Annotated in this window: 86 protein-coding genes and 1 riboswitch; of the genes, 39 read left to right on the top strand and 47 right to left on the bottom strand. The window is 72.8% G+C overall.

Annotated features, from left to right (window positions below; all coding sequences use genetic code 11):
* Window positions 1-192 precede the first annotated feature (192 nt).
* Together ACIBEF_RS10080 and ACIBEF_RS10075 are read right to left on the bottom strand one after the other, a co-directional pair.
* Window positions 193-1,350 carry a purine phosphorylase gene (locus ACIBEF_RS10080; protein WP_396792786.1) on the bottom strand — a complete coding sequence of 386 codons (1,158 nt, stop codon included), beginning with the start codon at window positions 1,348-1,350 and terminating at the stop codon, window positions 193-195.
* The gene (locus tag ACIBEF_RS10075) at window positions 1,347-2,075 is read right to left on the bottom strand and encodes an NUDIX domain-containing protein (protein ID WP_396792784.1); all 729 of its coding nucleotides are present in this window, start codon (window positions 2,073-2,075) and stop codon (window positions 1,347-1,349) included. The genes ACIBEF_RS10080 and ACIBEF_RS10075 overlap by 4 nt, the downstream gene beginning before the upstream one ends.
* A gap of 141 nt (window positions 2,076-2,216) precedes the next feature.
* Here ACIBEF_RS10075 and ACIBEF_RS10070 point away from each other — a divergent pair, with 141 nt between their 5' ends.
* Window positions 2,217-2,789 (top strand): hypothetical protein, encoded by a 573-nt coding sequence (locus tag ACIBEF_RS10070; RefSeq protein ID WP_396792782.1) that lies wholly within the window; start codon window positions 2,217-2,219, stop codon window positions 2,787-2,789.
* A 187-nt stretch (window positions 2,790-2,976) separates the two neighbouring features.
* Window positions 2,977-3,873 (top strand): DUF559 domain-containing protein, encoded by an 897-nt coding sequence (locus ACIBEF_RS10065; protein WP_396792780.1) that lies wholly within the window; start codon window positions 2,977-2,979, stop codon window positions 3,871-3,873.
* A 76-nt stretch (window positions 3,874-3,949) separates the two neighbouring features.
* Here ACIBEF_RS10065 and ACIBEF_RS10060 read toward each other — a convergent pair whose 3' ends face one another.
* Entirely contained in the window at window positions 3,950-4,792 is an 843-nt protein-coding gene (locus tag ACIBEF_RS10060; RefSeq protein ID WP_396792778.1) for a hypothetical protein, read from the bottom strand.
* Between the two features lie 299 nt (window positions 4,793-5,091).
* Between ACIBEF_RS10060 and ACIBEF_RS10055 the strand changes: the two genes are divergently transcribed.
* A complete protein-coding gene (locus ACIBEF_RS10055; RefSeq protein WP_396792776.1) occupies window positions 5,092-5,541 on the top strand; it encodes a ribonuclease domain-containing protein in 450 nt (149 codons plus the stop codon).
* Between the two features lie 87 nt (window positions 5,542-5,628).
* The gene (locus ACIBEF_RS10050) at window positions 5,629-5,994 is read left to right on the top strand and encodes a barstar family protein (RefSeq protein WP_396792774.1); all 366 of its coding nucleotides are present in this window, start codon (window positions 5,629-5,631) and stop codon (window positions 5,992-5,994) included.
* Window positions 5,995-6,109: 115 nt separating this feature from the next.
* Here ACIBEF_RS10050 and ACIBEF_RS10045 read toward each other — a convergent pair whose 3' ends face one another.
* The 8 genes from ACIBEF_RS10045 to ACIBEF_RS10010 all read right to left on the bottom strand — a co-directional run bounded on the left by ACIBEF_RS10045 (window position 6,110) and on the right by ACIBEF_RS10010 (window position 16,736).
* Window positions 6,110-7,603, bottom strand: coding sequence for an FAD-binding oxidoreductase (locus ACIBEF_RS10045; RefSeq protein WP_396792772.1), 1,494 nt, complete (start codon window positions 7,601-7,603; stop codon window positions 6,110-6,112).
* A gap of 145 nt (window positions 7,604-7,748) precedes the next feature.
* Window positions 7,749-8,474, bottom strand: coding sequence for an HD domain-containing protein (locus ACIBEF_RS10040; protein ID WP_396792771.1), 726 nt, complete (start codon window positions 8,472-8,474; stop codon window positions 7,749-7,751).
* Between the two features lie 82 nt (window positions 8,475-8,556).
* The gene (locus ACIBEF_RS10035) at window positions 8,557-9,912 is read right to left on the bottom strand and encodes a polysaccharide lyase family 1 protein (RefSeq protein WP_396792769.1); all 1,356 of its coding nucleotides are present in this window, start codon (window positions 9,910-9,912) and stop codon (window positions 8,557-8,559) included.
* 20 nt (window positions 9,913-9,932) lie between these two features.
* Complete coding sequence (locus ACIBEF_RS10030; protein WP_396792767.1) at window positions 9,933-11,171, bottom strand: Gfo/Idh/MocA family protein; 1,239 nt, start codon at window positions 11,169-11,171, stop codon at window positions 9,933-9,935.
* Window positions 11,161-12,654: a mannitol dehydrogenase family protein gene (locus ACIBEF_RS10025; RefSeq protein ID WP_396792765.1), complete on the bottom strand. Its 1,494-nt coding sequence runs from the start codon at window positions 12,652-12,654 to the stop codon at window positions 11,161-11,163. The genes ACIBEF_RS10030 and ACIBEF_RS10025 overlap by 11 nt, the downstream gene beginning before the upstream one ends.
* Complete coding sequence (locus ACIBEF_RS10020) at window positions 12,645-13,949, bottom strand: enolase C-terminal domain-like protein (RefSeq protein ID WP_396792764.1); 1,305 nt, start codon at window positions 13,947-13,949, stop codon at window positions 12,645-12,647. The genes ACIBEF_RS10025 and ACIBEF_RS10020 overlap by 10 nt, the downstream gene beginning before the upstream one ends.
* Before the next feature lie 2 nt (window positions 13,950-13,951).
* Window positions 13,952-15,382, bottom strand: coding sequence for a glucuronate isomerase (gene uxaC, locus ACIBEF_RS10015; RefSeq protein ID WP_396792762.1), 1,431 nt, complete (start codon window positions 15,380-15,382; stop codon window positions 13,952-13,954).
* Between the two features lie 25 nt (window positions 15,383-15,407).
* On the bottom strand, window positions 15,408-16,736 hold the full coding sequence (locus tag ACIBEF_RS10010) for a Gfo/Idh/MocA family protein (RefSeq protein WP_396792760.1): 1,329 nt from the start codon (window positions 16,734-16,736) through the stop codon (window positions 15,408-15,410).
* 237 nt (window positions 16,737-16,973) lie between these two features.
* Between ACIBEF_RS10010 and ACIBEF_RS10005 the strand changes: the two genes are divergently transcribed.
* The 6 genes from ACIBEF_RS10005 to ACIBEF_RS09980 are packed head-to-tail and all read left to right on the top strand — an operon-like array spanning window position 16,974 to window position 22,839.
* Entirely contained in the window at window positions 16,974-18,104 is a 1,131-nt protein-coding gene (locus tag ACIBEF_RS10005) for a LacI family DNA-binding transcriptional regulator (protein ID WP_238688794.1), read from the top strand.
* Window positions 18,105-18,123: 19 nt separating this feature from the next.
* Window positions 18,124-19,470, top strand: coding sequence for an ABC transporter substrate-binding protein (locus ACIBEF_RS10000; RefSeq protein ID WP_396792758.1), 1,347 nt, complete (start codon window positions 18,124-18,126; stop codon window positions 19,468-19,470).
* Window positions 19,471-19,501: 31 nt separating this feature from the next.
* The gene (locus ACIBEF_RS09995; RefSeq protein WP_396792755.1) at window positions 19,502-20,485 is read left to right on the top strand and encodes a carbohydrate ABC transporter permease; all 984 of its coding nucleotides are present in this window, start codon (window positions 19,502-19,504) and stop codon (window positions 20,483-20,485) included.
* On the top strand, window positions 20,485-21,372 hold the full coding sequence (locus ACIBEF_RS09990; protein ID WP_396792753.1) for a carbohydrate ABC transporter permease: 888 nt from the start codon (window positions 20,485-20,487) through the stop codon (window positions 21,370-21,372). Before ACIBEF_RS09995 ends, ACIBEF_RS09990 begins: the two co-directional genes overlap by 1 nt.
* Before the next feature lie 4 nt (window positions 21,373-21,376).
* Complete coding sequence (locus ACIBEF_RS09985; protein ID WP_396792751.1) at window positions 21,377-21,997, top strand: hypothetical protein; 621 nt, start codon at window positions 21,377-21,379, stop codon at window positions 21,995-21,997.
* Window positions 21,994-22,839 carry a PmoA family protein gene (locus ACIBEF_RS09980; protein ID WP_396792748.1) on the top strand — a complete coding sequence of 282 codons (846 nt, stop codon included), beginning with the start codon at window positions 21,994-21,996 and terminating at the stop codon, window positions 22,837-22,839. Before ACIBEF_RS09985 ends, ACIBEF_RS09980 begins: the two co-directional genes overlap by 4 nt.
* Window positions 22,840-22,846: 7 nt before the next feature.
* On the opposite strand, the gene ACIBEF_RS09975 is transcribed toward ACIBEF_RS09980, so the two are convergent.
* The 17 genes from ACIBEF_RS09975 to ACIBEF_RS09895 all read right to left on the bottom strand — a co-directional run bounded on the left by ACIBEF_RS09975 (window position 22,847) and on the right by ACIBEF_RS09895 (window position 39,451).
* A complete protein-coding gene (locus ACIBEF_RS09975; RefSeq protein ID WP_396792746.1) occupies window positions 22,847-25,060 on the bottom strand; it encodes a hypothetical protein in 2,214 nt (737 codons plus the stop codon).
* Between the two features lie 50 nt (window positions 25,061-25,110).
* Window positions 25,111-25,866 (bottom strand): hypothetical protein, encoded by a 756-nt coding sequence (locus ACIBEF_RS09970; protein ID WP_396792744.1) that lies wholly within the window; start codon window positions 25,864-25,866, stop codon window positions 25,111-25,113.
* A 30-nt stretch (window positions 25,867-25,896) separates the two neighbouring features.
* Window positions 25,897-26,358: a hypothetical protein gene (locus ACIBEF_RS09965; RefSeq protein WP_396792743.1), complete on the bottom strand. Its 462-nt coding sequence runs from the start codon at window positions 26,356-26,358 to the stop codon at window positions 25,897-25,899.
* The gene (locus ACIBEF_RS09960; RefSeq protein WP_396792741.1) at window positions 26,355-27,284 is read right to left on the bottom strand and encodes a hypothetical protein; all 930 of its coding nucleotides are present in this window, start codon (window positions 27,282-27,284) and stop codon (window positions 26,355-26,357) included. Before ACIBEF_RS09960 ends, ACIBEF_RS09965 begins: the two co-directional genes overlap by 4 nt.
* Window positions 27,281-27,796 (bottom strand): phage tail protein, encoded by a 516-nt coding sequence (locus ACIBEF_RS09955; protein ID WP_328654054.1) that lies wholly within the window; start codon window positions 27,794-27,796, stop codon window positions 27,281-27,283. Before ACIBEF_RS09955 ends, ACIBEF_RS09960 begins: the two co-directional genes overlap by 4 nt.
* The gene (locus ACIBEF_RS09950; RefSeq protein ID WP_396792739.1) at window positions 27,777-30,449 is read right to left on the bottom strand and encodes a putative baseplate assembly protein; all 2,673 of its coding nucleotides are present in this window, start codon (window positions 30,447-30,449) and stop codon (window positions 27,777-27,779) included. The genes ACIBEF_RS09955 and ACIBEF_RS09950 overlap by 20 nt, the downstream gene beginning before the upstream one ends.
* The gene (locus ACIBEF_RS09945; protein ID WP_357199255.1) at window positions 30,446-30,880 is read right to left on the bottom strand and encodes a GPW/gp25 family protein; all 435 of its coding nucleotides are present in this window, start codon (window positions 30,878-30,880) and stop codon (window positions 30,446-30,448) included. Before ACIBEF_RS09945 ends, ACIBEF_RS09950 begins: the two co-directional genes overlap by 4 nt.
* Entirely contained in the window at window positions 30,877-31,215 is a 339-nt protein-coding gene (locus ACIBEF_RS09940; protein WP_396792737.1) for a hypothetical protein, read from the bottom strand. Before ACIBEF_RS09940 ends, ACIBEF_RS09945 begins: the two co-directional genes overlap by 4 nt.
* Entirely contained in the window at window positions 31,215-32,807 is a 1,593-nt protein-coding gene (locus ACIBEF_RS09935) for a contractile injection system protein, VgrG/Pvc8 family (protein ID WP_396792735.1), read from the bottom strand. The genes ACIBEF_RS09940 and ACIBEF_RS09935 overlap by 1 nt, the downstream gene beginning before the upstream one ends.
* Window positions 32,804-33,673: a hypothetical protein gene (locus ACIBEF_RS09930; RefSeq protein ID WP_396792733.1), complete on the bottom strand. Its 870-nt coding sequence runs from the start codon at window positions 33,671-33,673 to the stop codon at window positions 32,804-32,806. Before ACIBEF_RS09930 ends, ACIBEF_RS09935 begins: the two co-directional genes overlap by 4 nt.
* The gene (locus tag ACIBEF_RS09925; RefSeq protein WP_396792731.1) at window positions 33,673-35,142 is read right to left on the bottom strand and encodes a hypothetical protein; all 1,470 of its coding nucleotides are present in this window, start codon (window positions 35,140-35,142) and stop codon (window positions 33,673-33,675) included. Before ACIBEF_RS09925 ends, ACIBEF_RS09930 begins: the two co-directional genes overlap by 1 nt.
* The gene (locus ACIBEF_RS09920; RefSeq protein WP_030327509.1) at window positions 35,117-35,599 is read right to left on the bottom strand and encodes a phage tail protein; all 483 of its coding nucleotides are present in this window, start codon (window positions 35,597-35,599) and stop codon (window positions 35,117-35,119) included. The genes ACIBEF_RS09925 and ACIBEF_RS09920 overlap by 26 nt, the downstream gene beginning before the upstream one ends.
* Before the next feature lies 1 nt (window position 35,600).
* Window positions 35,601-36,851 (bottom strand): phage tail sheath family protein, encoded by a 1,251-nt coding sequence (locus ACIBEF_RS09915; RefSeq protein ID WP_387349405.1) that lies wholly within the window; start codon window positions 36,849-36,851, stop codon window positions 35,601-35,603.
* Window positions 36,852-36,874: 23 nt separating this feature from the next.
* Window positions 36,875-37,573: a carboxypeptidase regulatory-like domain-containing protein gene (locus tag ACIBEF_RS09910; protein ID WP_396792729.1), complete on the bottom strand. Its 699-nt coding sequence runs from the start codon at window positions 37,571-37,573 to the stop codon at window positions 36,875-36,877.
* Window positions 37,570-38,178 carry a glycine zipper family protein gene (locus ACIBEF_RS09905; RefSeq protein WP_396792727.1) on the bottom strand — a complete coding sequence of 203 codons (609 nt, stop codon included), beginning with the start codon at window positions 38,176-38,178 and terminating at the stop codon, window positions 37,570-37,572. Before ACIBEF_RS09905 ends, ACIBEF_RS09910 begins: the two co-directional genes overlap by 4 nt.
* Before the next feature lie 11 nt (window positions 38,179-38,189).
* Window positions 38,190-38,525: a hypothetical protein gene (locus ACIBEF_RS09900; RefSeq protein WP_355007395.1), complete on the bottom strand. Its 336-nt coding sequence runs from the start codon at window positions 38,523-38,525 to the stop codon at window positions 38,190-38,192.
* Between the two features lie 143 nt (window positions 38,526-38,668).
* Window positions 38,669-39,451 (bottom strand): LppM family (lipo)protein, encoded by a 783-nt coding sequence (locus ACIBEF_RS09895; RefSeq protein ID WP_396792725.1) that lies wholly within the window; start codon window positions 39,449-39,451, stop codon window positions 38,669-38,671.
* 170 nt (window positions 39,452-39,621) lie between these two features.
* On the opposite strand from ACIBEF_RS09895, the gene ACIBEF_RS09890 reads away from it, so the two are divergent.
* Window positions 39,622-40,086 (top strand): NUDIX hydrolase, encoded by a 465-nt coding sequence (locus ACIBEF_RS09890; RefSeq protein ID WP_396792723.1) that lies wholly within the window; start codon window positions 39,622-39,624, stop codon window positions 40,084-40,086.
* Here the strand turns inward: ACIBEF_RS09890 and ACIBEF_RS09885 are convergent.
* Complete coding sequence (locus tag ACIBEF_RS09885; RefSeq protein ID WP_396792721.1) at window positions 40,056-41,219, bottom strand: FAD-dependent oxidoreductase; 1,164 nt, start codon at window positions 41,217-41,219, stop codon at window positions 40,056-40,058. The genes ACIBEF_RS09890 and ACIBEF_RS09885 overlap by 31 nt on opposite strands.
* Before the next feature lie 67 nt (window positions 41,220-41,286).
* Between ACIBEF_RS09885 and ACIBEF_RS09880 the strand changes: the two genes are divergently transcribed.
* A complete protein-coding gene (locus tag ACIBEF_RS09880; protein WP_396792719.1) occupies window positions 41,287-41,916 on the top strand; it encodes a TetR/AcrR family transcriptional regulator in 630 nt (209 codons plus the stop codon).
* 235 nt (window positions 41,917-42,151) lie between these two features.
* Complete coding sequence (locus ACIBEF_RS09875; RefSeq protein WP_396792717.1) at window positions 42,152-43,276, top strand: aromatic acid exporter family protein; 1,125 nt, start codon at window positions 42,152-42,154, stop codon at window positions 43,274-43,276.
* Window positions 43,277-43,309: 33 nt separating this feature from the next.
* Here the strand turns inward: ACIBEF_RS09875 and ACIBEF_RS09870 are convergent, their stop codons facing one another.
* A complete protein-coding gene (locus ACIBEF_RS09870) occupies window positions 43,310-44,017 on the bottom strand; it encodes an alpha/beta hydrolase (RefSeq protein WP_396792716.1) in 708 nt (235 codons plus the stop codon).
* 91 nt (window positions 44,018-44,108) lie between these two features.
* Window positions 44,109-45,101, bottom strand: coding sequence for a LacI family DNA-binding transcriptional regulator (locus tag ACIBEF_RS09865; RefSeq protein ID WP_396792714.1), 993 nt, complete (start codon window positions 45,099-45,101; stop codon window positions 44,109-44,111).
* A 158-nt stretch (window positions 45,102-45,259) separates the two neighbouring features.
* On the opposite strand from ACIBEF_RS09865, the gene ACIBEF_RS09860 reads away from it, so the two are divergent.
* Entirely contained in the window at window positions 45,260-46,513 is a 1,254-nt protein-coding gene (locus ACIBEF_RS09860) for an MFS transporter (RefSeq protein ID WP_396792712.1), read from the top strand.
* 73 nt (window positions 46,514-46,586) lie between these two features.
* Window positions 46,587-47,483 carry an aldo/keto reductase gene (locus ACIBEF_RS09855; RefSeq protein ID WP_396792710.1) on the top strand — a complete coding sequence of 299 codons (897 nt, stop codon included), beginning with the start codon at window positions 46,587-46,589 and terminating at the stop codon, window positions 47,481-47,483.
* A gap of 19 nt (window positions 47,484-47,502) precedes the next feature.
* Here ACIBEF_RS09855 and ileS read toward each other — a convergent pair whose 3' ends face one another.
* The 3 genes from ileS to ACIBEF_RS09840 form a co-directional block, all read right to left on the bottom strand.
* Window positions 47,503-50,649, bottom strand: coding sequence for an isoleucine--tRNA ligase (ileS, locus tag ACIBEF_RS09850; RefSeq protein ID WP_396792708.1), 3,147 nt, complete (start codon window positions 50,647-50,649; stop codon window positions 47,503-47,505).
* Window positions 50,650-50,927: 278 nt separating this feature from the next.
* Window positions 50,928-51,596 (bottom strand): hypothetical protein, encoded by a 669-nt coding sequence (locus tag ACIBEF_RS09845; RefSeq protein ID WP_396792707.1) that lies wholly within the window; start codon window positions 51,594-51,596, stop codon window positions 50,928-50,930.
* 30 nt (window positions 51,597-51,626) lie between these two features.
* Window positions 51,627-52,133 carry a hypothetical protein gene (locus tag ACIBEF_RS09840; protein ID WP_396792705.1) on the bottom strand — a complete coding sequence of 169 codons (507 nt, stop codon included), beginning with the start codon at window positions 52,131-52,133 and terminating at the stop codon, window positions 51,627-51,629.
* Between the two features lie 146 nt (window positions 52,134-52,279).
* Here ACIBEF_RS09840 and ACIBEF_RS09835 point away from each other — a divergent pair, with 146 nt between their 5' ends.
* Window positions 52,280-53,056: a maleylpyruvate isomerase family mycothiol-dependent enzyme gene (locus tag ACIBEF_RS09835; RefSeq protein ID WP_396792703.1), complete on the top strand. Its 777-nt coding sequence runs from the start codon at window positions 52,280-52,282 to the stop codon at window positions 53,054-53,056.
* On the opposite strand, the gene ACIBEF_RS09830 is transcribed toward ACIBEF_RS09835, so the two are convergent.
* Both ACIBEF_RS09830 and ACIBEF_RS09825 read right to left on the bottom strand, forming a co-directional pair.
* Window positions 53,053-53,772 (bottom strand): hypothetical protein, encoded by a 720-nt coding sequence (locus ACIBEF_RS09830; RefSeq protein ID WP_396792702.1) that lies wholly within the window; start codon window positions 53,770-53,772, stop codon window positions 53,053-53,055. The two genes, ACIBEF_RS09835 and ACIBEF_RS09830, sit on opposite strands and share 4 nt — an antisense overlap.
* The gene (locus tag ACIBEF_RS09825; RefSeq protein ID WP_396792701.1) at window positions 53,765-54,346 is read right to left on the bottom strand and encodes an RNA polymerase sigma factor; all 582 of its coding nucleotides are present in this window, start codon (window positions 54,344-54,346) and stop codon (window positions 53,765-53,767) included. Before ACIBEF_RS09825 ends, ACIBEF_RS09830 begins: the two co-directional genes overlap by 8 nt.
* A gap of 121 nt (window positions 54,347-54,467) precedes the next feature.
* Here ACIBEF_RS09825 and ACIBEF_RS09820 point away from each other — a divergent pair, with 121 nt between their 5' ends.
* From ACIBEF_RS09820 to cobA, 13 genes are all read left to right on the top strand, one after another.
* Entirely contained in the window at window positions 54,468-54,803 is a 336-nt protein-coding gene (locus ACIBEF_RS09820; RefSeq protein ID WP_357227379.1) for a hypothetical protein, read from the top strand.
* A 301-nt stretch (window positions 54,804-55,104) separates the two neighbouring features.
* A riboswitch (cobalamin riboswitch) is annotated at window positions 55,105-55,234 on the top strand.
* A 279-nt stretch (window positions 55,235-55,513) separates the two neighbouring features.
* The gene (gene cobN, locus ACIBEF_RS09815) at window positions 55,514-59,182 is read left to right on the top strand and encodes a cobaltochelatase subunit CobN (RefSeq protein ID WP_396792700.1); all 3,669 of its coding nucleotides are present in this window, start codon (window positions 55,514-55,516) and stop codon (window positions 59,180-59,182) included.
* Window positions 59,179-61,410 carry a magnesium chelatase subunit D family protein gene (locus ACIBEF_RS09810; protein ID WP_396792698.1) on the top strand — a complete coding sequence of 744 codons (2,232 nt, stop codon included), beginning with the start codon at window positions 59,179-59,181 and terminating at the stop codon, window positions 61,408-61,410. Before cobN ends, ACIBEF_RS09810 begins: the two co-directional genes overlap by 4 nt.
* Before the next feature lie 87 nt (window positions 61,411-61,497).
* A complete protein-coding gene (gene cobO, locus ACIBEF_RS09805; protein ID WP_355007415.1) occupies window positions 61,498-62,109 on the top strand; it encodes a cob(I)yrinic acid a,c-diamide adenosyltransferase in 612 nt (203 codons plus the stop codon).
* Window positions 62,103-63,458, top strand: a complete 1,356-nt coding sequence (locus ACIBEF_RS09800) for a cobyrinate a,c-diamide synthase (protein ID WP_396792695.1) — start codon at window positions 62,103-62,105, stop codon at window positions 63,456-63,458. Before cobO ends, ACIBEF_RS09800 begins: the two co-directional genes overlap by 7 nt.
* The gene (gene cobI, locus ACIBEF_RS09795) at window positions 63,455-64,228 is read left to right on the top strand and encodes a precorrin-2 C(20)-methyltransferase (RefSeq protein ID WP_396792694.1); all 774 of its coding nucleotides are present in this window, start codon (window positions 63,455-63,457) and stop codon (window positions 64,226-64,228) included. Before ACIBEF_RS09800 ends, cobI begins: the two co-directional genes overlap by 4 nt.
* Window positions 64,225-65,070 carry a precorrin-4 C(11)-methyltransferase gene (gene cobM / locus ACIBEF_RS09790; protein WP_396792692.1) on the top strand — a complete coding sequence of 282 codons (846 nt, stop codon included), beginning with the start codon at window positions 64,225-64,227 and terminating at the stop codon, window positions 65,068-65,070. Before cobI ends, cobM begins: the two co-directional genes overlap by 4 nt.
* Complete coding sequence (locus ACIBEF_RS09785; protein ID WP_357203863.1) at window positions 65,067-66,218, top strand: cobalt-precorrin-5B (C(1))-methyltransferase; 1,152 nt, start codon at window positions 65,067-65,069, stop codon at window positions 66,216-66,218. Before cobM ends, ACIBEF_RS09785 begins: the two co-directional genes overlap by 4 nt.
* Window positions 66,215-67,522: a precorrin-6y C5,15-methyltransferase (decarboxylating) subunit CbiE gene (cbiE, locus tag ACIBEF_RS09780; RefSeq protein WP_396792690.1), complete on the top strand. Its 1,308-nt coding sequence runs from the start codon at window positions 66,215-66,217 to the stop codon at window positions 67,520-67,522. The genes ACIBEF_RS09785 and cbiE overlap by 4 nt, the downstream gene beginning before the upstream one ends.
* Window positions 67,519-69,246 carry a precorrin-3B C(17)-methyltransferase gene (gene cobJ, locus ACIBEF_RS09775; RefSeq protein ID WP_396792688.1) on the top strand — a complete coding sequence of 576 codons (1,728 nt, stop codon included), beginning with the start codon at window positions 67,519-67,521 and terminating at the stop codon, window positions 69,244-69,246. The genes cbiE and cobJ overlap by 4 nt, the downstream gene beginning before the upstream one ends.
* Window positions 69,234-69,431 carry a 4Fe-4S binding protein gene (locus tag ACIBEF_RS09770; protein ID WP_396792686.1) on the top strand — a complete coding sequence of 66 codons (198 nt, stop codon included), beginning with the start codon at window positions 69,234-69,236 and terminating at the stop codon, window positions 69,429-69,431. Before cobJ ends, ACIBEF_RS09770 begins: the two co-directional genes overlap by 13 nt.
* On the top strand, window positions 69,428-70,024 hold the full coding sequence (locus ACIBEF_RS09765) for a precorrin-8X methylmutase (RefSeq protein ID WP_396792684.1): 597 nt from the start codon (window positions 69,428-69,430) through the stop codon (window positions 70,022-70,024). The genes ACIBEF_RS09770 and ACIBEF_RS09765 overlap by 4 nt, the downstream gene beginning before the upstream one ends.
* Entirely contained in the window at window positions 70,021-71,691 is a 1,671-nt protein-coding gene (cobA, locus tag ACIBEF_RS09760; RefSeq protein WP_396792682.1) for a uroporphyrinogen-III C-methyltransferase, read from the top strand. The genes ACIBEF_RS09765 and cobA overlap by 4 nt, the downstream gene beginning before the upstream one ends.
* A gap of 3 nt (window positions 71,692-71,694) precedes the next feature.
* Here cobA and ACIBEF_RS09755 read toward each other — a convergent pair whose 3' ends face one another.
* The 7 genes from ACIBEF_RS09755 to ACIBEF_RS09725 all read right to left on the bottom strand — a co-directional run bounded on the left by ACIBEF_RS09755 (window position 71,695) and on the right by ACIBEF_RS09725 (window position 78,223).
* Window positions 71,695-73,848 (bottom strand): FtsX-like permease family protein, encoded by a 2,154-nt coding sequence (locus tag ACIBEF_RS09755; RefSeq protein ID WP_396792680.1) that lies wholly within the window; start codon window positions 73,846-73,848, stop codon window positions 71,695-71,697.
* Window positions 73,845-74,525, bottom strand: a complete 681-nt coding sequence (locus ACIBEF_RS09750) for an ABC transporter ATP-binding protein (protein ID WP_396792678.1) — start codon at window positions 74,523-74,525, stop codon at window positions 73,845-73,847. The genes ACIBEF_RS09755 and ACIBEF_RS09750 overlap by 4 nt, the downstream gene beginning before the upstream one ends.
* A complete protein-coding gene (locus tag ACIBEF_RS09745) occupies window positions 74,522-75,046 on the bottom strand; it encodes a PadR family transcriptional regulator (RefSeq protein WP_091398392.1) in 525 nt (174 codons plus the stop codon). The genes ACIBEF_RS09750 and ACIBEF_RS09745 overlap by 4 nt, the downstream gene beginning before the upstream one ends.
* Window positions 75,047-75,161: 115 nt before the next feature.
* Complete coding sequence (gene crcB / locus ACIBEF_RS09740) at window positions 75,162-75,524, bottom strand: fluoride efflux transporter CrcB (protein ID WP_396792676.1); 363 nt, start codon at window positions 75,522-75,524, stop codon at window positions 75,162-75,164.
* Window positions 75,521-75,994, bottom strand: a complete 474-nt coding sequence (locus ACIBEF_RS09735; RefSeq protein WP_396792674.1) for a fluoride efflux transporter FluC — start codon at window positions 75,992-75,994, stop codon at window positions 75,521-75,523. The genes crcB and ACIBEF_RS09735 overlap by 4 nt, the downstream gene beginning before the upstream one ends.
* Before the next feature lie 108 nt (window positions 75,995-76,102).
* Window positions 76,103-76,861, bottom strand: a complete 759-nt coding sequence (locus ACIBEF_RS09730) for a class I SAM-dependent methyltransferase (protein WP_396792672.1) — start codon at window positions 76,859-76,861, stop codon at window positions 76,103-76,105.
* 141 nt (window positions 76,862-77,002) lie between these two features.
* A complete protein-coding gene (locus tag ACIBEF_RS09725; RefSeq protein ID WP_396792670.1) occupies window positions 77,003-78,223 on the bottom strand; it encodes an MFS transporter in 1,221 nt (406 codons plus the stop codon).
* Between the two features lie 135 nt (window positions 78,224-78,358).
* Here ACIBEF_RS09725 and ACIBEF_RS09720 point away from each other — a divergent pair, with 135 nt between their 5' ends.
* From ACIBEF_RS09720 to ACIBEF_RS09705, 4 genes are all read left to right on the top strand, one after another.
* Window positions 78,359-78,808 (top strand): MarR family winged helix-turn-helix transcriptional regulator, encoded by a 450-nt coding sequence (locus ACIBEF_RS09720; RefSeq protein ID WP_238679395.1) that lies wholly within the window; start codon window positions 78,359-78,361, stop codon window positions 78,806-78,808.
* 78 nt (window positions 78,809-78,886) lie between these two features.
* The gene (gene paaK / locus ACIBEF_RS09715; RefSeq protein WP_396792668.1) at window positions 78,887-80,194 is read left to right on the top strand and encodes a phenylacetate--CoA ligase PaaK; all 1,308 of its coding nucleotides are present in this window, start codon (window positions 78,887-78,889) and stop codon (window positions 80,192-80,194) included.
* A 58-nt stretch (window positions 80,195-80,252) separates the two neighbouring features.
* On the top strand, window positions 80,253-81,359 hold the full coding sequence (locus ACIBEF_RS09710; protein WP_396792666.1) for a nucleotide disphospho-sugar-binding domain-containing protein: 1,107 nt from the start codon (window positions 80,253-80,255) through the stop codon (window positions 81,357-81,359).
* A gap of 55 nt (window positions 81,360-81,414) precedes the next feature.
* Window positions 81,415-81,981 (top strand): dienelactone hydrolase family protein, encoded by a 567-nt coding sequence (locus tag ACIBEF_RS09705; RefSeq protein ID WP_396792664.1) that lies wholly within the window; start codon window positions 81,415-81,417, stop codon window positions 81,979-81,981.
* A 69-nt stretch (window positions 81,982-82,050) separates the two neighbouring features.
* Here the strand turns inward: ACIBEF_RS09705 and ACIBEF_RS09700 are convergent, their stop codons facing one another.
* Together ACIBEF_RS09700 and ACIBEF_RS09695 are read right to left on the bottom strand one after the other, a co-directional pair.
* Window positions 82,051-82,743 carry a hemerythrin domain-containing protein gene (locus ACIBEF_RS09700; RefSeq protein ID WP_396792663.1) on the bottom strand — a complete coding sequence of 231 codons (693 nt, stop codon included), beginning with the start codon at window positions 82,741-82,743 and terminating at the stop codon, window positions 82,051-82,053.
* 90 nt (window positions 82,744-82,833) lie between these two features.
* Entirely contained in the window at window positions 82,834-83,157 is a 324-nt protein-coding gene (locus ACIBEF_RS09695) for a hypothetical protein (protein ID WP_396792661.1), read from the bottom strand.
* A gap of 32 nt (window positions 83,158-83,189) precedes the next feature.
* Here ACIBEF_RS09695 and ACIBEF_RS09690 point away from each other — a divergent pair, with 32 nt between their 5' ends.
* Window positions 83,190-83,582, top strand: a complete 393-nt coding sequence (locus tag ACIBEF_RS09690; RefSeq protein ID WP_396792660.1) for a hypothetical protein — start codon at window positions 83,190-83,192, stop codon at window positions 83,580-83,582.
* A gap of 307 nt (window positions 83,583-83,889) precedes the next feature.
* On the opposite strand, the gene ACIBEF_RS09685 is transcribed toward ACIBEF_RS09690, so the two are convergent.
* Window positions 83,890-86,142, bottom strand: a complete 2,253-nt coding sequence (locus ACIBEF_RS09685; RefSeq protein WP_396792658.1) for an AAA family ATPase — start codon at window positions 86,140-86,142, stop codon at window positions 83,890-83,892.
* Window positions 86,143-86,336: 194 nt separating this feature from the next.
* Between ACIBEF_RS09685 and ACIBEF_RS09680 the strand changes: the two genes are divergently transcribed.
* The 5 genes from ACIBEF_RS09680 to ACIBEF_RS09660 all read left to right on the top strand — a co-directional run bounded on the left by ACIBEF_RS09680 (window position 86,337) and on the right by ACIBEF_RS09660 (window position 94,770).
* Window positions 86,337-89,234 (top strand): AAA family ATPase, encoded by a 2,898-nt coding sequence (locus ACIBEF_RS09680; protein WP_396792656.1) that lies wholly within the window; start codon window positions 86,337-86,339, stop codon window positions 89,232-89,234.
* A gap of 142 nt (window positions 89,235-89,376) precedes the next feature.
* Complete coding sequence (locus tag ACIBEF_RS09675; protein ID WP_396792653.1) at window positions 89,377-90,147, top strand: DUF5995 family protein; 771 nt, start codon at window positions 89,377-89,379, stop codon at window positions 90,145-90,147.
* A 375-nt stretch (window positions 90,148-90,522) separates the two neighbouring features.
* The gene (locus tag ACIBEF_RS09670) at window positions 90,523-90,924 is read left to right on the top strand and encodes a hypothetical protein (RefSeq protein ID WP_396792651.1); all 402 of its coding nucleotides are present in this window, start codon (window positions 90,523-90,525) and stop codon (window positions 90,922-90,924) included.
* 87 nt (window positions 90,925-91,011) lie between these two features.
* A complete protein-coding gene (locus ACIBEF_RS09665; protein ID WP_396792650.1) occupies window positions 91,012-93,108 on the top strand; it encodes an amino acid transporter in 2,097 nt (698 codons plus the stop codon).
* 174 nt (window positions 93,109-93,282) lie between these two features.
* Window positions 93,283-94,770: a hypothetical protein gene (locus tag ACIBEF_RS09660; protein ID WP_396792649.1), complete on the top strand. Its 1,488-nt coding sequence runs from the start codon at window positions 93,283-93,285 to the stop codon at window positions 94,768-94,770.
* A 269-nt stretch (window positions 94,771-95,039) separates the two neighbouring features.
* On the opposite strand, the gene ACIBEF_RS09655 is transcribed toward ACIBEF_RS09660, so the two are convergent.
* Window positions 95,040-95,999 (bottom strand): TIGR03557 family F420-dependent LLM class oxidoreductase, encoded by a 960-nt coding sequence (locus ACIBEF_RS09655; RefSeq protein WP_396792647.1) that lies wholly within the window; start codon window positions 95,997-95,999, stop codon window positions 95,040-95,042.
* Window positions 96,000-96,153 lie beyond the last annotated feature (154 nt).

Raw genomic sequence — 96,153 nt, 5'->3', positions numbered from 1 at the left:
CCGCGATCTGGCACAACCGGACCACCGGCCAGCCCGTGACGAGATCCCTGATCGCCTACGACCACTGAACCAACTTCGGACTTACTCGTCTAGGGTCTGGCGACAGTCGGTAGAAGTTCACATCCCCGTGGACTACGCCTGCCTGTACGTCGACGTGCGCGTCTCCTTGGGCGATGTTCGAGGCCGTCGTTGTCATGACATCCCCCGCACCACGGCGATGATCGTCGCAAGCCGTGAAGCCAGCCCAGCCACATCGGCCACTAGGCCTCGCAACCGCTTGAGCGCGACCATGAGGCCACTCTTCGTCTCGGTTGCGCCTGCCGCGACGCATTCCGTTGCCGCGTCCAGTTCCGATTCGGCAGCGGCATATGTCTCTTCGTCCAGCTGTCCGTCGACGTGGGCCTGCTTGAGGTGGCTCCGTAGATCCGCGATGCTTGCTGCCAGGTCGACCGGCCGATCGGCATCGGCGCCGATGGTGACGTTGCCGTAGATCTGCCCGGCCTGGAACCCAACGCGGGCGTTTCCGGTGGCGATGTTGCGATTGGCCGTCGGCATCGATGGACTCCCGTCCCGGTCTGCGCCGCCTCGGCTGGTCGGCGTCTCGCTGATCAGTTCTCGCGCGAATGCGGTTGCGAACGCGGCGGCGTGGCGTGCGGCCTTCGGCTGCCAGTTCTGTCCGTCGGAGGCTGCCTTGCTGCCGTCCGCGTGGTCGCTGATGCCGCGTACGACCACCACGGGCAGAGCGCGGTTGAGATGACCCGCTTGGGCCACACCTGCCGCTTCCATCTCGATCGCCACGGCGTCGTTGTAGTGCTGGCGGATCCAGCGGGCCTGTTCGGAGATCCCCGAGTCCTGCACGACCTCTCCCGCGGCGATTGGCCCGAAAAAGACCCGAGGTGCTTCGCCAGCCGGAAGGCCGCGACGCCAAGCAGCAGACCTGGCGACGTGGTGGGCGATCTGGTCGGCCTCGTGAGGAATCTCCCATGCTTTTGGCCGGGCTTTCAGACCGTCGTCCTCACTGGTGCCACCGTGGTAGGCGTAGATCTTGCTGGCGACGACGACGTCACCGAGGCAGATATTGGGCCATAGACCACCGGCAACCCCCACGAACAGCACAGCGACCGGAGAGAACTCAGCCATCGCCCGCTCCGCGAGCACCGCTGCGGGGTGATTGCCCTTACCGACCAGTCCCAGCGCGACCAGGCAACCACTCTGTTTGATCCGGCCGACCTCGAAGCGGGTGCCAGCCGTATGCCGGTGCACTTGGAGGTCGGTCAACTGGGTTCGGACCGCTTCGTACTCGAGGTTCAGCGCCGTGAGGATCACGACGGGGCTGCTGTTCGTGTTCACACTGTCTCCTTGTCTGCCGGGCCGTGGGGGCGGGTCATCGGAGGGTGAAGAGCGGTACGAGGACCAGGGCGAAATAGGCGAGCGGGACGGCCTCCTTCGGTCTTGCGACTTGGGCCTGCGGGAACGATGAAGCCATCCACGCTCTGCACTTTTCGGTAGAAGTTCCGCGCGTCAAGCGCCACGCCCCATACCGCTTCGTAGACGTCCCGAAGCTCCGCGATGGTGAAGGTCGGACCACAGAAGGCCGTGGCCAGCGCCGAGCGCTCCAACTTCTCCCGCGCCCGGTCGACACCGTCGGTCAGGATCTGCTCGTGATCGAAGGCGAGTTGCGCGGTGCTGGACAGCGCCTGCGCCACCGGGATCCAGCACGCCTGGGTCGCGTCAGAACCGGCAATCGGCTCGGGTAGTCGCGGGGCGATGGCCAGGTAGACCGCGGAAACTACTCGCCCTCGTGGATCACGATCCGGGGCACCGTAGATACCGAGCTGTTCGAGGTGTAGCTGATCCGGCCCCAACCCAGCCTCCTCGGCAAGCTCCCGATGGGCGGCCGTCACGAGATCCTCCTTCTCGTGGCTGAGGAACCCGCCCGGTAGGGCCAAGGCGCCCTGATAGGGCTCAACCCCGCGCTCGATCAACAGCACATGTAGGCAGGATTCCCGCAAGGTGAGGATGACGAGGTCGACCGCGATGAGAACAGTCGGCGGTACCCAGTGATCGTCAGGCATGGATCGACCATAGGCTTATTGTCACTCTGACAGAAAAGCCTCTGGCTGTCGGATTTCAGCGTCACCGGAAGCGTGCCTCCGGCACGTCCACAAGAGACCGCGCTGCGGACAAGGTTGCCTGGGGCTGGCAGCCTCGAGCGCGTGAGCGACCTTCTGACGCAGCTTCCGGCGCTCCTCGGTGTCCTGGTTGGCACCGTGGGCACAATCCTCGCCACCTCCCTCGCCGACCGCGCCCGATGGCGTCGCAGCCAGAGCGTCCGCTGGGACGAGCGGCGGCTCGACGCGTACGTCGACTACGCGCACGCCCTCAAGGAGAGTCACGCCGTGGCGCTGCGACTCACAGCCGACCACCGGCCGGGTTCGCGGAGCCACCCCATCGACCGCGAGGAGGGGCTGGTCCGGTTGGCTGAGGCGGACACCCGGCGCACCATCGTCTGGGAGAACCTGTTGATGCTCGGCGACGAGCCGACTGTTGCGGCCGCCGCCAACTGGCGGGACGCGATCTGGCAGGTAGAACGGCTCGCTCGTGGGATCGTCGAGCCGCCATCGGACGTGGCGGGGATGCTGACCCGCGTCGACGAGGCCCGCGACGGGTACTACCGGGCGGCCCGGCGCAGTCTCGGGGTGCGCGGGGGGTCGGTGGAGCAGTCCGCGACGCTGCGGCAGGCGTTGGTCGACCGGTCAACCGCGATGCCGGAGGTGCCCACCACCTGAGTGCGCCGGCGCCAAGGGCCCTGACGGGTGCCTACCACAATCGACCGCGGCCCGAGCGGCTGTCCACAGGTGCCTCCGCTGTCCACAGCAGCCCTCGCAGGACTGCGCTTCACGCCAGGGTGAGGCGGTGGATGCGCGGATTCAATCTCTCCTCGTCCGCGGCGATGGGCTGGTCACCCGACGGGACATGCTTAGGGAGGCCCCGGCGTGGACGATCCAGACCGCGCGGCGGGCGGACCTGCTGATCCGACTGTTGCCCGGGGTCTACGGCGACGCCGCGCTGATCCGCAATCCCAACGGCGACCTGCCGATGCTGGCCCGGGTCGAGCGGGATGTCGCCCGACGCGCTGCGCTGGCGTACGTCGACGAGCGTGGGGCGCTGAGCCGCCTGACCGCGCTCGACGTGTGGGGTCTACGCCGCCAGCCACCGGGCGAGCCGGTGTATCTCGACCTGCCGCGAGGATCGGGCCTGCGTGACCGGCCGCATCTGGTCGTCGCCCACCGGTCCGATTTCGCGGTCACGCCGCCGCAGGTGGTGACACGGGGAGGACTACCGGTCACCCGGCTCGACCGGACCCTGGTGGACTGTTGGCCGCTGCTGCCGCCGATCGACCGATCGAGTCTGCTCATCCGTGCCGTCAACGATCGGATGACCACGCCGCCGCGCCTGGCCGCTGCCCTTGCCGAGGTGGCGAGAATGCCCGACCGTGGGGCACTGAGCGGTCTGCTGGACCGGCTCGCCGCCGGGTGTCGCAGCCCGCTGGAGATCTGGGGCCACGACCACGTCTTCACCGGACCGGGAATGCCGAGGTTCACCCGGCAGGCGCGGGTACGGGTCGGTTCCCGGACGATCTACCTTGACATGTTCGCCGAGGCGGAACGGGTCAACATCGAGTTGGACGGCGCGACCAGCCACGGGGACCCGGCCGAACGCGAGATCGACCTCCGCCGCGACGCCCTGCTCGCCACCGTCGGCATCGTCGTCGTCCGCTTCAGCCACCGCCGCCTCATCACGGATCCGGTCCAGGTCCGCCAGGAGACCCTCGCCATCCTCGCCAACCGCACCCGCTCCATGATCAAGTGATGAGAAATAGCTCCCACAGGCCCTTCACACCTACTTTTCATCACTTGATCATGGGGGAGAGGGGGGAGAGGGGGAGCTACTCGGGGGCTGGTGGGGCCGGGGCGGGGGTGGGGTGGGTCTGTTGTGGGGGGATCCTCGGCGTTGGTGTCGGCTCTGGTGAGGGGTTGGCGTGGCGGTGCAGGAGGTCGGCGATCCACCGCGCGGCTTCTCGGTGCGCCGTGAGCATGTGGTCGCGGGCGTCGGCCAGGTCGTCGTCGTCCGTGTGATCGTCCAGGATGGCCGTCCACCGACGGCTCAGCTCCTCGGCGTACCGGGCCTTTCGGATCTGCTCGTCGAACTGGTATTCCAGCTTGACGAGGCGGTCGACGTGCGGCTGAAGCGCCGGCATGATCCGCTCGTCGAGTCGTACGGCGGCGTAGGGGCGGCAGGTGAGCGTGATGTCGCCCCGTTGGTACTGCCACAGCGGGTCCTCGTCGAGCACCCGCTGCAACGCCACCTCCAGGTCTCCGGCCCGGTGTGGGGGCAGGTCCCGGGCGGCGTCGGCAGCCAGCCGGGTCAGACGCTGGATCGCGTTCGGTTGGAAGTACTGCACGTACCAGCTCAGCACCTCGGACCGCAGGCTCGCCGGTGACGACCAGGCGAACGTGGCGCGGATGTAGAACGAGTACACGTACCCGCGTGCGGGGACCGCGATCAGCCGGGGTGCGTCGCGTTGTTCGACGAGTGGACCGGATGGCGACGGCGCGGCAGCGGAGCCGACGGGTGCCTCGTCCTGGAGTGCGGCGACCAGCCGATCCCAGCTACGAGCCCACCACCGCCAGCCACGCACAGCGGCGTCGCGGGCGATGGTCGACCCGCGTACGCCCCGGTGTCGCCACTGGTCCGCGGGCCTGGGCCTCCCGTCGGGGGCGTCCGTCATGGCACCCCTCCACGGTCACGGATCCGCGTTTCACGCTAACAACCGGTGACCGATATGTCCGCCGCCACGCCGTCGCCGAGCGGTTGGCATGTCGACACGATCCAGGTCGTGCGCGTCGGGTGGCTGTCGACCGCGGACGACATCCTGCCCGGGTGCGCCGAAACAGATCATTCGCGGTTCACCGAGCATTGTGGAGCAGTTGGGGCGCCGAGGGGTGTTGCCGTCGGCCGTCAACGGTGAGACTGGGTCCGATCCGACAATCACACGGATCGATGAATTGGATGGTCTGGAGGCAGCCTGTGTCCACCCTCGTGTCCCCGCTGGCCACGCTCGGCGCGATCCGCCGGCGTACCACCACCCTCGTCCTGCTCCTCGCCATGGTCGCCGCCGCACTGGTCGGCCCATCCGTGGCCTCGCCTCGATTGACCGACCCGGCCTCGGCGGCGGTCTACAGCTCCTGCACCATGAGCCGCTGCGCGGACGCCCGCACCGCCCGCTCGGGCTGGTCGGCGAAGGGGTTCCCGACCAGCCGAGGCTGGTACTCCTGGAGCGGCGGGAAGTCCAACTTCGCCGGCGGCCAGTTCTACAACTACGAGGGTCAACTGCCCGCCAACGCCACCTACCACGAGTACGACGTCTACCCGCGCACCCAGGGCGCCGCCCGGGACGCGTATCGGATCGTGGTGAACCGCAGCACCGGCGTCACCTGGTTCTCGCCCAACCACTACACCGACTTCTACCGGCTCTGAGTGGCATAGGGGCCGGTCGGCCGCGGCGGGTCGGCCCCACGTCGTCGCGCCGCCGCAATTCGCACCGATCGGATCAGGAGGAACGTCATGGTCGACGAGGACGCGGGTCGGGTGCCCGATTGGCTGATCGTCTGCCGCGACGGTGCCCTCGAGGTGCCCGGCGCGGTGGTGCTGGCCGGAACGACGACGCGGACCAGGGCCGGTCTGTTCGCCGCGCTCGCCGCCGTGCTGGCCCTGCCGACGTACCTGGGGAACACCTGGGACGCCCTCTCCGACGTGCTCCGGGACCGGCTCGACACCGGTCCGCTCACCCTGCTGATCACCGACGCCGGCCAGTTGCTGGTCGACGAGCCGCCTGATCAGTACGGTCTGCTGCTCGCCGTGCTCGGCGACCTCGCCGCCAGCGCCCCGCATCCGTTGCGCGTCGTCCTCGACGAGGCAGTGCGATCGTGACCGCCGCCCAGCCCTGCCGTCAGCGGCAACGGAAGCGGCAACGGCAACGGAGACTCACGATGTGTGGCGGCCCGGCGGTGCGGGTCGGTGTCATCCGCACCGCCGGTCCTCCGGGTCAGTGCGTCGCGGGCGGGATGCTCTGCTCGTACTGGAAGACGTTGTGCGGGTCGTACTTCGCCTTGATCTTGCTTAGCCGCGGGAAGTTGCGCCCCCAGTAGGCCTTCTCCCACTCGGCCATGCCGATGTTCGGCACGTTGACGTAGGCGCCGTCCACGTAGGGCCGCAGTGCCTGGCTGAACTCGGCGATCCAGGTCTGGGCGATCGGGGTGATGGCGTCGCCGCTGTCGGGCTCACCGCGGGTGCCCCAGCCCGCGCCGGGCTCCGAGTAGAAGAGCGCGTCGCGGTGCGGGAACGCCGAGCCGCCGAAGGGCTCCTGTCGTTGCGCCCCCCGGCCGAAGGCCTGGGTGAAGAAGTTGCTGTCGGGTGACGGTGCCTTCCGCATGAACTCGCTGATGATGCTGACCGCCTTCGCCGGGAACGGCTCGCGGGTGAACTGGGAGAAGAACTTCCAGTTCGCCGGCTCGTCCCCGGTCGGGATCTGGAAGCCGGCGTAGACGTCGCCCCAGCCGCCGATCTGTACGGTGACAGTGGGGTTGCCGATCGACAGGATCGGCGCCAGCAGCCTCCTGGCCTCCGCCTCGGACCCGTCCGCGAGCACCGCGAAGAGCAGGATCTCCTCCGGGTGGACCTCGACCTGGCTGCCGAGGCGCGGGTCGGTGAAGGGCGCTACGCGCTGCCAGGCGTCGAAGACCTCGTGCAGGTCGCCGAGACCGGGCCAGGTCACCTGCAGGTAGGCGACGCTGGTGAGCGGAGCGACCTGGTAGGTCAGGGAGGTGACGATCCCGAAGTTGCCGTTGCCCGCTCCGCGCAGCGCCCAGAGCAGGTCCGGGTAGTTCCACTGGTCCACCTCCAGCACCTTCGCCCCGTCGGCGTCCGCCGCCACGACGATCTCCGCGCCGATCAGGTTGTCGCAGGCCATCCCGAGGTAGCGGGTGAGGAAGCCGAAGCCGCCGCCGAGGGTGGCGCCGGAGAGGCCCACGGTGCCCTCCGTGCCCGTCGTCGCCGCGAGGTCGTGCTCGCCGAGGGCGGTCACCGCCTCCGACTGGGTGAGCCCCGCGCCGACCTTCGCCGTGCGGGTGGCGGTGTCGATGTGGACGTCCTTCAGCTCGCTGACGTCGATCACGATGCCGTTGTCGACGTTCGACCAGCCTTCCAGGTTGTGCCGGCCACTGCGTACCCGCAGCGCGACGTCGTGCTGCCGCGCCCAGGTGAGCGCGTTGACCACGTCCTGGGTCTCCTGGGCGAAGACGATGACCAGCGGATAGTGCACGAACAGCTCGTCCCAGCCGAGGCTGGCCTCCGCGTAGTCGGGGCTCTGCGGGCGGACGATCCGTCCGGTCAGCTGAGCCGGCGGGAACGTCGTGTCGGAGGGCCACCCGGGACCGTCGGCCGCGATGGCCGAGCTGCCGGCGATCACGCTCGGGACAGCGACCGCTCCGGCGCCGACGGCCGTCGCCCTGAGCAGATCGCGACGGGAAAGGTCGCGCATGGTCCGAATCCTCTCGATTGGTGACACGCCGAAATCAGTCGAGAGGTGCATTCCTCTCATCTGGCGCAAACCAACCGTAAGGCCCGAGTCTTTCTCGCAGTTCGTCGAACCTGTCGCCGAACCCGGTCGGGTGACGCGACAGCCGTCAGTTCGACGCGGGCTGGTCGAGGATGGCGCTGAACCGCTCCTCGGCAAGGTCCAGCTGGCCGAAGATGTGCCGCTTCACCGCGGGCGACAACGGGGTGTCCGGCCGGCCGATCAGGTCCCGGAACAGCGGCACCAGCGGGCGGTACTTGCGGGCTGATGAGATCACCTTCGGCCCGACCGTGTGGATCACGCCCACCCCGTTGTCGGTGAAGTCCGACACCTTGATCACCCGGGCCCAGGGCTCCCGGTCCAGACTGACCGCCAGATGCTCCCGGTACTGCGCGTTGCGGTCCCGCTCGGGGTCGTACACCGGATTGGTGACGGCGGCGACCAGGGTGGCCACCCGGGGCCCGAACCGTGCGGCGAGCGCGGCGAGCGCGGCCCCGGTCGGGTCGGTGCCCGGCTCGCCGTCGGCCAGCTCGACCGGATGGTCCTCCACCGCGTCGTGCAACAGACCGGCGACGATCACGTCCACGTCCCGCACCTGGTAGTGGTGCATCAGCCTGATCGCCACCCGCAGCAGGTGGTTCAGGTACGGCTCGCGGACGCGTCGATCGTCGCGGTGCAACTCGGCGGCGAGGTCGAGCGCGGCGGTCAACCGCGCCCGGGCGACATCGTCGAAGTGCTGGACCTCCAACCGGAAACGTTCCAGCAGGCCCGGTTCGCCGTGGATCTCGGTGATCGCGTGCATCGGCATGCTGCCCAGGTGCGGCGGGAAGTCCATGCGTCACTTATAGCCGATCTTCACCAGATCGATGAGCCCGTACGTCGCCGACCCGACCGCGAGTTGCGGGCGCGCCGAGCCGTCAGATCGGCAGCCGGCCGGCGCCGGCGAGCGGGCCCACCAGGAGGGGGACCAGCGGCGCTGGCAGCACGGGGTCGCGGCGCAGGGTGGGCGTCCAGCCCGCGTCCGCGGCCAGGTCGGGGTCATGTGTCGCGTTGTACGCCGCCAGCAGGTCGACCGGTCGGGCCGCGCCGCCGCCCTGGCGGACCCAGGAGCCTCGCTCGGTCACCGCGGTGCCGCCCCAGTCGTAGAGCAGGTCCGCCGGGTCGACCGCCGCGTCCACTGTGAAGAAGTTGTTCTGCGCGTAGATCGCCGACTGGACACCGATGCCGAGCGCGTACTGGAAGTCGTCCCCACCGAGCCGGTAGTGGTTGTTGTAGACGTCGACCTGACCGAAACGCACCCGGGGCAGCCGTTGCAGGACGCCGTCGAAGAGGTTGTGGTGCACTGTGAACCGCAGCCGGCCCACGTCCGGGCCGACCGTGTTGGACGAGCCGATCAACAGCAGCTTGTCCCGACCGGTGAAGCGGTTCCAGGAGGCGGTGACCAGGCTGGCGGTGTGCGTCACGTCCAGCGACCCGTCGTGCACCTGGTACGGCCGACCGAAGTACACCGGCTGGGCGCTGTCCGGGTTGTCGCCGTCGGTGAAGGTGTTGTGGTCGACCCAGACGTTCTCGCTGCGGCGTACCGAGATCTGGTCGTACTGGCTGTTCCAGTTGCCGGCCTCGCCGTCGGTCGGCGACCAGGCGGGAAAGCAGTCCCGGGCGTCGACGAGGGTCAGGTTGCGGACGATGACGTTCGACGCCCGATCGATCATGAGAGTGAGGCCGGTCAGTCGAGCGCCGCGCAGCCCGACGATCGTGGTGTTCGGCCCGACGTTGATCTGGGTCTGCCGGGTCTGGTTGGTCACCGAACGCACCCGAGCCTCCTCCAACGGCCCGCTCGGTGGCACCCGTCCCCACACCGCCGGGTCGTACGCGGCCAGGTAGGCGTCCAACCGGTATCCGGGGTCGGCCAGGTCGGCGCAGTTCAGCGGCGCGCCGCCGGGCCCCTCGAAGCTGTCGATCGCACCGTCGACGTAGATGAGCTTCGGGGTGGCGTCGGCGGCGTTGCCGGCGTTGTCGCCGCCCAGCGCGGCGACCGGTTCCGCCCGGCTGTGGACCACCCGGGTCCGCTCGGGAGTCGCCGCCGAGCCGCCGGTGGTGCCGGGGCCGTCGGCCGCCCAACCGTCGCGTTCGGGCAGCGTCTGCCGGCCGAGGTGGTCGGCCAACCAGGAGAGCCGGTCGGCGGACGGGACGTCCGGACGGGCAGCGGCGGCGGCCGGGGCGGCGCCGAGGAGAAGGGCGACAACCGTGGCGCCGCCGAGGACTCTGCGCATCGACTCACTCCGTTCGGTGATCATGGGACCTGTCGGTTGTTCGTCTGTCCCGCCAGCTCGGCGCGGTACGCGCCGGAGGCCCACGGCACCCCCAGCTCGCTCGGCAGCGCCCCCCGCTCGGCCGCCCGGCGCAACACGTCGACGACGCCCCGCAGGTGGCGAACCCGCTCCCCGCCCTCGCCGAGGGTGGTCACCAGTTCGCCGTCGAGCAGCCGGGGCTCCGGCGCGGGCCGCAACGCGTCCAGCAGCGCGGTGAACGGCGCGGTACGGGCCAGCGGCGCGATCAGCGGCACGCCCGACGGATCGACCCGGTGGGCGAGCAGGTTCTCCAGCAGCCCCAGCCGCCCCGGCACCCGGCGGGTCACCACGTCCCCGGGCAGGCGCAGCCGGTCGGTCGGGTACTCCAGCACCGCCTGCCCCGTCGTACCGGTCACCACCACCTCGCCCGCCACGAACTCCTCGGCGGCCAGGGTCACCGCCACCAGCACCGGCGGCCCGGCGCGGAACCGGACCCGCAACACGGCGGTGTCCTCCACCTCGATCGGCCGGACCCGATAGCGTTCCACCTCGATCGCGACCGGCCACGGCGTCGCCCCGGCGAGCCCCTCGGCGACCGCCAGGCACTGCATCACCGCGTGCGCGAGCGGGTTGACGAGCGCGCCGTCCAGCACCGGCCGGCCGTCCACGGTCCGTCGACCGGCCCAGGGGGAGCGGGCGTAGTAGGCGTCCGGCCGTTGCCAGGCGGCGACGGTGGAGATGCCGGTGACAGTGCCCAGCCGGCCGGCGGCCAGCGCGTCGGTCAGCGCGGTGAGGGCCGCCGAGCCGAGCGCCTGGAAGCCGACCTGGGCCACCCGACCGGCGGCGGTGAGGGCCCAGGTCAGCTCCTCGTGCTCGGCCAGCGACAGCACCGGCGGCTTCTCCAGCAGCAGATCCGCGCCGGTGGCCAGGGCGTCGCGGGCGATCGCCAGATGGGTGTGCGGAGGCGTGCAGATCACCACCACCTCCGGTCGGGTGGCGGCGAGCATCGTCCGGTGGTCGGTGAACACCGCCACCCCGGGCGGCACCGGGGCGGCCGGGTCGTCCTCCACCGGTCGGACGTCGACCAGGGCGACCAACCGCAGCCGACCGGCGGCGTGCAGGGGCGCGATGACCCGTCGGTGCCAGCGCCCGTGCCCGTTCGCCCCGATCACCGCGACCCGGGGCGGCGGGGTGGGCCCGCTCACCGCCGACCGGCCCGGGTGGACCCGCTCACCGCGCACCGGCCAGGGTGGCCTCGACGCCGTGCCGCTCCAACGCGGTCAGCCAGGCGATCACATCGGCGCGGACCTCGTCGTCCTCGGCCACCTCCACCGGGATGACGTCGCGTAGCGCGAAGACCGCGTCGACAGCGCCCGCCGGGCTCTGCGACCCGGCGTCCAGGGCGGCCCGGATCGGCCCCGCCAGTGGGTCCTGGAACGGCAACGGTCGGCCGTCGTCGGCGTACCCCAGCGCGAAGCGCAACCAGGACGCCACGACCAGCGCGCCCCAGCGCGCGGACCGGTCGGTCGCGCGCAGGTCGGCGATGGTGTGCAGGACGCGCTGCGGCAGCTTCTGGGAGCCGTCGATAGCCACCTGCAGGGTGCGGTGGTGGATCGCCGGGTTACCGAAACGGGCGAGGGCCTGCTCGCCGTAGTCGACCACCCGCACCCCGTCCGGCGGGGTGAAGCTGGCCGCCACATCCTCGGCGATCAGCCGGCGCAGCACGTCACGCAGGTGCGGGATCTCCAGCGCGTCGGCGATCGTCTCCCGACCGGCCAACGCCCCGAGGTAGGCGATGGCGGAGTGCACCCCGTTGAGGGCGCGCAGCTTCAACCGCTCCCACGGGCCGGCGTCGTCGGTGAGCACCGCCCCGGCGAACTCCCAGCCGGGCCGACCGCCCGGGAAGTCGTCCTCGATCACCCACTGCGCGTACGGTTCAGCGGCCACGGCGGCCAGGTCGGTCACGCCGAGCGCCCGCCGGGCCGCCTCGATCGTCTCCGGGGTGCTGGCCGGCACGATCCGGTCCACCATGGTGCCCGGGCAGGTGACGTTGCCGGCCACCCACTCGATGAGCCCGGCGGGCACCCCGCCGGCCCGGCCGACCGCCTGGTCGAGCATGCCGCGCAGTCGACGACCGTTGGCCGGCAGGTTGTCGCAGCTCACCAGAGCCACCGGCCCGGCGTCCGCGGCGGCCCGGGCGGCCAGCCCGCGCAGCAGCAGCCCCGGCACCGTGGTCGGCGCTCGGCCGCCGGCCAGGTCCGCGGCGAGCGCCGAGTCCGGGGACAGTCTGCCGGTCACCGGGTCGAGGTGGTACGCCTTCTCGGTGACGGTCAGGGTCACCACGCGGACCGCCGGGTCGGCGAGCAACGCCACCACGGCGTCCGGGTCGCTGGGCGCGTGCCGGACCCCGCTCAGTGCACCCACCACCCGGGTGGAGCTGCCGGCCGCGGAGAGGGCGCTGACGCTGAACAGGTTGTCCTGGGCGGCGATCGCCTCGACCACCGCTGTGCTGCGGGGCGCGACGGCCACGATGCCCCAGTCACCCCCGGCCGCGCCGACCGCCGCCTCGGTGAAGACCGCCTGGTGGGCCCGGTGGAACGCGCCCAACCCCAGGTGTACGACGCCGGTCGGCACGGTGCCCGGCCGGATCAGCGGGCGGGCCTCGGCGGGCAGCCGGCGCAGCATGCCCAGGCCGAGCCGGGAGGCCCCGACGGTCACCGCCATGCCGGGCCGTCCGGGAAGCGGAACTCCGCGATCGACGCGGGTTTCATGGTGGCGCTGTAGCCGGGCCGTTCGGGCAGCAGGTAGCGGCCACCGCGGGTCCGCACCGGGTCGACGAAGTGTTCGTGCAGATGGTCGACGTACTCGATCATCCGACCGTCCAGACCGGCGCCCACCCGCAGGTAGTCGAAGATCGCCAGGTGCTGGACGTACTCGCAGAGGCCCACGCCGCCGGCGTGCGGGCAGACCGGCACGCCGAACTTCGCCGCCAGCAGCAGCTCGGCCAGGACCTCGTTGACGCCGCCGACCCGGCAGGCGTCGACCTGCATCACCCCGATCGCCTCGGCCTGGAGCAGCTGCTTGAAGATCACCCGGTTGGCGGCCACCTCCCCAGTGGCCACCCGGCAACGACCGCCGGTCAACCCGGCCACCGCGCGGGCGATCCGGGCGTGCCCGAGGATGTCGTCGGCGTGGGTGGGCTCCTCGATCCAGTACGGGTCCACCTCGGCCAGCGCCGCCATCGCGGTGATCGCCTCGTCGACGTCCCAGACCTGGTTGGCGTCCATCATCAACAGCGCGTCCGGGCCGATCTCCTCCCGGATGATCCGCGCCCGCCGCAGATCGTCGGCGAGCGGGCCGCCGACCTTCATCTTCATCGCCCGCCAGCCGTCGGCGTACGCCTGCCGGGTCAGCGCCCGCACCTTGTCGTCGGGGTAGCCGAGCCACCCGACCGATGTGGTGTACGACGGGAATCCGTCACGTTCGAGGGTGGCCAACCGGTTGGTCAGCCCGTCGCGTCCCTTGTCGAGGATGGCGGCGGCCTCGTCGGGGGTGAGCGCGTCGGTGATGTGCTTGAAGTCGACGCTCGCCACGAGCTCGTCGGTGGGCAGGTCGGCGAGGAATCGCCACATCGGCTTGCCGGCCAGCGTGGCCCGCAGGTCCCACACCGCGTTGACCAGCGCACCGGTCGCCATGTGGATGACGCCCTTCTCCGGGCCCAGCCAGCGCAGCTGCACGTCGGCGCTGAGCGAGCGCCAGAACGCCACCGGCTCGGCCGTGATCTCCTCGATGGTGCGCCCCTGGACGTGGTGGGCCAGGGCACGCACCGCCGCGCAGGTGATCTCGTTGCCGCGGCCGTTGGTGAAGGTGAACCCGGCGCCGGCAGGGCCGGCGTCGGTGCCCAGCTCCACGTACGTCGCCGAGTAGTCGCCCCGGTTGATCGCGTCGGAGCCGTCGCCCCGGGCGGCGGTGGGGAACCGCACGTCGTGCACCTCGACAGAGGTGATGGTCACCGTCACCGTTACTCGCCTTTCCCGAAGTTGAAGACCCGCTTGGGCAGCCGGTACGCCAGGTCGACGATGGTCTCGGCGGCCTCGTCCATCGGCAGTCGGTGCTCGGCGACGAGCCGGGCCAGGAAGCCGGCGTCCACCCGGCGGGCCACGTCGTGGCGTACCGGAATGGAACAGAACGCCCGGGTGTCGTCGACGAACCCGGTGGTGTTGTAGAAGCCGGCGCTCTCGGTCACCGCCTCCCGGAACCGGCGCAGCACCTCCGGGGAGTCCAGGAACCACCAGGGCGCGCCGAGCAGCAGCGCGGCGTACCCGCCCGCGAGGGGCGCCAGCTCGCGGGTGAAGGTGTCCTCGTCGAGGGTGTAGAGCACCAGCCGCAGCCGGGGGTCGTTGCCGTAGCGTTCCAGCAGCGGGGCGAGCGCGTGCACGTACTCGGTGGCCTGCGGGATGTCGCCGCCGACGTCGCGACCGTGCCGGGCGTGCAACCACCGGTTGTGGTTGCGCACCGCGCCCGGGTGTAGCTGCATGACCAGGCCGTCGTCGAGCGACATCCGGGCGAACTCCACGAGCATGTGCGCCCGGAACGCCTCCGCGTCGGCGGCGTCGGCCTCGCCGCGTAGGCCCCGGTCGTAGAGCCGCTCGGCCTCGGCCGGGTTCAGATCCAGGGTGCGCGCGGTGGGGTGGCCGTGGTCGGAGGAGGTGGCGCCGGCGGCGATGAACGCGGCGCGTCGGGCCCGCAACGCCGCCAGATAGCCGGCGTAGGTGCCGGTGTCCTCGCCGGCCCTGTCGCCGAGACGGTCCACGTTGGTCGACCAGCCCTCGAACTCCATGTCCACCACGTCGTCCGGGCGGAACGTGGTGACCACCCGGCCGCCCGGCCCGCCCCACCCGTCGGCGGCGAGTTTGGCGTGCTGCGCGAGGTCGTCCAGCGGCGACTCGGTGGTCGCGAGGACCTCGATGTTGAACCGCTCGAACAGCGCCCGGGGCCGGAATTCCGGCTCGGCGAGCCGGGCCGCGATCTCGTCGTAGATGGCGTCGGCGGTGCCCGGGCGAAGCGGGGTGTGCACCCCGAAGACGGTGCGGAAGGTCTGCTCCAGCCACAGTCGCGACGGGGTGCCCCGGAACAGGTGCCAGTGCGCGGCGAAGCGTCGCCAGATCACCCGACCGTCGGTCTCCACCGGGCTGCCGTCGCGGGTGGGCACCCCCAGATCCGCCGGGGGTACGCCCTGACTGAGCAGCATCCGGGTCAGGTAGTGGTCGGGCACGATGAGCAACTGCGCCGGGTCCGGGAAGGGTCGGTCCTCGGCGAGCAGGGCCGGGTCGACGTGCCCGTGCGGCGAGACGATGGGTTGCTCCGCCGCCAGGGCGTACAGCTCCCGGGCCAGCGCGCGCTGACCCGGCTCGGGCGGCAGGAGCAGGTCGGTGTGGTCGAACGTGGGCACGGAGTGGGGCTCCTCGTCTCCTGTGTCAGCGGGGGGTGAGCAGGTCGGCGACGCGGACGGGTTGGCCGGTCTCGAAGGACCGGTTGGCGGCCAGACCGGTGAGCAGGGCCAACGCGCCGTCGTCGGCGGTCGCGGCGCGGCCCAACGGGTCGGGTTGACCGCCGAGGAGCACCCCGGTCATCCGGGCATCCGCGCCGCCGTGCCCGTGCCGGCTGCGACCCTCCACCGGGATCTGCCGGGGCGGGGCCCAGAACGGGCGCAGGGTAAGCGTCGCACCACCGCCCTCGGCCGGCGCCTCGGCACCGTGCAGGGCGGCGCCCTTGACCGCGCCGGCGGTGCCCCGGTCGACGTAGTCGTTCTCGGCCACGTTCAGCTCCAGACGGCCCCGGCTGCCGTTGACCATCACCCGGTAGCCCTCCCAGGGCGCGTACGCGGTGAGGTGGTAGGTCATGGTGGCGCCGGTGGAGTAGCGGGCCAGCACCGCCATGTCGTCCTCGATGCTCACGCCGGGCGCGAAGACGTTGCGGTCGCGCTGGTAGCCGTCCTCGGCCTCGGCGTCGAGGTACAGCTCGCGCAGGCGGGGATGCGCGTCCAGCCGCAGGGCGAACGGGTCGTCGGCGGCGGCGGGGGAGCCGTGCGCCCGGTCGTAGTCGCGGGCGTACCCGTGCCGGCGACCGTCCTCGCCGTAGAAGAAGAGTCGACCGGCCGCGTACACCTCGACGGGCGTGGCGGCCAGCCACCAGTTGACCAGGTCGAAGTGGTGGCTGGCCTTGTGCACCATCAGCCCGCCGGAGCTGGCCTTGTCGCGGTGCCAACGGCGGAAGTAGTCGGCCCCGTGGCGGACGTCGAGCAGCCACTCGAAGTGCACCGAGCCGATCTCGCCGACCGCGCCCTCGGCGAGCAGCCGGCGAACCTGTTCGTGCAGCGGGTTGTAGCGGTAGTTGAAGGCGACTGTCACCCGCCCGCCGGTCTCGGTGACCGTGTCCAGGATCCGCCGGCAGCGGGCCGCGTCCACTGTCATCGGCTTCTCGGTGACGACCTCCCGGCCGGCGCGCAGCGCTGCCACCACGTGCTCGTCGTGGGTGACGTCCACGCTGGTGACCAGGACGACGTCGACGCGTTCGGAGTCCAGCATGGTCGCGAAGTCACCGGCGGGGTACGTGGGCACCGGGCGGTGACCCAGCTCGCCCAGCCAGCGGTTGTGCGCGTCCATCCGGGCCTGGTTCACGTCGGCGAAGGCGACCAGCTCGGTGGTGTCGGCGTGGTCGAGCACCAGCGCCCGGACGAACATCTCGGCTCGCGCGCCGGTGCCCACGACGGCGTACCGGACCCGTCCGGCGGCTCTCGGTGACATGCGGTCGCCTCCCGTGGGTGCTGCAAAGGTTTGCAGTGAAGTAATCACGATCGATGCGTTCACGTCAACGACGACGGCATGATCGGCGTCATTTGTCGGCGTTTGGGAGGTTGCAGGTGACCAAGGGGAGTGTGGGTGCAACGAAGCCGTAATCATTGACCGTTGACACTGGCGCAACCGTTTGCATTAATGGGCCACACCTGCGTGACCGCCACCACATCGGACGAAGGGGCCGCCGTGCCAGTCACCATCCGGGACGTCGCCCGGGCGTCCGGTGTGCACATCTCCACCGTGTCCCGCACCTTCTCCGCCCCACACCTGGTCAACCCGGAGACCCGGGTCCGGGTGCTGGCCTGCGCGGAGGACCTGGGCTATCGGCCCAACCGCGCCGCCCGGGCCCTGATCACCGGGCGGACGCACAACATCGGGCTGATCATCGCGGACATCGCGAACCCGTTCTTCCCGCCGCTGATCAAGGCGGCGGAGAGTCAGGCCCGGCACCGCGACTACCACGTCTTCGTGGCCGACACCAACGAGGACCCGACCGCCGAGGAAGAGCTGGTCCACGCGCTGGCCAAGCAGGTGGACGGCGTGCTGCTGTGCAGCCCTCGGATGAGCAACAGCCTGATCGAGCAGCTCAGCCGCGAGGTGCCACTGGTCGTGGTGAACCGCCAGGTGACCGGTCTGCCCTGCGTGCTGATGGACGTTGGGCAGGGCGCCCGGTCGGCGATCGAGCACCTGGTCGGCCTGGGGCACCGCAGCATCGCGCTGCTCGGTGGACCGCGCAGCTCGTGGACCAACCGGGAGATGCGCCGTGCCGCCGGCGCGGCCGCCCGAGCCGGTGGCGCGGAGCTGACCATGCTCGGCCCCAACGCGCCCACCGAGGTCGGCGGCTCCGCCGTCGCCGAGCAGGTGCGACGCAGCGGCGTGTCGGCAGTGCTCGCCTACAACGACCTGATGGCGATCGGCCTGATCGAGGGGCTGGACGCGCTCGGGGTCCGGGTGCCGCAGGAGGTGAGCGTCGTCGGGGTCGACGACATCACCCTGAGCCGGCTGACCCGCCCCAAACTGACGACGGTGGCCACACCCACCGGGGCCGCCGGCCGGACGGCCGTCGACATGCTGCTGCAACAGGACATCGAGTCACCGCGCGGTGCGCGGGGGTCCGGTGCCGGCACGGCGCTCGGCGTCCGTCGTACCACCGCACAGGTAATGCTCCAGACCGACCTGGTCATCCGCGACTCGACCGGCCCGGGCCCGTACGCCCGACCGGCACGTCCCCTGGCCGCACCACGTGGCCCGGGCCCGCATTGCCCTGCGGACCCGGGCATCCCGACTGCTGCCACCGGTGACGCCGTCGCCTCCTAATGCCGAGGAGTGAGCGCACATGCACCCCGCAACGCCCCCCACCACTGACGCGTCCGTCGGGCGCGCCCACCGTACCCCGCTGCCCCGGCGGCACCTGCTGCGTGGCCTGCTCGCCGTGACGGTCGCCGCACCGCTGATGTTCGGCGCTGCCGCCTGCGGAGACGACGGCGGATCCGCCGATCCGAACGCGCCGGTCAAGCTTTCCGTCTTCTGGTGGGGCGGCGACGCCCGGGCCAAGCTGACCGAGGACGCGCTGGCGCTCTACACCAAGAAGCACCCGAACGTGACCTTCGAGAAGACCTGGCAGGCCAACCAGGGCTACTTCGACAAGCTGGCCACCCTCACCGCCGGCGGCAATCCGCCGGACCTGTTCCAGATCGACGACAACTACCTCGCCGAGTACGCGGCCCGCAACACCACGCTCGACCTGACCTCCTACCAGGAGTCCGGGAAGCTGGACACCTCCAAGTTCCCCGAGAGTCTGTGGCAGTACGGCGTGGTCGACGGCAAGCTCGCCGGCCTGGCCGCCGGGGAGAACACCCAGGGTCTGGTCTACAACAAGACGCTGCTGACCACGCACAACCTGCCCGAGCCGACCACCGGGATGAGCTGGGAGCAGCACATCGCCTGGGCCGAGCAGGTCACCGCGAAGACAAAGGTGCCCGGCACCCAGGACCCGAGCGCCGACTACAAGGCGTTCTGGGTCTGGCTGCGCCAACAGGGCAAGGACCTCTACAAGGGCAAGGAGCTGGGCTTCACGGCCGAGGACGTGACCAAGTGGTTCGACCTGTGGAAGGGCGCCCGGGACCGCAAGGCCACCCCGAGCGCCGACGTCATCCACGAGGGCAACTCCAGCGACGTCACCAAGCAGTTGGTGGTCACCGGCAAGTCGGCGACCTCCTGGGTCTGGGCCAACCAGATGCCGGACCTGAAGAAGAACACCAAGGACGAGCTGGGCGTGATCGCCTACCCCGGTGACCCGAGCGCGCAGTGGGCCCGTGCCTCGATGTACTGGTCGGTGTTCAAGGGCAGCAAGAACAAGGACGTCGCCGTCGACGTGATCAACTTCCTGAACAACGACCTGGAGGCGGTCAAGCTGCTCGGCACCGACCGTGGCCTGCCGTCCAACCTGGACCTGCGTCGCGTGGTCAGCGACGACACCACCGACCCGGCCATGAAGCAGTCCATCGCCGTCGAGGCCGAGCTGACCCAGAAGTTCGGCAAGTCGCCGCAGGTGCCGATCAAGGGACACAGCAAGGTGAAGTCCGAGCTGATCAAGGCCGCCGAGAACGCACAGTACGGCCGGGCCACCCCCGCCGAGGCCGCCACCCAGTTCATCGAGGCGTGCAAGTCCGCCATCGCCTGACCGCCTCGCGAGGCGAGGAGAGGAGCTGTTCGTGGCGTTGACCACGGCGCCCGACCCGACCCGACGCGGCCCCGGATCCGTGCGGGCCCACGCGCAGAGGCGTGGGCCCGGACGGATCCGGCACAGCGAAGGTCTGGCGGGGTACGTCTTCCTGTCGCCGTGGCTCATCGGCCTGATGGGTGTCACGGCGATCCCGATGCTGCTGTCGCTCTACCTGAGCTTCACCGACTACGACATCCTCACCCCCTTCTCCGAGGTGCAGTGGGTGGGGTTGGCCAACTACGAACGGATGTTCACCGCCGACCCGTCGTACTGGCACGCGGTGCGGGTCACGCTGACCTTCGCGTTGATCGCCGTACCGCTGAAGCTGGCCGCGGCGCTCGGCGTGGCGCTGCTGCTCAACCGCGCTTGGCGCGGCGTCGGGTTGTTCCGCGGGCTGTTCTACCTGCCGTCCCTGCTCGGCGGCAGCGTCGCGCTGGCCATCGTCTGGGTCAACATGTTCAACCGCGACGGCGCGTTCAACTCGCTGCTGAGTCTCTTCGGCATCACCGGCAAACCGTGGGTCAACGACCCCGACTGGGCCCTCGAAACACTGATGGTGCTGGCCATCTGGCAGTTCGGCGCACCGATGGTGATCTTCCTGGCCGGGCTCAAGCAGGTGCCCACCGAGCTGTACGAGGCCGCGTCCGTCGACGGGGCCGGCCGGTTCCGCCAGTTCCGCAACGTCACCCTGCCGATGCTGTCCCCGGTCATCTTCTTCAACCTGGTGCAGGAGACCATCAACGGCTTCCAGGGCTTCACCGCCGCGTTCGTCCTCAGCAACGGCACCGGCGGGCCGGTCGACTCCACCCTGATGTACACGCTGAACCTCTACATCACCGGCTTCACCGACCTCAACATGGGCTACGCCTCGGCGATGGCCTGGGTGTTCCTGCTCGCCATCGCGGTCATCACTGCGATCTTCTTCAGCACCGGACGGTTCTGGGTGCACTACTCCGACGGGGAGGACCGGTGATGGTGGCGGTGACCCCGACGACCGCAGCGCCGCCGAACGCGCGCCGACGCCCCGGCGGCCGGCCCGTGCTGCGACTGCTGATCCTGGTGGCGATCGTCGCCGTGGTGCTCTACCCGCTGATCTGGATGGTGGGCACCTCGCTGAAGTCCCAGGAGGAGATCGTCAACAACGTCGGGCTGCTGCCCGAACGGTTCACCCCGGGCAACTACACCGCCGGGTGGTCCAACTTCGACGTCAGTTTCGGCCGGTTCTTCCTCAACAGCGCCATGGTCAGCCTGCTCACCGTCATCGGCAACGGGCTCTCCTGCCTGCTGGCCGCGTACGCCTTCGCCCGGCTGCGGTTCCGGCTGCGCGGCATGTGGTTCGCCGTCATGATCGGCACGCTGCTGCTGCCCCAGCACGTGTTGATCGTGCCGCAGTACATCCTGTTCCGCACGCTCGGGCTGGTCGGCGGTGACTGGCCGTACCTGCCGCTGCTCATTCCGCAGTTCCTGGCCACCGAGGCGTTCTTCGTCTTCCTCATGGTGCAGTTCATGCGGGGCGTACCCCGGGAGCTGGACGAGGCGGCCCGCATCGACGGTGCCGGCCCGTTCGGCATCTTCCGGCACATCATCCTGCCGCTGAGCCGCCCGGCGCTGGTCACCACGGCGATCTTCTCGTTCATCTGGACCTGGAACGACTTCTTCCGCCAACTGGTCTTCCTGTCCCAACTGGAGGACTACACCGTCCCGGTCGCGCTGACCCTGTTCATCGACTCGACCAGCCAGAGCGCGGTCGGCCCGATGTTCGCCATGTCGGTGCTGTCGCTGCTGCCGGTCTTCCTGTTCTTCGTCGCGTTCCAGCGGATGCTCGTCGAGGGGATCAACACCAGTGGCATCAAGGGCTGAACCCGTGGACACCGGCGGGCGGCGGGACTGGCGCGACGTCGCCCGCGACGCCGCGGACCTGGCCCTGCTGGGCATCCTGCTGACCCTCGCGGCGGTCCCCCTGCTCACCGCCGCCGCGGCGGTGGGCACGGCCAGCGCGGCGGTGCACGACTGGACGCGGACCGGCAGTTGGCCCTCGGCACGCACGACAGTGCGCCGGTTCGGCCGCGCGGTGCTGGCCGGTGTGCCGGTCAGCCTGCTCGCGCTCGCCGCCACGGCGCTGCTCGCCGCCGACCTGGCGGCGCTGGCCACCGGCCGGGTGCCGGGCGGCCCGGCTGCGCTGCTGGTGACGGCGCTGGTCGCGGCCGGCCTGGCCGGGTACGCCGGGCTGGTCGTCGTCGAGGTGGGCGGCAACGGGGGCGTGCGGTGGCGGGCCTCGGCCCGCTCCGCCGCGCGCGCCTGCCTCGACGCGCCCACCCGCTGGGCGGCGCTCACCGGGGTCGTCACACTCGCCGGGCTGCTCACCGTCCTGGTCACCCCGGTCGCGGTGCCGATCCTCGCCGGCTACACGGTGGCCGCCCTGCACGCCGTCGCCCATCGCCGGCCGGTCCCCGTCGCCGTCGCCGGTCCTGGGCAGCTGCCGTGAGCGGGGAGCCGGTGCGGCTGACGGTCGGGGCCACGGAGGTGGCCGAGTACGTGCTCGACCCGGCGCTGGACGCCCAACACGGTCCCCGGCCGTACCTGCACCCGGTGCGTACGCTCGGCGGAACGGTGGTCACCGACGCGCTCCCCGCCGACCACGTGTGGCACCTCGGCGCGTCCCTCGCGGTCCAGGACGTCGACGGCAGCAACCTCTGGGGCGGGCGCACCTACGTCCGCGACGTCGGCTACACCTGGCGCGACGACCACGGCGTCATCGCGCACACCGGTGAGGTCGAACGGTCCCCGGGCCGGTACGCGCACGATCTCCAGTGGCGCGACCGGACCGGCGGGGTGCTGCTGACCGAGCGGAGGTGGCTCGCCGCCTCGGTGGTCACACCGGACGCCTGGCTCCTCGACGTGGAGTCCGTCCTCGTCGCCCCGGACGACCGGGAGATCCGGCTGGGCAGTCCGGCCACCAACGGCCGCCCGGGTGGGGCCGGCTACGGCGGGTTCTTCTGGCGGGCCGCCGCCGACGGCGAACCGGCGGTGTTCACCGCCGACGCGGTCGGGGAGGAGGCGGTCAACGGCAGCGCGGCGTCGTGGCTCGCGTTGACCGGCGTCCGGTCGGGCGGCGGGGCGTACACCCTGGTCTTCTCGGGGCTCGGCCGCGACGACAGGTGGTTCGTGCGGACCGGGATGTATCCGGGGGTCTGTGTGGCGTTCGCGTTCGACCGTCCGGCGGTGGTGCCGGCCGGTGGGAGCCGGCACGGCCGGTACCGGGTGTGGGTGGCCGACGGGACCCTGGACCGGGACGCGGTGGCAGGCCTGGTCACGCTGACACCGTGAACGCGGATCAGCCGGACCGGTCGGTCAGCTCCCGGATCGCGACCTGGTACGCGGCCTGGGTGTGGTACGGCCAGTGTCCTTCGATCGGCGGCGGCACGGTGTCCGCCGGGTCGATGGTCAGGCTGCGGGGATCACGCAGACGGATGTCGACGTCCGGCGGTGTTCCGGGCGAGCCCGGAGGGAAGATCGGCCCGCCGATCGGGTCGGTGTCCCGCCACAGGTTGCGCCACCGCCACCCGATCCGCCCACCCAGGTCGTGCAGCGTCCGTGGTCCGAAGTACGCGGGGTAGAGCCGCGCGTAGGTGCGCCGCAGCGGTGACCCGTAGGTCAACAGCGACACCCGGGTCAGCACGGCCGGCGGCAGGTGCAGGATGGTGGCGGCGGCGAGGACCGAGCCGTGGCTGTGCCCGGAGATGACCACCGGGCCCCGCGCGGTGAGCCCGGTGACCCGTTTCGCCAGCTCCGGGACGGCGCGGGCGGCGTAGCAGGGCGGCGCGAACGGGTGGACCGTCCGGGGCCAGAAGGTGCCGAGGTCCCACAGCACCGCCACCACCCGCCGGGTCTGCGCCGACCGGTACGCGCGGAACCCGAGGATCAGCAGGAAGATCACCAACAGGCTGATCACCCAGACACCGGCGTCGGTGACGTAGGCGAGCACGACGGCCGCGCCGCCGTCCCCGCCCAGCCGGTCCGCGAGCTGGGTGGGACCGATCCCGATCACGTCGAAGGCGACGGTGGCCAGCCCGAGCGACGCGATCAACAGGAACGCGAGCAGCACCGGGCCGAGCTCCTCGGTGACCCGGGACCGGGCGATGGTCTCCCGGACCACGCGCAGCCGGTGCGCGTCCGCCGCCGGCACGCCAGGGTAGTCCCGTTCGATGATCCGTGCCGCCAGCCGCCGTCGCCGTCGCCGACTCAGCAGGAGGGTCACCCAGGTCACCGCCGCCCCGATCAGCAGCGCGGCGAGCCCGGCGAGCGCGGCCCACCAGTAGGCCACCGGCGGTTCCAGCGGACCGACGATCGGCGGATTGGGCCGGATCGGGTCGGGGATGTCGCCGTGGTCGAGGGCGTCCGCGACGCGGTAGACCAGCGTCGCGGTGAAGGCGGCGCCGACGCTCACCGCCGCCGCCGCCATGATCGGGGTGCCCAGCCCGCGCAGGACGGGGCGCTCGCCGCCCTCGGCGACACGCTGGCGGGTGTACGTGACGACGGTGAGCACGACGAGCAGGACACCCTGCGCGGCGACCACCCCGGCGGCGGCGCCCTCGTACCCGGGCAGCTTGCCCGAGCCGGACGGTGTCGCGTCCGCCAGCGTGGCCGAGCCGAGGCACAACACGGTCGCCACCACTGTGGTCGCCCACAGGGTTCGCAGGATCCGTCGGGCCCGCACCGGGCTGGTCGGCACGGGCAGGGCGAGGAGCACCACGCTCGCCCCGAGCAGGCCGACGGCGATCACGAACAGCACGACGTGACCGGTCGCCCCGATCCCGCCCGGTGCGACGCCGGCCAGCAGTGCGACGTTCAGCGTCCCGACGCCGAGCACCACATGGACCTGCCGTAGCCAGCCGGTGACGTGCGCGTCCTGCCAGAAACCGGCGTCGGTGAGGCTCTGGTCCCGGTCGTCGGACCGGGGTTGCGCCGCCAACGGGCCGAACCCCTCGAAGGCCCGCGCAGACCGGGTGCCGATGGCCCAGACGACCCACAGCGCCAGCAGGGGAACGAGCGACAGCAGGGCCAGCCGGGGCCCGGCCGGGACGGCGTGCAGCCAGGCCAGGTAGGGGCGGCTGGCCCGGCACCCGGGGTACGGCACGCACTGCCAGCCGACCAGGTCGAGTGTGACGCCCACCGCCGCCAGCACGAACGTGGCCGTGAGGGTGCCGGCGAGCACCCGGCACAGCAGGCCGAGCAGCCCCCACCTGTCGTGCCCCGCCGGCCGGAGCCAGATCGCCAGGTTGCTCAACATGAAGGGCAGCAGCAGCAACATCGAGGCCGTCCGTACCGCCGCGCCGGCGGTCAGCGAACCCCAGCGGTACGCCTCGACGGCAACCCCGTCGGTGGCCCCGCCGGCGGTGCCGCTGCCCGGCCGGGGCCGGAAGAAGCCCGCATGCGTGTTCCCGGCGACCCGGGTCACGATCGGGTGGTCGAGGATCCGCTCGGCGGTGACGCCGGAGATGCCGTGCACGCGCAGCTCCACGGCGTCGCGCCCCGGCGTCTCGTCCACGCCGTCAGGGTCACAGACAATCCACCCAGGCGCTGCCGATACCGCAAAGGTCAACGGCTCGGAAGGGCGGCCGTTACCCGGATGGCCTTGACGATCGCCGGAATGGAGCCGATCAACAGCACCAGGCCCCAGATGATCGCGATGATCGCGAAGACCAGCGCCGCCACGTCGTCGACGATGCTGACCAGGATCACCGGCACCAGGTTGTGCAGGAACTCCAGCACGACAGTGCACAGCAGGGTGGTGAGGATCAGTAGGACGAGGCCCTTGTTCTGCAGGAAACGCGGTTGGGCCAGCACCAGCATCCCGGCCCAGACCAGCTTGAGCAGCAGCACCAGCCCGAGCAGCACCGCCGCGTCACCGACCGGGAAGAAGCCCCACAGCGCCAGGTAGGCCAGGGTGCCGAACGGGACGGCCAGGAACAGCGACACCATGATCATCAGCTCGACGAACGCGACGACCAGCGCGACCAAGCCGACGATGATCAGGATGATCGAGAAGATCAGGCTGGCGACGCCCTGCACCCGACCCTGGACGCGCTCGGGCAGCAGCAGCCCCAGGCAGAACAGCCCGGTGCTCCAGACCGCCACCGCGTCGATCAGCGCCAGATAGCCGGTGCCCCGACCGGACGGTTCACTGACCCCGGACACGTCGTCGATCTCCACGTCCAGCGAGCCGGCGCTGTCGGCGAGGGCCGCGCCGGCGTCGGCGCCGCCGAGCAGCAGCCCAGCGCCGAGCTCCACCCCGATCGCCAGGACGATGGCGAGCATGGCCATCAGCAGGAACGGCTTGCGCAGGTCACCCACGGCGGCACCTTCCTCTCGGTCCCTGTCGATTCAGGACGTGGCCACGACGACAGTGCAGCCGCCCAGGCCGGGGCAGGTCAGGCCCACCTCGGTGGCCTGGTCGACGGCGATCTTCGCCACCGCGCCGGTGCCGTCCGCCGCCGGCTCGACCTCGTCGCGGATGGTCAGGTCGGCGTCGCCGGGCGCCGGGGCGACGACCGTGAACCGTGCCGCGCTGCGCAGCACGAGGGTGCGCAGCCCGCCGGGATCCGCCACCCGCACCACGCAACTGCCGGAGAACTCCAGCCGGCCCGTCTCGTCGGCGCAGTCGGCGCTGACCGTCAGCGGATCCACGGCGGACCGCTCGCCGCCCAGCGCGCCCAACCGGTCGACGAACCCGTGCCGGGCCCCCGGATCACCCCGGTCGTCGCGGCCCGCCCCGACCGCTACCACGAACAGCGCCACCAGCAGGACGGCGAACAGCCCCAGCAGCGCCTTCTGCCGTCCACTCATCGCGCCACGGCCTGCGCCACGATCTCGGTGAACCGGATCTCGTCGACGCCCGCGAAGTAACGGTTCGTGCCCTGCGTCTTGCCGACCACCAGGAGTGTGACCTGGTGCGGGCCCTTGGTGAGTTGGACTGTGCCGACGTCCAGGAACTCCGTCTTCCGCACCGTCGGGGTGAAGCCGAGGAACGTCCCGCCGACCTGGCGGCCGTCGATGACGAAGACGGTGTTGGCGTAGTCGAGGGAGGTGGTGCGTACGGTGGCGAAACGCCAGGTGCCGTCGGCCGGGATCTGCACCGTCACGGTGACCTTGTCGCCGACGGCCAACCCCTGGAAGAACAACTGCTTGTCGCCGGACCAGGTCACCCCGCAGCAGTTGGGTTGCGCCTCCACCTTCGCGGCGCTCTTCTTCGGAGACTCCACCAGCGCACCCTCCACGAGGCTCTCCGCCTCGACGGTGACCACCCGCGGCTCGCCGGGGGTCGGCTCGCCGTCGCGGGTCAGCAACACCACCCCCACGGCGACCACCACCAGCACCAACGCCGCCGCGGCGGCGATCCACAACCACGGGGTACGCCGTGGCGGCGCGACCGCCCGCACCTCGTAGGTGACCCGGCCGCTGGAGCGGGAACTCTCCTCCGGCGCGGTGTTGGCCGAGTACGCGAACCCGGTCATGTCGTAGCGCCGGGGCGCGGTGCCGGCCGGCACGGCGAGCTTGACCAGGAACGACACCGAGCCCTGCCCGGGTACCACGCGTTGGGGTTCGGCGACGGTGAACCAGGCCCGCTGCGAGCCGTCACCGGGTGCCACGTCGAACACCACGGTGTCCGGCGCGTTACCCGGGTTGGAGACGGTGAAGGTCAGCTCGCCGCTGTTGCGCGGGTCGAGGGTGAACTGCTCGGCGGCGGCGACGACCGCCCACTCGGTGGTCATGACGACTCCTCTTCCAGGACGATCTCGACAGTGGCCGAGGCAGGTTTCTCCGCCTCGACGATGCGGGTGATCACGGCGAGCTGACCGGCGGCGGCGACCGGCACCCGCACCACGACGTGGAAGGCCCGCTCGGGAGGCTCGTCGATGGCGAAGCCCGACATCCCGGTGGCCAACTCCAGGGCCCGGCGCATCCCGTACGGGGTGCCGCGCCAGCGGGCCAGCAGGGCGGCGTTGGCCACCAGGTCGCGCAGCCGACCCACCGGCAGCGGCAGCGGGGTGTCCGGCCGGGGCGAGGCCACCACGTGATCCATCGCCACCCAGCGGGTCAACCGCACGACCAGCCCGTCCGGCGCCCGGTACGGGTCGAAGAGCGCGTCCACCTCGGCGAGGATCGCCTCGTCCGGGGCGTGCAGCCCCTCCATCACGTCGAGCAGCGCCCAGAGCACGCTGCCGGGCACGCAGGCCCGCTGGTAGGCGGCGGGCAGCAGCCGTTCAATCGCCGAACGTCGCATCCTGGCGCACCACCTCGATGTCGTGCTCGCCGGAGCAGAGCAGCCAGGTATCCGGGACGGTCACCACGTCGGCGGTGGCCTGGTTGGCGCTGGGCGTCCAGGTGACGGCGTCGGCGCTGCGGTGCACGCCGCGTTCGCCGCTGGCCAGGATCAGCCGCTCCGCCGCGCCGGTGCCGCCAGCCGCCGCACCCCCGGCGGTCGGGCCGCTCACCGCGATGGCGTCGACCGGCACGAACCGGGTCCGGTCCCGCAACGGCAACCCGCAGTTGACCGACACCGCCTGCCACTGCGGCTGGGCGGCCAGGGTGTCCAGCCGCAGCACCCCACCGCTCTGCGTGGCCGCCACCGCCTGCTGACCGACGAACGCGAGGTCCCGGCAGGTGCCGCCGATCCACCCGCTCTGCATCGACTGCCACTTCACATCCGACTCGAACAGCCGGGTGCGGTGGCAGCCCTGGCCGGGTTTCTTCGGATCCGGCTCACCCGCGCCACTCCAGAGCAGGGTGGCCGGCCCGTCGTACTGCACGGCGAGGACCCGGTTGTCCACGTTGGCCAGGCCGACGTGGGTGAAACTGCCGGGTCGGCCGCCGGTTGTCGACAGGTACACCCCGAAGCTGGCCTGCGCCGCCACCGCCACCCCCGGCGCACCACGCTCGGAGACGAACGTGCGGACCGCGTAGAAGCCCCGGTCGGCGTCCGACGGGTCGACGAGGATCTGCAACGGCACCGCCCCGGGCAGCAGCGACACCTCGTACAGGCCGGTGTCGGTGGCCACCAGCAGCGCGCCCGCGCCGTCGCGGTCCAGCCAGGCCACGTCGGAGATCCGCGAGTCCAGGTCGGTGAGCAGCGACCACGTCTCGCCCAGGTCGGTGCTCAGGTGCACCCGGGAGCCACCCGAGGCGCGCAGCGTCACCACGGCCACCGAGCCGGGACGCGCGACGATGCCCGGCCGTACCGGCGCGGGCGCGGGCGCCACCCGCAGCACCGTCTCGTCGTCGAATCGACCGGCCGGTTCCCAACCCGCTCCGCCGTTGCTGGAGCGGAACAGCACCGGGCCGCGCCCGGCGTACCAGGTGCGCGGCTGGTACTGGTCCACGGCGAGGGCGCGGACGTCGGCGTCGGGGGCCTCGTCGACCACGAACCGCACCGACTCGACGTAGCGCACCCCCGGCTCGGCGTGTTCCAGCAGCCGGTACACGTTGGACGCCCGCAGCGGCTCGCCGAACGGCCAGCCGGTCGGGTTGAGCGCGGTGGGCAGCGGACTCAGCGTCTGGTGCAGCCGGTCGTGGATGCGGCGACGGACCGCGTCCACGTCCTCCTCCCGGCGGACCACCACCCGGGCCCGCACGGACACCGCCTTGAACCGTGCCCAGGTGGCCCGGGAGCGGATCCCGACCATCCGGCGTTCCTCCAGGTCCGCCTCGACCCGGTGGCGCGCCTCGGGCACCTCGTGCTCGCGTAGCACCGCCACCGGCAGCCGCCCGCCCGGTCGGGCCGCCTCCGGCACGTACGGCACCAGCACCACCTCGACCTCGCCCGGCCGGGCGAAGCTGTACACCGCCGCGCGGGTGAACGCCCGTGCCCGCGCCACCGCGCCGGAGCTGGTCGCGAGGACCTCGAAGTCGCGGGCGGTGACCGCCCGTTGCTGGGCGAAGAACTCGTACGGGCCGCGCAGGAGCACCGACTCCAGCGCCTCCATCTCCCGGCCGCCGGCCGCCGGCGTGGGGTTGTCCACGCGTACCCCGGGTAGTGGGTCGCGCAGGCTGGTCAGCGTGCCCGCCGCCACGTTGCCGGTCGGCCCGCCGCCGGCGCGGTACCAGAGCCGGATCTGCCGTCCGGCCGGCGGCACCGCCGCGACGGTCACCGGCGGCGCGGTGCTCGTCGGCGTGGCCGCGTCGGCGGTGGCCTCGCCGTGCGGGGTCGTCCCGGCGGGGGGTCGCAGGTCGAGGGCCGGGGCGAAGACGACAGTGCCGGAGCACCGGTCGACCAGGTACGCCTTGGCCTGCGGACCGAGCCCGGCGAAGCTGTCCACCGGCTGCCAGATCTCGAACGTGCGGCCGTCGTGCTCGCGGGCCGCCGCGCCCAGCTCGACGGTGCCGGCCGCCACCTCCACCCCGAGCAGCAGGTCCAGCGCCTCGGCGGTGCGGGTCAGCGGCGCGCGGGTCGCGCGCAGCACCTGCCCCGGCTGGCCGGTGCCCACCCCGAGCAGCTCCGCCTCGACCGGTTCGCAGTGGTGCATCCGTACCGTCACCGACGTCTCGTCGGCGGGCAGCAGCGTCGGCTCGGTGGTGACGAACACGACCGGCCGGGGGTCCGCGCCCCGGGCCGCGGCGACCCGCAGCCCGGCCGGGATCCGGACCGCGCCGCGGTCGGTGCCGGTACGGGTGAACCGGACGTCCGCCCAGGCCGCTGTCGGCGCGTGCCGGGTGACCCCGAGCAGGTTCAGAAACGAGACGTACGCCTTCTCCGGCAGCTGGTTCAGCCGGTAGATCATCACCTCGGTGAGGTGTGCGAACGTCTCCACCAGCGCCATGCCGGGGTCGTGCGCCGACAGGTCGGTCCACGCCGGGCAGGACTGCCGGATCCGTTCCCGGGCCTCGGTGACCAGGTCGAGGAAACCGCGATCGTCCAGGTGCGGCACGGGCAGCGTCATGACGCTCCTCCCTCAGCGGGCTCGTCGACGGGGAGCAGATCCACGGAGAAGACCAGTTGCCCGGGTGTCAGGCTGGCCCGCACCCGGTAGTCCAACCGGATCACCAGGCGCCACGCGTCGTCCGGGTCCGGCCCGGCGTCCACGTCGATCACCTCGACCCGGGGCTCCCACCGGGCGATGGCCTGCCGGACGTAGTGAATGGCCAGACCGGCGGTGGTGTCGTCGTTGGGCGCGAAGACCAACCGGTGCAGTCGGGAGCCGTACCCGGGTCGCATCAGCCGCTCGCCCGGCGTGGTCGACAGGAGCAGGAACAGCGCCTGCCGTACGCTCTCGTCGCCATCGGTCATCGCCAGGCCGCCGGCCGCGGTGAGCGCCAACCCGCCGGTGCGGCCGGCGTCGAAGCCGGCGCCGACGAAGCGGAACGCCCTCATCGGTCCGCCCCCAGGAACTGCTGGCGGGCGTCGCGCACCGTGTGCTTGACCAGCCCCGGCGGTGTGCCGTTGGTGAACCCCTCCAGGTGCGACAGCACCACCCGGTGCCCGTCGACGCGAACCCAGTCGCTGTAACCGACGCGCACGGTGAGTGTCGTGGTGCACGGCTTGATCGTCGGGCCGTAGTTCGGGCAGGCGACTATCTTGCGTCCCTCCGGGTCGTCGTCGACGAGCACGGGCACACCGGTGACGGTCACCCACTCCCGCGAGGGTCGGTTCTCGACCCGGCCGTCGTGATCGCAGGTGATCACGGAGTCCCGGTGGATCCAGCGCATCAGCCGCCTCCTTCGTGGTGGGCGCGGGCAAGCGTTCGGGCCTGCTCTGCCGCGGTGGTCGGGTCCTCGGTCGAGGCGGCGTGCAGGAAGTCCACGCTGCGGGCGCGCACCACGATGGCCCGGCCGGGTGCGGAGATCACCAGGTCGGACGCCGCGTGCAGGGTCGCCAGGTCGGGAGTCAGCTCCAGGAAGCTGCCGCCCTCGGTGCCCAGCCGCAGGCTGCGCCGCACGTCGTCGACGACGATCGACTGCCCGCCGGAGGTGCGCATCGTCCAGCGGCGGGCCTTTCCGTCGTCGATGCCCGCGTCGTACGGCTCGACCGCGCCGAACAGCGAGCCGAGCACGATGCCCGAGGCCGGCTCGCCGCCGGGCAGCACCACGAGCACCGTGTCGCCGGGATCGGGGAGCGCCACCAGGCCCTTGCCCGGCCCGGCCCCGGGGCAGAGCACGGCCAGCCAGCCGGCGTCCAGGTCCCCGTACGCCGGCAGGGTCAACCGGACCCGGCCCAGCCCGTCCGGGTCGGCGACGTCCGTGACGCTGCCGAGCGTGACCGCCGCACCGCCGGTCGGGGTCGCCGGGGTGGCCGGCGGCACAGTGGAGAACCGGGTCAGGTGCCCGTTGCCGTCCACCGTGTGCACCACCTCGGTCAGCACGTACGTCCCGGCGACCGGGTCGGGCACCCCGCCGAGGTCGACGCGGCGGCCCGGCCGTAGCGCCGGGTCGCCCTCGGCCACCCCCTCGGCCGTTGCCAGCGCCGCAGCGCGGCTGTCGAGGCGGGCCTGGGCCAGCGCCGCCAACTCGTCGTCACTGCGGCCGGGCTGGTCCACCGCGGTGCGAACGCCGTCGGCGCCCACGTCGGCCGGGTCCGGCCGGCCGTCGGCGGGTCGGCCGCAGCGCGCCTCGTCGACCTGCTGGCTGATCACCTCGGCCCGCTGCGGGTGCCAGCCCAGGGCCGCACTGGCACCGCTGGCCTGGTCGGTGTTCTCAGAAACCCGCAGGTTGTGCACCCCCGCGCCGAGCGTCAACGTCACCGGCTCCCCGTAGCCGGCGAGGGTGACCAGCCGGACACCGTCACCGTCGGCGGCCAGGTGCAGCCCGGCCCGGCCGGCCACCTCGCGCAGCAGCTCCAGGTCGCTGTGCCGGTGCTGGAGCAGCCGCTCCAACCGAGGGCCGTCGACCTCGGCGGTCACCGCCAGCCCCACCGCGCCGCACAACTCCCGGGCCAGCTCGACGGCGGTCACCGAGGTGAAGACCCGCAACCCCTGCCGCTTGCGCAGCCGGTGCAGCAGGTCGTACGCCCGCAACCGCAGCACCGCCGCCCCGTCGGCGGCGAACTCCACCTCCACGCAGGTGACCTCACCGGTGAACAGGGCGTCCTCGTGGTCGGCGAGCCGGACGTCGAGCGCCGTGCCGGGGCGTACCGGCGGGTCGAACGCGCCGGTCCCGGCGGTGGTGGCGAGCACCAGCTCGGCCTGGGTGGGCTGGTTGAGCCGGGCCGCCACCCGCACCGAACGGACCCGCTGACGAGCCGCGCCAACCAGCTCGACGCCGTCCAGCAGGACGACCAACGCCCGGGGCGCGAGGCTGGTCACGGCGTACCCCCAAGACTGCCGGACGCGCTCGGGGCGGCGGCCGGGCCGGTCGGCGCGTTCCACGGCGCGTCGGCGATCGAGGCGCCCAGGTACGACGCTCCCGCGCCCACCACACCCGCCACCGCCCGCGCCAACCCGCTCACCGGAGCGGTGCCGGCGCTCGGTGGCACGGCGAGAGTGGTGCCGGCCGGCACGGCCAGGGGATCGGTGATCCGGTTGTGTTCGGCCAGCAGCCGCCAGCGCAGCGGCGAGCCCAGCGCGTCGTTGGCCAGCAGATCGAAACGCACACCGGAACGACCCGGCTCGGCCGCGCCGTCACCGGCGGCGATCACCGCGCTGCCCGGCGCGGCGGTCGGGGTGCTCGCGGCGGCCAACTCCTCGGCGAAGCCGGCCTCGGCCTGATCTGCCGTCTCGGCGGCGCGGACCAGCTTCAGCCGCAGCCAGGACCGCCGCGGCGACCCGGTGCCGGTGAACGCGTCGAACCGTTCCGCCACCGCGACGATCACACCTGGCACGTTCCAGGTCTTGCCCCAGACCAACCGGACCAACGGCGGTCGCAACCAGCCATGCTCGGCGGTGGAATTCTCCGCCAACATCCACAGCGGACGGGTGAGCACCCGAACGTCGGCCGGACGCAGTTGCGCCTCCACGAAGTCGACGTCGAAGAGCAGGTCGAGCACCAGCTCGGTACGGCCGCCACCGGTGAAGACCAGCGGGTCGTCGGCCAGCCCGGCCCCGGTGAGCTGCCCGCCGCCGGCACCCCGCTGCCGTACGCCGGCGAGCCGGGTCACCTGCACGGTCTCCGGGTTGAGCAGGCAGTCCACCCGAACGCCGGAGGAGTCGATGAGGAAGGCGACGCGTTCCATCAGTCACCCGCCTGTTCCCGGGCCAGTCGGGTCAGCTGGGCGGTGTCCAGCGCCGCCCCGGCGAGCGACCACAGTGCGGAGTCGTCGGGCAGTGCCGGCCACGGGTCGACGCTCCGGGTCGCCGCGCCGGGCGGCGGCCCGTCGATGCCCGTCGGTCGTCCGCCGCCGGCCGCGTCCGTCCCTGCGTCGCGCCGTGCGGCCGGGTGCCCGGGTGGCGCCGGTTCACCGGGCAGGGCCAGCCACGATCCACTGTCCGCCAGGCGATCCAGGTCACCGCGCGTAGAGGCCCACGGGTTCCCGGCGCTCGTCGCCGTCCACCCGGTCCAGGATGCGTCGACCCCGCCCCGGATCGGCCCGTTCCCGTTGCTAGCCGCTGCGTCCCCTCGAGACGTCCAGGCCGCGTTCTGCGCCTCACCACGCGGGTGCCCGCTCCGGTTCTCCCGGGGCCAGGGCTGACCGTCCGGGTGGCCTCCGAACCCGTCGCGGTCATCCGGGAGCCGGTCGGTGGTGGGTCGTGCGGGGAACGCGCCGGTGGAACGCCGGTGGTCGACCTCGCCGGACCGCCGTGCGTCCCGGAGTGGGTGTGCGGTGCTTCGGGTGGCCTCGGCCCGGTGCGGGCGGTCGCTCGGCGAACCGTGCGGCCCGAAGACCATGGAACGGACCGGCTGTCGGGGTCCGTCCGCCCGGGGCAGCCCGCTCGCGTCGAGGGCCGTGCTGTCGACGGTCGCGGCATCGTGGGCCGCGGCGTCGTGGGCCGCGGCGTCGTGGGCAGTGGTGTCGACCCGGGCCGTCCGTCGTACCGGAGGCACCGCCGCGCCCGGTTCCGCCGGCCAGGTCGATCCGGCTGGCGGGGTCGACGCGTCCGGCCAGGTGGATCCGGTCGCCGGGGTGGTCAGGCCCGAGTTGGACGAGGGTGTTCCGTCGCCGGCCGGGCCGGCAGCACCGGTCCGCGGACCGTCGGGCTGGTCACCGGCTCGCGACGGACGGCCCGCCCTGCCGGTGCGGCCCTTGGCACGCGACCTGGTCGGCCCCTTGTCCCCGCGCGCACCGGGACCACCCACGCCCCCCTCGTTGCCGAGCCCACCGAGCCCACCGAGCCTGCCGGACCCGCCGAGCCCGCTGAGGCCGCCGGACCCGCCGGACCTGGCGTTCGCGACCGGGTCCGCACCGTCGGCGTCGACCCGACCGGTCGGGTCGCCCTGCCCGCCGTCCCGGACCCCGGCCCCGGCGTTGCCGGCCGGGGACGGTTCGAGGTCCAGGTCGTGCAGCAGCCCGGGCGCGTGGGCGGCGACCAGGTCCAGCCAGTGCCGCGGCGGTTCCCCGAAACGGCGTGGGGCCGCCTCGGGCGTCTGCGACGGCGGCGGAAGGTGGCCGGCGGGCTCGACCCGCCCGGCGAGGCGCTGCACCGCTCCGGCCGCCGAGCGCAGTCGACCGGCCAGCCAGCTACGCGGGCGTCGGCGCGGTGGCACCGCCGGTCTCCAGCTCCAGGCCCTCGTAGCGCAGGGTCAGCGAGGCGATGGCGATCTCGTGGCTGAGGGTGTTGAGGTGTGCCCCGCGCCACCGGGTCGGCCAGGCGTCGATCAGGTTCCAGCGCAGCACCTCGGCCGTCCCGACCGAGTCGAGCAGCACCACGGAGACGTTGCGCCGGTTGAGGGTGCCCTGCGCGGTGGCGTTCACCCAGTCCCACAACTCGCGGGAGGCGGTCAGGCCGAAATGCAGCGTCACCGGCTCGTACTCGGCCTGGCCGGGCACCATCCGCATCCGACCCAGGCCGTGCTCCCGGTACGGCTGCCCGGGGATGTTCACCTCCAACCCGGTCATCTCGGTGAAGTGGCCGTTGGTGACGCCGTTGATGAGCAGTCGGAAGTTGTACGCCCGGTACGGGTCGACCGGGGCCCCGGGTTGCGGGGTGGCGGTGGTGGGCATGTCAGCCTCCGATCGTCTCGGTCTCGGTGCCGCCGGCCCACTGGCTCAGCTTGAACACCACGAACTCGGCGGGCTTGACGACCGCGATGCCGATGTGGGCGATCACCATGCCCGCGTCGCGGACGTCCGGCGGGTTGGTCTCCTCGTCGCACTTGACGAAGAACGCCTCCTCCGGGCTGCGCCCCAGCAGCGCGCCGTCGCGCCACACCCGGGTGAGGAACGCCCCGATGTCGCGCCGGATCGAACGCCAGAGGGTGAAGTCGTTGGGCTCGAACACCATCCACCGGGTGCCGTTGGCGATGGCCTGCTCGATGGCGATGCTGAGGCGTCGGACGTTGAGGTAGCGCCACTCGCTGGCCTCGGCGGCGAGCGTACGGGCGCCCCAGACGCGGATGCCCTCACCGGCGAAGTAGCGGATCACGTTGACACCCTTGGGGTTGAGCACGTCGTGTTCCGGTCGGGTGACCAGGTAGCCCAGGTCGACGGCGCCGCGCACCGGCTCGTTGGCCGGTGCCTTGTGCACCCCGCGCAGGGCGTCGGTGCGGGCCCAGATGCCGGCCAGGTGCCCGCTCGGCGGGGTGAGCTCCAACTCGCCGCTGATCGGGTCGCGCACCCGCAACCAGGGGTAGTAGAACGCGCCGAACTCGGACTGGCGCGGCCGGTAGGCGGCCCCCTCGTGGCCGCCGGAGCCGCCCGGCTGGGCCGCGCCGCCGCCGGGACCGCCGCCCGTACCCTCGGCGGGCTTGGGGGGTTTGCCGGAGGACGGCGTGGCCACCCGGGTCAACGCGGAGATGTCGTCGATGTCCGGTGCCGGGTCGCAGATCGCGACCATGGTGCGGGTGCGCTCGGCCATGCTGAGCAGGGCCTCGTGCGACACCACGTCGTGGAAGCCGGGCGCGGCGATGATCGAGATCTCGTCGACGGCCTCCAGCAGTTGCAGACCCCCGCGCCGCTGCCCGGAGCCGGTGATCGCGCCGCCCTCGCCGACGTTGACCACCCAGCAGCGGGCGCCCCCGTTGTCCAGGAAGCCGAAGACCGCCCGGGCCAACGGGGTGCTCTCCACCCGCTCGCCACCGGCGAAGAGCCGCAGGAACTCCGTCCAGTTGTTGACCGGCACCGCCTTGCCCAGGTGGGCGGAGCGGTCCGGGGCGACGCCGACGAAAGCGGCGATGCTGGTGCTCGCCGGCCCGATCGGTCGGGCGCCGCTGGGGACCTCCTCGACATAGATGCCGGGGGAGAAGTAACTGGGCATCAGTCCTCCTGTGCCTGTGGGTGTCAGTGGGTCGGTGGCGCGCAGACGATGACGATGTCGTCCTCGGCCGGGTCGACGTCGGCGGTGAGGACGAGCCCGCGTCCGCTCAGCCGCAGCCGGACCGGGCTCGGGTGCTCGGGGTCGTGCGGGACACCGACGATCAGGAAACGGCCCTCGGTGTCGGTGCGGGTGGCGGAGCCGGTGGCGGGCAGCTCGACCCGCATCGCGGCCAGTGGCTGCTCCTGGGGGCCGACGACCCGCCCACTGAGGCTGCGCACGTCGAGTTGCCGCAACCGCAGCGGTTGCAGCACCGGCGGCGCGGCCGGAGTCGGGTGGTCCACCTGCGCCGCCACGTCGATCAGCAGCGCCGGTCGGGGCGCGGTGCCGAACGCCGTCCACAGTGGCGGATCCCCGGCCTCCAGTACGACCGGGTAACTGCCGTCGCTGGTCGCGGCGGTGAGCACCCGGTCCAGCCGGGGCAACCCGGCCGGACCGGTGACGCAGAGCAGGTGGCGGACCGTGAACCGGAATGGTTCGCGGACCGCGCCGCTGGAGCGGGTCTGCCGGGCCGGGCGCAGTTCGAGGGGCCAGAGGGTGAGCCCGTCGGCGTCGTCGCACGCGCGGGGCGGGCCGATCGGGACCGGTTCCCCCGCCGCGCTGGTCACCCAGGCGACCAGCGCGGCGGTGGCGCTCTCGATCGGTCCGCGCCCGTGGGTGGTCATCGCGGCGGCGTCCCCTGGATCCGGTACGCGATGGCCTCGTTCCACACGTGCGGGTAGACGCCGATCTCGAAGTACCGGGTGAAGCGGTTGATCGGCGCGTTGGTGTGGTCGTGGTAGAGCAGCCACACCGGCGCGATGGTGAACAGGACGTAGTTGGCCAGGACAAGGGGGATGTAGAGCGGCCCGAGCAGGCGACCCTGGAAGATGTGCACGTCCTCGTGCCGCTGGATGCCGGAGCTGGAGCCGGCGCAGACGGTGCCGATGGTGGTGGCGTAGCGGGGCGAGACTCCCTCAACGACGCTGACCCGGCCGCTGTTCAGTGATGTGGGCCGGTCCAGTGAGTGCCCGAAGATCAGGTGCACCGTCAGGTAGATCGCGCCGACGACGGTGTTGAGCAGACTCCAGGTGTGGTCGACGACGAAGAGGAAGATGCCGCGGGCGTCCGAGCCGTACACCCCGGCGGAGGCCACCGACCAGCCGAAGACCGCGCCGACCACCAGGCCCACGACGGCGCCGATCAGCAGCCCGATGGGGCCACCGGCGAGGAAGCCGAGCAGGGCGCCGAAGCCGACGTGAGCGGCTGCGCTGACAATTCCGAAGACCATGACGGCACCCCTCAGACCCAGGAACGGAAGACTCGAGGCTCACGACCGCTCGCGACCTGGGTCGGCGTCGCCTGTCGGTTGCCGGGCGGGAACTGGTTGACGCCGAGCGCGGCGGAGAAGATGACCAGCGCGTTGAAGAACGCGATGACCCACTTCTCGCCGCCGGCCTCGTCGGCGAACGCCGCTGTCACGTAGGACAGCAGCAACGCGATGGCGATGGCGATCCACTTGCGGAGCTTGTCGCCGCTCGGGCCGATCAGCCCGCCGATGACGTTGGTGGCCAGCAGGGTGGCGGCGCTCGCGCCGGCGATGGTCCCCAGGGCTGCCCAGGTGAAGAGATCGTTCACGACGATCCCCCTTCTGCGATGGTGCGACCGGGATGTGGTGGTGGTGAGGTCCGGTGCCCCTGCGGGGAGCACCGGGGCCGGTCGCCGTCGTCTCGGGGGCGGCCGGGGCCGGGCGTGGCCGGCCGAGCCGGCCACCAGATGGATCAGCCGGGCTTCGGGGCGCCGGCGGGAGGGCCGGGCGGCGGGGTCGGACCGGGCGCCGCCGGCGCCGCGGGGTGACGGCGGCGAATCAGGAGTACGCCCACCGCGGCGAGCAGCAGCAGGAGGAGGACACCGCCGACGACGAGCAGCCAGGGGAATCCGCCGTCGTCCTCCTCGCCGGCGGCAACCGGCGAGGTGGACGGCCGTGGTGGCGCCTCGGCCACGGCCCGCAGCTCGGCTGGCTTGTCCTGGTTGGAATCGACCTTCCAACTGACCGACCGGCCGTTGACGGTGCCATTGCTGTCGATCACCCGGCCGGGAAATGTCACCGAGATCTCGAACGACATGAGCTTGAGGAACGCCTGTTGGTTCTGCGGATTCTGCTCCGCAACCTTTCCGCCATATTTCTTGGGATCGAGCGGCAGCGTGAAGCGGTAAAGATCGCCGTCCCTGACCAGTTTCACGCTCTCGGTGTCGAAGCCGGCCAGCGGCGCCTTGCGGTAACTGATCTGGGAGCCGTAGAAAGTGTCGTCCTGGTAAAGGGTCTCCTCGCCCGCCGGTAGGGCGGGGATGTTCTGCCGCAACTCCGCGAAGGCGACCGGGAGGTTCTTGTTACGACTGCTCAGAACGGACTTCTGGGCCGTCAGCAGGAGCTGCCCGTCGACCGTGTCGTCGGCGTTGACGGTCAACCCCATGTTGAGCTGCATGCAGCCGCTCAGCGCGGCGAGAAGAAGGAGGCACACCGCGACGCGGAGTGCCCTACCGCGGTTGACTCTCCTGTTCATGGGCTCAGTGTGTGTGATCGCTTTCACCATCAGCAGTCAGCGATCGGTCACAACGAAGTCGCCGATTGTACCGGCGCACTGTCGCCTTTGATTAGTTCCGCCGACGCCCCGAATGACTATTCTGGAGCTTTGGGGTCACGACGGCTGCTCGCCGGCCGTAGGCTGGCGGGATGACAATTGTCGCGTGCGTCCTGCTGGTTGATCCCGACGGGCAGCTGCTGTTGCAACTGCGCGACGGCGACGCGACACACCACCCGAACGTGTGGGGGCTGCCCGGCGGCCACGGCGAGCCGGGGGAGACGCCGGAGCAGACCGCCGAGCGGGAGTTGTTGGAGGAGACCGGCCTGCGGGCCGACGGTCCACTGCAACCGGTCGCCGTGCAGTCGCTGCCCGAGCTGGCCCGGGTGAAGCACTACTTCCTCGGCAGCACCAGGGCACGCCAGGAGGACGTGGTGCTCGGCGAGGGCGCGGCGATGCTCTTCGTCCCCGGTGCCGACGTGCTCGACGGCCGCCCCTGGACGCCGGGCACCGTGGAGGTGTTGACCGAGTTCCTCGCCTCGGCCGAGTACGCCGCCCTGGCCACCGGCGGGATCACTGGGCCGGCTCAGACCGCCGGCGGTCGCCAGTCCGCGTAGCGGGCCATGCTGCGCAGGGCAAGCCGGCCCGGGATGAGCCGCAACGCGACGGTCCGCATCGCGAAGGCGACCGGGTTGTGCAGCTGCTGTCCGAACCGTCCGGCGACGTAGGAGGCACGGGCGACCGACTGACTGCGCGGTCGACGCTGCTCGTCGTACGCCGCCAGGGCGGTGGGCACGTGCCCTGCGCCGCCGGCGCAGACCGCGCCGAGCACCACGGCGTCCTCGATCGCCTGTCCGGCGCCCTGCCCCAGGTTGGGCGTCATCGGGTGGGCCGCGTCGCCGAGCAAGGCCACCCGCCCCCGCACGTACGAGGGCAGCGGCTCGGCCAGGTGGTGGATGTCGTTGCGCAGCACGACGTCGGGTGGGGTTGCCGCGAGAAGCGCCGGGATGGGGTCGTGCCAGTCGCCGAAGTGCTCCCGCACGGCCGCCAGTTCGTCGGGGGCGTGGCCACCGGGCGGGGCGTTCAGCGCGCCGTACCAGTAGAGCTGGCCGTCGCCGATCGGCACCATGCCGAACTCGGCTCCCGGCCCCCAGGTGATGGCCGCCGGGATCGGATCGGGGAAGGCGATGGCCGCCCGCCACGTCGTCGATCCGGCGTACACCGGACCGGGGTGTTGCGGCCAGAGTTGGGCGCGGACCCGGCTGCGCAGGCCGTCGGCGCCGACCACCAGATCGGCGCTGACCGTGTGCGGGCCGTCAGGGCCCTGATAGCGCACCTCGGCGCTGTCCGGGCCCGACTCGACGTGCTCCACCGTGGCGGAGGTGTGCAGGGACGACGCCGGCAGGGCCTCGCGCAGGGTGCGGTGCAGCGTGGCCCGGTGCACGCCGAGTGCCGTGGTGCCCAGCTGCCTGATCATCTCCGCGGCCTCCACCCGGGACAACCACCGCCCGTGCCGGTCGCGCATTCCGCCGGGCGCCTCACCGTGTCCGCCTCGGCGCAGCGCCGGGCCGAGGCCGAGGGCGTCCAGCGCGCGCACCGCGTTCGCCATCAGGCTCAGGCCGGCACCGACCTCGCGCATCTCGGGGGCGCGCTCGAGCACGGTGACCCGCCATCCGTGCCGGTGCAGGGCGAGCGCGGCGCTCAACCCGCCGATGCCGGCACCGACCACCACCGCGTGTGAGTCGTCCATGTCGATCCTCCCTCTACATCTGTAGAAGAGCGATACTACCTCCGGACCACCAGGAGGGAGAAGTGCCATGACGGCGCGGGGAAACCGGATCGCGACGCTGACCGACGCGGCCATCGAATTGATCGCCGATGGTGGCATGCGAGCCCTGACCCACCGGGCGGTCGACGGCCGCGCCGGAATGCCGCCGGGCACGACCTCCGCGTACCTGCGGACCCGGCAGGCGCTGATCGAGGCGGTGGTGGGACGGCTCGCCGAGCGGGACCGGGCCGACCTGGCCACGTACGACCTGCCGACCGGCCCGCCACCCCCGACCCCTGCCCCCCGGCTCGACAGCGGCGACCTCGACGCGCTCGCCGCCGGCGTCGCCGAGGTGCTCGACCGCTGGTTGAGCACCGGACGCAGCCGGAGCCTCGCCCGCTACGCGTGCCTCCTGGAGGCGGTGCACCGGCCCGAGCTGCGCGGCATCCTGCAGCACGGCACCGGCCTGCGGGTGCAGGCCCGGGACCTGCTGACCCGGGCCGGGGCCACCGACCCCGATCGGCAGGGCGACCAGTTCGTGGCGTTCGTGGACGGGCTGCTCTTCGACCGGCTGGCCGGCGCGGGCGCGCTCAGCGCCCCACCGCCCGGTACGGTCGCCAGCCGCGCCGACCTGAGCGCCGCCGTCCGTACGCTGCTGCGCGCCCTCACCGGAAGCTGACCCGACCGGCGCCGGTCGACGAACGGGACGCCGGGCCTGGCGATGAGCGGGCCCGCTCGCGTCAAGCTGAATCGTTTGCGACATCGCGCCTGATTCGTTTATGGCATCAGCTCCAAAGGGGGAGTGAACGGCGTGCTGCGGGGTGCCGGCGTGAGCTGATGGCGGATGTGGTGAGCTGGCGGCTTGACGGTCTGGCGCTCTGGCGGGTGGCCCAGCGGGGTGGGGAGGTTGGGCGATGGTGCGGTTCAGCGGCCTGCGGACGGCCGGCGGCCGGCTGCGGCACGGCTGGCGGCCGGTGTTGGAGGCAACGCTCGCGGCGACAGTGGCCTGGCTGCTGGCCACCCGGTTGCTCGGGCACCCGCAGCCCTTCTTCGCGCCGGCCGCCGCGCTGATCGTCCTCGGACAGGCCCGGGGGCAGCGCATCCGCCGGGCCGTCGAGGTCATCCTCGGGGTCGCCGCCGGGGTGCTCGTCGCGGACCTGGTGGTGCAGGCGCTCGGCCCGGGCAGCACCTGGACGGTGTTCACCGTCATCCTGCTCACAGTCCTCCTGGCGGTGGCCTTCGGCGCCACCGGCGTGACGTTGGTGCAGGCGGCCGTCTCCGCGCTCTACCTGGTGGTGGTCGCACCGCCGGACGGCTCGTTGGTGCCGTTCCGCTTCGTCGACGCTCTGGTCGGCGGTGCGGTCGCCCTCGCGGCCAGCCTGCTGGTCGACGCCCGACACCCGTTGGCCCCGCTGGTCGCCGAGGTGCGGCGGACCTTCGACGAGCTGGCCGGTCTGCTGGGCGGGATCGCCGACGCGCTGAACGACCATGACGAGCCGGCGGCGGTCGCCGCGCTCACGCAGGCGCGGGGGATGGACGCCCGGGTGGACGGGCTGCGCGACGGTGTGCTGGCCGCCGGTGAGGCGCTGCGGCTCAACGTCCGTCGACGTCGGCACATCGGTCGGCTGCGTTCGGTTGACGAGTCGATCCGACAGATCGACTACGCGGTCCGCAACGTCCGCGTGCTGGCCCGTGCCGGCGTGACCCTCAGCCGGCTGCACACTCCTGTTCCGCCCGAGCTGGGCGTCTCCCTGCGGTCACTGGCCGATGCGGTCCGTCAGGCCGGTGCCGCCCTCGCCGCCGACCTCGACGGGCAGGAGGACACCGCCGACCGGCACGCCACCCGGGCCGACGAGTCGGCGCTGGCCGCGGTGCACGCCGCCGGGCAGCTCTTCGGCCCCACGCAGACCCTCCCCCTAGCGATGATCATCGGTCAGGTCCGGGCCACGGCCATCGACCTGCTGCGCGGCGTCAACCCGGAGGACGACGCCGCGGTCCTCGCCCGCGTCGACGAAGCCCTGGGCCTCCCACCGGTCTGATGTCCGCACTGCTCAACGCTGGTTCCCCGCCCATTAAGGATGGGCGGTCAGCCAGGTGGTGGCGGCGTCCCGGATCGGGGCGGGGATGGCGTGGCCGCCGGGGAACTCCTGGTAGGTCACGTCGTAGCCGAGGTCGTGCAGGTGGGGGACGAGACGGCGGCTGCACACGTCGATGGGCAGCACCCGGTCGTCGACGCCGTGCGAGATGAAGATCCGCGGCCGGCCGTGGGTGACCGGTGGCGCGGCGAAACCGGGGGAGACGGCCAGCACCGCGTCGACCAGATCCCCATTCGCCAAGCCCAGCGACAGCGCGTACGAGGCACCGTCGGAAAAGCCGCCGACCGTCACGTCAGCCACCGGATAGGTGTCGAAGACGGTCGCCAACAGCCCGTCGATGCGCCCCACGTCCGCCCCGAAGCCACCGGCGATCAGGTCCCAACTGGCCGCGGACGAGTCCGGGGCGACCAGCAGCAGGTGATGCGCGTCCGCGACTGGCAACAGCAGGTCCAGCCCCTGTCGCGCCGAGCCGCCCGCACCGTGCAGGAGCAGCACCAACCGGTACGCCGAACCGTCGGTCGCCGGCTCCGGGGCGTACCCCAGGGCCAGCCGGTCACCGTCGGGGCCGGTCATCGGCACCAGCCCGGTGCGGCCCGGCGCCACCGGAGGGTGGCGGCGGGCGGTCAACCGGCCGTCCCGGGGGCTCGGCGCCGGGTCCCAGTGCGACGGCGCGGAGTCGGACACTCCTCGGCGCTCCTCACGGTGGACGGAAGGTCCGACGCGGTTACCCGGCCCGTCACTGGTTAACCGTGAGCGTGCCCGACCGGGCGTCGACTCACGCGCTGGCCCGTGCCACCAGTGCGGACGGGAAGAGGGTCACCGGGGCAGCCGGGCGCCCCTCCAGCAGAGCGGTGGCTGCGGCTCCGGCGATGCGCCCGACCGGATGACTCGCCGTGGTCAGCGCCGGGGCGGTCATCCCGGCCAACGGAATGTCGTCGAAGCCGGCCACCGCGACGTCGCCGGGCACCTGCGCGCCGGCGTCGCGCAGGCCAGCGATCACCCCGAGCGCGGTGTCGTCGCTGATCGCGTAGATGGCGTCGATGTCCGGCCAGCGGCCTAGTGCCTCGCCGGCCGCCGTCCGGCCGCGCGCTGCCCGGAAGTCCCCGGGCAGTATCCGCTCCGGTAGGCCGGCCTCGGCCATCAGTCGGCGGTACGTCTGAACGGGGCGTTGCGCGCAGGGCAGCCACCGAGGGCCGGTCACCATGGCGATCCGGCGGCGCCCCGAGGCGTACAGATGACGCAGCACCGCCTCGGAGCCGGCGGCGTTGTCGACGTCGAACGAGGGCACTGTCGCCGAGCCGACGCCGATCGAGACCACCCGACCGCGCAGCGACCGGGGCACCGCCGCCAGCAGTTCCTCGGTGGTGTTGACCAGGATCACCCCGCACACGCTGCGATCGCCGTCGAGTTGGTCGAGGCTGCGGGGGTCGCCGAACGGCAGCCAGCACAGAGCCACCCCGACACCGGCGGGCGTGCACACCCGGGCGGCCGCGCCGACCACCTGGTGCACGTACGGGTCGTCCAGCACCGCGGCGCTGGTGCCCAGAACGGCCACGACCAGGCGTACGCCGCCCCGGCCGTGGACCAGCGCCCGCGCGGCCGGGTTGGGCACGTAGCCGAGCTGGTCGACGGCGGCCGTGACCTGTTTCCGGGCAGCCGGCGAGGCGAACCCCGTGCCGGCGATCACCCGCGACGCCGTGGACCGGGACACCCCGGCGACCCGGGCCACGTCCTCGAGAGTGGCCGGTCGGTGTGCCGCTGTCGTCATCGTCGCCTCCTGCGGCGGCCCGTCCGGTCGGACCAACGCCTGCCCATCATGCCCCGGCCGGTCCAGCAGCGGTAAGGGGCGGTTCCCGGTTGTGGTGGTAGCGCTCTCAGGTGTGCGATCGTGCCAGGAGATCACCCCGAGAAAGAGGACCCACCCTCGTGAGCGCCCCCACCAGTCGCCCGTTAGCCCCGGAAGCCGCGTCGCCGAGCCTGCGGACGGTGCGGCTCGCCCGCAACGGCGTCGCTGTCACCTTCACCCTCAACGGGCTGGCCGTGGGTAGCTGGTTCTCCCGCGTTCCGGCGGTCCGGGAGGCGTTGGACCTCTCCGCCGGCCGACTCGGGTTGCTGCTGCTGGCGATGAGCGTCGGCGCGTTGCTCGCCATGCCCACCGCCGGCCTGCTCGCCCAGCGTCTCGGCGCGGCCCGCACCGTCACCCTCGCCACCGGGGTGGTCGCGGTCGGCCTGACCGTGGCGGGCCTGGGTGCCACCATGGCCGGGTCGTTCGCCATCGTCGCCCTGGGACTCGTCGCCCTCGGCTACGGCTCCGGCGCCTGCGACGTGGCGATGAACGTCGAGGGCGCGGCGGTGGAACGGCGGCTGGCTCGCACGATCATGCCCCGGTTCCACGCCGGGTGGAGCCTCGGCTCGGTGGCCGGAGCGGCGCTGGGCGCCGGGGCGGCCCGGTTCGACGTGTCGGTCGGCGCGCATCTCGTCGCTGTGGCGGTTGTCGTGTTGACCGGCACCGCGCTCGCCGCCCGGACGTTCCTGCCCGTGGGCAGCGATCACACCGGCGACCCGGCGGACGCCACCCCGGCGGCCCGCCGCCGGGCTCAGCTCGCCGCCTGGCGGGAGCCGCGCACCCTGCTGATCGGGCTGTTCGTGCTGGTGGCGGCGTTCACCGAGGGCGCCGCCAACGACTGGCTGGCCGTGGCGTTCATCGATGGACGGGAGTTGAGCGAGGCCGCCGGCGCGGCGGTCTTCGCGGTCTTCGTGGTCGGCATGACCGTCGGACGCACCGTCGGCACCGTCGCCCTGGACCGGTGGGGTCGGGTGCCGGTGCTCAGCGGCACCATCGGCCTCGCCGTGGTCGGCGCCGGCCTGGCGGTGCTGGCGGGCTCCGGGCCGGTGGCCGTCATCGGCGTCGCGCTGTGGGGCCTGGGTGCGTCGCTGGGCTTCCCGGTCGGGATGAGCGCGGCGGCCGACGACGAGGCGCACGCGGCGGTGCGGGTGAGCGTGGTCGCGGTGATCGGCTACACCGCGTTCCTCGGTGGCCCGCCGTTGCTGGGGCTGGTCGGCGACGAGTTCGGCACCCTGCGAGCGTTGCTGGCGGTGCCGCTGCTGCTGCTGCCGACCCTGCTGCTGGTGCCGGTGCTGCGCCCGCCGCACGCCGTTTCGTCCGCCATTAAAAACTAACCCACTCCACCGTCGAGCGGTATCGGGTGCGCGGCCGACTGCGTCACGTACCCGGGCTGGTTAGGGTCGCCCGATGCCAACCGACGAGATCACCGCCGCCGCGGCGGGCACCTGGACCCTGGGCGACCGCACCGTGCACCGGATGGGCTTCGGCTCCATGCGGATCACCGCGAACCCCGACCCTGACCGGGCCGTCGCCCTGCTGCGCCGCGCCGTGGAACTGGGCGTCAACCACATCGACACCGCCGCGTTCTACGTCTCGCCCGGCGGCACCCTACGTGTCGGCACCGGCCCGGCCCGCTACGCCACCGAGCTGATCCGCGCGGCGCTCGCCCCGTACCCGGAGGACCTGGTGATCGCCACCAAGGTCGGTTTCGGGTACGACCCGGAGGCGGGCTTCACCGAGGCGTTCACCCCGGCGCAGTTGCGGGCCCAGGTGGAGGAGAACCTTCGCCGGCTCGGCCGCGACCAGCTCGACGTGGTGAACCTGCGCCTCGGCCGAGGGCCGGGTGCGGTGCCGGTGGCCGAGCGGTTCGGCGCGCTCGCCGAGCTGCGGGCCGCCGGGCTGATCCGGCACCTCGGGCTCTCCAACGTCCGGGCGGAACAGCTGGACGAGGTGACGGGCATCGCGCCGGTGGTCTGCGTGCAGAACAACTACGGGGTGGACGCCTACCGGGAGCAGGACGCGTTCGTCCGGCTCTGCGGTGAGCGGGGCATCGCCTACGTGCCGTTCTTCGCGCTGGCCGGCACCGGGCGGGAGGCGGGCGCGGGCACCACGCAGGGCGAGGCCGTCGAGGCGGTCGCCCGCGCCCACGGCGTCACCGCGCAGCAGGTACGCCTCGCCTGGACCCTGCACCAGGGCCCCCATGTGCTCGCCATCCCCGGCACCGCGGACCCGGAGCACCTGGCGCAGAACGTCGCCGCTGCAGCCCTACGCCTGACCCCGGAAGACCTGACCCGTCTCCACTGATCGTCCACCCCGTCACCGCTCAGGCCCGCACGACGTGCACGACGATCTCCTGACCGTCGCCCACAGTGCCGGAGAAGCCCTCCGACAACGCGTCCGTTACCGTCAGCTGAAGCGCGAGGGTCTCGTGCGCGATGAGCTTCTGATGCGCGGAGACCGCCGCCGCGACATCCGCGGGGGCGGCGATCGACACCGTGATCCGGTCGGCGACCTCGAAGTCGGCGTCGCGGCGGGCCTGCTGGATGATGCGGACGACATCGCGTGCGACGCCCTCGGCCGCCAGTTCGGGGGTGATCTCGGTATCCAACGCGATCGTCGCGCCGCGCTGGGACTCCACGACCCAACCGGTGCGCGGCACCTCCGTGATCAGAATGTCGTCCAGGCCCACCTCGACCTGCGTACCGTCGACCGACAGCGGGTACGACCCGTTCGCCCGGACGCCGTCGACCAGATCCCGGGGGGCGACGGCGGCAATCGCCGTCGCGACGTGCTGGGTGCGGTTGCCGAACCGGCGGCCCAGGGTCCGGAAGTTCGCTTTGACCCGCACGTCGATGACCCCGCTCTGGGCGTCGAGCGGCTGAAGGACCTTGACGTTCAACTCGTCGCCGATGTCGTCGAGCAACGCCTGCGGGAGAACGGTGCCGGCCGGCAGCCCCACGAGCGCCCGGCTCAACGGCTGACGGATCCGCAGACTGCTCGCCTTACGCGCGGACCGTCCCGCCTCGGCCAACGCCCGCGCCGTGGCCACCTGGGCCGACAACTCCGTACTGATCAGTGTGGTGTCCGGTGTGGGCCAGGTCGCCAGGTGCACCGACTCCGCGGCCGTCGCGGCACCCCGCCGGACGACCTGCTGCCACACCTGCTCCGTGACGAAGGGAACGAAGGGCGCCAGTAGCCGCGTGAGAATGTCGAGGCACTCGTACAGGGTGGTGAGGGCGTCGGGGTCGCCCTCCCAGAAACGCTGCCGCGACCGCCGGACGTACCAGTTCGACAGGTCGTCGATGAAGTCGGCGAGCAGCCGGCCGGCGCGCGCCGTGTCGTAGCTCTGCATCCGTTCGTCGACGGCGGCCGCGAGGGCGTGGACCTCGCCGACGATCCACCGGTCCAACACCGGCCGCTGGGCGACCGGCTGCGCGAGCTGCGGTGCCCACGTCGAGTTCGCCGCGTAGAGGGAGAAGAACGCCGCGGTGTTCCAGTACGTCATCAACACCTTGCGGACGATCTCGTCGAGCGGGCCGGGCCCGATCCGGCGCGGCGACCACGGTGAGCCGGAGCAGGCCATGAACCAGCGCACCGCGTCGGCGCCGTGCGTGTCCATCAACGGGATCGGCAGCAGGATGTTGCCCAGGTGTTTGCTCATCTTGCGGCCGTCCTCGGCCAGGATGTGCCCGAGGCAGACGACGTTCTCGTACGGGGACCGGTCGAAGACCAGCGTGCCCACCGCCATCAGCGTGTAGAACCACCCCCGCGTCTGGTCGATCGCCTCGCAGATGTACTGGGCCGGGTAGGTGCGCTCGAAGATCTCCCTGCTGCCCGGCACGTGGGGGTAGCCCAACGACGCGAACGGCATGGCCCCGGAGTCGTACCAGGCGTCGATCACCTCCGGGACCCGGGTGGCGGTCCGACCGCAGTCCGGGCAGGCGAAGGTGATCTCGTCGACGTACGGACGGTGTGGATCCAGCTCGGACAGGTCGGCGCCGGCCAGCTCGCCGAGCTCCGTACGGGAACCGACAGCGGTCACGTGGTTGTCCGGGCATCGCCACAGCGGCAGCGGGGTGCCCCAGTACCGGGAACGGGACACCGCCCAGTCGATGTTGTTCTTCAGCCAGTCGCCGTAGCGGCCGTGTTTGATGTGCTCCGGGAACCAGTTGGTGTTCTCATTCTCCCGTGTCAGCTCGTCGCGGACCTCGGTCGTCCGGATGTACCAGGACGGCTGCGCGTAGTACATCAGCGGCGTGTGGCACCGCCAGCAGTGCGGGTAGGGGTGCTCGAACGGTTCGTGCCGGAACAACCGACCCGACTGCCTGAGACGGTCGATCAGCAACGCGTCGGCATCCTTGAAGAACACCCCACCGACCAGGTCGACGCCGTCGTTGAACCGCCCGTTCGGGGCGACCGGGTTGACCAACGGCAACCCGTACGCGCGGCAGACGGCGAGGTCGTCCGCGCCGAATGCCGGCGCCTGGTGCACCAAGCCGGTGCCGTCCTCGGTCGTGACGTACTCCGCGAGGACCACGAGGTGCGCGTCCGGGATGTCCACCAGGTCGAACGGCCGCTCGTACCGCAGCCCTTCCAGGGCCGACCCGGGTACGGTCGCCAGGATCTCCGCCTCGTCGCCGAGGACCCGCCGGGCCAGCGGTTCGGCGACGACGAACGTGCCCTGCCCGGTGCGGGCGAGGGCGTACGTCACCGCGGGGTGTACGGCGACGGCGGTGTTGGACACCAGGGTCCACGGGGTGGTGGTCCAGATCAGCAGGTCGACGCCGCTGTGGCCGGCCACGTCCCCGCGCACCGGAAACCGCACGTACACGGAAGGGTCGGTGACGGTCTCGTACCCCTGCGCCACCTCGTGGTCGGACAGGGTCGTGCCGTCGCGGGTGCAGTACGGCGCGACCCGGAAGTCCTCCACCAGCCGCCCGCCGTCGTGGATCTGCTTCAGTGACCACCAGACACTGTCCACGTACTCCGGGGACATGGTCTGGTACGGATGCTCCAGGTCGATCCAGTAACCCATACGTTCGCTGAGCTGGACGAACTCGTCGACGTGCCGCAGCACCGAGGTGCGGCACAGGGCGTTGAACTCCGCGACGCCCATCCTCTCGATGTCGGCCTTGCCGCTGAGCCCCAGTTCCTTCTCCACCGCGAGCTCGACGGGCAGGCCGTGGCAGTCCCATCCGGCACGGCGCGGCACCGAGAAGCCCCGCATCGTCCGGTACCGGGGAAAGAGGTCCTTGAAGACCCTCGCCTCGATGTGGTGGGTGCCCGGCGTGCCGTTGGCGGTCGGCGGGCCCTCGTAGAACACCCACGGCGGACCGTCGGCGGTCTGCTCCAGACTCCGGTTGAACACGTTGTTGGCCTGCCACCACTCGATGACCGCACGGTCCATCCCGCCAAGGTCGATCTTGGTGGGCAGTGGCACGAATGGCGACTTCGACGGACCGTCCGGCACCGACGTTCTCCCTACACTTCACGTCCGCTCGCGGGGGCATCAGCTCACTGCCCACGCGGGGACGAAGCGCCGGGCGTATGGCCAGGACTCCGCGGTACCACCCCGCTTGCGCCTCGACGTGCAGGCGCCGCTCAATTTCACGACGTGACGTGCCGCTACGTCCGGTTCTACCGGGGCGGTCGAACCGCCCGTTCTTCCGGAGGCTCCCCGGTGATGGCCGGATCGGTGCCGATGCCAAGCAGCATAGCTGTCCGTGCGCGGAGCCCGTGGCCGGAGCGCTAGTCGTGCAGCCAGATGCGGAGAGGGCCGGTGGTGGTGAACCCAGCGGAGAGCGCCGGCGTCAGTTCCGGGGTGCTCTCGTAGCCGACTAGCGCCGCGTTGGGCAGGCTGGCACACACCGCGCGCCAGATGGCCCGGGAGGTGTCGACGCGGGCGAACAGGTTGGAGACGCCGTACGGGCCGTCGCCGCTGAGCACCGCACCACCGGTGACCACACCCCGGTCGTCCTGGCGGGCGAGCACCCGTACGCGGGGGTCAGCCAGGAGCGCGGGACGGAACAGATCCCCACCGCCGTGGGCCGCCGCCCAGGCCGCCAACTCGTCGGGTGTGGTGACCGGGGCCAGCGGTGTGTCGACAGGTGGTGCCGACAGTGGCCGGTGGATCCACTGCGCGTCGAAGAGCACCCGGAACCCGTACCCGGACAGGTCGAGGTCGGCGAAGCTGTCCTTCACCGACGCGCCGGGCCCGGCGTCGATCCGGGCCAGCAGGGCGTCGGCGTCGACCCCCGGCCGTAGGGTGACCGCGTCCGGGTACCACTGCGGCGAACGGTGGGGGACCGACCAGGCGTCGGCGTCGGTACGGCCGGCCAACCCGTGGCTGCCGCAGACGATGTCGCACCACTCGGCGTTGTTGCGGGCCGCCGCCGCTGCCCGTCCGTCCTCCTGCACGCCAGGCAGCCTAGGTGGCCCGGCGCTGGCTCAGGGGGCGTAGACCAGGTCCATCGTGTCGGCGTGCCCGGACCAGCGCAGGTCGAGGCGCCAGCAGCCGGCCTCGGGCAGGTCGATGATCGACGGACCGGGGCCACCGGGAACCTCCCGGATCACCCGGGTGTCGGTGCCGTCCAGCCTCGCGGTGATCTCCAGGGTCGCCGGCGCGGTCGGGTCGGGGGAGGTCGTGGCGGCGCGGGCCACCCACAAGATCTTGTTGTTCGACCCGTCCGTCCGGACCTGCCGCAGCGGGTGGGCGAACAGCACCGCCACGATGTCGCCCTTCGCGCCGAAGACGTGCGGAACCCGCGCGTCCCCGCTGAACCCGGCGTCCGCCCAGTCCGGCAGCGACCCCGCCTCGACCCGCGCCGCGCAGGCGGTCGCGGTGCTCGCCGTGGTGGCCGCCCCCGCAGTCGGCGCCGCCCCGCCGGTCGTGGTCGTACACGCCGCCAACAGGACCACCGAGGATGCCAGCATCAACCTGCCCCAGGAAACCATCTCGCTCCTTCCGGTACGCGTCGACGACTCGCCGCACCCTTCCGACACCGCCCAGGCCCGCCAGGTTCCTGGTGCTCGGCGGAGCCGCACTTCCTGGGCCGACAAATTCACTATCCGGCGGCGGCGCGCGGTGGTACACAACCGGGGTGCCGAACACTGTGGAGTTCCCCGAGGTCCTGCGGCTGATCGAAGATCGATCGGCGGCGTTCCGCGCCGCGATCGCGTCCGCCCCAGACCTTGACGTCCAGGTCCCGACCTGCCCCGACTGGACGCTGCGCGAACTGGCGCAGCACCTCGGCGACGGCCGCCGCCGCCAGGCCGCCATCGTCGCGGCGGGCCCGGGCGCCGAGCCCCCGACGAGGACGGACCCGAAGGGCGCCCCGACCGCGCCCCGCAACCGCGAAGCCCTCGACGCCTGGCTCGCCGAGTCGACCGAGCTCATGCTCGACGCCTTGCGCGAGGCGGGCCCGGACCGCGGCTGCTGGACCTGGTGGGGCCGCTCGCAGGCCCCGCAGACCAGCGGAGCCGTGGCCCGGCACCAGGTTCAGGAACTGGCCGTCCACACCTACGACGCCCAGCTCACCCAGGGGGCGGCACAGCCGCTGCCGACGGACGTCGCGGTCGAGGGCGTCGACGAGTTCCTGACGACCGTCGCGGCGACGACCGTCCCCTGGCCGTTCGAGCCGGCGACCATCGACCTGCACGCGACCGAGGGCCGCTCCTGGCGCCTGACCCTCAACGCCGACGGCGTCCGCTGCGACGACCTCGCCGCCGACGCGGAGCCGGGCGACATGGCGATGCGAGGCGCAGCGAGCGAAATGATCCTCTACTTCTACGAGCGCGTCCCGCTCGACGGCCTGGAAACCACCGGTGACACCAAGCCGATGGAGCAGCTCGCGGACTGGGACCCGAACGCGCACTAGCCCAGTGAGCGCGCGACCTCGATCGCCTCGGCCCTGGTGAGAGCCCCCTCAAGCCGGTAGCTCACGTCGTTGTCCTGCCAGATCAGGGTCGAGGCGGCAAGTCGGGCGGTCTCCCTGCGGATCCCACCCGCCCGGTCCACGTAGGACAACACGTGTGGGCCGTCGACCCAGACGGCGAAGTCGCCGTTCACCTGGACCCAGTCCGCGCCCGGCGGGGTGATCTCCTTGTGGAAGGACAGGTCGAGGTGACCGTCGAACGCGTCGACGCGCAGCGCGCCTCCGTCGTAGAGCAGCGTCGCCACCCGGTACCGTCCTGTGGCGTCCGGGTCGGCGACCAGTACCTGTTCGGGCGGGCCCAGCTTCGCCGGCACGCGGATCGGAAACCGCACCGCCCGCTGGGCCTCGGCCAGGGCGACGGTCCGCTGCCCGGGCAACGGCGACGCGGTGCCGCCGGGCGGCATCGGGGCGGGTGAGGTGGCGATGCTGACCCCGGCAAAGCGCAGCAGCCCCGTGACGGCGTCGGCGATGGCGGCCCGCGCCGGCGGCAACAGCGCCACCAGCAGGGCGACGAGCGCCACCACGGCGAGCGACCGCCACCGGCGCCGCCGGGGCGCGGGCGTGTCCAGTCGTACGCGGACACGGGCGGTCACGTCGGGCGGATCGGGTGTTTCCAGCCAGGCGGACAGGTCGCGCAGTTCCCGTTCGAGATCACCCATGCCGGACCTCCGCACTGTCGAGCAGGCCGCGGAGCTTCGCCAGCGCCCGGGACGTACGCGACTTCACGGTGCCCCGGGGCCAGCCCAGAGCCGACACCGTCTCCTCCTCGGTGAGGTCGAGGAAGAACCGGCAGACGATGACCTCGCGGTCCCGCGTTGGCAGTTGCCGCAGCGCCTGCACCAGCGACCTCCGGCGCTCCCCGGCGAGGACCGCGGCGACCGCGTCGTCCTCGGTGATCTCAGACCTCGGGTCCGCTGCCGCCGCCCGCAGGACGAGCCCGTCGCGCCGGCCACGGGAGCGGTGCAGGTTGCGGGTCTCGTTCGCGACGATCGCGAGCAGCCACGACCGGAAGGACGCGTCACCCCGGTAGCGGGACAGCTTCCGGTACGCCTTCACAAACGCCTCCTGGATGACGTCCTCGGAGTCCGAGCCCGCGCCGAGCAGCACCGCGGTCCGGTACGCGGACGCGGTGTGCCGGGCGACCAGGAGGTCGTACGCCTCCAGGTCACCTGCCCGAGCGCGGGTGACGAGCGTCTCGTCGTCCAGGGGAGCCTCCGTTCGGATCACACTCATGACACCGCCCACCCGCCGCGGGTTCCACCCGGCGTGGGTCAGGTTGCTCCCATCCGCCGTGCAGCGTATTGCCAGGATTTGGTGGTGCACTGGGAGAGGTGTCGAGGAGAGGGGGCTGGTCATGAGCTGGTTCAGTCGCCGGTCACGGGGTGCCGAGGCGACCCCGACGAAGCTGGACCGGGAGGCGACCCGCGAGGACCTCGCGGCGCTGGAGGCGTTCGTCGCCAGCCGGCGGGGCGTGGAGTTCTACCTGGAGCCGGAGACCACGGCGACGGACACCACGGTGGTGGCGATCGCCCACGACGGTGAGTGGATCCGCCGGCGCACCGGTACGCCCAGGGCGGCGGGGGCGATTGCCCGCAAGCACGCGGTGCCGCTGTACGAGGCCGGGCGCACCGGCTACCCGGAACGGATGCGGACCTGGAGCCGGGCCCACCCGGAACGCCACGCCCGCTGATCGGGGCGTCGACCGGTGTCGGTTGTCGCGCGTGGCGTCTGACGAGGCGCGGACCGGGAGCTGGTGCTGCTGAATCGTCTACGACATCAGCTCCACAGGGGCCGCGTGACCACTCCGCCCTCGCCACGGGCCGGTCCGAGAGGCCGACCAACAATCCGCCCAGCCCGCTTCTGCGACGAGTGGCATCACCCGCGCGCCAATATTTCCGCAGGTCGATGCGGTCAGCGTGGTCCGGTGGCGGTGGGGTCCGCGTTGACCGGCAGCGCGGCGGTGTGGCAGCATTCGCGGCCTGACGGCAGTGAAGGAAGTCGGTGCGAATCCGACGCGGTCCCGCCACTGTCACCGGGGAGCGATCCCCCCTCGTGAGTCACGGCCGTGTGTCTGCGGTTGGAAGGCCGGGGGAGAGCGTCGATCCGGAAGCCAGGATACTTCGGCCGTCGGGATGTACCCCAGGGCGTGGACACCCGAGGAGGACCCGATGACGCACGGCGTCTCATTCATCGACGACTATCGTCGTGCTGCGCTGCAGGCAGTGCATTCCAAGGACACCGGACACCGGCACCGCTGAGCTGATCGCCCGGCGCTGACCGGCCCCGACCCATGCGTCGGTACGCCGTTCGCCCGGGCCGTCGTACCGGCTGACGCCGTACCCACCCGCATCGCCCAGGTCGCCTCCGTAGCGGCCAGGGCGTCACTCTCCGGAGCCTGCCGTGCGCATCCTGCTGCTGTCCACCGCCGACACCGACCTGCTGGCCGCCCGCGCCAGCGGTGCCGACTACCGGTTGGCCAACCCCGCCCGAGTCGCCGCCGAGGAGGTGCCCGCCCTGCTCGACGGTGTCGCCCTCGTCGTCGTACGCCTGCTCGGCGGTCGGCAGGCGTGGCCGGACGGTCTTGCCGCGGTGCTCGACACCGGCGTGCCGACTGTCGTGCTCGGCGGTGAGGCGCTGCCCGACGCGGAGCTGATGGCCATCTCCACAGTGCCGTCCGGGGTCGTCACCCAGTCGTTGGCGTACCTCGTGGAGGGCGGCCCGGACAACCTCGGACAGTTGGCCCGGTTCCTCTCCGACACGGTGCTGCTCACTGGCGAGGGGTTCGCCGCACCCGCGCCCACCCCGGCGTACGGCGTGCACGGCGACCACCCCGCCGACCCGGACCGGCCCACAGTGGGAATCGTCTTCTACCGGGCGCACGCCCTCGCCGGCAACACCGGATTCGTCGACGTGCTCGCGGACGCGGTCCGCCAGGCCGGCGGCAACCCGCTGCCGATCTTCTGCGGCTCGTTGCGCGGGTTGACCGCGGGCGCCGGACCACTCGGGCTCTTCGCCCGCTGTGACGCGCTGCTGGTCACTGTCCTCGCGGCCGGCGGCGCGGTCGCCGCCGACGCCTCCGGTGGCGGCGACGAGGACGCCTGGGACGTCGGCGCCCTGGCCGCCCTGGACGTGCCGGTCATCCAGGCGCTCTGCCTCACCAGCACCCGCGCGCAGTGGGCCGACAGCGACGCCGGCCTGTCCCCGTTGGACGCCGCCATGCAGGTGGCCATCCCCGAGTTCGACGGCCGGATCGTCACAGTGCCGTTTTCGTTCAAGCAGATCGACGCGGACGGGCTCTCGGTCTACGCCGCCGATCCAGAGCGGGCCGCGAGGGTCGCCGGGATCGCGGTACGCCACGCCCGACTGCGGTACGTACCGCACGCCGACAAGCGGGTCGCCGTGGTGCTCAGCTCGTACCCCACCAAGCACTCCCGGGTCGGCAACGCCGTCGGGTTGGACACCCCGGCGTCGGCGGTCCGGCTGTTCGCCGCGTTGGCCGAGGCCGGCTACGACCTGGGTGACGCGCCGCCGCCCGACGACGGCGACGCGCTGATCCACGCGCTGATCGCCGCCGGTGGTCACGACGTGGAGTGGCTCACCCCGGAGCAGTTGGCCGCGGCCGAGGCCCGGATACCGGGGCCGACGTACCAGCGGTGGTTCGACCAGGTGCCGGCCGAGCTGCGCGAGCGGATGCGGGAGCACTGGGGTGAGCCGCCGGGCGAGCTCTACACCGAGGGCGGAGACATCGTGCTCGCCGGGCTGCGCTTCGGCAACGTGGTGCTGCTGATCCAACCGCCCCGCGGCTTCGGGGAGAACCCGATCGCCATTTACCACGACCCGGACCTGCCGCCGAGTCACCACTACCTGGCCGCGTACCGCTGGCTGACCGCGCCGGTCGCGGACGGCGGCTTCGGCGCGGACGCCGTGGTGCACCTGGGCAAGCACGGCACCCTGGAGTGGCTGCCCGGCAAGGGCCTCGGGCTGGCCGCCGACTGCGCGCCCGACGCGGTCCTCGGCGACCTGCCGCTGGTGTACCCGTTCATCGTCAACGACCCCGGCGAGGGCACCCAGGCCAAGCGGCGGGCGCACGCCGTGGTCGTCGACCACCTGGTCCCGCCGATGGCCCGCGCCGAGACCTACGGCGACCTGGCCAAACTGGAACAACTGCTCGACGAGTACGCGACGGTGCAGGCGCTCGACCCGGCCAAGGTGCCCACCGTACGGGCCCAGATCTGGGACCTGGTGCGCGCCGCCGAGCTGCACCACGACCTGCACGCCGAGGCGATGCCCGACGCGGACGACTTCGACGACTTCGTGCTGCACCTCGACGGGTACCTGTGCGAGGTCAAGGACGTGCAGATCCGCGACGGGCTGCACATCCTCGCCGACGCGCCCACCGGCGAGCCCCGGGTCAACCTGGTCCTCGCGGTGCTGCGCGCCCCGCAGATCTGGGGCGGCGCCCGCGCCCTGCCCGGCCTGCGACAGGCCCTCGCCGTCGCGTACTCCCTCGACGAGCAGGAACTGCTCGCGTCGCCGGGACAGCGACTGGCACTGCCCGCGGCGCTGACCGACGTGGTGGACGGCCCGGCCGGCACCGCCGCCGACGCGATCGACCTGATCGAGGCCCTCGCCCGGCGGCTGGTCGTCGGCATGGAGACCCTGGACTGGGCCGTGGACACCATCGACGCCGTGGTGACGGAGGTGACCGGTCGGTCGATGCCGGACGTCGCCGCGGTGCTGCACTTCGCCGCCACCGAGCTGGTGCCCCGACTGGACCGGACCACCTACGAGCTGACCAACACCCTCGGGGCGCTGGACGGCAGGTTCGTGCCGCCCGGCCCGTCCGGCTCACCCACCCGGGGCCTAGTCAACGTGCTGCCCACCGGCCGCAACTTCTACTCCGTCGACCCGAAGGCCATCCCCAGCCGCAACGCCTGGGACGTCGGGGTGGCCCTCGCCGACTCACTGCTGGCCCGGCACCTCGCCGACACCGGCGCGTACCCCCGCTCGGTGGGGTTGACCGTCTGGGGCACCAGCGCGATGCGCACCCAGGGCGACGACATCGCCGAGGTGCTCGCGCTGCTGGGCTGCCGGCCGGTCTGGGACGACAGGTCCCGGCGGGTGACCGGCATCGAGGTGGTGCCGACCGTCGAGCTGGGCCGCCCGCGCGTCGACGTCACAGTGCGGATCTCCGGCTTCTTCCGCGACGCGTTCCCGCACGTGGTGGCGCTGCTCGACGACGCGGTGCGGCGGGTCGCCGCCCTGAACGAGCCGGACGAGGACAACTACCTGCGGGCGCACGTGGCCGCCGACCTCGCCGAGCACGGCGACGAGCGGCGGGCCACCGCCCGGATCTTCGGCTCCAAGCCCGGTGCGTACGGCGCTGGGCTGCTGCCCCTCATCGACGCCCGGACCTGGCGCAGCGACGCCGACCTGGCCGAGGTGTACGCGGTGTGGGGCGGCTACGCGTACGGCCGGGGCCTGGACGGGCGGGAGGCGCGCGCCGACATGGAGCGCTCGTTCGCCCGGATCGCGGTGGCGGTGAAGAACCAGGACACCCGTGAGCACGACATCGTCGACTCCGACGACTACTTCCAGTACCACGGCGGAATGGTGGCGATGGTCCGCCACCTCACCGGCACGTCGCCACAGGCGTACGTGGGTGACTCGGCGATGCCGCACGACGTGCGCACCCGCACGCTGGGTGAGGAGACCCGGCGGGTCTTCCGGGCCCGGGTGGTCAACCCGAAGTGGATCGCCGCGATGCGCCGGCACGGCTACAAGGGCGCGTTCGAGCTGGCGGCCACAGTGGACTACCTGTTCGGCTACGACGCCACCGCCGGTGTGGTCGACGACTGGATGTACGAGCACCTGGCCGCCGCGTACCTCTTCGACGAGACCACCCGGGAGTTCCTGGAGCAGTCCAACCCGTGGGCGCTGCGCGGCATCACCGAACGCCTGTTGGAGGCCGCCGACCGGGGGCTGTGGGCCAAGCCGGAGCCGGCCACCCTGGACCGGCTGCGCGACACGTACCTGGCCAGTGAGGGCGACCTGGAGGACCGGGCATGACCGTGACCACGACCTACCCGTTCAGCGCGGTCCTCGGCATGGCCGACATGCGGCTGGCGTTGCTGCTCAACGCGGTCTCCCCGGCGATCGGTGGGGTGCTGGTCCGGGGTGAGAAGGGGACCGCCAAGTCCACCGCCGTGCGGGCTCTCGCCGCGCTGCTGCCCCCGGTGCGGCGGGTCGCCGGCTGCCGTTTCGGCTGTGACCCGGCCGAGCCCGACCCGGCCTGCCCGGACGGCCCGCACCCCGCCGACGTCGCCGCCGAGACCCGTCCGGCCCGCCTCGTCGAGCTGCCGGTGGGCGCCGCCGAGGACCGGGTGGTCGGTGCGCTGGATCTGGAAAAGGCGATCGGCGAGGGGGTACGCGCCTTCGAGCCGGGCCTGCTCGCCGCCGCGCACCGGGGTGTGCTCTACGTCGACGAGGTCAACCTGCTGCACGACCACCTCGTCGACCTGCTGCTCGACGCGGCGGCGATGGGCCGCAGCCACGTCGAGCGGGAGGGCGTCTCGGTCAGCCACGCGGCCCGGTTCCTGCTGGTCGGCACGATGAACCCGGAGGAGGGGGAGCTGCGCCCGCAGCTGCTCGACCGGTTCGGGCTCACAGTGGAGGTGGGCGCCAGCCGGGACCCGGAGATCCGGGTCGAGGTGGTCCGCCGCCGGCTGGCCGCCGACGCGGACCCGGTCGGCTTCGCCGCCCGTTGGGCCGACGCCGACGCTGAGATCGCCGACCAGGTGGCTGCCGCCCGCCGCCGGCTTCCCGGGGTACGACTGCCGGACGCCGCGTTGCGGCAGATCGCCGAGGTGTGCGCGGCGTTCGACGTGGACGGGATGCGGGCCGACATCGTCACCGCCCGTACCGCCCTCGCCCACGCCGCCTGGCACGGCCGGGACCGGGTCACCATCGACGACGTCCGGGTGGCGGCCCGGTTGGCCCTGCCGCACCGCCGCCGCCGCGACCCGTTCGACACCCCGGGGCTGGACGAGAAGCGCCTCGACGAGGCGTTGCAGCGCGCCCAGGACGCCCACCCCGACGACCCGGACGACGCCGGCCCCGACGACCGCGGCCCCGACGACACTGACCCGGACGGCGGCCCGCAGGGCGGTGGCCCGGCCGGTGGCGGTGGCCCGAACGGGGGCGGACCACAGGGCGGTGGCCCGCAGGGAGGCGACCGCAGCGGCGACGGCGTCGATCAGGGTGAATCGGGTTCGGCGGAGCACCCGACCGCGCGTGATGGCGCTGGCAGCGACGGGCCGGACGGCTGGCCGCAGCGCCAGCCGGGCGACCGGGGCGACGACGACGGTTGGCCGCAGCACCAGCAGGCCGATCGGGGTGACGACGGCAGGGACTCGCGCCCGCGCGGTGGCGGGCATTCGGCGACAGGTGCCGACGACCCGACCCGCGGCGGGGAGTCCCAGCCGCTGGCCGTACCCCGGGGTGGGTTGAAGGCGCGGGTGCTCACCGCGCCCGGCCTGGGTGACGGGGTGCCGGGCCGACGGTCTCGGGCCCGCACCGGGCGGGGTCGCACCACCGGCGCCCGGGTACCGGCGGGTCGGGTCGGCGCGCTGCACCTGCCGGCCACGGTCCGCGCCGCCGCGCCGCACCAGGCGGCCCGGGGTCGGCTCACCGGTCCGCTGCGACTGCGCCGGGACGACCTGCGCGAGGCGGTTCGTGAGGGGCGCGAGGGCAACCTGGTGCTGTTCGTGGTGGACGCGAGCGGCTCGATGGGCGCGCGGCAGCGGATGGCCACGGTGAAGGACGCGGTGCTCGCCCTGCTCACCGACGCGTACCAGCGGCGGGACAAGGTCGCGGTGATCGCGTTCCGGGGCGCTGGCGCCCGGACCCTGCTGCCGGCGACCTCGTCGGTGCTGGCCGCCTCGACCCGGCTGGCCGAGCTGCCGACCGGCGGGCGTACGCCGCTGGCCGAGGGGCTGCTCGCCGCCGCGGACCTGTTGCGGGTGGAACGCCTGCGCGACCCGAAGCGCCGTCCGTTGGTCCTCATCGTCACCGACGGGAGGGCCACGGCGGGCACCCGGCCGCTGGACCGGGCGGCAGCGGCGGCAGCGGTCCTGGCCGCCACCGGCGCCCCGTGCGTGGTCGTCGACTGCGAGACGGGTCCGGTCCGCCTGCACCTGGCCGCCCGCCTGGCCACCCAGCTGAGTGCCCCCCGAACCCCCCTGGAAGCCCTCACCCACCCCGCCCCCCGCGATCTTGCACTTCCTGTCGCGGCATAGAGGGCGAAGTGCGCATATGACCAACAGAAACTGCAAGATCGCGGAAGAGGCGGGCACGGGAGTGGCCGCGGGACGGGGGACGGCCTGATGCCGCAGGGACAGCCGAGTTCGGTGCCGCAGGACGGGTTGACGACCCGGCAGCGGCGGCACCGGCCACTGCTGATCGTCCACACCGGGCAGATGAAGGGGAAGTCGACGGCAGCCTTCGGGCTGGCGTTGCGGGCCTGGACGGCCGGTCTTCCGGTCGGGGTGTTCCAGTTCGTCAAGAGCGCCAAGTGGCGGGTGGGGGAGGAGAACGCCTTCCGGGCGCTCGGCGAGGTGCACGAGCGCACCGGCCAGGGCGCGCCGGTGGCCTGGCACAAGATGGGCGAGGGCTGGTCCTGGATCCAGCGCGGCGGCGACGCCGACCACGCCGCCGACGCCCTGGAGGGCTGGCGGCAGATCCAGCGTGACCTGGCCGCCGAGCGCTACGGGCTGTACGTGTTGGACGAGTTCACCTACCCGATGAAGTGGGGCTGGGTGGACGTCGACGAGGTCGTCGCTACCCTGGCCGACCGCCCCGGCTTCCAACACGTCGTGATCACCGGCCGGGACGCCGACCCGCGCCTGGTCGCCGCCGCCGACCTGGTCGCCGAGCTGACCAAGGTCAAGCACCCGATGGACGCCGGCCAGAAGGGCCAGAAGGGCATCGAGTGGTGAGCGCGCACTGGGCGCTGCCCCGGGTGGTGGTCGCCGCACCGGCCAGCGGCCACGGCAAGACCACGGTGGCCACCGGGCTGCTCGCCGCGTTGCGCCGGCGGGGCCTGACGGTCAGCCCGCACAAGGTCGGCCCCGACTACATCGACCCCGGCTACCACGCCCTCGCGGCCGGGCGGGCAGGGCGCAACCTCGACCCGTTCCTGGTCGGAGCCGACCGGATCGCCGCCCTGCTGCGACACGGCGCGAGCGTCCCCACGCCTGCCGACATCGCCGTCGTCGAGGGCGTCATGGGCCTGCACGACGGCGCGGTGGGCCGCCGCGACTTCGCCTCCACCGCGCACGTCGCCCGGCTGATCGAGGCACCCGTGCTGCTGGTGCTGGACACCACCGCGCAGGGCCGGTCGGCCGCCGCGCTGACCCTCGGCATGGCCGCTTTCGATCCGGCGGTACGGATCGGCGGGGTGATCCTCAACCGGGTCGGCTCACCCCGGCACGAGACGCTGCTGCGCGACGCCCTCGCCGAGGTGGGCGTACCGGTGCTCGGGGCGGTGACCCGCGCCGCCGAGGTGGCCGCGCCGGCCCGGCACCTCGGGTTGGTGCCGGTCGCCGAGCGGGCACCCGAATCCGTCGCGATCGTCACCGCGCTCGCCGAGCTGGTCGAGGCCACTGTTGACCTCGACGCCGTGCTCGACCTGGCCCGGACCGCCCCGCCGCTGACCACCCCGGTGTGGGACCCGGTCGCCGCCGTCGGCGGGCCGGCCGGCGTCGGGCGACCACGGGTCGCGCTCGCCGGTGGCCCGGCCTTCACCTTCTCGTACGCGGAGACCGCCGAACTGCTCACCGCGGCCGGCGCGGACGTCGTCACCGTCGATCCGCTGCGTGACCCGGCCCTGCCCACCGGCACCCGGGCGGTGGTGATCGGCGGGGGCTTCCCGGAGGCGTACGCGCAGGCGCTCGCCGACAACACCGCGCTCCGCGCCGAGCTGGCCGACTTCGACGGGCCGATCGTGGCCGAGTGCGCCGGGCTGCTCTACCTCGGGCGGTCCCTGGACGGCGTACCGATGTGCGGTCGGCTGGACCTGACCGCCCGGATGACCGACCGGCTCACCCTCGGCTACCGGGAGGCGACGGCCGTCACCGACTCCCCGGTGGCACGCGCCGGCGAGCCGGTACGCGGCCACGAGTTCCACCGCACCACCACCGACCCGGGGTACGGCGACGCGCCGGCGTGGCAGTGGAACGACACCCCGCACGGCTTCGTGGCCGGCCGGGTGCACGCCTCCTACCTGCACACCCACTGGGCCGGTCACCCGGACGCGGCCCGCCGACTGGTCGAGGCGGCCCGATGAGCGCCACGCTCACCGGGGTCGGCGTCGGCCCGGGCGACCCGGAACTGCTCACCGTCAAGGCGGTGCGGCTGCTGCGCGAGGCCGACCTGGTCTTCGTGCCCGTGATGGCGGACCGGGTCGCGCCCACCGCGACCGCCGGCGCGACGCCGCCGGGTGCGGACGCCGGGCGGGCCGAGGCGACAGTGCGGGAGCACGTCACGACGGACCGGCTGCGCCGGCTGCCGTTCGCGCTCGACGACCGGGGTGGGGTCACCCCGCGCCGGGCGGCGGCCTGGGACGACGCCGCGCGGGTGGTGGTCGAGGCGATCGACGCGGGCGCGCGGTCGCTGGCGTTCGCCACCATCGGCGACCCCAACGTCTACTCCACCTTCGGTTACCTGGCCCAGAGTGTCCGCGCGCTGTGCCCGGCGGTGCGGGTGGCGACGGTGCCCGGCGTCACCGCCATGCAGGAGCTGGCGGCGCGCAGCGGCACCCCGCTCTGTGAGGGACGCGAACCGCTCACCCTGCTCCCGGCCACCGCGGGCCTGGCGCTCTTCGCCGACGCTCTCGCCGGGCCGGGCACCGTCGTGGTCTACAAGGGCTGGCGGCGGCACCCGGAACTGCTCGCCGAGCTACGCCGGCAGGGTCGCCTCGCCGACGCCGTGCTCGGACGCGACCTGGGGCTCCCCAGCGAACGCGTCGGGCCGGTCGACGACACCGGGCACGACCTGCCGTACCTGTCGACGCTGCTGGTTCCGGCCCGCCGCGAGCACCGAGGAGGAAAGCTGTGACCAGCGACGGCACCGTGTGGTTCGTCGGAGCCGGCCCGGGGGCGGCGGACCTGCTGACCCTGCGGGCCGCCCGGGTGATCTCCGAGGCGGACATCGTGATCTGGGCGGCCAGCCTGGTGCACGCCGACGTGCTCGACCACGCCCGCCCCGACGCGGAGATCGTCGACTCGTCGCAGCTGCCCATCGAGGGTGTGCTGCCGCTCTACCAGCGCGCCGCCGAGCAGGGGCTGACAGTGGCCCGGATCCACTCCGGAGACCCGGCGCTGTGGGGCGCGGTGCAGGAGCAACTGGACCTGTGCCGGGCGCTCGACCTGGCTGTCGAGATCGTGCCCGGGGTGTCCTCGTTCACCGCCGTCGCGGCGATCATCGGGCGGGAGCTCACAGTGCCCGAGGTGGCCCAGTCGGTCATCCTCACCCGCCTCGAAGGCGGCAAGACCCCGATGCCGCCCGGCGAGCGGGTCCGGGACTTCGCCCGGCACGGCACCACGATGGCGCTGTTCCTCTCCGCCGCCCGCTCCGGGCAGGTGCAGGCCGAGCTGCTGGCCGGCGGCTACCCCGACGACACCCCGGCCGTGGTGGCGTACCAGGCGACCTGGCCCGACGAACTGGTGGTGCGCTGCACCGTCGGCACCCTGGAGGCGACGGTCAAGCAGCACAAGCTGTGGAAGCACACCCTCTTCCTGGTCGGCCCGGCCCTCGCCGCCGAGGGCACCCGCTCGCACCTGTACCACCCCGGGCACTTCCACACCTTCCGCCGGGCCGAGCCGGCCGCCCGCGCCGAGCTGCGCCGTCAGACCGGCACCCGCACCGGGGGGACAGCCGCACCGGGGCACACACCATGACGTACGCCGAGCCGCCGCTGCGCGAGCCGGACCTGCCGCGTACCGCGAAGGTCCGGCCCACCGCGCTGCGGACCGGCTGGACCACCGGCGCGTGCGCGACGGCGGCGGCGAAGGCCGCGGTCACCGCCCTGGTCACCGGCAGCACCCAGCAGGAGGTGGAGATCGGCCTGCCCGCCGGTCAGCGGGTGCGGTTCCCGGTCGAGCGCTGCGAGGTGACCGGCACCCCACCGGTCCGGGCCGAGGCGGTGGTGGTCAAGGACGCCGGGGACGACCCGGACGTCACCCACGGCGCCGAGCTGACCGCCACGGTGAACTGGACCGACGTGCCCGGCCTGCGGCTGGCCGGCGGTGCCGGTGTCGGCACGGTCACCAAACCCGGCCTCGGGCTCGCGGTCGGCGGCCCGGCGATCAACGACACCCCCCGCCGGATGATCGGCGACGCCGTGGCCGAGGTGGTCGACCTCAGCGAGGTCGGAGTCCGGGTGGTGATCAGCGTGCCCCGGGGCGAGATCATGGCCCGCAAGACCACCAACCGTCGCCTCGGCATCCTCGGTGGCATCTCGATCCTCGGCACCACCGGGATCGTCCGCCCCTTCTCCACCGCGTCGTGGCGGGCCAGCGTCGTGCAGGCCGTGCACGTGATGGCCGCCCAGGGCGAGCCGACAGTGGTGCTCTGCACCGGTGGGCGTACCGAGCGGGCCGCCCGTACGCTCCTGCCCGACCTGCCCGAGGTCTGTTTCGTCGAGGTCGGCGACTTCACCGGGGCCGCGGTGACCGCCGCGGTGGGTGACGCCATGACCGGTGTGGTCTTCGTCGGCATGGCCGGCAAGCTCGCCAAACTGGCGGCGGGCATCCTGATGACCCACTACACCCGCTCCAAGGTGGACCTCTCCCTGCTCGGCGCGGTGACCGCCGAGGCCGGCGGCGACCCGTCGCTCGTCGCCGCCGTGACCGAGGCGAACACCGGGCGACACGCGTACGAGCTGTGGGAGGCCGCCGGGCTGCTCGCCCCGGCCGGCGACCTGCTCTGCCAGCGGGTCCAGGCGGTGTTGCGGCGCTTCGCCGGGCCCACGGTGACCGTGGACGTGGCGATGGTCGACTTCGCCGGAGCGCACGTCGTCGCCTCGTCCGGCCGGTGGCCCCGATGACACGGATGGCCTCGGCGACGCCACCCGCCCCGGTGACCGCCGTGTCAGTGGTCGGCCTGGACGCGGCGGGCGCACCCCCGCACCCCGCGCTCGCACCGGTGCTAGCCACCGCCGGGCTGGTGGTCGGGGCCGCCCGGCACCTGGCCGCGGTGCCCGTACCGGCCGGCGCGGACACCATCGCCCTCGGGCCGCTCGCCCCCGCCCTGCGCCGCCTCGCCGAGGCCGTCGACGCCGGGGTGCCGGCCGTGGTGCTGGCCAGCGGCGATCCCGGCCTGTTCGGCATCGTCCGGCGGCTGCGCGCGGCCGGGCTGCCGCTGCGGGTGGTGCCGGCGGTGTCCAGTGTGGCCGCCGCTTTCGCCCGCGCCGGGTTGCCCTGGGACGGCGCCGCCGTGGTCAGCGCGCACGGCCGCGATCCGCGCCCGGCGTTGAACGCCTGCCGGGCGCTGCCACTGGTAGCGGTGCTCACCGCGCCCGGCGCTGGCGCGGCCGAGCTGGGCGCCGGCCTGATCGGCTGGTCCCGCCGCCTGGTGGTCGCCGAGCACCTGGGCACCGCCGCCGAACGGATCCGCGCGGTGACCCCCGAGCAGGCCGCCGCCGAGACCTGGGCCGACCCGCACGTCCTGCTCAGCCTCGCCGACCCCGCGCCCGCCTGGTCCGCGCCCGCTGACGCCGCGCCCGCCTGGTCCGCGGACGTCCCGCCTGACCGAGGTACGGCCGGTATGCGCGCCGATAACCAGCCTGCCGCCGCGCCGGCCGGTGGTTGGGCGCTGCCGGAGGACCGGTACGCCCACCGCGACTCCATGATCACGAAGTCGGAGGTGCGCGCCCTCGTCGTCGCCCGACTGCGCCCCCGACTGGGCCGGCTGATCTGGGACATCGGTGCGGGCAGCGGCTCGGTCGGCATCGAGTGCGCGTTGCTCGGCGCGGCAGTGCTCGCCGTCGAACAGGACGCCGACGCCGGTGCCACCATCCGGGCCAACGCCGCCGCGCACGCCGTGCACGTCCGACTGGTCAGCGGACGTGCCCCGGCGGCGCTGGCCGGCCTCCCCGAGCCCGACGCGGTCTTCGTCGGCGGTGGCGGTGTCGACGTCCTCACCGCCGTGGTGGCCCGCCAACCCGAGCGGGTGGTGCTCACCCTGGCCGCACTGGACCGGGTCGCACCGTCCGTGGGTCTGCTGCGCGCCGCCGGCTACACGGTCGAGGGCAGCCAGCTCTCCGCCGCCCGCCTCGCCGACCTGCCCGGCGGGTCGATCCGCCTCGCGGCCACCAACCCGGTGGTCGTCCTCACCGGGGAGCGCCAGTGACCGAACCGAACCCGCCCGCCCGGATCGGCCTGGTGGCGGCCACCGCCGCCGGCCGCCGACACGCCGACACAGTGACCGCCGCCTGGCCGCACGCCCGGCTGGTCGAGGGGGAGACCGTCGCCGACGCGCTGCGGACCGCCTGGGCCGGGTGTGACGCGGTCATCGCGTTCCTGGCCACCGGGGCGGTGGTACGGATCGTCGCGCCGCTGCTCGACGACAAGCGCACCGACCCGGCGGTGGTGGTCGTCGACGAGGCGGCCCGGCACGCGGTGGCGCTCCTCGGTGGGCACGCCGGTGGGGCCAACGCCCTCGCCGAGCGGGTCGCCGCCCTCCTGGACGCCCGACCGGTGATCACCACCGCCACCGACGCGGTCGACCTGCCGGGGCTGGACACCCTCGGCTGGCCCGTGCAGGGCGCTGTCGCCGCGGTGTCCCGGGCCATCCTGGACGGCGAGCCGGTCCGGCTGATCGCCGACGCCGACTGGCCGCTACCCGCCCTGCCCCCGAACGTGCGCGCGGCCGACGAGGACCCGACGGACAACGGGTACCGGCTGCTGGTCACCGACCGGGTCGTGTCGCCCGACGAGCGGACCGCCGTGCTGCGGCCGCCGTCGCTGGTCGCCGGCGTGGGCGCGAGTCGGGGCGTACCCGCCGCCGAGGTGGCGGAGCTGCTGCACCGGGTGCTGGCCGAGGCCGGCCTCGACCCGGCGAGCCTGCGCTGCCTGGCCACCGCCGACATCAAGGCCGACGAGGCGGGCATCCGCAGCACCGTCGACGCGCTCGGCGTACCCCTGGTGACCTGGCCGGCGACGCGGCTGGCGGCGGTCGACGTGCCGCACCCCAGCGAGGTGGTCCGGGCCGCGGTCGGCACGCCGAGTGTGGCGGAGGCCGCGGCCCTGCTCGGCCCGGACGGCCGGGCCGACGACGCGACGCTGCTGGTAGGGAAGACCGCGACGGCGATGGCCACCGTCGCGGTGGCCCGGCACGCGCCACGCGGCCGGCTGGCCGTCGTCGGCCTCGGGCCGGGCGCCGCCGATCTGCGCACCCCGCGCGCGGTGGCCGAGCTACGTCGCGCCGCCGTGGTGGTCGGCCTCGACCAGTACCTGGAGCAGGTCCGCGACGTGCTCCGCCCCGGCACCCGGGTGCTCTCCAGTGGGCTGGGCGCGGAGGAGGCGCGGGCGCGCGCCGCCGTCACCGAGGCCGCCGCCGGCCGGGCGGTCGCGCTGATCGGCTCCGGTGACGCCGGGGTGTACGCGATGGCCAGCCCCGCCCTGGAGTACGCCGACGAGCGGATCGAGGTGGTGGGCGTCCCCGGGGTCACCGCCGCCCTCGCTGCCGGGGCGCTGCTCGGCGCGCCCCTCGGCCACGACCACGCCTATGTGAGCCTGTCCGATCTGCACACCCCGTGGGACGTCATCGAGCGGCGGGTCACCGCCGCCGCCGAGGGCGACTTCGTGACGCTCTTCTACAACCCGCGCAGCCGGGCCCGCGACTGGCAGCTCGGCAAGGCGCTCGGCATCCTCGCCGCGCACCGGTCACCGGACACCCCGGTGGGCGTGGTGCGCAACGCCAGCCGCCCCGGCGAACGTGTGCACCTCGCCACGGTGGCCACACTCGACCCGGCGATCGTCGACATGTACAGCGTCGTGGTCGTGGGCAGCAGCGACACGCGGCTGGTCGCCGGCCGGATGGTCACACCCCGGGGGTACCGGTGGCGTTCGTGACGATCGACGCCTGCCAGGGCTGCGGCGCGTGCCTACTCACCTGCCCCACCCACGCGATCCGACCGGTCGCCGGTGGCCTCACGGTCCGCGACGACCGGTGCACCGGCTGCCTGGAGTGCCTGGAGATCTGCCCGGTCGAAGCGATCCGCGTCGTCGAGCCCGACCCCTGTGAAGGAGCCCGATGAGCCGGGTCGTGCACCCCATCGAGGCCGAGTCGTACCGCATCCTGCGCGAGCGCGTCGACCTGTCGCACCTGCCGCCGCTGACCCGCGCGGTGACCGAGCGGGTGGTGCACGCCAGCGCCGACCTCGCGTACGTCGACGAGCTGGTCTGCGACGAGGCCGCCCTGGAAGCGGGGCTGACGGCGCTGCGCGCCGGAGCGCCCGTGGTCACCGACGTGGCGATGGTCGCCGCCGGCATCACCCGGGCCGGCCTGGAACTGGTCTGCCCGGTCGCCGAGCCGGCCGCCGCCGCGCTGGGCCGCTCGGCCGGGATCACCCGCTCGGCGGCGGCCGTCCGGCTCGCCCTGGAGCGGGTCGGGCCCGGGGCGGTCTGGGTGGTCGGCTGCGCGCCCACCGCACTTGTCGAACTGCTCACGGTGGACGCCGCACCGGCGCTCGTGGTGGGCCTGCCGGTCGGCTTCGTGGGTGCCGCCGAATCGAAGGCGGCGCTGCGGGCCAGCGGCCTGCCCGCCGTGTCCAACGTGGGGGAGAAGGGTGGCTCGGCGGTCGCCGCCGCCGCCCTCAACGCCCTGCTCTACGTCGAGGAGAAGTCATGACCGGGTTGGTCATCGTCGGGCACGGTACGCGCAGCGCGGCCGGGGTCGAACAGTTCGCCGCTCTCGTCGAGCGGGTCCGCGCTCGCGGTGACATCGGCGACGTCGAGGGCGGCTTCATCGAGCTGTCCCGTCCACCACTGACCGACGCGGTCGGCGCTCTCGTCGCCCGGGAGCACCGGGCGCTGGTGGCGCTGCCGCTGGTGCTCACCGGCGCCGGTCACGGCAAGGGCGACATCCCCGCCGCGATGGCCCGGGAGCAGCAGCGTCATCCCGGGCTGAGCTACCGCTACGGACGTCCGCTCGGCCCCCACCCGCTGCTGCACGAAGCCCTCGAACAACGCATCGACGCCGCCCTGTCCGGTGCCGACCGGGCCGGCACGGAGCCGGCTGGTGCCGACCGGTCCGGCACGTGGGTGGCGTTGATCGGGCGGGGGTCCACCGACCCGGACGCCAACGCCGAGGTCGCCAAGGTCGCCCGGCTGCTCTGGGAGGGACGCGGCTACGCGGGCGTGGAGCCGGGGTTCATCTCCCTGGCGCAGCCGTCGGTGCCGGCCGTGCTGGAGCGCCTGCGCCGCCTCGGTGCGCGGCGGATCGTGGTGGCACCGTACTTCCTGTTCGCCGGGGTGCTGCCGGACCGGATCGTCGCCCAGTCGGCGGAGTTCGCCGCCGCCCACCCCGACCTGGACGTCCGCGTCGCCGAGGTGATCGGTGACTGTGACGCCCTCGCCGACCTCGTCCTGGAGCGGTACGCCGAGGCGCTGGGCGGGGACATCAGGATGAACTGCGACACCTGCGCGTACCGGGTGCTGATGCCCGGCTTCGCGGACAAGGTGGGTCGTCCGCAACGCCCGCACGACCACCCCGACGACCCGGTGGGTCACCACCATCACCATCACGGGCACGACCACCACGACCACCACGACCACGGGCACGGCTCGGTTGCCGTGGTCGGCGGCGGGCCGGGGCCCGACGACCTGATCACGGTACGCGCGAAGGCGCTGCTCGACGCCGCTGATGTCGTTGTGGTCGACCGGCTCGCCCCGCAGGGGCTACTCGCCGGGCTGCGCCCCGACGTGCTGGTGGTCGACGCCGCGAAGGTGCCCCGTGGCCCGTCGATGGCCCAGGAGGCGATCAACGAGGCACTGGTGTCGCACGCCAAGGCCGGCCGCCGCGTGGTCCGGCTCAAGGGCGGTGACCCGTACGTCTTCGGGCGCGGCCACGAGGAGGTGCAGGCCTGCGTGGCGGCCGGCGTGCCGGTGACGGTGGTGCCCGGGGTGAGCAGCGCGCTCGCCGCGCCGGCCCTCGCCGGCGTGCCGGTGACGCACCGGGGCGTGGCGCACGACGTCACGGTCGTGTCCGGGCACCTGCCGCCCGGGCACCCCGACTCGCTCGTCGACTGGGCGGCGCTGGCCCGGGCCCGGGGCACCGTCGTGCTGCTGATGGCCGTCGACACCATCGCCAAGATCGCGAGCGTGCTGATCGAGCACGGTCGTGCCCCGGAGAGCCCGGTGCTGGCCGTGCAGGACGCCGGGCTGCCCGACCAGCGATCGGTGCCCGCCCGGCTGGACGAGATCGGCGCTGTCGCCGCCCGGGAGGGCGTCGGCCCACCCGCCGTCTTCGTCCTCGGCCCGGTGGTAGCTCTCACCACCACCGGGCCGACGGGGTGAGCACTACTCGCTGCGGGCGGTCTCCGGTCCGGTGATGCGTTCCAGCAGCGGCATGGTGGAGGCGATGACACCCAGGCAGGCTGCCAACCCGACCACGACGATCACGTAGAAGCCCGGCCGAGGCGCGACGAGGGTGTAGCCCATCTGCGCCCGGAGGAACAGGTGGGCGGCGAGGAGGCCCATGCCGATGGCGACGGCGGCGACGGCAAGCATCGGTACGGCGCTCTCCAACGCCACCACCCGACGCAGTATCCGCACCGGAGCACCGCTGAGGCGCAGCAGGCTGAACGGGCGTCGGCGCTCGGTGAGACCGCCGATGACGCTGACCGCGAGGCTGCACCCACCGAGCGCGAGGCTGGCGATGATGATGACGTTGGCCAGTTGTTCCCAGCCGCGCAGCGTGTTCGCGAAGTCCGACTCGAAGTCACCGGGCACGTTCGGCCCCACCCAGAAGGTCGGGAAGGCGACCTCCAGCACGGTACGGGTGCGCTCGACGGCGGCGGCGGAGCCGTCCGTGCCGACGACCATCGCCCCGACCGGTAGCCGTTGGAGTTCGTCGAGGGTGAGCGACGCGGCCGGCCAGACCGTCGCGGACGACGCCGACTCCCGCCAGCGGCTGAGGCCCAACGGCACCTCGATGACGCCCGCGCCGTCGGCGCACCGACCGTATTCGCTCGGGAGGTCGGTGCACGCGATCACCCCGACCTCGCCCGAGTCGGTCACCACCGGGTTCTCGCGGATGGCGGTCGCGGAGCGCACCCCGGTGATCGCCCGCAGCTCGGCGAAGAGCGTGTCGGGCACCGACGCTGTCCCCTCGTCGAAGACGGTGGTCACCGTGCCCGCGTCGGTCGAACCGGTGGGCGCCGGGCCGCGGTTGGCGACGATCGTGGTGATCACGCCGACGGACACGCTCGTGACGAAGAGCGCGAGCATGATGCCGCTGATCGCCCGGAAGCCGGCCTTCGGATTGTCCGCGAGGCGTCGGGCGGAGATGAGCGTGGCCGGGCGGTTGGCGTACCGGGCCATCACCCGGGCGCCGACCATCGTCAGCCACGGGCCGGCGAAGACCAGGCCGGCCATGATGAGCAGCAGCCCGGGAAGGAACACAGCGGCCTGACCGTCGGACGTCTCGGGCCGGAAGCCGAGCGCGAACACCAGCACCGCGACGCCGAGCACCATCGGGATCAGCCGGTAGGCCCGTGGCGCGCGGGGGGTGACCCGCCGGGTGACGCCCAGCGGCGAGATCCGGACCCGACGTAGCGAGACCTGGGCGGCCAGCGCCGCGCCGGCCGGGACGCCGAGCGCCACCAGCAGGACGTCCAGCACCCCCAGGGACATGTCGCTGGGGAAGAACGGCATGCCGGTGAACGGGATGCCCGCGAGCGGGTCGCGGAAGGCGTAGAACAGTCCGAAGCCGACGGCTGTGCCGGCGATGGCGGCGGCGGCCGCCTCCACGGCGGCGACCGTCGAGATCTGCCGGGGTGTCGCGCCGACCAGGCGCATCGCGGCGAACCGCTGCTCCCGGCGGGCGGCGCTGAGCCGGGTGGCGGTGCCGATGAAGATCAGCACCGGGAACAGCAACCCGCCGGCGATCACGCCCAGGATGAGGTTCACAGTGGTTTCGGGGAGGGCGGGGGTCTCGCCGACGCTGGTGACCTTCTGCGCGTTGGGCAGTTCGGCGACCTGGTCGGGGGTGCCGCCGGCGATGACGAGCAGGGTGTCCGGCGAGGTCAGCGCGGCCGGGCCGACGGTGCCGAGGTCACGCCCCGGGTAGCGGTCGCCCAACTGGTCGGCCGGGTGGGCGGCCAGCAATTCTCGAAACGCCGGCGAGGCGTAGTACTCGCCGGGGCCCGGCGTGGTCGGGACACCGGCCGGGGTGGGCGCGGTCGAGCCGGTCGCGGCGACGTCGATGCGGATGATCTGCTTGCCGTGGAAGTAGTCCTGCCGGTTCGACCACCACAGCGGGTCGGCGTCTCCGGCCGAGGCGCTGGGATACATCGACGCGTACCGGGTGAGCTGGGAGTTGACCGCGTTGACCCCGGCGAGGGTGGTCAGCAGCAGCCCGCTGCCGACCGCGACGGCGGCGGCGATGATGACCAGGCGGGTGAGCGCCTCACGGCCGCCGGCCACGGCGAGGCGGAGCCCGAAGCGGATCACGAGGCGATCCGGGCCGGCGCGTTCACGCGCCCGTCGCGGACCATGACCTCACGGTCGGCGTACGCCGCGATCCTCGGCTCGTGGGTGACCAGGATGACAGTGGTGCCCTGCTCGCGGGCGGCACCGACCAGCAGGTCCATCACCTGCTCGCCGGTGAGCGAGTCGAGCGCGCCGGTCGGCTCGTCGGCGAAGAGCACCTGCGGCTCGGCGACCAGACCGCGAGCCAGGGCGACCCGTTGCGCCTGCCCGCCGGAGAGCTCACCCGAGCGCCGCTGCTCCAGGCCGCCCAGCCCGAGGCGCGCGAACCAGGCTTCCGCCCTGGGTAGCGCCTGCTTGCGGTGCACGCCGCTGAGCAGCAGCGGCAGCGCGACGTTCTCCACAGCGGTCAGCTCGGGGACGAGTTGACCGAACTGGAAGACGAAACCGAACCGGTCCCGGCGCAGGCTGCTGCGTTCGGTCTCGGCCATGGCGTGCACCCGGGTGCCGTCGAAGAGGATCTCGCCGGAGTCGGGCACCAGGATGCCGGCCAGGCAGTGCAACAGAGTGGACTTGCCCGAGCCGCTGGGGCCCATGACGGCGAGGATCTCGCCCGCCTCCACGGCGACGCTGGCACCACGCAGGGCCGGCGTCTGACCGAAGGAGAACTCGACGTCGCGCGCTTCGATCACGACGCTCACGGCCGTACCTCTTTCCGGAGGGCGTCCAGGCGGGCGCCGGTCATCTCGATCCATCGGAGGTCCGCCTCCAGGTGGTAGAGGCCGTGGTCGGCGAGCAGCGCGTCGACCAGGCTGCCGGCGCGCTTGATCTCGGTCAGCTCACGCATCCGGTGCAGGTGCGCGCTGCGCTGGGTGTCGAGGTATTCGGCGGCCGGCCGGTCCAGCATCAGCGCGAGCACGACCTTGGCGAAGAGCACCGTCTGCAGGTGCGGTTCCGGGTCGACCGGTTGGGTCAGCCACTGCTCGACCTCGGTCGCGCCGACGTCGGTGATGATGTAGCGCTTGCGGTCGGGGCCGGAGCCGGGAGCGACGTCGCTGATCACCACCTTGCCGTCGCGGGCCAGTCGGCTGAGGGTGGAGTAGACCTGGCCGAACGGCAGTGGCTTGCCCCGGCCGAAGAAGGCGTCGTAGTCGCGCTTCAGGTCGTATCCGTGGCTGGGCTCGCGTTCGAGGAGGCCGAGAAGGGTCAGTGGCACGCTCATGCCAGCAGACTACACCGAGGGTATACCTCGCGTATATACCCTCGGTGTGTGGTGGATCGACCCTGGTCCAGGCGTTGGTGGGGATCGAATCGGGCGCGGCGCGGCCGGTGTGCGGTCAGCCGGTCAGGGTGCGGGCCAGGGCGTAGCCGGTGGTGGCCGCGGCGAGCCCGGCGGCCACGCTGCCAAGCACGTTCGCCAGCGCGAGGAGCCGGTGACCGTCAGTGGTCAGCCGCAGCGTCTCGTAGCTGAAGGTGGAGTAGGTGGTCAGCGCGCCGCAGAACCCGGTGCCGAGCAACGCGTTGACCGCCGGGCCGGCCGGCCACCCGACCAGGACGCCCAGTAGCAGCGACCCGGCCACGTTGACGAGCAGCGTGCCCCAGGGGAACGCCGAGCCGTGCCGGGACTGCACGGCCCGGTCGGTGAGGTAACGCAGCGGCGCGCCGACCGCCGCGCCCAGTGCGATGAGCAGGACGGTCATCGGGTCACCCGACGCAGCAGCCCGGCGGTGACGGCGTCGCCCAGGGCGACCGCGACGAGCGCACCGAGCACCGTCGCGGCGAGGTACGTCAGCGCCGTGCCCGGTGCGCCCACGACGATCGCCTGCTGCACGTCGACCGCGTAGGTGGAGAAGGTGGTGAACCCGCCGAGCACGCCGACTCCGAGGAACGGGCGAGCCAGCGGGGGTCCACCGTCGAGGTGCGCGAGCACCGCCATCAGGACGCCGATCAGCAGACACCCGGCCGTGTTGATGGTGAACGTGGCCCACGGGAAGCCGGCCGGTGAGTGCGGAACGGCGTGTTGCAGGCCGGCCCGGGCCAGCGCGCCGAGCGCCCCGCCGGCCGCGATGGCGGCGAGGATCGTCGCGGGGCGCGCGGTCAACTCGCGTCGGTCGGCGGGGACGCGCAGGTCGACGTCGGGGTCGGTACGCGGCTCGAACGGCTCTGGCACGGCTCCTGAGCGTAGTGCCGGCGACGGCGGCGTCCGCGCACCGCCGCGACAGGGCGTCAGCGCACCGTCGGCGACGGCCGGTTCAGCGCACGGCCGGCGACGGCCGGGTCAGCGCACCGCCGCGACGGCGGCGTCCGAGCCGCCCCGCCAGACCGTGCCCACCTCGCTGAATCCGGCCGCGGTGAGCGCGGCCAGGTGCCACGAGACCGGCGGGTTCCATTCTGGGCTGTGCCCGGTCGGGTAGATGGCGTGTCGCTGGGCGACCAGCGGGGCGAGCGCCGGGTCGGCGCCGGCCCGCTGCCACCAGTCCGACCAGGACAGCACCGAGCCGGCGGCGTACCGGGCGTTGCGCCGGTCCCGGGCCCGGTCCATCAGCCGCTTGGTCAGCTCCGGCACTGAGTCGTCGGGCATGTGATCGGCGTTGACGAAGACGCCGCCCGGCCGCAGCACGTCGCGCAGCTCGGCGTAGAGCTGCCCGAGCCGGTCTGCCGGCAGCCAGTGCAGGGCGGTGGCGGTGAGCACGGCGTCGTACTCCCGGTGCGGCAGCGTGGAGCGCCACTCGGGGGTGCCGAGGTCGGCCGTGACGATGGTCGCCCGGTCGGCCAGCGAGGCGTCGGCGATGGCGAGCAGCACCGGGTCGAGGTCGACCACTGTGGTCTCGGCGGCGGGGAAGCGAGCGAGGGTCCGCAGCGAGATGGTGCCGGTGCCGCCGGCCAGGTCGAGCACGCGCGGCGGTCGGCCGTCGAGGACCGCGTCGACGGTGTCGAGCATGGCGGTGAACCGCTGTTCACGGTCCGGCATGAACGCTTCCTGCTGGCGGTCCCAGCTTTCCTGCCAGGCCCAGGGATCCGCGATGTAAGGACTCATGGCGACCAGGCTAGTTACGCAGCCGACGCGTTGTCCAGACCTTGTTGCACATCTTTTGCAATTGCGAGAAGATGGCAGGGCGATGATCGAAGCGATGCCGGGCCGGGCGGATGCCCGGCCCGGCATCGTCATCGAGGAGGGTCAGACGGCGGTCCCCGCCAGCTCCGCCTCGGCTCCCGCCGGCGCGTCGCGGCGGGCCAGCCGCAGCGCGCCGAGGAGTACGCCCAGACCGATGAGGGTGAGTGCGGCGCCGGCCCAGATCGGCGAGGTGTAGCCGAGTCCGGCGGCGATGGTCACCCCGCCGATCCACGCGCCCAACGCGTTGCCGAGGTTGAACGCGGCGATGTTCGCCCCGGACGCCAGGGTCGGCGCCTGGTGGGCGTACCGCATGATCCGCATCTGCAGCGGCGGCACCGTGGCGAAGCCGAACCCGCCCATCAGCACCAGCGCGACGATGGTCAGCGCCGGATTCGTGGCGGTCAGCGCGAAGCCGACGAGCACCACGGTGAGCACCGCCAGGACGGTGACCAGCGTGCGCGACAGTGACCTGTCCGCTGCCCGGCCGCCGAGCAGGTTGCCCGCGAAGAGCCCCACGCCGAAGAGGACGAGCAGCCACGGCACCGTGCTGGAGGCGAAGCCGCTCACCTCGGTCAGCGTGTAGGCGATGTAGGTGAACGCGCCGAACATCCCACCGAAGCCCAGAACGGTGATCACCAGGGAGAGCCAGACCTGCGGGTGGGTGAAGGCGCGCAACTCGCCGCGCAGCCCACCGGCCGGCCGGTGGGCGTTGGTGGTGTCGCCCACCGGGATCAGCAGGGCCAGCCCGATCAGGGCGACCACCCCGATGGCGGTGATCGCCCAGAACGTCGACCGCCAGCCGAAGTGCTGCCCGAGGAAGGTGCCGAACGGCACGCCGAGCACGTTGGCGATGGTCAGACCGGCGAACATCATGGCGATGGCGCCCGCCCGTCGGGCCGGTGCGACCAGGCCCGCGGCGACCACGGCGCCAATGCCGAAGAACGCGCCGTGGCAGAGCGCGGCGACGATCCGGCCGGTCATCATCACGGCGTAGTCGCCGGCGACGGCGGACAGCAGGTTGCCGATGATGAAGAGCACCATCAGGCCGAGCAGCACGGGTTTGCGCGGCAGGCGGGTGACCGCCGCGGTGAGGGCGACCCCGCCGACGGCCACGCTGAGCGCGTAGCCGGAGATCAACCAGCCGGCCACCGGCTCGGTGACCGCGAAGTCGGCGGCCACCTCGGGCAACAGCCCCATGATCACGAACTCGGTGAGGCCGATGCCGAAGGCGCCGATGGCCAGCGCGATCAGGCCGGGCGGCAGGGACTTCTGGGGTACGGACATGGTCTTCCCATCGAGTGGAGGCAGATAGGCGGCGCGTGCAACTACACGCGCCAACAACGAAATACTTGCACGCGCTTTATATCGGCGCAAGCGTGCTAGTCTGGGGTCCGTTCAGATCACACCGAGGAGGCCGGTATGGGCATCGCCGACGACGCGGTCGAGATCCGCGCCCAGGGCTGGCGCACCCTCGCCGCCCTGCACGGGCTGATCGAGACATCCCTGGAGCGGGCGCTGCAGGCCGACCACGACCTCTCCGTCGTCGAATACACGGTGCTCGACGCGCTTTCCCGCCAGGACGGCTGGCACATGCGGATGAGCCAGCTCGCCCGCGCCGCCGCGCTCTCCGGCAGCGCCACCACCCGGCTGGTCACCCGCCTCGAACAACGGGGGCTGCTCACCCGCATCCTCTGCGCCGACGACCGGCGCGGCATCTACACCGAGCTGACCCCGGCCGGCTCCGAGCTGCTCGCCCAGACCCGACCCACCCACGACCGCGTGCTCACCGACGCGCTCGCCCAAGCGGAGGCCACCCCCGAGTTGGCGCCGCTCGTCGACGCCCTGCACAGGCTGCCAGCCACCCGCTGACCGCCCGCCAAACCCGCGCGGCAGCGGGCGTACGGTACCCGCAGCCCCACCGGGACCGCCGCGCCAAGGAGGCAGCCGATGCAGGACCGCACCCCTCGTCCCGAGGAGCTGGAGCCGATCGAGCGCGCCGGCATCGACGAGCTGCGCGCCCTGCAACGCGACCGACTGCGCTGGTCGTTGCGGCACGCGTACGACAACGTGCCGCACTACCGGCGGGCGTTCGACGCGGCCGGGGTGCACCCCGACGACTGCCGGGATCTCGACGACCTGGCGCGCTTCCCGTTCACGGGCAAGGCGGAGCTGCGGGAGAACTACCCGTTCGGCATGTTCGCCGTACCCCGGGAGCGGGTGGCCCGCCTGCACGCCTCCTCCGGCACCACCGGCCGACCGACAGTCGTCGGCTACACCCGCGACGACCTGCGCACCTGGGCGCGACTGATGGCCCGCTCGATCCGCGCCTCCGGCGGCCGCCCCGGCGACCGGGTGCACGTCGCGTACGGCTACGGGCTCTTCACCGGCGGCCTGGGCGCGCACTACGGGGCCGAGGAACTGGGCTGCACCGTCATCCCGGTCTCCGGGGGCATGACCGAACGTCAGGTCATGCTGATCCGCGACTTCGAGCCCGAGGTCATCATGGTCACGCCCAGCTACCTGCTGGCCATCGTCGACGAGATGCGCCGCCAGGGCATCGACCCGCGGGCCACCTCACTGCGGGTGGGCATCTTCGGCGCCGAGCCGTGGACCGAGGACATGCGCCGCGAGATCGAGCAGCAGTTGGACATCCACGCCGTCGACATCTACGGGCTCTCCGAGGTGATGGGCCCCGGCGTGGCGACCGAGTGCGTCGAGACCAAGGATGGCCTGCACCTCTGGGAGGACCACTTCTACCCGGAGATCATCGACCCGGTCACCGGGGCGGTGCTGCCCGACGGCGAGCGGGGTGAGCTGGTGTTGACCTCCCTGACCAAGGAGGCGATGCCGGTGGTGCGCTACCGAACCCGCGACCTGACCCGGCTGCTACCCGGCACCGCCCGCCCGATGCGCCGGATCGAGAAGATCACCGGCCGCACCGACGACATGATGATCCTGCGTGGAGTGAACATCTTCCCCACCCAGATCGAGGAGCTGATCCTGCGCACCGCGCAGCTCTCGCCGCACTTCCAGTGCGTCCTCGATCGGCACGGCCGGCTGGACACCCTCACGGTGCGGGTGGAGCGGCGGGCCGACGTCGACGTGGACGCCGCCGAGCGGGCCGGCGGCACGCTGGTTCAACTGGTCAAGAACACCATCGGCGTCAGCGTCGCGGTCGACGTTCTCGCCCCCGACACCGTGGAACGATCGATGGGCAAGATGCGCCGCATCGTCGACCAGCGACCGTCCGTCTGACCGCTGCCAGACGTTCCGGGCCCTCGGGTGTGGCCGTGGTGGACATAGCATCGGGTCCATGCGCGTGTTGGTGGTCTCCGCCCCGCTCGTCGGTCACGTCTTCCCCCTGGTGCCGCTCGCGGTCGCCCTCCGCGATGCGGGCCACGACGTTCTGGTGGCCACCGGCGGCGGAGCGCTGGCCGCCGCCGAGGCGGGTCTGCCGGTGCACGACATCGCGCCGGGCTTCGACTTCGGCCGGATCGCGCTGCGGGTCTTCCCCCGTCATCCGCTGATCGCGCGGGCGGAGCTGGCCGGCACCGCCGGCACCCGGGGCGCCGGCCTGCTGTTCGGCACGCTCAACGACCAACTCGTCGACCCGGTGGTCGCGCTGGCCACCCGGTGGCGGCCGGATCTGGTGCTGTACGAGCCGTTCGCGGTCGCCGGCGCGGTGGCCGCCGCGAGGCTCGACGTGCCGGCCGTCCGCCAGGAGAACGCCCTCTTCGACGGCCGGGACCTGGTCGGCGCCACCGTCGCCCGACTCGGCGCGGCGCTGCGCCGCCACGGCCTCACCGAACTGCCCGCGCCGGCCGCCGCCCTCGCCGTGGCGCCACCCAGCGTCGCCACGCAGGGCGGCTGGCCGATGCGCTACACGTCCTATGTCGGCGGCGGGGAACTGCCGGCCTGGCTGCGCGAGCCGGGTGAGCGCCCCCGGATCCTGGTCACCCGCAGCACTCTCACCGGCCCCGGAGATCGGGGGCCGATGCCCGCCGTGGTGGCCGCCGCCGCCGTGGTGGACGCCGAGATCGTGCTGGTCCGCCCCGACAAGCGGTCGGCCCGCTCGGTGCCCGGCAACGTGCGGGTGGTCGGCTGGATTCCGCTCGACGAGGCGTTGCCGGCGAGCGCGGCCCTGGTGCACCACGGTGGTGCGGGCAGTGCCTTCGGTGCCCTCGCCGCGGGCCGGCCCCAGCTGGCCACCACTGGTGCCGGGGACCGGCGGCACAACGCCGAGCTGGTGGCCCGCCGGGGCGCCGGCCTGGCGCTGCGCCCCCGGGACATCACCGCGCGGGCACTGACCCAGCTGCTCACCGACGAGCGCCTGCGCACCGCTGCCGCGGAGGTCAGCAGCGAGATCGCCGCGATGCCGCCACCGACGGACCTGGTCGCGCGGCTGGCCGCGCTGGTCTGACGTCCACCCCGCGTGGCCACCCCGGATGCGCTGTCGACTGCGGCAGGATGGCCGGATGCGACACGTCGTGCTGTTCCACTCCGTGTACGGGCTGCGACCCGCCGTGCGCGCCGCCGCCGACCGGTTGCGCGCCGCCGGGCACCAGGTCAGCACCCCCGACCTGTACGGCGTCCCGGCCGCCGACACCGTCGAGGAAGGCTTCGCGCTGCTCGACAAGATCGGCCAGGAGGTGGTGCTGGACCGGGCCCGCGCCGCGCTGCGTGACCTGCCACCGGAGACGGTGCTCGCCGGCTTCTCGATGGGCGCCGGGGTGGCCGGGGCGCTGCTCGCCGAGCGCCCCGCCGCCGCCGGTCTGCTCCTGCTGCACGGCACCGGTGGCGCCCCGGACGCGGTCTCACCCGGGTTGCCGGTGCAGCTGCACCTCGCCGACCCCGACCCGTACGACGCGCCGGACGAGGTCGACGAGTGGCAGCAGGGGATGACCGACGCCGGTGCCGATCTGACGGTCTTCAGCTATCCGGGCGTGGGTCACCTGTTCACCGACCCGGACCTGGCCGAGTACTCCCCGGACGCCACCGCGGCGGTCTGGCCGCGCGTGCTGGCCTTCCTGGCTGCCGGCTGAGCGCCCGGCCGGCGACGGCCAGTGGCGTCGATGCCGGGTACGTGACCGGGTCGGGGACTCGGACCTCGATCAGCGCGTGCCGGCGCCGATGCGCGGGGGCGTGGCGGTGCCGTGCACCCGCTTGGCGTGGCTGGCGAACAGCCGGGGCGCGATGATCGGCATGAGCAGCCGGGCCGGCAGCGGAGCGTGCGCCAGCACCGCCTTGACGACCTCCGGGTCCCCCTCGTACATGGCCAGGCCGAACGCCAGCGGGAGCTGCTTCTTCGGGGACTTGCTCATGCCGTGCTCGCCGAGCTGCATCCACTCCCGGGCGGTGACGTGCCGTTGCGCCAGCGGCAGGATCTCGCTCTCCTCCAGCGCCATGTGCTCGATCAGCGCCGCGGGTAGCTGCTCCAGGGCGTCCGCGAGCTGCTCACCGCCACGCGCGGTGCGGCGCCACTGGGGGAGGAGGCCGACCACCGCCGCGTGGGCGTCCTCGATGGCGTGGTGCTGCGCCTCCATGGTGGGGACGATCGCCGCGGCCTCCGCGCCGCCGCGCTCCAGCAGCCGTGGCCAGAGCAGCAGGTCCTCGCCCTCGTGGTGCACGTGCAAGATGTGGCAGAGCATCTCGGCGTGGGCGCCGACGACCTCCGCGCGCGTGGCGTCGCCCGGAGTGACGTCGCGGACGAGCTGCGGCAGCAGGCTGAACTCGCGACGGAGCGCCGAGTGCGCCATGTACATGTCGCGTACGTCGGCCATGGCTTCGCGGTGGTTCTGGTTCACGGTGACCTTTCCGAGGGATCAACTGGCACAGATCTGTTGATCATGCTCGGTGCCACTTGGAACCGGCTTGGAATCCACCAACCGTGACGGTCAGCGGGCCATCGCCGCCGTCGCCTGCGCCAGCCAGTGCGGCGACTCCCACCGACGGGCGACCCGCGCGGCGAGAGCGAAGTGCCGGCTCGCCTCCTCGCTGCGGCCCACCAGCCGGAACAACTCACCGAGCGTCAGCGCGACCGGCCGCACCACGGCCGCGGTGGTGGAGAAACCGGCCAGTTGGTCGCGTACCGGGAGAAGCGCGTCGATCACGGGTTGGGCCAGGTCCCGTCGACCCAGCGCCACGACGACCATCCCGCGGACGCTGAGCAGCGCCGACTCGAAGTAGTCCGGGCGGTAGGTGTGCCGTCCGATCGGCATGGCCCGCGCCTCGTGGTCGGGTCGCGGTCACCGTGTGGCCGTACCCCCCGCCCGAGGCGCAGAGCCTCTGGGGTGAGGTCTTCGACGCCGCCGGGGTCGACCGTCGCGCCGCCACCCCGACGGTGGACGCCGACGGGGACTTCCCCCGTACCCCCGACGGGTTGGCGGGCCTGCTCGACCAGGCGGGGCTCGCCGGCGTGCGCTGCGACACGATCACCTGGGCGCACCGCACCGACCCGGAAGCCTGGTGGAGTGGCCCCGCCAACGGCGTCAGCAAGCCAGGTCTGGTGATGGAGACCCAGCCGGCCGCGGTGATCAGCCGCATCCGTGCCGCCTACGACAAGCTGACCGCCCGCTACCGTGGCCCCGACGGCCTGCTCACACTGCCCACCGCAGCGCTACTAGCCTCAGCCTCCGCACCCTAACCACCACGCCCCGGCCCGCCCCCGCGCCCCCGCGCCCCGGCCCACCCCCCACCCCGCCGATCTTGCAGTTTCGGTTGCCGATATCAGTGGGATGCCGCTTATGCCGGGACAGCAAGTGCAAGATCGCCGGCCAGAACCGTCGATCATGGAGTTGTGGTGCCTGACTTGTTGTTCTTCGAGGCATTTGTCACCCTCCACAACTCCATGATCGGCGGGGCGGGGCGAGGTGCGGGCGGGGCGGGGCGAGGGCAGGCCGGGCCGGGCCGGGCCGGGCCGGGCGGGGCAGGGGGGCTGAGGCTGGGGGTGGTTAGGCGGAGGCGGGTAGGTCGTTCAGGGGGCGGATCAATGGTGGGCGGGGTGCTGCCCGTACCACGCCCGGCGGGGTGCCGGCGTCCGCGAGTGTCCACTGTTTGGCCGAACTCGGTGGCGTGGGGCGGATCGGCGTTGCGGGCCGTCCGGCGTCCCGGAATCGCTCACCGCTCGCGCGGCGCCGAGGTTGGGACGGCGCTGCGGCCGGCGTCGCCGGTACGTCGTCCGCCGAGGCGACGACTCGGAGCTGGCGTGGGCCCGCCGTGTGGTTGGCGGCGGAACCCGACGCGGCGGGTCGGGTGGCCATCGTCGGGGTGGGGCTGCCTCGCCTCAGCGGGGTCGGGCCGGTGGCACCGCCCGCCCCTGCCGAGGCCAGCGACGCGAAGACGTCGTCGAGGCGGCCGGTCCGAGCGCCAACGGTGTCGAGGCGCACGATCTGCGCGCTCCTCGCCGGTGAGCCGTTGGGCGCACCAGCGAGCTGGTCGGGCGGGCCGGCGTCCCGGTGCGCCGTGTCGAGGTGCGGCACGGCGGCGGTCCGGCGTTGGAAGACGGCCCGCAGGGCGCGGGGCAACCGTTCGACGGCGACCTGGCGCAGCGCGGGAGCGGCGAACGCGTACCCGTCGACGTGGTGGGGGAGCAGCATCCCGGCGGTGACCAGCTCGCGGAGCGCGGGCGCGGACCGGCCGGGTGTCCAGCCGAGTGCCCGGTCCACGGCCGCCCCGCAGATCAGACCACCGAGGGTGCCGGCGGCCATCAGCACCGCCCGCCGCTCACCGTCGAGGTGGTCCAGCTCCGCGCCAACGGCCCGGCGTACGGCCTCGGGCAGCGGGAGCGCCGCCGGATCGGCACCGTCCACCAGCGACGTGACGTACGCCGCCGCGTGCCCGGGGCGGCCTCCCACCAGCGGCAGCAGCCGGTCGACCAGGGCCACCGGCTGTCCGGCCCGGGTGAGCAGGTGGCGCAGCAGCCGTCCGGACTGCACCGTGGCCAGGGGTCCGATCGTCATCTGGCGGGCCGGACCGGGCCGGGTGTCGGTCCACTGCGGCTGGTGCACTGTGAGCAGGGCCAGCGGCAGCCCACGCTCCGTCGCCGCGTCGTACAACGCGTGCAGGAAGCGGCTCACCGCGGGCGCGGCCCGGTCCAGGTCGTCGACGGCCACGATCAGCGGCTGGTGGGCGGCCAGCCGCAGCAGGACCTCGCGGCAGGTCGCCGCGCCGGCGAGGGCGGCGGCCGAGCCGTCCGGGGTGGTCAGCATCCGCTGGAGCGCCGGAACCGCGGTGGCCACCCGGGTCGGCGGAAAGAGCGGGGTCAGGGCGGCGACGAGCCGATCGTGGACCGCCGCCGGGCCGTCGCTGTGCCGGATTCCGGCGAGGTCGCGGAGCAGGTGCGCGACCGGCGCCAACACCTGGTCGGGGTACGGCTGGCAGGCCGCCACACACCAGCGGACCGACAGTCCGTCCACCGTGGTCAGCCCACGGGTCAGCTCGTGCAGCAGCCGGCTGCGGCCACTACCGGTGGGGCCGACCAGCGAGATCCAGCGTGGTGTCCGGTTTCGGATGGCCGAGCCCAACTGGTCGCGGATGGTGGCCAGCTCGCGGCGTCGACCGATCAACGGGCCGTCGTGCCGGCCGGCACCGGGGCGAACCGGACCGAGGGCGTGCCAGACCGGCACCGGCGACACCCGGCCGGCGACCGGCGTCGGCGTCAGCTGACGCTGAGTGATCAGGCCGGCGGTGGCGCGGGCGGTGGCCGCGCAGAGTGCGACGGCGCCGGGCGCGGCGTACTCCTGTAGGCGGGCCGCCGTGGTGATCACCGCTCCGCTCGCCAGGCCGTGCCCGCCGGTGACGGCGTCGCCCAGGTCGACCACCACCTCGCCGGTAGCGACACCGACCCGGACGCGCAGCCTGATGCCGTCGACCATGGGCCGTCGGTCCAGCGCGGCCTGGATCTCGAGCCCGGCGCGCACCGCCCGGTACGTGTCGAAGCCGTCGGAGTGCCGGGCGCCGAAGAGCGCCATGACGGCGTCGCCGATGTACTTCTCCACCACTCCGTGCCAGCGGTGCAGCACACCGGCGACGGTGTCGAAGTAGGCCCGCTGCAACGCTCGGACGTCCTCGGGGTCGAGCTGGTCCACCAGGGCCGTGGATCCGACGATGTCCGCGAAGAGGACGGTGACGACGCGCCTCTCCTGGGGTACCGGCCAGAGCGGGGTGACGGTCCGCTGCGTGTCGACGATGATGCTGGTGGTCATGGGTGTCGCACCGGCCTCTCTCCCCGCTGTTGCCTGATCACCTCCGGAGATTGGCACTACTGGGCCGACGGGGGATCTGCCGAACGACGTATGTCGGCCACCTGCAACCTTTAGTCGCAAAGTCGACGCGAGGAGTACCAGAAGCGGTGGGCGGCCGTAGAACGGTGTGGGGCCCTGTGATTAGGCTGCGTGACATGGCCAGCGATGTGGACACCGCACCGCTCGTGGGCCGGGCCGAGCTGGTGCAGACGGTTCGGTCCGCGTTGCTCGGTGAGGCCGCGCACGGGCAGACCGCGGCGGTCTTCCTGACCGGCGAGAGCGGTGTGGGAAAGACCCGGCTGTTGGGCGAGATCGGTGACCGCCTGCGGGAGCGGGGCGCCGTGGTGCTCACCGGCAGCTGCCTGGACATCGGCGACGCCTCTCCGTTGCACCCGCTGTTGCAGGCGCTGCGCCGGTTCGACGCCGAGGTGTCCACCTCGCCCGCCCGCACCTCCTCGGCGGTGCGGGGGCTGTTGCAGATGTTCGCCGACGAGACCGCCAGCCCGGACGGCGCCGGCGCGTTGCTGGAGCGGGTCTCCCGTGGCCTGCACCTGATCGCCGAGGGACGCCCGCTGGTGCTGATCCTCGACGACCTCCAGTGGGTCGACCGCAGCACCCGGCAGCTCCTGCTCTACCTGCTCGCCGGCCTGGGTGATCTTCAGTTGTCGGTGCTGGCGGCGGTGCGCGCCGAGTCGTTGCAGGGCGCTCACCCGCTGCGCCGGGTGCTCACCGAGCTGCGTCGGCTCCGCACGGTGCGGGTGCTCGACCTGGCGCCGCTGGGCCGGGCCGACACCGAGACGCTCGCCGCCGCGGTGGTCGGCCGTACGCTCAACGCCGACGCGGCCGAGCAGGTGTGGCAGCGCAGCGGCGGCAACCCGTTCGTCATCGAGGAACTGGCCCGGGATCTGCGCGACGGCCGCGACGGGCTGTCCGAGACGCTGCGGGAGATCTTCCTCGACCGGGTCGACGCGCTGCCCCAGCACGCGCACGCCGTGGTGCACGCGGTCGCCACCGGGGTCGAACCGGTGCAGCACTGGCTGCTGGCCGAGGTGCTGCGGATGCCGGAGGACGAGCTGATCGCCGCGGCCCGGGCCGCGGTGGCGCACCGGCTGCTGGTCGGCGCGGACGAGGGCTACCGGCTGCGGCACCGCCTCGTGGCCGAGGTGCTGGCGCACGAGCTGCTGCCGGCCGAACGCTCCGGGCTGCACCGCCGCTACGCCGAGGCGCTGACCACCGCGCCGGGTGAGTTGCACCAGGCCCGGCTGGCACACCACTGGCGGCTGGCCGGCGAGCCGGCGCGCGCCCTGCCGGCGGCGGTGGCAGCCGCTCAGGAGGCCGAGCGGCTGCACGGTTACGCCGAGGCCCACCGGCACTGGTCGGCGGCGTTGCAGTTGGCCGCCGAGCCGGGCCCGCTGACGGTGGACCGGGTCGAGTTGCTGGAGAACGCCGCCGAGGCGGCCCACCACTGTGGGGAGCACGCCCGCGCGTTGGCCCTGCTGGAGGAGCTGGCCGCGCTGCGGGGTGGCGAGCCGAGCTGCGCGCTGCACATCCGCCGCGCCCGCTACCTGGCCGCCGCCGGTCGCTCCGCGCTGGCCGAGGAGGAGTACCAGCGGGCACTGAAGGCGGCGGACTGCTCCCCTCGGGACCGGGCCAGCGCCGCCGCCCGCCTGGCCGAGCTGCTGCTGCACCTGGGTCGCTACGCCGACGCCGGTGAGCGGGCCCGCGAGGCGCTGGCGTTGGCCGAGAACGTGGCGGGCTCGGCCACCGACGTGGTGCTGGCCAGTTCGGCGCTGGGCTTCAGCGACGCCTGTCTGGAAGACCCGGACGCCGGTCTGGCGGTCATGCGCGACGCCCTCGACACCGCCGAGCGTGGCGGTCAGCCCGAGGACGTGGCCTGCGCGTACCTGCACCTGGCGGAGCTGCTGACCGGGCCGCTGAACGTCCTCGAAGAGGGCGTGGTGGTGGCCCGGCGGGGCGCCGAACGGGTGACCGAGCTGGGCCTGGGCCGCACCTGGGGCACCCGGCTGCTGGCCATCGCCATCAACGGGCTGTTCCGGGTGGGTCAGTGGGCCGAGGCGGAGAAGGTGGTGGCCGCGGCCCTGCGGCACCGACCGTCCGGTGCGGACGCCGTCGAGCTGCTGTTGGCCCGCTGCCGGCTGTCGGTGGGCTACGGCGACATCGAGGCCGCCGGTCGGGACCTCGACGCGGTGGCGACCCTGCTCGCCGGCGGCGGGGCGCGACACGTCATTCCGCTGCTCACCCTGCGCTCCGGGCTGGCCATGTGGGAGGGCCGGCACGACGTGGCGCGGCAGGCGGTGCAGCGCGGCCTGACCGAGAGCCGCTCGGACGACGTGATGATCCTCTCCGCGCTGGTCTGGCACGGCCTGCGCGCCGAGGCTGAGGCGCACGCCAGCCGCACCGTGGAGGTGGACCCGACGGCGGTCCGCCGGCTGCGGGACGCGGCCGAGCGGGTGGCCCGCAAGAGCGCCGGTGCCGCCCGGCCGGTGCGTTCGGTGGTGGAGGGCTTCCTGGCGCTGTGCGCGGCCGAGGTCAGCCGCCTCGACGGCAGCGATCCGGAGCTGTGGGCCGCGTCGGCGGCCGAGTGGGATCGACGCAATCACCCCTATCCGGCGGCGTACTCGCGCCTGCGGCAGGCCGAGGCGCTGCTGGCTCGGCGCAGCCGGGTGGCCACCGCCGGCAAGCTCCTGCGGGAGGCGTACGGGGTGGCGCAGGGATTGGGCGCGGTGCCGTTGACCTCGGAGATCCGCGAGTTGGCCGGGCGGGCCCGGGTGTCGCTGGACGAGCGCGACAGCATCAGCGGTGCGCGCGGCGTCCCGGTCGAGGCGTCCGACGACGAGTTGGCGGCGCTCACCGCCCGGGAGCGGGAAGTGCTCGCCCTGGTCGCCGAGGGGTTGACCAACAGGGAGATCGGGCAGCGGCTGTTCATCAGCGAGCGGACCATCGGGGTGCACGTGTCGCACATCTTCGACAAGCTCCAGGTCCGTACCCGCGTGCAGGCCAGCGCGATCCAGTTGCGCAACCAACGGGGCTGACCGACTCCACAGTGCGTACGTATCCCGGCGCGTGTGCGCGCCGGGATACGTCGTTCTACTGATCCGGTGGCCGGGTGTCGGCTGAGAGGCTGGGCCGCGTCGACGACGGCACGGGGATGCCGCCGACCACAATGGAGGAGAAATGATCGAACCGGTCTGGGGGCCCGTGCACCGGGACATCGTCGACCTGCTCGCCGATCATCCCGCGGACGTGCCGGCCGTGGTCGATCATCTGACCAAGCTTCAGGACATGCTGGTCCGGTTGCCGCCGTTGGAAGCCAGTTGCCCACTGGCCGACTTCAACAAGCTCTATCTGACCATCACCAGCAGCGTGCTGGACGGGCTGTACGACGACCGCTTCGTCGACCCGGTCTTCCTCTCCCGGCTCGACGTCGAGTTCGCCGCCCGGTACTTCGACGCGATGCGGCTGTGGACCGACTCCAGCCCCGGCACCCCGAGGGCGTGGTCGTGTCTCTTCGAGCGGATGCGGGGGCCGGACGCCCGCCCGCTGCCGTCGGCGGCGGCCGGGGTGAACGCGCACATCAACTTCGACCTGCCGTTCGCCTTGGTGACCACGTTCGATCACCTGGAGTCGGAGCCGGTCGACGGCAGCGACCAGCACCACGACTACCTCGAGATCAACAAAATCTTCGCGGACAAGATCCCCGGCCTGCGGCGGGGCTACCTGGAGCGGTGGCAGCTGCTCATCGACATGCTCAACGGCGACATCGACGACTGGTACCAGGGGGAACTGGTCGAGTACACCCGCGATGTCGCCTGGCGTAACGCGCAGAAGATCTGGCGGTGCCGGCACGATCCGGACGCCCGAGAGTGTGAGCGCACACGGCTGGACGACAACGCCGCGGCGCTCGGCCGGTTGCTGCTGTCGCCCCTCGGGGCGTTCCTGCAGTAGCCGGGACGGGGGGCCTCCGCGCTCCGCCCCGTGGGGGGCGGCGGAGCGCGGAGGCGCGTCCCACCAGTTCCACCCCGTGTGGCCGCCCGAGGTCGGGTCGGTCATTCAGGGGACAGCCGGTCGGCCCCGGGGGGTGTCGACCGTCTGCCGCCGTCGGCCGGCCCGGGGGGTGTCGGCCGGCGGTGGGGGAACGCCGGGTGGGAGTCGCGTCGACGTTCAGCGGATCCGGGGGTGTCGGCGGGCTCGGATCGGGTACGCCCGCGCCATGACCGTCCTGGCCCGGCGTCGGCCCGCCGCCCGCCCCCGGCCCGCGCGGCCCGGCCCTCTGCGGCCCGGCGGCCCGGTGTCGAAACCCACCGCTCGGCCCGGCGCCCGATGACCGGCGTCGTGGCCCGGTTCCCGTTCCGCTTCGATCCGGTGTTCCGCCCGGTGCTGGCGCTGCTCGGGGTCCGCCCGGCGACGGCCTGGGTCGCCGTCACCGAACGGGACCTGATGATCCGGTACGGGCCGTGGCGGCTGCGGACCGACCGGGGCAACGTCACCGCCGTCGAGCTGAGCGGACCGTACCGCTGGTGGCGGGCGATCGGCCCGCACCTGTCGCTGGCCGACGGCGGCGCGACCTTCGGCAGCAGCGCGGCCGGCGGGATCTGCCTGCGCTTCGGCGTACCGGTGGCGGCGCTGGTGCCCGGGGGACGGCTCCGGCACCCGGCGGCCACGGTCACCGTCGCCGACCCACCCGCGCTGGCCCGGCTGCTCGCCGTCGCGGACCTGTCCTGAGCAGGCCGAACAGGTACCCGGTTCCGCCGATCGGGCGCCCGGGCACCGCCTACCGTCAGATCAGGACCTGTGAGGGTGGGACTGGCGATGGGTGACGAGCACGGGGCAAAACCACGGCGCTGGAGCGGGCGCCGCCACGCGCCGAGCGGGCCGGACCCGGCGCTGCGGGCGGCCCGCGATCCGGCCCGCCCGCATCGGGGTGGCCGGCAGGGCGTCGTGGTGCCCGAACGCGTGGCCACGCCGGCCCGCTCGGCGCCGCCGGCCAGCCCGCTGCGCCGGTGGCTCTTCCAGCACCAGGTGCAGCCGCCCGGCCCCGAGGCGACCGAGGGGCAGAACCGTCGGCACGCCTGGTGGCAGGTGATGTGCCTGACCGGCGTGGACTACTTCTCCACGCTGTCGTACCTGCCGGGCATCGCGGCGGTGGCGGCCGGGGCGCTCTCCCCGCTGGCGACCCTGTTGATCGTCGTGCTCACCCTGTCCGGCATGCTGCCGATGTACCGGCGGGTGGCCCACGAGAGCCCGCACGGTCAGGGTTCGGTGGCGATGTTGGAGCGGTTGTTGCCGTTCTGGCGGGGAAAGATCTTCGTCCTCGTGCTGCTCGGCTTCGTGGCCACCTCCTGGATCATCACGATCACCCTCTCCTCGGCCGACGCCACCGTGCACCTGCTGGAGAACCCGTACCTGCCGGATGTCCTGCACGGGTCCGTGGTGCCGGTCGTGGTGACGGTGGCGCTGCTGCTCATCCTCGGCGGGGTGTTCCTGCTCGGGTTCCGCGAGGCGGTGGTGGTGGCCATTCCGCTGGTCGCGGTCTTCCTGCTGCTCAACGCGGTGATCGTCGTGGTCGCGGTAGGTCGGATCGTCGAGGACCCGGGCATCGTGTCGAACTGGACGGCCGCGGTGACCGCGACCGGCGGCGGACCGGGACAGGTGCTGCTCACCGCCGTGTTGGCGTTCCCGCTGCTGGTGCTGGGGTTGTCCGGCTTCGAGACCGGGGTCAGCATGATGCCCCTGGTGGCGGCCGACGGCCCGGACAAGCAGGCCCGGCTCGCCGCCCGGATCCGCAACACGCGTCGGCTGCTCACCACCGCCGCGTTGATCATGTCGGTGTACCTGATCTCGACGACCTTCGTGACCACGGCGCTCATTCCGGAGGAGGAGTTCCGGCCGGGCGGCGGCGCGAACGGGCGGGCGCTGGCGTTCCTGGCGCACGCCTACCTGGGGGAGGTGTTCGGCACCGTCTACGACGTGAGCAGCGTGCTCATCCTCTGGTTCGCCGGCGCCTCGGCGATGGCCGGGCTGATCAACATCGTGCCCCGCTACCTGCCGTCGTACGGCATGGCCCCGGAATGGGCCCGGGCGGTACGCCCCGTGGTGATCGTCTACACCGTCGTCAGCGTCGCCATCACGATCGCCTTTCGCGCCGACGTCAACGCCCAGGCCGGGGCGTACGCCACCGGGATCCTGGCCATGATGGTCTCCGGGGCGGTGGCGGTGACGATCTCCGCGGCCCGTCACCACCGGCGGGGTTCCGCGATCGGCTTCACGGTGCTGACCCTGGTGCTGCTGTACGCGCTGCTGGAGAACGTCATCGAACAGCCGGACGGCATCACGATCTCCGCGCTGTTCATCCTCGGCATCATCGTGGTCTCGTTGGTCTCCCGGGTCACCCGGACCACCGAGCTGCGCGCCGAGCGGATCGAGTTCGACGAGGCGGCCCGTCGGTTCATCAGCGAGTCGCTGGCGCACGACGGGCAGCTGCACCTGATCGCGAACAAGCGGCAGAAGGGGTCGGTGAAGGAGTACACGCTCAAGGAGCGGGCGCAGCGCGGGATGAATCCGGTGCCCGGGGCCGCGGACGTGTTGTTCCTGGAGATCGATGTGGTCGATCCGTCGGAGTTCAGTCAGGTGTTGCGTGTGCACGGGATCGAGGTGGGCGGCTTTCGGGTGCTGCGGGCCGACAGCCCGGCCGTGCCGAACGCGATCGCCGCGATCCTGCTGGCCCTGCGGGACGCCACCGGGGTCCGGCCGCACGCGCACTTCGAGTGGTCGGAGGGCAGCCCGATCGCGCACCTGGCGCGCTACCTCATCCTGGGCCGGGGGGACACCCCGCCGGTGGTGCGGGAGATCATCCGCCGGACCGAACGGGACCCGCTGCGTCGACCCGGCATCCACGTCGGCGGGTGACACTGATGCCGCTCTGGCAGCTTAGAAGATGAAAGAGGGCACTATTCACGTTCACACCTTCCTGTCCGTATTGCGGACCTATCGTGACGTTTGGTAGCCGGCGAACCCGTCGAGCCCCCCGCGCCCGAATCGGCGCGCGGTCACGTCACGTACGCAGGAAGGTAGGCACCGTTGATGTCCACGTACCGAGAGGGAGACCGCGCGACTCGACCCAGACGGCGGTCCCGATGGTTCTTAGCCAGCGGCTTGCTGGCGGGGAGCCTGGTCGTGGGAGCGGCCGGAGCGGCCGCCGCCGCCGACCGCGCCCTCGCCCTCCCCGGTCTGGCCCGGCTGACCCCGGCAGCCGACGACGACCGCCGCACCGGCGACCGGCCCGACCCCGACGCCGAGCGGGCCCGTCCCACCACCCCCGGCACCGGCAAGCGAGGAGTGGTGTCGGTGCCGTGCGACGCCGCGAAGCTGGTGGCGGCGCTGGTCACGGCCAACGCCGAGGGCGGCGGCGAACTCCGCCTCGCGCCCAAGTGCCGCTACACCCTCACCGAGGCGTTCCACGAGACCGACCAGTACGACGGCGGGATCCGGGACGCCCGGGAGGCCGCCGACGCCGCGGAAACCCCCGGCGACGCCGAAGCGCCGCCGCACAACCCGGCCGACGACACCGCCGGCCTGCCGGTGATCTACCAGGCGATCACGATCGACGGCGCGGGCGCCACCATCTCCCGGGCCGCCCAGGCCGCCGCGTTCCGCTTCTTCACCGTCCGCGATGGCGGCGAGCTGACCCTGCGCGACGTGGAACTGCACAACGGCCGATCGGCCATCGAGGGCGGCAGCGTGCACGTGGTGCACGGCGCCACCGCGGTGGTGGAACGGGTCACCGTCACGCAGAGCACCTCGCTGTCGCCCGAGGGGGGCGGTGGCGGCATCTTCAACGACGGCAACATGGTGGTCACCGACTCCACGTTCGTCGGCAACAGCGCCTCCGGCGCCGCGGGCAAGGGCGGGGGCCTGCTCAACGGCGGCGTGCTGACGCTGAAGCGCTCGGAGTTCCACCGCAACAGCGCCAACGCCTACGGCGGCGGGCTGGGCAACTACCGTGGTGCCGCCGACGTGGAGAGCGTCTCCTTCACCCAGAACAGCGCCGTCCAGGGTGGCGGGCTGGCCAGCTTCTCGGCCCGGACGAAGGTCTCCGACACCGAGCTGCTCAACAACACCGCGCAGGTCGGCGGCGGTGCCGCCAACTCCGATGCGGTGCTGGTGTTGCGCACGATGACCATCCGCGGCAACACGTCCACCCTCAACGGGGGCGGTGTCTCGACAGTGAAGGGCCTGACGCCGATCGACGACAGCGTGATCGAGGGCAACACCACCCACGGCCTCGGAGCCGGCATCTACGCCGAGAAGGCGAACCTGCTGGTCCGCGGCAGTGACGTGACCCGTAACGAGGCTGTCGGCGCCGCCTCCCAGGGCGGGGGCATCTACGCCAACGCGGGCTCGGTGGCGATCTACACCAGCAAGGTCACCCACAACGCGTCGACGGTGAAGCCGGGCGGCATCTTCGGCATGCACGCCCAGGTCAAGATCGACGATGAGAGCGTGGTGGTCGAGAACGAACCGACCAACTGCGAGGGCAGCCAGGTGCCGATCGCACACTGCTTCCGCTGAGCGTCGACCCGCGCACCATCTCGAGCGCGTTCATCCCGAGTGCACCGCCCGTCCGGACGATCGTCCGGACGGGCGGTGCTCCGTCACGTGACGCCTCGGCCTCACCGACCGCTGAACCCGGTGGCCGCCGCTTCCGAGATCAGGTGTCGGAACGGAGGGTTCGGCGTCGCTTCCTCGTCACGGCGTCGACCCCTCGCGCGCAGGGTCACGGCGTCGACCCCTCGCGCGCAGGGTCACGGCGTCAACCCCTCGCGGGCAGGGTCACGGCGTCAACCCATGGCGCGCAGGCGGCCGGAGAGGTCGCCGGCGAAGAAGTCGAGGAAGCCGTCCGGGTCGGGGCCGGCGTTCTGCAGGACGATGTGGTCGAAGCCGGCCTCGACGTACGACCGGACCTTCGCGACGTGGGGTTCCGGGTCCGGGCCGATGGCGAAGAGCTGCCGGATGTGCTTCTCCTCGACGTACGCGCTGGCCGCGTCGAAGTTGACCGGGTTCGGCAGCTCGCTCATCACCTTCCAACCGGTGACCATCCATCGGCTCGTCTGCAACACCGCCTGCACCGCCTGTTGCTCGTCGGTGGCCCAGGCCAGTGGCACCTCGGCGTAGCGCGGGCCTGAACCCTGGGCGCGTCGGTAGTGTTCGACGATCGACGCGTCCGGCTCGGTGGCGAACAGGCCGTCGCCCAACTCGGCGGCGAGCCGCGCCGACACCTCACCGCTGGCCGCCACCGCGATCACGGGCAGGGTGTCCGGCAGATCGAAGACGCGGGCGTCCTCCAGTTGCAGGTGCCGGCCCTCGTACGACTGGTAGCCGCCCTGCCAGAGCAGCCGGATGATCTCCAGCGCCTCGCGTAGTCGCTCGTGTCGCCCTCGAACGCTGGGGAAGCCCTGCCCGACCACGTGCTCGTTGAGCCGCTCGCCGGCGCCCACTCCGAGGGTGAACCGGCCGTCGGAGATCAGCGCCATGGTCGCTGCGGCCTGCGCGATGATCGCCGGGTGGTAGCGGACGGTCGGGCAGGTGACCCCGGTGGCCAGGCGCAGGGTGCTGGTCCTGGCCGCGATGGCGCCGAGCACGCTCCAGGTGAAGGACGAGTGCCCCTGCGCGTCCAGCCACGGGTGGAAGTGGTCGCTCATCTCGACGAAGTCGAAGCCGGCCCGTTCGGCGAGGACGGCCTGGCGGATGATCTCCTGCGGGCCGTACCCCTCTGCGGCCAGCTTGTAGCCGATCTGCATGCCCACACTCCCGATCCCGTTCGCTGACTGAGGCATCGGCCGTTCCCGTTCCCGGCTCGGACAAACGCCGCAGGGGCCGCAGACCAGCCTCCTAGGATGCCTTACGCGGTGGTGCCGTGGGCGACCGCAAGCACCGAGCACCGCCTCCAGCCAC

This window comes from Micromonospora sp. NPDC050795, from assembly GCF_044456785.1.
GTDB lineage: Bacteria > Actinomycetota > Actinomycetes > Mycobacteriales > Micromonosporaceae > Micromonospora.
This window is presented reverse-complemented; position numbering and strand designations above follow the sequence as displayed.

What these genes read in the sequence shown, in the direction of transcription:
- ACIBEF_RS10075 (WP_396792784.1), bottom strand. Translation starts at nt 2,075, where the DNA reads ATGCCTGACGATCACTGGGTACCGCCGACTGTTCTCATCGCGGTCGAC.
- ACIBEF_RS10065 (WP_396792780.1), top strand. Translation starts at nt 2,977, where the DNA reads ATGCTTAGGGAGGCCCCGGCGTGGACGATCCAGACCGCGCGGCGGGCG.
- ACIBEF_RS10060 (WP_396792778.1), bottom strand. Translation starts at nt 4,792, where the DNA reads ATGACGGACGCCCCCGACGGGAGGCCCAGGCCCGCGGACCAGTGGCGA.
- ACIBEF_RS10050 (WP_396792774.1), top strand. Translation starts at nt 5,629, where the DNA reads ATGGTCGACGAGGACGCGGGTCGGGTGCCCGATTGGCTGATCGTCTGC.
- ACIBEF_RS10045 (WP_396792772.1), bottom strand. Translation starts at nt 7,603, where the DNA reads ATGCGCGACCTTTCCCGTCGCGATCTGCTCAGGGCGACGGCCGTCGGC.
- ACIBEF_RS10040 (WP_396792771.1), bottom strand. Translation starts at nt 8,474, where the DNA reads ATGGACTTCCCGCCGCACCTGGGCAGCATGCCGATGCACGCGATCACC.
- ACIBEF_RS10035 (WP_396792769.1), bottom strand. Translation starts at nt 9,912, where the DNA reads ATGCGCAGAGTCCTCGGCGGCGCCACGGTTGTCGCCCTTCTCCTCGGC.
- ACIBEF_RS10025 (WP_396792765.1), bottom strand. Translation starts at nt 12,654, where the DNA reads ATGGCGGTGACCGTCGGGGCCTCCCGGCTCGGCCTGGGCATGCTGCGC.
- ACIBEF_RS10010 (WP_396792760.1), bottom strand. Translation starts at nt 16,736, where the DNA reads ATGTCACCGAGAGCCGCCGGACGGGTCCGGTACGCCGTCGTGGGCACC.
- ACIBEF_RS10000 (WP_396792758.1), top strand. Translation starts at nt 18,124, where the DNA reads ATGCACCCCGCAACGCCCCCCACCACTGACGCGTCCGTCGGGCGCGCC.
- ACIBEF_RS09990 (WP_396792753.1), top strand. Translation starts at nt 20,485, where the DNA reads ATGGTGGCGGTGACCCCGACGACCGCAGCGCCGCCGAACGCGCGCCGA.
- ACIBEF_RS09965 (WP_396792743.1), bottom strand. Translation starts at nt 26,358, where the DNA reads ATGAGTGGACGGCAGAAGGCGCTGCTGGGGCTGTTCGCCGTCCTGCTG.
- ACIBEF_RS09960 (WP_396792741.1), bottom strand. Translation starts at nt 27,284, where the DNA reads ATGACCACCGAGTGGGCGGTCGTCGCCGCCGCCGAGCAGTTCACCCTC.
- ACIBEF_RS09955 (WP_328654054.1), bottom strand. Translation starts at nt 27,796, where the DNA reads ATGCGACGTTCGGCGATTGAACGGCTGCTGCCCGCCGCCTACCAGCGG.
- ACIBEF_RS09950 (WP_396792739.1), bottom strand. Translation starts at nt 30,449, where the DNA reads ATGACGCTGCCCGTGCCGCACCTGGACGATCGCGGTTTCCTCGACCTG.
- ACIBEF_RS09945 (WP_357199255.1), bottom strand. Translation starts at nt 30,880, where the DNA reads ATGAGGGCGTTCCGCTTCGTCGGCGCCGGCTTCGACGCCGGCCGCACC.
- ACIBEF_RS09940 (WP_396792737.1), bottom strand. Translation starts at nt 31,215, where the DNA reads ATGCGCTGGATCCACCGGGACTCCGTGATCACCTGCGATCACGACGGC.
- ACIBEF_RS09930 (WP_396792733.1), bottom strand. Translation starts at nt 33,673, where the DNA reads ATGGAACGCGTCGCCTTCCTCATCGACTCCTCCGGCGTTCGGGTGGAC.
- ACIBEF_RS09920 (WP_030327509.1), bottom strand. Translation starts at nt 35,599, where the DNA reads ATGCCCACCACCGCCACCCCGCAACCCGGGGCCCCGGTCGACCCGTAC.
- ACIBEF_RS09915 (WP_387349405.1), bottom strand. Translation starts at nt 36,851, where the DNA reads ATGCCCAGTTACTTCTCCCCCGGCATCTATGTCGAGGAGGTCCCCAGC.
- ACIBEF_RS09910 (WP_396792729.1), bottom strand. Translation starts at nt 37,573, where the DNA reads ATGACCACCCACGGGCGCGGACCGATCGAGAGCGCCACCGCCGCGCTG.
- ACIBEF_RS09905 (WP_396792727.1), bottom strand. Translation starts at nt 38,178, where the DNA reads ATGGTCTTCGGAATTGTCAGCGCAGCCGCTCACGTCGGCTTCGGCGCC.
- ACIBEF_RS09895 (WP_396792725.1), bottom strand. Translation starts at nt 39,451, where the DNA reads ATGAACAGGAGAGTCAACCGCGGTAGGGCACTCCGCGTCGCGGTGTGC.
- ACIBEF_RS09890 (WP_396792723.1), top strand. Translation starts at nt 39,622, where the DNA reads ATGACAATTGTCGCGTGCGTCCTGCTGGTTGATCCCGACGGGCAGCTG.
- ACIBEF_RS09885 (WP_396792721.1), bottom strand. Translation starts at nt 41,219, where the DNA reads ATGGACGACTCACACGCGGTGGTGGTCGGTGCCGGCATCGGCGGGTTG.
- ACIBEF_RS09880 (WP_396792719.1), top strand. Translation starts at nt 41,287, where the DNA reads ATGACGGCGCGGGGAAACCGGATCGCGACGCTGACCGACGCGGCCATC.
- ACIBEF_RS09875 (WP_396792717.1), top strand. Translation starts at nt 42,152, where the DNA reads ATGGTGCGGTTCAGCGGCCTGCGGACGGCCGGCGGCCGGCTGCGGCAC.
- ACIBEF_RS09865 (WP_396792714.1), bottom strand. Translation starts at nt 45,101, where the DNA reads ATGACGACAGCGGCACACCGACCGGCCACTCTCGAGGACGTGGCCCGG.
- ACIBEF_RS09855 (WP_396792710.1), top strand. Translation starts at nt 46,587, where the DNA reads ATGCCAACCGACGAGATCACCGCCGCCGCGGCGGGCACCTGGACCCTG.
- ACIBEF_RS09840 (WP_396792705.1), bottom strand. Translation starts at nt 52,133, where the DNA reads ATGGTTTCCTGGGGCAGGTTGATGCTGGCATCCTCGGTGGTCCTGTTG.
- ACIBEF_RS09830 (WP_396792702.1), bottom strand. Translation starts at nt 53,772, where the DNA reads ATGGGTGATCTCGAACGGGAACTGCGCGACCTGTCCGCCTGGCTGGAA.
- ACIBEF_RS09825 (WP_396792701.1), bottom strand. Translation starts at nt 54,346, where the DNA reads ATGAGTGTGATCCGAACGGAGGCTCCCCTGGACGACGAGACGCTCGTC.
- ACIBEF_RS09820 (WP_357227379.1), top strand. Translation starts at nt 54,468, where the DNA reads ATGAGCTGGTTCAGTCGCCGGTCACGGGGTGCCGAGGCGACCCCGACG.
- ACIBEF_RS09810 (WP_396792698.1), top strand. Translation starts at nt 59,179, where the DNA reads ATGACCGTGACCACGACCTACCCGTTCAGCGCGGTCCTCGGCATGGCC.
- cobO (WP_355007415.1), top strand. Translation starts at nt 61,498, where the DNA reads ATGCCGCAGGGACAGCCGAGTTCGGTGCCGCAGGACGGGTTGACGACC.
- cobI (WP_396792694.1), top strand. Translation starts at nt 63,455, where the DNA reads ATGAGCGCCACGCTCACCGGGGTCGGCGTCGGCCCGGGCGACCCGGAA.
- ACIBEF_RS09785 (WP_357203863.1), top strand. Translation starts at nt 65,067, where the DNA reads ATGACGTACGCCGAGCCGCCGCTGCGCGAGCCGGACCTGCCGCGTACC.
- cbiE (WP_396792690.1), top strand. Translation starts at nt 66,215, where the DNA reads ATGACACGGATGGCCTCGGCGACGCCACCCGCCCCGGTGACCGCCGTG.
- ACIBEF_RS09765 (WP_396792684.1), top strand. Translation starts at nt 69,428, where the DNA reads ATGAGCCGGGTCGTGCACCCCATCGAGGCCGAGTCGTACCGCATCCTG.
- cobA (WP_396792682.1), top strand. Translation starts at nt 70,021, where the DNA reads ATGACCGGGTTGGTCATCGTCGGGCACGGTACGCGCAGCGCGGCCGGG.
- ACIBEF_RS09745 (WP_091398392.1), bottom strand. Translation starts at nt 75,046, where the DNA reads ATGAGCGTGCCACTGACCCTTCTCGGCCTCCTCGAACGCGAGCCCAGC.
- crcB (WP_396792676.1), bottom strand. Translation starts at nt 75,524, where the DNA reads ATGACCGTCCTGCTCATCGCACTGGGCGCGGCGGTCGGCGCGCCGCTG.
- ACIBEF_RS09730 (WP_396792672.1), bottom strand. Translation starts at nt 76,861, where the DNA reads ATGAGTCCTTACATCGCGGATCCCTGGGCCTGGCAGGAAAGCTGGGAC.
- ACIBEF_RS09725 (WP_396792670.1), bottom strand. Translation starts at nt 78,223, where the DNA reads ATGTCCGTACCCCAGAAGTCCCTGCCGCCCGGCCTGATCGCGCTGGCC.
- ACIBEF_RS09720 (WP_238679395.1), top strand. Translation starts at nt 78,359, where the DNA reads ATGGGCATCGCCGACGACGCGGTCGAGATCCGCGCCCAGGGCTGGCGC.
- paaK (WP_396792668.1), top strand. Translation starts at nt 78,887, where the DNA reads ATGCAGGACCGCACCCCTCGTCCCGAGGAGCTGGAGCCGATCGAGCGC.
- ACIBEF_RS09710 (WP_396792666.1), top strand. Translation starts at nt 80,253, where the DNA reads ATGCGCGTGTTGGTGGTCTCCGCCCCGCTCGTCGGTCACGTCTTCCCC.
- ACIBEF_RS09705 (WP_396792664.1), top strand. Translation starts at nt 81,415, where the DNA reads ATGCGACACGTCGTGCTGTTCCACTCCGTGTACGGGCTGCGACCCGCC.
- ACIBEF_RS09695 (WP_396792661.1), bottom strand. Translation starts at nt 83,157, where the DNA reads ATGCCGATCGGACGGCACACCTACCGCCCGGACTACTTCGAGTCGGCG.
- ACIBEF_RS09685 (WP_396792658.1), bottom strand. Translation starts at nt 86,142, where the DNA reads ATGACCACCAGCATCATCGTCGACACGCAGCGGACCGTCACCCCGCTC.
- ACIBEF_RS09680 (WP_396792656.1), top strand. Translation starts at nt 86,337, where the DNA reads ATGGCCAGCGATGTGGACACCGCACCGCTCGTGGGCCGGGCCGAGCTG.
- ACIBEF_RS09675 (WP_396792653.1), top strand. Translation starts at nt 89,377, where the DNA reads ATGATCGAACCGGTCTGGGGGCCCGTGCACCGGGACATCGTCGACCTG.
- ACIBEF_RS09670 (WP_396792651.1), top strand. Translation starts at nt 90,523, where the DNA reads ATGACCGGCGTCGTGGCCCGGTTCCCGTTCCGCTTCGATCCGGTGTTC.
- ACIBEF_RS09665 (WP_396792650.1), top strand. Translation starts at nt 91,012, where the DNA reads ATGGGTGACGAGCACGGGGCAAAACCACGGCGCTGGAGCGGGCGCCGC.
- ACIBEF_RS09660 (WP_396792649.1), top strand. Translation starts at nt 93,283, where the DNA reads ATGTCCACGTACCGAGAGGGAGACCGCGCGACTCGACCCAGACGGCGG.
- ACIBEF_RS09655 (WP_396792647.1), bottom strand. Translation starts at nt 95,999, where the DNA reads ATGCAGATCGGCTACAAGCTGGCCGCAGAGGGGTACGGCCCGCAGGAG.